The organism is Pseudomonas sp. lyk4-TYG-107, from assembly GCF_030209055.1.
Taxonomy (GTDB): domain Bacteria; phylum Pseudomonadota; class Gammaproteobacteria; order Pseudomonadales; family Pseudomonadaceae; genus Aquipseudomonas; species Aquipseudomonas putida_A.
Genome location: NZ_JARVST010000006.1, coordinates 284,934 through 397,302 on the forward strand (window position 1 = coordinate 284,934; position 112,369 = coordinate 397,302).

At 60.7% G+C, this 112,369-nt stretch carries 109 protein-coding genes (2 of these 109 only partly in view); 50 read left to right on the forward strand and 59 right to left on the reverse strand.

All coding sequences use genetic code 11. The features are described 5' to 3' along the window. A protein-coding gene (locus QRN61_RS07025; protein WP_096795465.1) for a TonB-dependent siderophore receptor crosses the window boundary here: on the forward strand, positions 1-2,422 show its 3' portion. Its footprint begins 14 nt before the window's first position; 2,422 of the gene's 2,436 nt are visible here — the last part of the coding sequence; the start codon falls outside the window, past its left edge; it ends in the stop codon at positions 2,420-2,422. Between the two features lie 41 nt (positions 2,423-2,463). On the opposite strand, the gene mnmE is transcribed toward QRN61_RS07025, so the two are convergent. The 5 genes from mnmE to rpmH form a co-directional block, all read right to left on the reverse strand. Continuing rightward, positions 2,464-3,834, reverse strand: a complete 1,371-nt coding sequence (mnmE, locus tag QRN61_RS07030) for a tRNA uridine-5-carboxymethylaminomethyl(34) synthesis GTPase MnmE (RefSeq protein ID WP_027610286.1) — start codon at positions 3,832-3,834, stop codon at positions 2,464-2,466. A gap of 81 nt (positions 3,835-3,915) precedes the next feature. Continuing rightward, positions 3,916-5,598 (reverse strand): membrane protein insertase YidC, encoded by a 1,683-nt coding sequence (yidC, locus tag QRN61_RS07035; RefSeq protein WP_285373473.1) that lies wholly within the window; start codon positions 5,596-5,598, stop codon positions 3,916-3,918. Between the two features lie 2 nt (positions 5,599-5,600). Further along, positions 5,601-5,846, reverse strand: a complete 246-nt coding sequence (yidD, locus tag QRN61_RS07040) for a membrane protein insertion efficiency factor YidD (RefSeq protein ID WP_080761984.1) — start codon at positions 5,844-5,846, stop codon at positions 5,601-5,603. Further along, complete coding sequence (gene rnpA, locus QRN61_RS07045) at positions 5,839-6,240, reverse strand: ribonuclease P protein component (protein WP_011336726.1); 402 nt, start codon at positions 6,238-6,240, stop codon at positions 5,839-5,841. Before rnpA ends, yidD begins: the two co-directional genes overlap by 8 nt. A gap of 16 nt (positions 6,241-6,256) precedes the next feature. Beyond that, positions 6,257-6,391, reverse strand: coding sequence for a 50S ribosomal protein L34 (gene rpmH / locus QRN61_RS07050; RefSeq protein WP_003213577.1), 135 nt, complete (start codon positions 6,389-6,391; stop codon positions 6,257-6,259). Between the two features lie 566 nt (positions 6,392-6,957). On the opposite strand from rpmH, the gene dnaA reads away from it, so the two are divergent. The 5 genes from dnaA to QRN61_RS07075 all read left to right on the forward strand — a co-directional run bounded on the left by dnaA (position 6,958) and on the right by QRN61_RS07075 (position 13,919). Then, on the forward strand, positions 6,958-8,481 hold the full coding sequence (gene dnaA / locus QRN61_RS07055) for a chromosomal replication initiator protein DnaA (RefSeq protein WP_096795466.1): 1,524 nt from the start codon (positions 6,958-6,960) through the stop codon (positions 8,479-8,481). Positions 8,482-8,520: 39 nt separating this feature from the next. Beyond that, positions 8,521-9,624 (forward strand): DNA polymerase III subunit beta, encoded by a 1,104-nt coding sequence (dnaN, locus tag QRN61_RS07060; RefSeq protein ID WP_003220202.1) that lies wholly within the window; start codon positions 8,521-8,523, stop codon positions 9,622-9,624. A gap of 14 nt (positions 9,625-9,638) precedes the next feature. Further along, the gene (recF, locus tag QRN61_RS07065; RefSeq protein WP_003220208.1) at positions 9,639-10,742 is read left to right on the forward strand and encodes a DNA replication/repair protein RecF; all 1,104 of its coding nucleotides are present in this window, start codon (positions 9,639-9,641) and stop codon (positions 10,740-10,742) included. 5 nt (positions 10,743-10,747) lie between these two features. Continuing rightward, positions 10,748-13,165 carry a DNA topoisomerase (ATP-hydrolyzing) subunit B gene (gene gyrB, locus QRN61_RS07070; protein ID WP_007960764.1) on the forward strand — a complete coding sequence of 806 codons (2,418 nt, stop codon included), beginning with the start codon at positions 10,748-10,750 and terminating at the stop codon, positions 13,163-13,165. Between the two features lie 235 nt (positions 13,166-13,400). Beyond that, a complete protein-coding gene (locus QRN61_RS07075; protein WP_027610282.1) occupies positions 13,401-13,919 on the forward strand; it encodes an Hcp family type VI secretion system effector in 519 nt (172 codons plus the stop codon). A 47-nt stretch (positions 13,920-13,966) separates the two neighbouring features. On the opposite strand, the gene QRN61_RS07080 is transcribed toward QRN61_RS07075, so the two are convergent. Next, the gene (locus QRN61_RS07080) at positions 13,967-14,704 is read right to left on the reverse strand and encodes a response regulator transcription factor (RefSeq protein ID WP_027610281.1); all 738 of its coding nucleotides are present in this window, start codon (positions 14,702-14,704) and stop codon (positions 13,967-13,969) included. Positions 14,705-14,872: 168 nt separating this feature from the next. On the opposite strand from QRN61_RS07080, the gene QRN61_RS07085 reads away from it, so the two are divergent. Continuing rightward, the gene (locus QRN61_RS07085; RefSeq protein ID WP_098966423.1) at positions 14,873-16,405 is read left to right on the forward strand and encodes a sensor histidine kinase; all 1,533 of its coding nucleotides are present in this window, start codon (positions 14,873-14,875) and stop codon (positions 16,403-16,405) included. 168 nt (positions 16,406-16,573) lie between these two features. Here QRN61_RS07085 and QRN61_RS07090 read toward each other — a convergent pair whose 3' ends face one another. The 4 genes from QRN61_RS07090 to glyQ all read right to left on the reverse strand — a co-directional run bounded on the left by QRN61_RS07090 (position 16,574) and on the right by glyQ (position 20,985). Further along, entirely contained in the window at positions 16,574-17,353 is a 780-nt protein-coding gene (locus QRN61_RS07090; protein ID WP_027610279.1) for a lysophospholipid acyltransferase family protein, read from the reverse strand. 82 nt (positions 17,354-17,435) lie between these two features. Continuing rightward, the gene (gmhB, locus tag QRN61_RS07095; protein WP_177325594.1) at positions 17,436-17,975 is read right to left on the reverse strand and encodes a D-glycero-beta-D-manno-heptose 1,7-bisphosphate 7-phosphatase; all 540 of its coding nucleotides are present in this window, start codon (positions 17,973-17,975) and stop codon (positions 17,436-17,438) included. Positions 17,976-17,980: 5 nt separating this feature from the next. Next, complete coding sequence (gene glyS / locus QRN61_RS07100) at positions 17,981-20,035, reverse strand: glycine--tRNA ligase subunit beta (RefSeq protein WP_103367979.1); 2,055 nt, start codon at positions 20,033-20,035, stop codon at positions 17,981-17,983. Further along, on the reverse strand, positions 20,032-20,985 hold the full coding sequence (gene glyQ / locus QRN61_RS07105; protein WP_003187265.1) for a glycine--tRNA ligase subunit alpha: 954 nt from the start codon (positions 20,983-20,985) through the stop codon (positions 20,032-20,034). Before glyQ ends, glyS begins: the two co-directional genes overlap by 4 nt. Positions 20,986-21,066: 81 nt before the next feature. Between glyQ and QRN61_RS07110 the strand changes: the two genes are divergently transcribed. The 3 genes from QRN61_RS07110 to QRN61_RS07120 all read left to right on the forward strand — a co-directional run bounded on the left by QRN61_RS07110 (position 21,067) and on the right by QRN61_RS07120 (position 22,897). Beyond that, entirely contained in the window at positions 21,067-21,624 is a 558-nt protein-coding gene (locus tag QRN61_RS07110; RefSeq protein ID WP_027610277.1) for a DNA-3-methyladenine glycosylase I, read from the forward strand. A gap of 40 nt (positions 21,625-21,664) precedes the next feature. Next, on the forward strand, positions 21,665-22,552 hold the full coding sequence (locus QRN61_RS07115) for a lysophospholipid acyltransferase (protein ID WP_027610276.1): 888 nt from the start codon (positions 21,665-21,667) through the stop codon (positions 22,550-22,552). Between the two features lie 105 nt (positions 22,553-22,657). Beyond that, positions 22,658-22,897: a PilZ domain-containing protein gene (locus QRN61_RS07120; RefSeq protein WP_007960749.1), complete on the forward strand. Its 240-nt coding sequence runs from the start codon at positions 22,658-22,660 to the stop codon at positions 22,895-22,897. Between the two features lies 1 nt (position 22,898). Here QRN61_RS07120 and QRN61_RS07125 read toward each other — a convergent pair whose 3' ends face one another. The 5 genes from QRN61_RS07125 to def all read right to left on the reverse strand — a co-directional run bounded on the left by QRN61_RS07125 (position 22,899) and on the right by def (position 27,590). Next, the gene (locus tag QRN61_RS07125) at positions 22,899-23,213 is read right to left on the reverse strand and encodes a tetratricopeptide repeat protein (protein ID WP_027610275.1); all 315 of its coding nucleotides are present in this window, start codon (positions 23,211-23,213) and stop codon (positions 22,899-22,901) included. 147 nt (positions 23,214-23,360) lie between these two features. Then, positions 23,361-24,737 (reverse strand): Trk system potassium transporter TrkA, encoded by a 1,377-nt coding sequence (gene trkA / locus QRN61_RS07130; protein WP_003220233.1) that lies wholly within the window; start codon positions 24,735-24,737, stop codon positions 23,361-23,363. A gap of 22 nt (positions 24,738-24,759) precedes the next feature. Continuing rightward, the gene (gene rsmB, locus QRN61_RS07135; RefSeq protein ID WP_150369952.1) at positions 24,760-26,070 is read right to left on the reverse strand and encodes a 16S rRNA (cytosine(967)-C(5))-methyltransferase RsmB; all 1,311 of its coding nucleotides are present in this window, start codon (positions 26,068-26,070) and stop codon (positions 24,760-24,762) included. After that, positions 26,067-27,026, reverse strand: a complete 960-nt coding sequence (gene fmt / locus QRN61_RS07140) for a methionyl-tRNA formyltransferase (protein WP_285373474.1) — start codon at positions 27,024-27,026, stop codon at positions 26,067-26,069. Before fmt ends, rsmB begins: the two co-directional genes overlap by 4 nt. Positions 27,027-27,083: 57 nt before the next feature. Continuing rightward, complete coding sequence (def, locus tag QRN61_RS07145; protein ID WP_027610272.1) at positions 27,084-27,590, reverse strand: peptide deformylase; 507 nt, start codon at positions 27,588-27,590, stop codon at positions 27,084-27,086. 159 nt (positions 27,591-27,749) lie between these two features. Here def and QRN61_RS07150 point away from each other — a divergent pair, with 159 nt between their 5' ends. The 4 genes from QRN61_RS07150 to QRN61_RS07165 all read left to right on the forward strand — a co-directional run bounded on the left by QRN61_RS07150 (position 27,750) and on the right by QRN61_RS07165 (position 31,480). Then, positions 27,750-28,775, forward strand: coding sequence for a LysM peptidoglycan-binding domain-containing protein (locus tag QRN61_RS07150; RefSeq protein WP_096795472.1), 1,026 nt, complete (start codon positions 27,750-27,752; stop codon positions 28,773-28,775). Positions 28,776-28,857: 82 nt separating this feature from the next. Beyond that, on the forward strand, positions 28,858-29,955 hold the full coding sequence (gene dprA, locus QRN61_RS07155; protein WP_096795473.1) for a DNA-processing protein DprA: 1,098 nt from the start codon (positions 28,858-28,860) through the stop codon (positions 29,953-29,955). Positions 29,956-30,010: 55 nt separating this feature from the next. Further along, positions 30,011-30,568, forward strand: a complete 558-nt coding sequence (gene tsaC / locus QRN61_RS07160) for an L-threonylcarbamoyladenylate synthase type 1 TsaC (RefSeq protein ID WP_003220243.1) — start codon at positions 30,011-30,013, stop codon at positions 30,566-30,568. A gap of 240 nt (positions 30,569-30,808) precedes the next feature. Continuing rightward, positions 30,809-31,480, forward strand: a complete 672-nt coding sequence (locus tag QRN61_RS07165) for a GNAT family N-acetyltransferase (protein WP_027610269.1) — start codon at positions 30,809-30,811, stop codon at positions 31,478-31,480. A 65-nt stretch (positions 31,481-31,545) separates the two neighbouring features. Here QRN61_RS07165 and QRN61_RS07170 read toward each other — a convergent pair whose 3' ends face one another. Then, on the reverse strand, positions 31,546-32,523 hold the full coding sequence (locus QRN61_RS07170; RefSeq protein ID WP_115988543.1) for a quinone oxidoreductase family protein: 978 nt from the start codon (positions 32,521-32,523) through the stop codon (positions 31,546-31,548). Positions 32,524-32,686: 163 nt separating this feature from the next. Here QRN61_RS07170 and hemF point away from each other — a divergent pair, with 163 nt between their 5' ends. Both hemF and aroE read left to right on the forward strand, forming a co-directional pair. Further along, on the forward strand, positions 32,687-33,601 hold the full coding sequence (gene hemF, locus QRN61_RS07175) for an oxygen-dependent coproporphyrinogen oxidase (protein WP_285373475.1): 915 nt from the start codon (positions 32,687-32,689) through the stop codon (positions 33,599-33,601). 9 nt (positions 33,602-33,610) lie between these two features. Then, complete coding sequence (gene aroE, locus QRN61_RS07180; protein WP_285373476.1) at positions 33,611-34,432, forward strand: shikimate dehydrogenase; 822 nt, start codon at positions 33,611-33,613, stop codon at positions 34,430-34,432. 90 nt (positions 34,433-34,522) lie between these two features. On the opposite strand, the gene QRN61_RS07185 is transcribed toward aroE, so the two are convergent. The 3 genes from QRN61_RS07185 to betC all read right to left on the reverse strand — a co-directional run bounded on the left by QRN61_RS07185 (position 34,523) and on the right by betC (position 38,796). Further along, positions 34,523-36,091 carry a SulP family inorganic anion transporter gene (locus tag QRN61_RS07185; protein ID WP_285373477.1) on the reverse strand — a complete coding sequence of 523 codons (1,569 nt, stop codon included), beginning with the start codon at positions 36,089-36,091 and terminating at the stop codon, positions 34,523-34,525. A 254-nt stretch (positions 36,092-36,345) separates the two neighbouring features. After that, on the reverse strand, positions 36,346-37,266 hold the full coding sequence (gene choX / locus QRN61_RS07190) for a choline ABC transporter substrate-binding protein (RefSeq protein ID WP_285373478.1): 921 nt from the start codon (positions 37,264-37,266) through the stop codon (positions 36,346-36,348). A 15-nt stretch (positions 37,267-37,281) separates the two neighbouring features. Continuing rightward, positions 37,282-38,796, reverse strand: coding sequence for a choline-sulfatase (gene betC, locus QRN61_RS07195; RefSeq protein ID WP_285373479.1), 1,515 nt, complete (start codon positions 38,794-38,796; stop codon positions 37,282-37,284). 114 nt (positions 38,797-38,910) lie between these two features. On the opposite strand from betC, the gene QRN61_RS07200 reads away from it, so the two are divergent. Continuing rightward, positions 38,911-39,861 (forward strand): choline sulfate utilization transcriptional regulator, encoded by a 951-nt coding sequence (locus tag QRN61_RS07200; RefSeq protein WP_097090213.1) that lies wholly within the window; start codon positions 38,911-38,913, stop codon positions 39,859-39,861. A 46-nt stretch (positions 39,862-39,907) separates the two neighbouring features. Here QRN61_RS07200 and QRN61_RS07205 read toward each other — a convergent pair whose 3' ends face one another. Then, complete coding sequence (locus QRN61_RS07205) at positions 39,908-40,573, reverse strand: NAD(P)-dependent oxidoreductase (protein ID WP_285373480.1); 666 nt, start codon at positions 40,571-40,573, stop codon at positions 39,908-39,910. A gap of 83 nt (positions 40,574-40,656) precedes the next feature. Between QRN61_RS07205 and QRN61_RS07210 the strand changes: the two genes are divergently transcribed. Next, a complete protein-coding gene (locus QRN61_RS07210; protein WP_098966448.1) occupies positions 40,657-40,983 on the forward strand; it encodes a DOPA 4,5-dioxygenase family protein in 327 nt (108 codons plus the stop codon). On the opposite strand, the gene QRN61_RS07215 is transcribed toward QRN61_RS07210, so the two are convergent. After that, positions 40,984-41,385: a GFA family protein gene (locus QRN61_RS07215; RefSeq protein ID WP_285373481.1), complete on the reverse strand. Its 402-nt coding sequence runs from the start codon at positions 41,383-41,385 to the stop codon at positions 40,984-40,986. It abuts the gene before it with no gap. A gap of 323 nt (positions 41,386-41,708) precedes the next feature. Between QRN61_RS07215 and QRN61_RS07220 the strand changes: the two genes are divergently transcribed. From QRN61_RS07220 to QRN61_RS07265, 9 genes are all read left to right on the forward strand, one after another. Then, positions 41,709-43,016: a CitMHS family transporter gene (locus QRN61_RS07220; RefSeq protein ID WP_007954069.1), complete on the forward strand. Its 1,308-nt coding sequence runs from the start codon at positions 41,709-41,711 to the stop codon at positions 43,014-43,016. A gap of 70 nt (positions 43,017-43,086) precedes the next feature. Continuing rightward, positions 43,087-43,854, forward strand: a complete 768-nt coding sequence (locus QRN61_RS07225) for a TerC family protein (protein ID WP_027610258.1) — start codon at positions 43,087-43,089, stop codon at positions 43,852-43,854. A gap of 496 nt (positions 43,855-44,350) precedes the next feature. Further along, positions 44,351-46,009 carry a Na/Pi cotransporter family protein gene (locus QRN61_RS07230; RefSeq protein ID WP_285373482.1) on the forward strand — a complete coding sequence of 553 codons (1,659 nt, stop codon included), beginning with the start codon at positions 44,351-44,353 and terminating at the stop codon, positions 46,007-46,009. Between the two features lie 163 nt (positions 46,010-46,172). Next, positions 46,173-47,561 (forward strand): M16 family metallopeptidase, encoded by a 1,389-nt coding sequence (locus QRN61_RS07235; protein WP_027610256.1) that lies wholly within the window; start codon positions 46,173-46,175, stop codon positions 47,559-47,561. Positions 47,562-47,752: 191 nt separating this feature from the next. Further along, a complete protein-coding gene (locus QRN61_RS07245; protein ID WP_285373483.1) occupies positions 47,753-48,781 on the forward strand; it encodes a DUF5924 family protein in 1,029 nt (342 codons plus the stop codon). 54 nt (positions 48,782-48,835) lie between these two features. After that, entirely contained in the window at positions 48,836-49,984 is a 1,149-nt protein-coding gene (locus QRN61_RS07250) for an ABC transporter permease (RefSeq protein ID WP_098966456.1), read from the forward strand. Beyond that, entirely contained in the window at positions 49,981-50,784 is an 804-nt protein-coding gene (locus QRN61_RS07255) for an ABC transporter ATP-binding protein (protein WP_041073657.1), read from the forward strand. Before QRN61_RS07250 ends, QRN61_RS07255 begins: the two co-directional genes overlap by 4 nt. 1 nt (position 50,785) lies before the next feature. Then, the gene (locus QRN61_RS07260) at positions 50,786-51,724 is read left to right on the forward strand and encodes an MlaD family protein (RefSeq protein ID WP_096797615.1); all 939 of its coding nucleotides are present in this window, start codon (positions 50,786-50,788) and stop codon (positions 51,722-51,724) included. Next, the gene (locus QRN61_RS07265) at positions 51,721-52,347 is read left to right on the forward strand and encodes an ABC-type transport auxiliary lipoprotein family protein (protein WP_285373484.1); all 627 of its coding nucleotides are present in this window, start codon (positions 51,721-51,723) and stop codon (positions 52,345-52,347) included. The genes QRN61_RS07260 and QRN61_RS07265 overlap by 4 nt, the downstream gene beginning before the upstream one ends. A gap of 121 nt (positions 52,348-52,468) precedes the next feature. Here the strand turns inward: QRN61_RS07265 and QRN61_RS07270 are convergent, their stop codons facing one another. From QRN61_RS07270 to QRN61_RS07290, 5 genes are all read right to left on the reverse strand, one after another. After that, positions 52,469-53,698: a spore maturation protein gene (locus QRN61_RS07270; RefSeq protein WP_025112290.1), complete on the reverse strand. Its 1,230-nt coding sequence runs from the start codon at positions 53,696-53,698 to the stop codon at positions 52,469-52,471. Between the two features lie 230 nt (positions 53,699-53,928). Further along, positions 53,929-55,260 carry a glutamate/aspartate:proton symporter GltP gene (gene gltP, locus QRN61_RS07275; RefSeq protein WP_096797613.1) on the reverse strand — a complete coding sequence of 444 codons (1,332 nt, stop codon included), beginning with the start codon at positions 55,258-55,260 and terminating at the stop codon, positions 53,929-53,931. 702 nt (positions 55,261-55,962) lie between these two features. Further along, positions 55,963-56,427: an inhibitor of vertebrate lysozyme family protein gene (locus tag QRN61_RS07280; RefSeq protein ID WP_285373485.1), complete on the reverse strand. Its 465-nt coding sequence runs from the start codon at positions 56,425-56,427 to the stop codon at positions 55,963-55,965. 2 nt (positions 56,428-56,429) lie between these two features. Beyond that, positions 56,430-56,594, reverse strand: a complete 165-nt coding sequence (locus tag QRN61_RS07285; RefSeq protein ID WP_003177151.1) for a DUF1328 domain-containing protein — start codon at positions 56,592-56,594, stop codon at positions 56,430-56,432. Positions 56,595-56,666: 72 nt separating this feature from the next. Continuing rightward, complete coding sequence (locus QRN61_RS07290; protein ID WP_096797611.1) at positions 56,667-56,951, reverse strand: hypothetical protein; 285 nt, start codon at positions 56,949-56,951, stop codon at positions 56,667-56,669. 426 nt (positions 56,952-57,377) lie between these two features. On the opposite strand from QRN61_RS07290, the gene algB reads away from it, so the two are divergent. Together algB and QRN61_RS07300 are read left to right on the forward strand one after the other, a co-directional pair. After that, complete coding sequence (gene algB, locus QRN61_RS07295) at positions 57,378-58,724, forward strand: sigma-54-dependent response regulator transcription factor AlgB (protein ID WP_027610247.1); 1,347 nt, start codon at positions 57,378-57,380, stop codon at positions 58,722-58,724. Between the two features lie 10 nt (positions 58,725-58,734). Then, on the forward strand, positions 58,735-60,525 hold the full coding sequence (locus QRN61_RS07300) for a KinB sensor domain-containing domain (RefSeq protein ID WP_285373486.1): 1,791 nt from the start codon (positions 58,735-58,737) through the stop codon (positions 60,523-60,525). On the opposite strand, the gene QRN61_RS07305 is transcribed toward QRN61_RS07300, so the two are convergent. The 7 genes from QRN61_RS07305 to QRN61_RS07335 all read right to left on the reverse strand — a co-directional run bounded on the left by QRN61_RS07305 (position 60,522) and on the right by QRN61_RS07335 (position 67,839). After that, on the reverse strand, positions 60,522-62,135 hold the full coding sequence (locus tag QRN61_RS07305) for an EAL domain-containing protein (protein ID WP_027610245.1): 1,614 nt from the start codon (positions 62,133-62,135) through the stop codon (positions 60,522-60,524). The genes QRN61_RS07300 and QRN61_RS07305 overlap by 4 nt on opposite strands. 76 nt (positions 62,136-62,211) lie before the next feature. Beyond that, on the reverse strand, positions 62,212-62,991 hold the full coding sequence (locus QRN61_RS07310) for an N-acetylmuramoyl-L-alanine amidase (RefSeq protein ID WP_096797610.1): 780 nt from the start codon (positions 62,989-62,991) through the stop codon (positions 62,212-62,214). 100 nt (positions 62,992-63,091) lie between these two features. Continuing rightward, positions 63,092-65,158: a diguanylate cyclase gene (locus QRN61_RS07315; RefSeq protein ID WP_285373487.1), complete on the reverse strand. Its 2,067-nt coding sequence runs from the start codon at positions 65,156-65,158 to the stop codon at positions 63,092-63,094. After that, on the reverse strand, positions 65,155-66,033 hold the full coding sequence (locus QRN61_RS07320) for an endonuclease/exonuclease/phosphatase family protein (RefSeq protein WP_027610242.1): 879 nt from the start codon (positions 66,031-66,033) through the stop codon (positions 65,155-65,157). Before QRN61_RS07320 ends, QRN61_RS07315 begins: the two co-directional genes overlap by 4 nt. Before the next feature lie 14 nt (positions 66,034-66,047). Next, complete coding sequence (locus QRN61_RS07325; RefSeq protein ID WP_027610241.1) at positions 66,048-66,689, reverse strand: thiol:disulfide interchange protein DsbA/DsbL; 642 nt, start codon at positions 66,687-66,689, stop codon at positions 66,048-66,050. 200 nt (positions 66,690-66,889) lie between these two features. Next, positions 66,890-67,501 (reverse strand): c-type cytochrome, encoded by a 612-nt coding sequence (locus tag QRN61_RS07330; protein ID WP_027610240.1) that lies wholly within the window; start codon positions 67,499-67,501, stop codon positions 66,890-66,892. Between the two features lie 32 nt (positions 67,502-67,533). Further along, on the reverse strand, positions 67,534-67,839 hold the full coding sequence (locus QRN61_RS07335) for a c-type cytochrome (RefSeq protein ID WP_027610239.1): 306 nt from the start codon (positions 67,837-67,839) through the stop codon (positions 67,534-67,536). Positions 67,840-68,030: 191 nt separating this feature from the next. On the opposite strand from QRN61_RS07335, the gene yihA reads away from it, so the two are divergent. Further along, a complete protein-coding gene (gene yihA, locus QRN61_RS07340) occupies positions 68,031-68,675 on the forward strand; it encodes a ribosome biogenesis GTP-binding protein YihA/YsxC (RefSeq protein ID WP_027610238.1) in 645 nt (214 codons plus the stop codon). Positions 68,676-68,958: 283 nt separating this feature from the next. Here yihA and polA read toward each other — a convergent pair whose 3' ends face one another. Beyond that, complete coding sequence (gene polA / locus QRN61_RS07345) at positions 68,959-71,763, reverse strand: DNA polymerase I (RefSeq protein ID WP_285373488.1); 2,805 nt, start codon at positions 71,761-71,763, stop codon at positions 68,959-68,961. A gap of 74 nt (positions 71,764-71,837) precedes the next feature. Here polA and QRN61_RS07350 point away from each other — a divergent pair, with 74 nt between their 5' ends. Both QRN61_RS07350 and QRN61_RS07355 read left to right on the forward strand, forming a co-directional pair. After that, entirely contained in the window at positions 71,838-72,134 is a 297-nt protein-coding gene (locus tag QRN61_RS07350; RefSeq protein WP_047597035.1) for a DUF2782 domain-containing protein, read from the forward strand. 61 nt (positions 72,135-72,195) lie between these two features. Beyond that, positions 72,196-73,149: a homoserine kinase gene (locus QRN61_RS07355; RefSeq protein ID WP_285373489.1), complete on the forward strand. Its 954-nt coding sequence runs from the start codon at positions 72,196-72,198 to the stop codon at positions 73,147-73,149. 126 nt (positions 73,150-73,275) lie between these two features. On the opposite strand, the gene QRN61_RS07360 is transcribed toward QRN61_RS07355, so the two are convergent. Further along, positions 73,276-74,196, reverse strand: a complete 921-nt coding sequence (locus QRN61_RS07360) for a zinc ABC transporter substrate-binding protein (protein ID WP_285373490.1) — start codon at positions 74,194-74,196, stop codon at positions 73,276-73,278. A 66-nt stretch (positions 74,197-74,262) separates the two neighbouring features. On the opposite strand from QRN61_RS07360, the gene QRN61_RS07365 reads away from it, so the two are divergent. Genes QRN61_RS07365 through QRN61_RS07380 form a run of 4 tightly spaced genes read left to right on the forward strand, consistent with a single transcriptional unit; the run spans position 74,263 to position 77,062 of the window. Further along, positions 74,263-74,745, forward strand: a complete 483-nt coding sequence (locus QRN61_RS07365; protein ID WP_097090199.1) for a Fur family transcriptional regulator — start codon at positions 74,263-74,265, stop codon at positions 74,743-74,745. Next, positions 74,745-75,530 (forward strand): zinc ABC transporter ATP-binding protein ZnuC, encoded by a 786-nt coding sequence (gene znuC, locus QRN61_RS07370; protein WP_027610233.1) that lies wholly within the window; start codon positions 74,745-74,747, stop codon positions 75,528-75,530. Before QRN61_RS07365 ends, znuC begins: the two co-directional genes overlap by 1 nt. Continuing rightward, positions 75,523-76,311 carry a zinc ABC transporter permease subunit ZnuB gene (gene znuB, locus QRN61_RS07375; RefSeq protein WP_008081222.1) on the forward strand — a complete coding sequence of 263 codons (789 nt, stop codon included), beginning with the start codon at positions 75,523-75,525 and terminating at the stop codon, positions 76,309-76,311. Before znuC ends, znuB begins: the two co-directional genes overlap by 8 nt. 37 nt (positions 76,312-76,348) lie before the next feature. Further along, the gene (locus QRN61_RS07380) at positions 76,349-77,062 is read left to right on the forward strand and encodes a PA5502 family lipoprotein (RefSeq protein WP_285373491.1); all 714 of its coding nucleotides are present in this window, start codon (positions 76,349-76,351) and stop codon (positions 77,060-77,062) included. Between the two features lie 93 nt (positions 77,063-77,155). On the opposite strand, the gene katE is transcribed toward QRN61_RS07380, so the two are convergent. Next, complete coding sequence (gene katE / locus QRN61_RS07385; protein WP_285373492.1) at positions 77,156-79,297, reverse strand: catalase HPII; 2,142 nt, start codon at positions 79,295-79,297, stop codon at positions 77,156-77,158. Positions 79,298-79,556: 259 nt separating this feature from the next. Between katE and QRN61_RS07390 the strand changes: the two genes are divergently transcribed. From QRN61_RS07390 to QRN61_RS07400, 3 genes are all read left to right on the forward strand, one after another. Further along, positions 79,557-80,564, forward strand: coding sequence for a methionine ABC transporter ATP-binding protein (locus QRN61_RS07390; protein ID WP_027610230.1), 1,008 nt, complete (start codon positions 79,557-79,559; stop codon positions 80,562-80,564). After that, entirely contained in the window at positions 80,564-81,238 is a 675-nt protein-coding gene (locus QRN61_RS07395) for a methionine ABC transporter permease (RefSeq protein WP_096797317.1), read from the forward strand. The genes QRN61_RS07390 and QRN61_RS07395 overlap by 1 nt, the downstream gene beginning before the upstream one ends. A 77-nt stretch (positions 81,239-81,315) precedes the next feature. Further along, on the forward strand, positions 81,316-82,086 hold the full coding sequence (locus QRN61_RS07400; RefSeq protein WP_027610228.1) for a MetQ/NlpA family ABC transporter substrate-binding protein: 771 nt from the start codon (positions 81,316-81,318) through the stop codon (positions 82,084-82,086). A gap of 173 nt (positions 82,087-82,259) precedes the next feature. On the opposite strand, the gene QRN61_RS07405 is transcribed toward QRN61_RS07400, so the two are convergent. Genes QRN61_RS07405 through QRN61_RS07425 form a run of 5 tightly spaced genes read right to left on the reverse strand, consistent with a single transcriptional unit; the run spans position 82,260 to position 86,168 of the window. Continuing rightward, the gene (locus QRN61_RS07405; RefSeq protein ID WP_285373493.1) at positions 82,260-82,895 is read right to left on the reverse strand and encodes an SCO family protein; all 636 of its coding nucleotides are present in this window, start codon (positions 82,893-82,895) and stop codon (positions 82,260-82,262) included. Beyond that, a complete protein-coding gene (gene cyoE, locus QRN61_RS07410; RefSeq protein WP_003220336.1) occupies positions 82,892-83,791 on the reverse strand; it encodes a heme o synthase in 900 nt (299 codons plus the stop codon). The genes QRN61_RS07405 and cyoE overlap by 4 nt, the downstream gene beginning before the upstream one ends. Next, positions 83,779-84,858 carry a COX15/CtaA family protein gene (locus QRN61_RS07415; RefSeq protein WP_285373494.1) on the reverse strand — a complete coding sequence of 360 codons (1,080 nt, stop codon included), beginning with the start codon at positions 84,856-84,858 and terminating at the stop codon, positions 83,779-83,781. Before QRN61_RS07415 ends, cyoE begins: the two co-directional genes overlap by 13 nt. A 10-nt stretch (positions 84,859-84,868) precedes the next feature. Beyond that, positions 84,869-85,462: a PA_0111/PP_0108 family redox-active disulfide protein gene (locus tag QRN61_RS07420; RefSeq protein ID WP_096797322.1), complete on the reverse strand. Its 594-nt coding sequence runs from the start codon at positions 85,460-85,462 to the stop codon at positions 84,869-84,871. Continuing rightward, positions 85,428-86,168 (reverse strand): SURF1 family protein, encoded by a 741-nt coding sequence (locus tag QRN61_RS07425; RefSeq protein ID WP_096797314.1) that lies wholly within the window; start codon positions 86,166-86,168, stop codon positions 85,428-85,430. The genes QRN61_RS07420 and QRN61_RS07425 overlap by 35 nt, the downstream gene beginning before the upstream one ends. Before the next feature lie 70 nt (positions 86,169-86,238). Here QRN61_RS07425 and QRN61_RS07430 point away from each other — a divergent pair, with 70 nt between their 5' ends. Further along, positions 86,239-86,442, forward strand: coding sequence for a twin transmembrane helix small protein (locus QRN61_RS07430; protein ID WP_003220344.1), 204 nt, complete (start codon positions 86,239-86,241; stop codon positions 86,440-86,442). Between the two features lie 7 nt (positions 86,443-86,449). Here QRN61_RS07430 and QRN61_RS07435 read toward each other — a convergent pair whose 3' ends face one another. The 4 genes from QRN61_RS07435 to coxB form a co-directional block, all read right to left on the reverse strand. Continuing rightward, positions 86,450-87,337 (reverse strand): cytochrome c oxidase subunit 3, encoded by an 888-nt coding sequence (locus QRN61_RS07435; RefSeq protein WP_007962783.1) that lies wholly within the window; start codon positions 87,335-87,337, stop codon positions 86,450-86,452. A gap of 25 nt (positions 87,338-87,362) precedes the next feature. Continuing rightward, positions 87,363-87,914 (reverse strand): cytochrome c oxidase assembly protein, encoded by a 552-nt coding sequence (locus QRN61_RS07440; RefSeq protein ID WP_096797313.1) that lies wholly within the window; start codon positions 87,912-87,914, stop codon positions 87,363-87,365. 129 nt (positions 87,915-88,043) lie between these two features. Continuing rightward, entirely contained in the window at positions 88,044-89,630 is a 1,587-nt protein-coding gene (gene ctaD / locus QRN61_RS07445) for a cytochrome c oxidase subunit I (RefSeq protein ID WP_285373495.1), read from the reverse strand. An 82-nt stretch (positions 89,631-89,712) separates the two neighbouring features. Further along, positions 89,713-90,840 (reverse strand): cytochrome c oxidase subunit II, encoded by a 1,128-nt coding sequence (gene coxB, locus QRN61_RS07450; RefSeq protein ID WP_027610220.1) that lies wholly within the window; start codon positions 90,838-90,840, stop codon positions 89,713-89,715. 370 nt (positions 90,841-91,210) lie between these two features. On the opposite strand from coxB, the gene QRN61_RS07455 reads away from it, so the two are divergent. After that, complete coding sequence (locus tag QRN61_RS07455; protein WP_027610219.1) at positions 91,211-91,843, forward strand: hypothetical protein; 633 nt, start codon at positions 91,211-91,213, stop codon at positions 91,841-91,843. 137 nt (positions 91,844-91,980) lie between these two features. Here QRN61_RS07455 and QRN61_RS07460 read toward each other — a convergent pair whose 3' ends face one another. The 6 genes from QRN61_RS07460 to QRN61_RS07485 all read right to left on the reverse strand — a co-directional run bounded on the left by QRN61_RS07460 (position 91,981) and on the right by QRN61_RS07485 (position 99,547). After that, positions 91,981-93,507, reverse strand: a complete 1,527-nt coding sequence (locus QRN61_RS07460) for a SulP family inorganic anion transporter (protein WP_135294670.1) — start codon at positions 93,505-93,507, stop codon at positions 91,981-91,983. A 90-nt stretch (positions 93,508-93,597) separates the two neighbouring features. Beyond that, a complete protein-coding gene (locus QRN61_RS07465) occupies positions 93,598-94,329 on the reverse strand; it encodes a carbonic anhydrase (protein ID WP_027610217.1) in 732 nt (243 codons plus the stop codon). 237 nt (positions 94,330-94,566) lie between these two features. Further along, the gene (locus QRN61_RS07470; protein WP_027610216.1) at positions 94,567-95,625 is read right to left on the reverse strand and encodes a PA0069 family radical SAM protein; all 1,059 of its coding nucleotides are present in this window, start codon (positions 95,623-95,625) and stop codon (positions 94,567-94,569) included. A gap of 74 nt (positions 95,626-95,699) precedes the next feature. After that, positions 95,700-97,001, reverse strand: a complete 1,302-nt coding sequence (locus tag QRN61_RS07475) for a c-type cytochrome (protein WP_285373496.1) — start codon at positions 96,999-97,001, stop codon at positions 95,700-95,702. A gap of 12 nt (positions 97,002-97,013) precedes the next feature. Beyond that, the gene (locus QRN61_RS07480) at positions 97,014-98,798 is read right to left on the reverse strand and encodes a GMC family oxidoreductase (protein WP_096797309.1); all 1,785 of its coding nucleotides are present in this window, start codon (positions 98,796-98,798) and stop codon (positions 97,014-97,016) included. 2 nt (positions 98,799-98,800) lie between these two features. Then, positions 98,801-99,547 carry a gluconate 2-dehydrogenase subunit 3 family protein gene (locus tag QRN61_RS07485; protein ID WP_183785674.1) on the reverse strand — a complete coding sequence of 249 codons (747 nt, stop codon included), beginning with the start codon at positions 99,545-99,547 and terminating at the stop codon, positions 98,801-98,803. Positions 99,548-99,858: 311 nt separating this feature from the next. Here QRN61_RS07485 and QRN61_RS07490 point away from each other — a divergent pair, with 311 nt between their 5' ends. Beyond that, a complete protein-coding gene (locus tag QRN61_RS07490) occupies positions 99,859-100,503 on the forward strand; it encodes a dual specificity protein phosphatase family protein (RefSeq protein WP_096797308.1) in 645 nt (214 codons plus the stop codon). Positions 100,504-100,548: 45 nt separating this feature from the next. Here the strand turns inward: QRN61_RS07490 and QRN61_RS07495 are convergent, their stop codons facing one another. Together QRN61_RS07495 and prlC are read right to left on the reverse strand one after the other, a co-directional pair. Beyond that, positions 100,549-100,833 carry a YheV family putative zinc ribbon protein gene (locus tag QRN61_RS07495; protein WP_007962808.1) on the reverse strand — a complete coding sequence of 95 codons (285 nt, stop codon included), beginning with the start codon at positions 100,831-100,833 and terminating at the stop codon, positions 100,549-100,551. Next, positions 100,830-102,908 (reverse strand): oligopeptidase A, encoded by a 2,079-nt coding sequence (gene prlC / locus QRN61_RS07500; RefSeq protein ID WP_285373497.1) that lies wholly within the window; start codon positions 102,906-102,908, stop codon positions 100,830-100,832. The genes QRN61_RS07495 and prlC overlap by 4 nt, the downstream gene beginning before the upstream one ends. Before the next feature lie 62 nt (positions 102,909-102,970). Between prlC and QRN61_RS07505 the strand changes: the two genes are divergently transcribed. Continuing rightward, positions 102,971-103,516 carry a gamma carbonic anhydrase family protein gene (locus QRN61_RS07505; RefSeq protein ID WP_027610210.1) on the forward strand — a complete coding sequence of 182 codons (546 nt, stop codon included), beginning with the start codon at positions 102,971-102,973 and terminating at the stop codon, positions 103,514-103,516. A 28-nt stretch (positions 103,517-103,544) separates the two neighbouring features. Then, on the forward strand, positions 103,545-104,195 hold the full coding sequence (locus QRN61_RS07510) for an HAD family hydrolase (protein WP_041074751.1): 651 nt from the start codon (positions 103,545-103,547) through the stop codon (positions 104,193-104,195). A 109-nt stretch (positions 104,196-104,304) separates the two neighbouring features. Here the strand turns inward: QRN61_RS07510 and QRN61_RS07515 are convergent, their stop codons facing one another. After that, positions 104,305-105,381 (reverse strand): aminopeptidase, encoded by a 1,077-nt coding sequence (locus QRN61_RS07515; protein ID WP_285373498.1) that lies wholly within the window; start codon positions 105,379-105,381, stop codon positions 104,305-104,307. A gap of 58 nt (positions 105,382-105,439) precedes the next feature. On the opposite strand from QRN61_RS07515, the gene QRN61_RS07520 reads away from it, so the two are divergent. After that, entirely contained in the window at positions 105,440-105,862 is a 423-nt protein-coding gene (locus QRN61_RS07520) for a PA0061/PA0062 family lipoprotein (RefSeq protein ID WP_027610207.1), read from the forward strand. 40 nt (positions 105,863-105,902) lie between these two features. Beyond that, the gene (locus tag QRN61_RS07525; protein WP_285373499.1) at positions 105,903-106,322 is read left to right on the forward strand and encodes a PA0061/PA0062 family lipoprotein; all 420 of its coding nucleotides are present in this window, start codon (positions 105,903-105,905) and stop codon (positions 106,320-106,322) included. A gap of 8 nt (positions 106,323-106,330) precedes the next feature. On the opposite strand, the gene QRN61_RS07530 is transcribed toward QRN61_RS07525, so the two are convergent. Next, positions 106,331-106,570, reverse strand: a complete 240-nt coding sequence (locus tag QRN61_RS07530) for a DUF1161 domain-containing protein (protein WP_027610205.1) — start codon at positions 106,568-106,570, stop codon at positions 106,331-106,333. 214 nt (positions 106,571-106,784) lie between these two features. Continuing rightward, positions 106,785-107,216, reverse strand: coding sequence for an OsmC family protein (locus tag QRN61_RS07535; protein ID WP_007962818.1), 432 nt, complete (start codon positions 107,214-107,216; stop codon positions 106,785-106,787). A gap of 241 nt (positions 107,217-107,457) precedes the next feature. Between QRN61_RS07535 and QRN61_RS07540 the strand changes: the two genes are divergently transcribed. Then, a complete protein-coding gene (locus QRN61_RS07540) occupies positions 107,458-108,459 on the forward strand; it encodes an LLM class flavin-dependent oxidoreductase (protein WP_103368008.1) in 1,002 nt (333 codons plus the stop codon). Between the two features lie 171 nt (positions 108,460-108,630). Here the strand turns inward: QRN61_RS07540 and QRN61_RS07545 are convergent, their stop codons facing one another. Beyond that, the gene (locus tag QRN61_RS07545) at positions 108,631-108,852 is read right to left on the reverse strand and encodes a DUF1161 domain-containing protein (protein ID WP_027610202.1); all 222 of its coding nucleotides are present in this window, start codon (positions 108,850-108,852) and stop codon (positions 108,631-108,633) included. 124 nt (positions 108,853-108,976) lie between these two features. Continuing rightward, positions 108,977-109,192 (reverse strand): dodecin, encoded by a 216-nt coding sequence (locus QRN61_RS07550; protein ID WP_027610201.1) that lies wholly within the window; start codon positions 109,190-109,192, stop codon positions 108,977-108,979. A gap of 157 nt (positions 109,193-109,349) precedes the next feature. Here QRN61_RS07550 and QRN61_RS07555 point away from each other — a divergent pair, with 157 nt between their 5' ends. Then, positions 109,350-109,676 (forward strand): ElaB/YgaM/YqjD family protein, encoded by a 327-nt coding sequence (locus tag QRN61_RS07555; RefSeq protein ID WP_003220391.1) that lies wholly within the window; start codon positions 109,350-109,352, stop codon positions 109,674-109,676. On the opposite strand, the gene QRN61_RS07560 is transcribed toward QRN61_RS07555, so the two are convergent. Then, positions 109,649-110,566, reverse strand: a complete 918-nt coding sequence (locus QRN61_RS07560) for a LysR family transcriptional regulator (protein WP_285373500.1) — start codon at positions 110,564-110,566, stop codon at positions 109,649-109,651. The genes QRN61_RS07555 and QRN61_RS07560 overlap by 28 nt on opposite strands. Before the next feature lie 114 nt (positions 110,567-110,680). On the opposite strand from QRN61_RS07560, the gene trpB reads away from it, so the two are divergent. Both trpB and trpA read left to right on the forward strand, forming a co-directional pair. Then, the gene (gene trpB, locus QRN61_RS07565; RefSeq protein ID WP_041074734.1) at positions 110,681-111,913 is read left to right on the forward strand and encodes a tryptophan synthase subunit beta; all 1,233 of its coding nucleotides are present in this window, start codon (positions 110,681-110,683) and stop codon (positions 111,911-111,913) included. After that, positions 111,913-112,369, forward strand: partial view of a tryptophan synthase subunit alpha gene (gene trpA, locus QRN61_RS07570; protein ID WP_096797304.1) — the 5' portion only. The gene runs 356 nt beyond the window's last position; only the first 457 of its 813 coding nucleotides appear in the window; its start codon is at positions 111,913-111,915; the stop codon falls past the right edge of the window. Before trpB ends, trpA begins: the two co-directional genes overlap by 1 nt.

The following is a 112,369-nucleotide window of genomic DNA, read 5'->3' on the forward strand; positions in this document are numbered from 1 at the left end:
GTTCCGTCAGCGTTTTTCCCACCACTGCATTGCCTACAGCCTACTGATGACCAGTGCCGCGTCCTGCCTGGCAATGACCAATAACGCCTTCGCGGCAACGGTCGCGCAGCGCTACACCATTGCTGCCGGCCCGCTGGACAATGCTTTGAGCCAATTCGCCTCCACTGCAAACGTGATTCTGTCGTTCTCGCCGCAGCAGACCAACCGTTTACGCAGTACCGGGCTGAACGGCAACTTCACCGTCGAACAGGGATTCGCCCAACTGCTGCAAGGCTCAGGTTTGCAAGCCGTACCTCAAGCGCCGGGTAGCTACATTCTGCAGGCGCTGCCCAATGGTGATTTGCTGGAGCTGGCCCCGACCAACATCAACGGGCAATTGGCCAATCCGATGGATCTGGATTACGCCGCCGACGTCGGCTATAGGGCGCAGAACAGCCGGATCGGTACGAAAACCAGCACGCCGTTGTCGGAAACACCACGTTCTGTGTCAGTCGTCACCGCACAGCGCATGAAAGATCAGAAATCTCAGACGCTCACCGAGGTACTCGGCTACGTTCCCGGCATCTTCGCCCCACCGTTTGCAGCGGGCGACAGCCTGGCCGGCGATCTGTTTTTCATTCGTGGTTTCAACGCCACCGATTACGGCTACGGCCTGTTGCGCGATGGACTTCGCGTGCAAGGCAACCGTTATGACACCAGCACCGAACCTTACGGTTTGGAGCGCGTGGAAATTTTCCGCGGACCATCGTCCTTGCTCTATGGGGAAAACGCACCGGGCGGCCTGGTGAATCTGGTGAGCAAGCGGCCGACCGCAGCTCCACGCGGCGAAGTGCAACTGGGTTATGGCTCGAATAATCGCCGGCAGATTGGCATCGATGTGTCCGGGCCACTCAACGACAGCGGCAATGTGTTGGGACGAGTGGTGATGCTCGGACGCAAGTCCGACACCCAGACCGATCACGTACCGGATGACCGCATTTACATCGCCCCGTCGCTGACCCTGAATTTCGACGACTTCAACACCCTGACCCTGCTGGCCAACTACCAGAAAGATCACACCAATATGGAACTGGGTCTGCCGGCGGCCGGCACATTGCTGAGCAATCCCAACGGCAAGCTATCCAAAGGCACCATGCTTGGCGATCCGGACTGGAACACCTTCGAACGGGAAACCTGGAGCACCGGTTATGAGTTCAGCCATTCCTTCAACGATGACTGGCAGTTCCGCCAGAATTCGCGCTACATGCAGTCGCGAATCACCCGCCACGAGACCTGGCCCGGCAACCTGAACAACGCCGGGTTCGGCACGCGCCTGAACATGACCGCGTACGATCGTTTCAACAAATCCATGGTGTATTCGCTGGATAACCAACTGGAAGGCAAATTCCAGGTCGGCGAGCTGGAAAACACCGTGCTGTTCGGCGCCAGCTACGACCGCACTTCGTTCAATCAGGACTGGAATGCTGGCATCGTCGGGCCAATCGATATCTACGACCCGGTTTACTTGCGCGATCCGACTACACCGATTGCGGTGCAGAACACCTTGCTCGAACAACAGATGAAAGGTGTTTATGCCCAGATCCAGAGCAAATATGACCACTGGTTGTTCTTGCTCGGCGGGCGCCAGGACTGGGTCGACAGTGATTTCCGCGACAAAGTGGCCAAGGGCAGCAACATCAGTTCCGAGGACAAGAAGTTCACCTACCAGGGCGGCGTGATGTACCAGTTTGATAACGGCATGACGCCGTATGTCAGCTATTCCACCTCGTTCGTACCGGTACAGCAGATTTCCAATGCCGGCGCGCCGCTCGATCCGATCACCAGCAGCCAATACGAAGTGGGCCTCAAGTACGAACCGATCGGCTGGGATACCGCGTTCACCGCGTCGGTGTATGACCTGCGCAAAAAGGACGACACCTACTTCGACTCGACCACGTCGACCTACCGCCAGGTCGGGGAAAGCCGTTCCAAAGGCGTGGAACTGGAACTCAACAGCAATCTGACCCAGAACCTCAATGTGACAGCGGCATACACCTACACCGACGCGCGGATTACCAAGGACGCGGCGACCTCGTTGGTCAAAGGCCACCAGATGACCGGCGTGCCACGAAATCAGGCGTCGGTCTGGACCAAGTACCGTTTCCTCGATGGCGATTTGAAAGGTTTGTACGTGGGTGGTGGCGTGCGTTACTTCGACAGTGCCTTCGCCTACACCTCGCCTTCGCTGTACGGCAAGCTGGACGCCGGCGACGTCACGTTGGTGGATGCGGCAATCGGCTATCAGATTGACACGCACTGGAGCGTCGACCTGAACGCCAAGAACCTGTTCGACAAGGAATATGTGTCGGGATGCAACGATGCTGGGCGTTGCTACTGGGGCGAAGATCGCACCTTACTCGGTACGGTGTCTTACAACTGGTGAAACCAAAGGGGCTGTGGATAAATTGTCCACAGCCCATTTGGTCATTTACCGATGCAGAAGCTGGAGAAGATCCGGCCAAGCAGGTCATCGGAGCTGAATGCCCCGGTGATTTCTCCCAGAGAGTGCTGGGCCTGACGTAAATCCTCGGCCAGCAGCTCACCGGCACCGGCCAACGTCAGCTGTGCGCGACCATGTTCCAGCGCTGCACTGGCATGGCGCAGAGCCTCCAGATGACGGCGACGGGCACTGAAGCTGCTTTCCGAGGTTTGCTCATAGCCCATGCAGGCCTTGAGGTGTTCGCGCAGCAATTCCAGCCCTTCGCCAGCGGATTTGGCGCTGAGGCTGATGGTCACGTGGCCATCGTCGCTGACTTCCAGAGCGATCGCTTCACCCGTCAGGTCAGCCTTGTTGCGAATCAAGGTGACTTTCGCCGGATCCGGACGGGTTTCGAGAAATTCCGGCCACAGAGCAAACGGATCTGCAGCTTCCGGTGCGGTGGCATCGACTACCAGCAGCACCCGATCCGCTTCAGTGATCGCTTTCAACGCACGCTCGACGCCGATTTTTTCCACCTGATCGTCGGTATCGCGCAGCCCTGCGGTGTCAACCACGTGCAACGGCATGCCGTCGATGTGGATATGTTCGCGCAGGATATCCCGGGTGGTGCCGGCAATTTCGGTCACGATCGCGGCTTCGCGTCCAGCCAGGGCATTCAACAGGCTGGATTTGCCGGCATTCGGACGACCGGCAATCACTACAGTCATGCCATCACGCAACAAGGCACCCTGCCCGGCTTCACGCAGCACGGTGGATAACTCTTCACGTACCTTGTCGAGCATGCTCAGCACGTGACCGTCGGCCAGGAAGTCGATTTCCTCTTCCGGGAAGTCGATGGCGGCTTCGACGTAGATGCGCAGGCCGATCAGTTGTTCGGTCAGGTTATGCACACGCTGGGAAAACGCGCCCTGTAGGGAGCGCAAGGCATTGCGTGCAGCCTGTGCAGAACTGGCTTCGATCAGGTCGGCGATGGCCTCGGCCTGAGCCAGGTCGAGTTTGTCATTGAGGAACGCGCGCTCGCTGAATTCACCCGGGCGAGCCAGACGGCAACCCAGTTCCAGACAACGCTTGAGCAACATGTCGAGAACGATCGGGCCACCGTGTCCCTGCAGTTCAAGCACGTCTTCGCCGGTAAACGAGTTTGGTCCCGGGAAATACAGGGCCAGTCCTTCGTCCAGCACCTGCTGATCAGCACTGAAAAACGGACCGTAATGCGCGTAACGCGGTTTCAATTCACGGCCGCTGATGGCTTTGGCTGCGACGCTGGCCAACGGCCCGGAAATACGGACGATGCCGACACCGCCGCGACCTTGAGCGGTGGCGACAGCAGCGATGGTTTCACGAGGTACGCTCATAAACCGGAATCCAGACAAAAGTGGCAGATAGCAAAACGCCCCACTAGGGGGCGTTTTGAGTGGTGTTATCCACAGAGTAAGTTACGCCTCGGCTTTTTTCGTCGCCGCTTCGATCTTACGCGTGATGTACCACTGTTGGGCAATCGACAGGCAGTTGTTCACAACCCAGTACAGCACCAGACCAGCCGGGAACCACAGGAAGAAGAAGGTGAAGATGATTGGCATCATTTTCATGACCTTCGCCTGCATCGGATCCGGTGGAGTCGGGTTCAGACGCTGCTGAATGAACATGGTCGCACCCATGATGATCGGCAGGATGAAGAACGGATCCTTGATCGACAGGTCGGTGATCCACAGCATGAACGGCGCCTGGCGCATCTCCACGCTTTCCAGCAGAACCCAGTACAGCGAAAGGAAAACCGGCATCTGCACGAGGATCGGCAAGCAACCGCCCAGCGGATTGATCTTCTCTTTCTTGTACAGCTCCATCATGGCTTGCGACATTTTCTGCCGGTCATCGCCATGTTGCTCTTTCAGTGCAGCCAGTTTCGGTGCTACGGCACGCATGCGCGCCATGGATTTGTAGCTGGCAGCCGACAGCGGGAAGAAGATCCCTTTGATCAGCATGGTCAGGAAGATGATCGACCAGCCCCAGTTACCCACGATCGCGTGGATGTGTTGCAGCAACCAGAAGATCGGCTGAGCGATGAACCACAGAATGCCGTAGTCGACTGTCAGTTCCAGACCTGGGGATAACTGTTTCAGTACGGCCTGGCTTTTCGGCCCGGCGTACAGAATGGCGCTGGTTTCAACTTTGGCACCCGGTGCAGCGGTCAGCGAAGGACCGGTGTAACCGATGATGTAGTTGCCTTTGCTGTCCTTACGTGTCTGAACAATGTTGTTTTCGCCCTTCGGCGCAACCCATGCAGTCACGAAGTAGTGTTGCAGCCAGGCTACCCAGCCACCGGTGACGGTTTCCTTGAGCTGACCTTTGTCCATGTCTTTCATGGACACTTTCTTGTACGGCTCGGAACTTGTCCACAGGGCAGCGCCCAGGTAAGTCGCGGTGCCGGTGGCAGTGGTCGACGAAGGGTCGGCACTGGCGTCGCGCTTCAGTTGGGCGAACATCGAACCCGACCAAGGCTGAGCGCTCTGGTTATCCACAAGGTAGGTCACGGTTACGTCATACAGGCCGCGTTTCAGGGTGAAACGCTTGATGTAGTTGACGCCGTCCTTGCTGAACTTCAGGTCGACGACCAATTGGTCCTGACCGTCAGCCAGTTGATAACTTTTCTTCTCCGAGGCGTAAACCGGACGACCGGCCGGGCTTGCGTCCGGACCGTTGGTGCCGATCAGGCCGCTTTGTGCCAGATAAGTACGTTCGCCGCCGTTGTCGAACAGCTGGAACGGTACATCAGGACGATCCTGACGACGTGGATACAGTGGCAAAGTCAGTTGAGCAACGTCACCGCCCTGGGGATCGATCGCCAGATCGAGCACGTCGGTTTTGACCTGGATCAGATCCTTGCTGGCAGCGACCGGGGTTTCCACAGGTGCGCTGGTGTCGCTTGCGGCACCCGGAATATCGTCACTGGCGGAAGCGTTATTGCCAGGAACGGTGTCCGGCAAACCGGATGCAGTCGTACTGGAAGCAACATTCTGAGTCGGCAGGGCAGCCTGGCCATAGTCCTGGTTCCATTTAAGAACCATAACGTAGGACACGATTGCCAGGGCGACGATCAGGATCGTGCGTTTGATATCCATGATTACTCGGCCATCGAAGAAGAACGGGAGGTAGGGATAGGTGGAACCGGGTCATAACCACCGGGATTCCACGGATGACAGCGACCTAAACGACGAAAGGCCAGCCAGCCACCGCGCAGAAGGCCATGATTTTCGATGGCTTCATACGCGTAGCAAGAACAACTGGGGTAGAAACGACAGTGACTGGCCATCAAAGGACTAATGGCGTAGCGATAAAACTGGATCGGAACGAGTGCCAGTTTACGCATCTGGACTGTCTACCCCTACAGTTTCGGTTTTGACTGCTGGAACTGGCTTGTTACGGGCCAGACGCTTCCAGAGTTTGCCGAAATGCTGAATCAATTCGGGGTTTTCTACGTCGCCCAAACCTTTGCGCGCGACGATAACGATATCCCAGCCGACCAGAGAATCCTGGTGCAGACGGAACGATTCGCGCATCAGACGTTTGAGGCGATTGCGCTCAACGGAGAGCTTTACGCTCTTTTTCCCAATAACCAGCCCGAGACGGGGGTGATCAAGATCGTTGTTGCGCGCAAGGAGCAGGAGATTTTTCCCCGGAACCTTGCCGGTAGGGGAGTCAAAGACTGCCTTGAAATGCCGGGGGGTAAGCAGACGCTTTTCCCGACTGAAGTCCTGACTCACCTCCAGTACCGGATTATCAAACTGCCAGACGCGCACGACCTTTGGCGCGACGACGCGACAGGACAGCGCGACCGTTCTTGGTAGCCATGCGAGCACGGAAACCGTGGGTACGAGCGCGTTTGATAGTGCTTGGTTGGAAAGTACGTTTCATGTCGTGTTACCTGGTTCGTCCACAACGGGCCGGAATGGCCCCCGTTTTAAGAGACCGGGGATTCTAGAGAAAGCAAGCCTTCAGGTCAATTTCCAACCAGCGTTTCCTTATAAATAGATCTCTGGAGCTTCCGGAACCGAAAACCTGTTTGCCAGACATAAAAATAAAGAAGGGAATTATTTAAAGCTTTTCTGTAAAGCTTGTAAAAGCTAGGACCGCCCTCTTCTGTGGATAACCATCTTCAGCCCTTGTACAGCATGATGTACAGAGAATGACAACTACAGTGGAAAACCGTGGTCAGCCTGTGCTGCGCTGTCGGATAACCTGTGTGTGGAATGGCCTGTTATCCACAGGCTGGTTATCCACTGAGTTCCACCCCCAGTTGTCCAGTGCCCTCAGAGGCGGTTATCCACAGAGCTTATGCACACACCGTTGGTCGCCTTTTTACCGGTTAACGCATTGATTAATCATGGTCACCACACAACCTGCATGTGGATAAGTGGACGGCTCGCCGCTACAATGGCCGCTTGTTTTTGCCTCACCGGCTTTCAACTTAGGGGATATCCGTGTCAGTGGAACTTTGGCAGCAGTGCGTGGAGCTTTTGCGCGAGGAGCTGCCTGCCCAACAATTCAACACCTGGATCCGTCCACTACAGGTCGAAGCCGAAGGCGACGAGTTGCGCGTCTACGCACCGAACCGGTTTGTACTGGACTGGGTCAACGAAAAGTACCTCGGTCGCGTCCTTGAACTGCTGGATGAGCACGGCAACGGCATGGCGCCAGCGCTTTCCTTATTAATAGGCAGCAAACGCAGCTCGGCACCACGTGCCGCGCCGAACGCGCCGTTGGCCGCTGCGCAGGTGTCCCAGGCTCAGGCCAATACCGTGCCGGCCAGTGCGCCAGCACCCGCTCCAAGTGCAGCTCCGGCCAAGCGCTCGACGCAAAAAAACGAGGAAGTCAGTGAAGAGCCGTCCCGCGACAGCTTTGACCCGATGGCCGGTGCGGCCTCGCAACAGGCCCCGGTTCGCGCCGAACAGCGCACCGTTCAGGTCGAAGGCGCGCTCAAGCACACCAGTTACCTGAACCGCACCTTCACCTTCGAGAATTTCGTCGAAGGCAAGTCCAACCAGCTCGCCCGCGCGGCAGCCTGGCAGGTGGCGGACAATCCCAAGCACGGTTACAACCCGCTGTTCCTTTATGGCGGCGTCGGCCTGGGTAAAACTCACTTGATGCACGCAGTGGGTAACCATTTATTAAAGAAGAACCCGAATGCCAAGGTTGTGTACCTGCATTCCGAGCGCTTCGTGGCCGACATGGTCAAGGCGCTGCAACTGAACGCGATCAACGAGTTCAAGCGTTTCTACCGTTCGGTGGACGCTCTGCTGATCGACGATATTCAGTTCTTCGCCCGTAAAGAGCGTTCCCAGGAAGAGTTTTTCCACACCTTCAACGCCCTGCTTGAAGGTGGCCAGCAGGTCATTCTTACCAGTGACCGCTACCCGAAAGAAATTGAAGGCCTTGAAGAGCGCCTCAAATCCCGCTTCGGTTGGGGCCTGACGGTTGCCGTCGAGCCGCCGGAGCTGGAAACCCGTGTGGCGATCTTGATGAAGAAGGCCGACCAGGCCAAAGTCGAGTTGCCTCACGATGCGGCGTTCTTCATCGCCCAACGAATTCGTTCCAACGTCCGTGAGCTGGAAGGTGCGCTGAAACGCGTGATCGCCCACTCGCACTTCATGGGCCGCGACATCACCATCGAGTTGATCCGCGAATCCCTGAAAGACTTGTTGGCACTGCAGGACAAACTGGTCTCTGTGGATAACATTCAGCGCACTGTCGCCGAGTACTACAAGATCAAGATTTCCGACCTGCTGTCCAAGCGCCGTTCGCGCTCGGTGGCACGTCCGCGTCAGGTGGCCATGGCGCTGTCCAAGGAGCTGACCAACCACAGCCTGCCGGAAATCGGCGATGTGTTTGGTGGTCGCGACCACACGACGGTGTTGCACGCCTGCCGCAAGATCAACGAACTTAAGGAATCCGACGCGGACATCCGCGAGGACTACAAGAACCTGCTGCGTACACTGACCACTTGATGAACTCCAGCGCAGCTTATTAAGGCAAGGGACTAGACCATGCATTTCACCATTCAACGCGAAGCCCTGTTGAAACCCCTGCAACTGGTCGCAGGCGTCGTCGAGCGCCGACAGACCTTGCCGGTACTGTCCAACGTGCTGTTGGTCGTCGATGGCCAGCAACTGTCGCTGACCGGTACCGATCTGGAAGTCGAGCTGGTCGGTCGCGTGCAACTCGAAGAGCCGGCTGAAACCGGCTCCATCACCGTGCCTGCGCGCAAGCTGATGGACATCTGCAAGAGCCTGCCCAACGACGCGCTGATCGACATCAAGGTCGACGAGCAGAAGCTGGTCGTGAAGGCCGGCCGTAGCCGTTTCACCCTGTCGACCCTGCCCGCCAATGATTTCCCGACGGTTGAAGAAGGCCCGGGTTCGCTGACCTGCAGCCTGGAGCAGAGCAAACTGCGTCGACTGATCGAACGCACCAGCTTCGCCATGGCCCAGCAAGACGTGCGCTACTACCTCAACGGCATGCTGCTGGAAGTCTCGGCCGGTGTGATCCGCGCCGTGGCCACCGACGGTCACCGTCTGGCGATGTGCTCGATGCAGGCCGATATCGGTCAGCCGGATCGCCACCAGGTGATCGTGCCGCGTAAAGGTATCCTCGAACTGGCGCGTCTGCTGACCGAGCCGGACGGCAACGTCAGCATCGTTCTGGGTCAGCACCACATCCGCGCCACCACCGGCGAATTCACCTTCACTTCGAAGTTGGTCGACGGCAAGTTCCCGGATTACGAGCGCGTTCTTCCGAAGGGCGGCGACAAGCTGGTACTGGGCGATCGTCAGGCCCTGCGTGAAGCGTTCAGCCGTACCGCAATTCTGTCCAACGAGAAGTACCGCGGCATCCGTCTGCAACTGGCCAATGGTCAGTTGAAGATCCAGGCCAACAACCCGGAGCAGGAAGAAGCGGAAGAAGAAGTGGGCGTTGAATACAACGGCGGTTCGCTGGAAATCGGCTTCAACGTGAGCTACCTGCTCGACGTGCTGGGCGTGATGACCACCGAACAGGTTCGCCTGATCCTGTCCGACTCCAACAGCAGTGCGCTGGTGCAAGAGTCCGACAATGACGACTCGGCTTATGTTGTCATGCCGATGCGTCTGTAATCAGCTGATCCTGGATGTCCTTAAGTCGTGTTTCGGTCACCGCGGTGCGTAATCTGCACCCGGTGACCTTCTCCCCCTCCCCCCGCATCAACATTCTTTACGGCGCCAACGGCAGCGGCAAAACCAGTGTTCTGGAAGCCATTCATCTGCTGGGGCTTGCCCGTTCGTTTCGTAGCACGCGGCTGTTGCCGGTCATCCAGTACGAGCAACTCGCCTGCACGGTGTTCGGTCAGGTCGAACTGGCCGAGGGTGGTCACAGTGCGTTGGGGATATCTCGCGACCGTCAGGGCGAGTTCCAGATCCGCATCGACGGGCAGAACGCTCGCAGTGCCGCGCAACTGGCAGAGATCCTGCCGCTGCAACTGATCAACCCCGACAGCTTCCGCCTGCTCGAAGGTGCGCCGAAGATTCGCCGGCAGTTTCTCGATTGGGGCGTGTTCCACGTCGAACCGCGTTTCATGGCGACCTGGCAGCGTTTGCAGAAGGCCTTGCGCCAGAGAAACTCCTGGCTGCGGCATGGTACACTTGACGCCGTTTCGCAAGCGGTTTGGGACAGGGAGCTGTGCCAGGCCAGCGCTGAAATCGATGAATACCGCCGCGCTTACATCAAAGCCTTGAAACCAGTCTTTGAACAAACCTTGAGCGAACTGGTTGAGCTTGAAGGTTTGACGCTCAGCTATTACCGAGGCTGGGACAAGGACCGGGAATTGAGTGCCGTACTGGCTGGCTCCGTGCAACGGGACCAGCAAATGGGTCATACCCAGGCCGGACCGCAACGCGCTGACTTGCGCCTTAGATTGGGCGCACACAACGCCGCGGACATCTTGTCCCGGGGTCAGCAGAAGCTGGTGGTTTGTGCATTGCGAATTGCCCAGGGGCATCTGGTGAGCCAGGCCCGACGCGGCCAGTGTATTTATCTGGTGGATGACTTGCCGTCCGAACTGGACGAGAGCCACCGTCGCGCGCTGTGCCGCTTGCTGGAAGACTTACGCTGCCAGGTTTTCATCACCTGTGTAGATCACGAATTATTGAGGGAAGGCTGGCAGACGGAAACGCCAGTCGCTCTGTTCCACGTGGAACAGGGCCGTATCACCCAGACCCACGACCATCGGGAGTGAAGGCATTGAGCGAAGAAAATACGTACGACTCAACGAGCATTAAAGTGCTGAAAGGCCTGGATGCCGTACGCAAACGTCCCGGTATGTACATTGGTGACACCGACGATGGCAGCGGTCTGCACCACATGGTGTTCGAGGTGGTCGACAACTCGATCGACGAAGCCCTCGCCGGCCACTGCGACGACATCAGCATCATCATCCACCCGGATGAGTCCATCACCGTCAAAGACAACGGCCGTGGCATCCCGGTAGACGTGCACAAAGAGGAAGGCGTTTCCGCCGCCGAGGTCATCATGACCGTCCTCCACGCTGGCGGTAAGTTCGACGACAACTCCTACAAGGTATCCGGCGGTCTGCACGGTGTAGGTGTGTCGGTCGTAAACGCCCTGTCCGAAGAGCTGGTATTGACCGTACGCCGCAGCGGCAAGATCTGGGAACAGACCTACGTCCACGGTGTACCTCAGGCGCCGATGGCGATCGTTGGCGACAGCGAAACCACCGGTACCCAGATCCACTTCAAGGCTTCCAGCGAAACCTTCAAGAACATTCACTTCAGCTGGGACATTCTGGCCAAGCGCATTCGTGAACTATCGTTCCTCAACTCCGGTGTCGGCATCGTCCTCAAGGACGAGCGCAGCGGCAAGGAAGAGCTGTTCAAGTACGAAGGCGGCCTGCGTGCGTTCGTTGAATACCTGAACACCAACAAGACTGCGGTCAACCAGGTGTTCCACTTCAACATCCAGCGTGAAGACGGCATCGGCGTAGAAATCGCCCTGCAATGGAACGACAGCTTCAACGAGAACCTGTTGTGCTTCACCAACAACATTCCGCAGCGCGACGGCGGTACTCACCTGGTGGGTTTCCGTTCCGCACTGACGCGTAACCTGAACAACTATATCGAGCAGGAAGGTCTGGCGAAGAAGCACAAAGTCGCGACCACCGGTGACGATGCCCGTGAAGGCCTGACCGCGATCATCTCGGTAAAAGTGCCGGATCCGAAGTTCAGCTCGCAGACCAAAGACAAGCTGGTGTCTTCCGAAGTGAAGACCGCGGTCGAGCAGGAGATGGGCAAGTACTTCTCCGACTTCCTGCTGGAAAACCCGAACGAAGCCAAGCTGGTCGTCGGCAAGATGATCGACGCGGCGCGTGCCCGTGAAGCGGCGCGCAAGGCCCGTGAGATGACCCGCCGCAAAGGCGCGCTGGACATCGCCGGCCTGCCGGGCAAGCTCGCTGATTGCCAGGAAAAAGATCCTGCGCTGTCCGAACTGTACCTCGTGGAGGGTGACTCCGCGGGCGGCTCTGCCAAGCAGGGACGTAACCGCAAGACCCAGGCGATCCTGCCGCTGAAGGGCAAGATCCTCAACGTCGAGAAAGCACGCTTCGACAAGATGATCTCGTCCCAGGAAGTGGGCACGCTGATCACTGCGCTGGGCTGCGGCATCGGTCGCGAAGAGTACAACATCGACAAGCTGCGCTATCACAACATCATCATCATGACCGATGCTGACGTCGACGGTTCGCACATCCGTACCCTGCTGCTGACCTTCTTCTTCCGTCAGTTGCCGGAGCTGATCGAGCGCGGCTACATCTATATCGCCCAGCCGCCGTTGTACAAGGTCAAGAAAGGCAAGCAAGAGCAATACATCAAAGACGACGACGCCATGGAAGAGTACATGACGCAGTCGGCCCTGGAAGATGCGAGCCTGCACCTGAACGAAGAGGCCCCGGGCATTTCCGGTGAAGCACTCGAGCGTCTGGTGAACGACTTCCGCATGGTGATGAAGACCCTCAAGCGTCTGTCGCGCCTGTACCCGCAGGAACTGACCGAACACTTCATCTACCTGCCGGCCGTGAGCCTGGAAATGCTCGGCGACCACGCCAAGATGCAGGACTGGCTGGCTCAGTACGAAGTGCGTCTGCGCACCGTCGAGAAGTCGGGCCTGGTCTACAAGGCCAGCCTGCGTGAAGATCGTGAACGTGGCGTTTGGTTGCCAGAGGTCGAGCTGATCTCCCACGGCCTGTCGAACTACGTCACCTTCAACCGCGACTTCTTCGGCAGCAACGACTACAAGACCGTCGTCACCCTCGGCGCTCAACTGAGCACTCTGCTCGACGAAGGCGCGTACATCCAGCGTGGCGAGCGCAAGAAAGCGGTCACCGAGTTCAAGGAAGCCCTCGACTGGCTGATGGCCGAAAGCACCAAGCGCCACACCATCCAGCGCTACAAAGGTCTGGGTGAAATGAACCCGGATCAGCTGTGGGAAACCACCATGGACCCAAGCGTGCGCCGCATGCTGAAAGTCACCATCGAAGACGCCATTGGCGCAGACCAGATCTTCAACACCCTGATGGGTGATGCAGTCGAACCTCGCCGTGACTTCATCGAGAGCAATGCGTTGGCGGTTTCGAACCTGGATTTCTGATCCATCGTCCCATCGCTAACGCACGAATAAAAAAGCCAGCGCTATGCGCTGGCTTTTTTTTGGTTCTTTCTTGTCGGATTAAATCCTGCAAATTTTAAGACTATCCCTTCGTATAGGAGAGACTCTTCCTACATATATCTGGATCGGTTCTATTTATCTTACAGCCGCTTCGCTAACTGCCCTACGGCACAGGTGAAGCACTGTCAGTGTCTAGAATCAAACAGGGAACTTAGTTATGCCAACACCTGCGTATTTGACGATCAATGGTAATCGACAAGGTTTAATCAGTGCTGGAGCTTTTACAGCAGATTCAGTGGGTAATACCTACCAGGAAGGGCACGAAGATCAGATTTTGATACAAGCTTTCAGCCATCAAATAATCATTCCACGTGACCCTCAATCCGGCCAGCCCACCGGTCAGCGGGTGCATAAGCCGCTCATGGTTACCAAGGTTTTCGACAAGGCATCCCCGTTGATATTCAGCGCCTTGACCAGTGGCGAAGTCTTGGACAATTGTCATATTGCCTGGTATCGAACTTCCGCTTCAGGTACACAAGAACATTTTTTCAGTATTGAATTGGTAGACGCCGTTATTGTGGAAGTGAATTCCAGAATGCCGAATTGCCAAGATATGAATATGGCGCACTTCACACAGTTGGAAGACGTACATTTCACGTATCGTAAAATCATCTGGACGCATGAAATCTGCGGCACGACGGGTTCAGATGACTGGCGTGCACCTTTGGTCAACTGACGCTCGCGGGCTGTCAAATATCGACCAGTTTGACTGGTCGATTCACCTTACGACTGCATCATGCTGTCAGCAGGTGTCGCAGATACACTCTCCAACCGATACCCATACCCATAAATCGTCAGCAACTGCCAACCCCGATCCGCCGTCAGCCCCAGCTTGTTGCGCAGGCGATAGATGTGCGTATCCAGCGGCCGTGACGACGCCACTTCTTCGTGGGGCCAGAAGCGTTCGTACAGGTACTCCCGCGACAATGGCCGACCCAGGTTACTGAACAGGCAGCGCGCCAGGCGGTATTCACGCTCCGTCATGACCACTGCCTTGCCCTCGCGGGTGACGCTCAGTTCGGCATCGTCGAAGGTCAGGTCATTGAAGCTCAGGACTTCGGCAGCGCTACTGCGTTGCTGGCTGTGCCGGCGCAGTACAGCGGCGACTCGGGCTTTCAGCTCGTTGGGGCGGAACGGTTTGCTGACGTAATCGTCGGCACCGGCGTTCAGCGCCTGGACGATATCGCTTTCGCCGTCGCGGCTGGTCAGCATAATCGCGGCGGGCGGCGCCTCCATGTGTTCGCGGGTCCAGCGCAGCAGCGCCAGGCCGGACAGGTCGGGCAGTTGCCAGTCGAGGATCAGCAGGTCGAAGGTGTCCCGCCGCAATTGGCGCAACAGGTCCTCGCCCCGTTCAAAGCTGTGCAACGACCAAGGCTGGTCTCCCTCCGCAGCCATCTGCTGCAGGGTTTGCTCGACCCGACGCAGTTCGGCGGGTTCATCGTCCAGTATCGCAACGCGCATACGCGTGGGTTCCTTGTTGCTTGAGCAGTGGCCGGCAACCCTGAAGGCTCGGCCTGTGCGGTAAAAGTAAGCAGTCCACCATCGGTCGACGTCCGCTATGATTCTTCGGATCTACATCCTCAGACCTGTGGCCCATGAAACCATTCACTGTCCCCTGCCCTGTTTGTCATGAATAGCCCGCGTCGGCGTGAAAGCCGCGAGCCAAGTCAGGTCCAGCGTCTGTTTCGACGGCTGGTGCGTGAGTGGTTGTGGATAAGTCTAGTGCTGTTGCCGCTGACTGCCTTGTTGTCGTATCGCGCGCAGATCAATCTGCACGACGTGGTACCGATGTGGAGCGCGTTGCTTTCGGTAGGGCTGGTAGCCTGCGTACTCGGATTGCTGCTGTGGCGCCCGCGCTGGGCGATCTGGGTGACATCGTGCGGTGTGGCTTGTGTGCTGCTGGCTAGCGCCGGGCTGGCGGAAGTTCGACACTGGTGGTCACCGACTCCAGCGGCGCTGGGCATGTTGTTCGGCTACCTGATCTGGAACTGGCGGCGCCTGAGTGTGGTGCTGACGTATTTTGGCTGGGAGCTGGCCCGACTGGACCGCGAGCCGAAAGTATTTCCCGAGCGGCGCCGTGCGCAATTCACCAGCGCTGATCAGCTGCAGGGCCAGATCATGGCACTGGAGCAAGCCATGAGCCGCACCCGCGATACCCGGCGTTTCATTGCCGACGGTCTGGAATACCTGCCGGTGGCGACGCTGATCAGCGATCCCAAGGGGCAGATTCTGCTGGGAAACCGCAAGGCCCGGGTATTGTTCGATGACCCGCTGGTCGGTGACTATGTTCTTGAGCAACTGGCCCGCCTCGGTTATCCGGAATTGTCCACAGAACCACGCCCGGCGCTGTCGGACCTGACGCTGCTGGAGTTTCGCGATCACAAGGAACGCAGTTTGCGTCTGGAACGGGCGGCTTTGCTGCCGGTGGATGGCGATACTCCCATCGGCTGGCTGCTGAGCCTCACCGATCTGAGCGCCGAACGCGCCGCAGAAGAACAGCGTGGGGTCTTGCTGCGGTTCCTTTCCCACGATCTGCGCGCCCCGCATTCGGCGATTTTGGCCCTGCTCGATGTACATCGCCATCAAGCCGGCGCGGATTCACCGCTGTTCGAGCAGATCGAGCGCCAGGTACGCCGGGCGCTCGATCTGACTGACGGTTTCGTTCTGCTGGCGCGGGCCGAATCCGAGGCTTATCAGTTCCAGCCCAGTCTGTTCGCGATGCTGGTGCTGGACGTACTGGATCAGGCGCTGCCCATTGCTCAGCAGAAAAGCATCAAACTGCTGCACACGATGGACGAACAATCCCAGGAGCGTCTGATCAACGCTGACCAGGGCCTGCTGACCCGCGCCTTGTTCAACCTGCTGGAGAACGCGATCAAGTACAGCCCGGTCGGTACCACGATCAAGTTGAACGTCAGTTGCCAGGGTGAGTGGCTATGCTGTGAATTGACCGATCAGGGCAAAGGCATTGCCGCCGAGGAGCTGCCGGATCTGTTCACCCAGTACCGGCGCTTTTCGTCGGCGCAGGGGATTGATGGCGTCGGGTTGGGGCTGTCGATGGTCAAGGCAGTAGTCGACCATCATGGCGGTAACATCGAGTGCCACAGTATCGTCGATCAAGGCACCACGTTCCGGCTGCAGTTACCGCTGATCTGCGAGTGAACAGGCACAAAAAAACCGGCTATATCAGCCGGTTTTTTTACTTCCGAAAAAAACTTATGCACCTTTTACAGTGTTTTATGAGCTTGAGAAATATATAAGTAAATCAATCGGTTACTTTCAATATTCAGGCTTTTTCAACAAAACCGTACACAGGTTATCCACAAAATCTCAGACAGCCACCTGATCATTCGCGGCAGGCGCCTGCGGTGCTGGTGGCAGCGAACCCATTTCGCGCTGGGTCTGTTCATTCCAGGCCTGTACCCGGTCGTTCAGCTCGGCGATGGCGCGCGGACCAGTGCCTTCGGCATACATCGGCTCACCGATGACCACGGTGATCACGCCCGGCGTCTTGCCCCAGCCGATTTTCGGCCAGAATTTGCCGGCATTGTGTGCAATCGGCAGCACCGGAAGCGCCGCATTTACCGCTAACGCGCTGCCACTGCGCGAGAACTTGCCGACGGTGCCGTAAGGAACGCGGGTGCCCTCAGGGAAGATCAAGACCCAGACGTTGTCCTTGAGCAGTTCATCGCCCTTGGCCGCGACTTGTTTGAGCGCCGCTTTCGGGTTGTCGCGGTCAATCGCGATCGGCCGCAGCATGGCCATGGCCCAGCCGAAGAACGGCACGTAGAGCAATTCGCGCTTGAGCACCTGGCTCAAGGGCGAGAAATAAGCAGAGAGAAAGAACGTCTCCCAGGTGCTCTGGTGGTTCGACTGAATCACGCAGGGCCGATCCGGCACATTTTCCGCGCCTTTGATCTCGTAACGAATGCCGAGAAACACCTTGGTCAACCACAAGGCGCAACGGCACCAGTACACGTTGATGAAACGATAACGCGCCTTGAACGGCAGAAAGGGCGCGATAAAAAAGCTCAGGCTGCACCACAGCAAGGCAGTAGTGCCCAGCAGCAGGTAAAAGAGAAAAATTCTGATGGCCTGCAGTATCGACATGGCGACGTTTACCGTTACGGGCGATGCCCGACTGTTCAAGCGCACTCCCGATCAATCCCTGGTCAGGAACTTCAGAAGCACTCTAGTTGTGGATAAGTTCTGCGGCAATCGCCGCCAGATCGTCAAAAATCAGGGTGCCGACCGGAAGGGTCTTGCCCAGAGTTTTTTCGCCTTTCCCGGTCTTTACCAAAACGGGCTGTGAATCGACGGCTTTGGCGGCCTCCAGGTCACCAAGGCTGTCGCCGACGAACCAGACATTCGTCAGCGCCACGTTGTAATGCGCCGCGATGGTTTGCAACATCCCCGGCTTCGGCTTGCGGCAATCGCAACCCTCGTCCGGACCATGCGGGCAGTACACGATCAGCCCGACTTCACCGCCCTGCTCTGCCACGAGCGTGCGCAGGCGCGCGTGCATGGCGTCGAGGGTGGCAAGGTCGTAATAGCCGCGAGCAATGCCCGACTGGTTGGTAGCGACCGCCACCGTCCAGCCGGCCTTGCTCAACTGCGCAATCGCCTCGATCGAGCCGGGCAGTGGAATCCACTCCTCCACCGACTTGATGTAAGCGTCGGAGTCGTAATTGATCACTCCATCCCGATCGAGAATCAGCAGTTTCAACAGCAATCCCCTCAACCCAGCAGCGAAATGTCGGCAACCCCGAGGAACAGACCACGCAGACGCGCGAGCAGCGCGTAGCGGTTGGCCCGGACCTTGGCGTCTTCGGCATTGACCATCACCGCGTCGAAGAACGCATCCACCGGCTCGCGCAATGCCGCCAGACGCGCCAGCGATTCGTTGTACTGACGCGCTGCGGCCATTGGCTGCACCGCCTGATCCGCTTGCTGGATCGCCGAGTACAGCGAGAACTCGTTGGCGTTGTCGAAGTATTTGGCTTCGACCACGGTCGGCACCGAGCCTTCAACCTTGCTCAACAGGTTCGATACACGCTTGTTGACCGCCGCCAGCGCTGCCGCTTCCGGCAGCTTGCGGAAGGCCTGAACCGCTTGCACACGCTGGTCGAAGTCCAGCGCCGAACCCGGCTTCAGGGCACGTACCGACAGGTAAGTGGCAACATCGACGCCTTCGTCTTCGTAACGCGCACGCAGACGGTCGAAGATGAATTCCAGCACCGCGTCGTTCAAACCGGCAGCCTTGACCTTGGTACCGAACGCAGCCACGGCGAAAGCCACGGCGTCGTTCAGGTCCAGATCCAGTTGTTTCTCGATCAGGATGCGCAGCACGCCGAGGGCCGCACGGCGCAGGGCATACGGGTCTTTGCTGCCGGTCGGCAGCATGCCGATACCGAAGATGCCGACCAGGGTGTCGAGCTTGTCGGCGATCGCGACAGCGGCACCGGTCAAGGTCGCCGGCAGTTCAGCACCGGCACCGCGTGGCATGTACTGCTCGTTCAGCGCCAGCGCGACATCTTCCGGCTCGCCGTCATTGAGGGCGTAGTAGTAACCGGCGACACCTTGCATCTCCGGAAACTCGCCGACCATTTCGGTGGCCAGGTCGCACTTCGACAGCAGGCCGGCACGGGCCGCCCAGGAAGCGTTGCCGCCGATCCGCGCGGCGATGTAGGCCGCGAGTTTCGAAACGCGCTCGGCCTTGTCGTAGACGCTGCCGAGTTTTTCCTGGAACACCACGTTCTTCAGGCGATCATTGAAGGCTTCGAGTTTCTGCTTCTTGTCTTGCTTGAAGAAGAACTCGGCGTCGGTCAGGCGTGGGCGAACCACTTTCTCGTTACCGGCGATGATCTGCTGTGGATCTTTGCTTTCGATGTTGGCGACGGTGATGAACCGTGGCAGCAACTTGCCGTCGGCATCCAGCAGGCAGAAGTACTTCTGGTTGTCCTGCATGGTGGTGATCAGTGCTTCCTGCGGCACGTCGAGGAAGCGTTCCTCGAACGAGCACACCAGCGGCACCGGCCATTCGACCAGCGCGGTCACTTCATCGAGCAGCGCCGGCGGCACGATCGCGGTGCCTTCCTGACGGGTCGCCAGTTCTTCGGTGCGCTTGCTGATGATCTCGCGACGCTCGTTGGCATCGGCCAGCACGTAGGCGGCACGCAGGTCGGCCAGGTAGCTCGACGGCGAACCGATGCGCACGCTTTCCGGGTGGTGGAAGCGGTGACCGCGGGAATCACGACCAGCCTTCTGCGCAAGGATGGTGCAGTCGATGACCTGGTCACCGAGCAGCATCACCAGCCACTGAGTCGGTCGCACGAACTCTTCCTTGCGCGCACCCCAACGCATGCGTTTCGGGATCGGCAGGTCGTTCAGCGAATCTTCGACGATGGTCGGCAGCAGGCTCGCGGTCGGCTTGCCGGCGATGTTCTGGCTGTAACGCAGTTTCGGGCCGCTCTGGTCGATTTCGCTCAGCTCGACGCCGCACTTCTTGGCAAAGCCCAGCGCTGCCTGAGTCGGGTTGCCTTCAGCGTCGAAGGCGGCCTGACGTGGCGGGCCATCCAGGTTGATGCTGCGATCCGGTTGCTGGGTCGCCAGCGCCGTGATCAGCACCGCCAGACGGCGCGGCGCGGCATAGACCGTTTTGCTTTCGTAGCTCAGGCCGGCAGCTTGCAGGCCCTTGTCGATACCGGCGAGGAACGCTTCAGCCAGGGTGTTCAGGGCTTTGGGAGGCAGTTCTTCGGTGCCCAGTTCAACCAGAAAATCTTGAGCACTCATTGTGCAGCCTCCAGCTTGGCCAGTACTTCGTCACGCAGGTCCGGGGTCGCCATCGGGAAGCCCAGCTTGGCGCGAGCCAGCAGGTAGGCTTGCGCAACGGAACGCGCCAGAGTGCGTACGCGCAGGATGTATTGCTGACGCGCGGTCACCGAGATCGCCCGGCGCGCATCCAGCAGGTTGAAGGTGTGCGAGGCCTTCAGGACCATTTCGTAGCTCGGCAACGGCAGCGGCTGGTCGAGTTCGATCAGGCGCTTGGCTTCGCTTTCATAGAAGTCGAACAGTTCGAACAGTTTGTCGACGTTGGCGTGTTCGAAGTTGTAGGTGGACTGCTCCACTTCGTTCTGGTGGAACACGTCGCCATAGGTCACCTTGCCGAACGGGCCGTCAGCCCAGACCAGGTCGTAGACCGAGTCCACGCCTTGCAGGTACATGGCCAGACGCTCCAGACCGTAAGTGATCTCGCCGGTCACCGGGTAGCACTCGATGCCGCCGGCCTGCTGGAAATAAGTGAACTGGGTCACTTCCATGCCGTTGAGCCAGACTTCCCAGCCCAGACCCCAGGCGCCGAGGGTTGGCGATTCCCAGTTGTCTTCGACGAAGCGGATGTCGTGGACCAGCGGGTCCAGGCCGACATGCTTGAGCGAGCCCAGGTACAGTTCCTGGAAGTTGTCCGGGTTCGGTTTCAGCACGACCTGGAACTGATAGTAGTGCTGCAGACGGTTCGGGTTTTCCCCGTAGCGGCCGTCAGTCGGACGGCGGCTTGGCTGCACGTACGCGGCGTTCCAGGTTTCCGGGCCGATGGCGCGCAGGAAGGTCGCGGTGTGGAAAGTGCCGGCGCCTACTTCCATATCGTAGGGCTGAAGTACCACACAACCTTGCTCGGCCCAGTATTGCTGGAGCGCGAGGATCAAGTCTTGGAAGGTACGCACGGCTGGCGTAGGCTGGCTCACGAAATTCACCTGTTTCTTGGGCTGCGATTTAAAGAGCGGGAGTATACCCGATTCAGTCGCACCTCCACCCCCTGGAGCCTTATGCCACGCTGCTTTTGGTGTACCGAAGATCCGCTGTACATGGCTTATCACGATCAGGAGTGGGGCACGCCGCTACGCGATGCGCAGGGTTTGTTCGAGTTGCTTTTGCTCGAAGGGTTCCAGGCCGGGCTGTCGTGGATCACCGTGCTGCGTAAACGCGAGCGCTACCGCGAGGTGTTGTACGGCTTCGACGTGCAGCGTGTGGCGCAGATGAGCGACGCCGAGATCGATGAACTGATGCTCGATCCGGGGATCATCCGCAACCGCCTCAAACTCAATGCCGCCCGACGCAATGCCCAGGCCTGGCTGGCGCTGGAGGACCCGGTGGCCTTCCTCTGGTCGTTCGTCGGCGATCGACCGATCATCAATCATTTCAAGGATCGCAGCGAAGTCCCGGCGATCACCCCCGAAGCGCTGGCGATGAGCAAAGCCCTGAAAAAGGCCGGCTTCACCTTCGTTGGCCCAACCATTTGCTACGCACTGATGCAGGCTTCGGGCATGGTCATGGATCACACTCAGGACTGCGACCGCTACGCGCAGCTGGTCAACGGCGGTTAGAATGGCCGCCTCGCGCACAGCAGAAAATCAGGAGTGACCTGTGGAAAAGTTTAAAGGCGCCTTGCTGGTAGGCGCTCTGCGGCTGTTTGCCCTGCTGCCATGGCGGGCCGTGCAGGCCGTGGGTTCGGCGATCGGCTGGATCATGTGGAAAACCCCCAACCGTTCCCGCGACGTGGTGCGGATCAACCTCGCCAAATGTTTTCCACAGATGGATCCGGCCGAGCGCGAGCGTCTGGTCGGCCAGAGCCTCAAAGACATCGGCAAGTCCCTGACCGAAAGCGCCTGCGCGTGGATCTGGCCGGCCCAGCGTTCCATCGATCTGGTGCGCGAAGTCGAAGGCCTCGACATCCTCAAGGATGCGCTGGCCTCGGGCAAAGGCGTGGTCGGCATCACCAGCCACCTGGGCAACTGGGAAGTGCTGAACCACTTCTATTGCAGCCAGTGCAAACCGATCATTTTCTACCGCCCGCCAAAGCTCAAGGCTGTGGATGAATTACTGCGCAAGCAACGCGTGCAGCTGGGCAACAAGGTCGCTGCCTCCACCAAGGAAGGTATCCTCAGCGTCATCAAGGAAGTGCGCAAAGGTGGTGCAGTGGGCATTCCCGCTGACCCGGAACCGGCCGAATCCGCAGGGATCTTCGTGCCGTTCTTCGCCACCCAGGCGCTGACCAGTAAATTCGTGCCGAACATGCTCGCCGGCGGCAAAGCGGTCGGCGTGTTCCTGCACGCCCTGCGCCTGCCGGACGGCTCTGGCTACAAAGTGATCCTCGAAGCGGCGCCCGAGGCCATGTACAGCACCGATACCGAGGAATCCTGCGCGGCGATGAGCAAGGTGGTCGAGCGTTACGTCGCGGCGTATCCGAGTCAGTACATGTGGAGCATGAAGCGTTTCAAGAAACGTCCGCCGGGCGAAGCGCGCTGGTACTGAGCAAGTTGGCACACTCTGTGGATAACCTGTAGGAACGCCGAAGGCTGTGATCTTTTGATCTTGCTTGAGGTTATCCACAACCCGTTCATTCAAGGGCGCATAAAGATGTCCGAACAACGCAAATCCTTCCGCATCAAGATCACCCACGACAGCTTCGGCGAGTGCCTGGGGCAGACGCGCAATCTGTCGGCCACCGGCGTGTATGTGCAGCATCCGCGTCTGGCGTCATTGCCCAAGGGTGCGGTGGTTTATGGCCAGGTGCAGGATTTACCCACAGGCGCGCCGCGGGTGCGAATGGAAGTGGTGACGGTGGATGCCGAGGGCATCGGCCTGCGTTATCTCTAAATTATTGCGCCTGGCGGTCGAGCTTCTTCAGAAACACCGTCATTTCCTTCTCGGCCTGCTTGTCGCCATGGGCGCGGGCGGCTTCCAGACCTTGTTCCCACGCCTGCCGTGCGGCCGCGTGATCGCCCAGTGCGAGTTGCGCCTTGCCCAATAGCTTCCACGCCGCCGAATACTTCGGATCGAAACCGACACAGCGCTGGAAATGCTCGGCTGCCTTGGCGTTCTCTCCCAAATCCAGATAACCCTTGCCTAGGCCAAAGCGCAGCAATGAGTTATCCACACCCTTGGCGAGCATTTTTTCCAGGGATTCGAGCATTGGTGGAGTCCTTTTCTGTGGAGTGTCAGGTGTTGATCGGTGTCAGTTACACCGCTTTCGCGAGCAGGCTCGCTCCCACAGGGGAAACGCATTCCAAATGTGGGAGCTAGCCTGCTCGCGAAGGGGCCAGTGCCGTCAGCGCAAAACTCAGAAGAAGCTCAAACCCACATGAAACAGCTTCTCCACATCGCGAATATGCTTTTTATCCACAAGGAACAGAATCACATGGTCGCCGGTTTCGATCACCGTATCGTCGTGGGCGATGATCACTTCTTCGTTGCGGATGATCGCGCCAATCGTGCTGCCCGGTGGCAAGCCGATTTTCTCGATCGGCCGGCCGATGACCTTGCTCGACTTCGCATCGCCGTGGGCAATCGCCTCGATGGCCTCCGCCGCGCCCCGACGCAATGAGTGCACGCTGACGATATCGCCACGGCGTACGTGGGCCAGCAAGGTGCCGATGGTCGCCAGTTGCGGGCTGATGGCGATGTCGATGTCGCCGCCCTGGATCAGATCGACGTAAGCCGGGTTGTTGATGATCGTCATCACCTTCTTCGCGCCCAGGCGCTTGGCCAGCAGCGACGACATGATGTTGGCTTCGTCATCGTTGGTCAGCGCAAGGAAGATGTCGGCGTCGGCAATGTTCTCTTCCAGCAGCAGATCACGGTCCGACGCACTGCCCTGCAGCACCACGGTGCTGTCGAGGGTGTCGGAGAGATAGCGGCAGCGGGCCGGGTTCATCTCGATGATCTTCACCTGGTAGCGGCTTTCGATGGCCTCGGCCAGACGCTCGCCGATCTGCCCGCCACCGGCAATCACGATGCGCTTGTAGGTTTCGTCGAGACGGCGCATTTCGCTCATAACCGCGCGAATATTCTCACGGGCGGCGATGAAGAAGACTTCGTCATCGGCCTCGATCACCGTATCGCCCTGCGGCAGGATCGGTCGGTCGCGGCGGAAAATCGCCGCGACCCGGGTTTCGACATTCGGCATGTGCTCGCGCAATTGGCGCAATTGCTGACCCACCAGCGGCCCGCCGTAATAGGCGCGCACCGCCACCAGTTGCGCCTGGCCTTCGGCGAAGTCGATCACTTGCAGCGCGCCCGGATGCTGGATCAGACGCTTGATGTAGTTGGTCACCACCTGCTCGGGGCTGATCAGCACGTCGACCGGAATCGCTTCGTTCTGGAACAGCTGTTCTTCGCGATTGAGGTAGGACGCTTCGCGCACCCGGGCGATCTTGGTCGGGGTGTGGAACAGGGTGTGCGCGACCTGGCAGGCGACCATGTTGGTCTCGTCGCTGTTGGTCACCGCCACCAGCATGTCGGCATCGTCGGCGCCGGCCTGACGCAGCACCGACGGCAGCGAGCCGCGGCCCTGAATGGTGCGGATGTCGAGACGGTCGCCGAGGTCGCGCAGGCGTTCGCCGTCGGTGTCGACCACGGTGATGTCGTTGGCTTCGCTCGCCAGGTGTTCAGCCAGCGAACCGCCGACCTGCCCCGCACCGAGGATGATGATTTTCATCCAGTCACTCCGTTGAATCCGTTTAGCCGCGCGCGGCAGCGATCTTGATCAGCTTGGCGTAGTAGAACCCGTCATGCCCGCCCTGCTGGGCCAGCAATTGGCGACCATGGGGCTGTTTGATCCCGGCCGTGGTGGCCAGGTCGAGTTCGCGGGCACCGGGCGTGCGCTCAAGAAACGCGGCGATGACTTCGGTGTTCTCGGTGGGCAAGGTCGAGCACGTGGCGTAGAGCAGGATGCCGCCGACTTCGAGGGTTTTCCACAGGGCGTCGAGCAGCTCGCCTTGCAGTTGCGCGAGGGCAGCGATGTCGTCCGGCTGACGGGTCAGCTTGATGTCCGGATGGCGGCGGATCACGCCGGTGGCCGAGCACGGCGCGTCGAGCAGGATGCGCTGGAACGGCTTGCCGTCCCACCACGCGGCGGTATCGCGGCCGTCGGCAGCGATCAGTTCGGCGCTCAGCCCCAGCCGCTCAAGGTTTTCCTTTACGCGCACCAGCCGCTTGGCTTCCAGGTCCACTGCCACCACACCGGCCAGCGCCGGTTCGGCTTCGAGGATGTGGCAGGTCTTGCCGCCGGGGGCGCAGCAGGCGTCGAGCACCCGTTGGCCCGGGGCCAGATCGAGCAGATCGGCGGCCAGTTGCGCGGCTTCGTCCTGCACGCTGATCCAGCCTTCGGCAAAACCCGGCAGGCTGCGCACGTCGGCGGCGGCGTCGAGGACGATGCCGTCGCGGCTATAGACACACGGCGTGGCGGCGATGCCGGCCTCGCTGAGCAAGCCGAGGTAGGCGTCGCGGCTGTGATGGCGGCGGTTGACCCGCAGGATCATCGGCGGGTGCGCGTTATTCGCCGCGCAGATCGCTTCCCATTGCTCCGGCCAGAAGGCTTTCAGGGATTTTTGCAGCCAGCGCGGGTGGGCGGTACGCACCACCGGATCGCGCTCCAGCTCGGCGAAAATCGTCTCGCTTTCGCGCTGGGCATTGCGCAGCACGGCGTTGAGCAAACCCTTGGCCCAAGGCTTTTTCAGCTTGTCGGCGCAACCGACGGTTTCGCCGATGGCCGCGTGCGGCGGCACGCGGGTGTAGAGCAGTTGATAGAGACCGACCAGCAGCAGCGCCTCGACATCGGCGTCGGCAGCCTTGAACGGTTTCTGCAAAAGTTTTTCCGCCAGCGCCGACAGCCGTGGCTGCCAGCGCGCGGTGCCGAACGCCAGATCCTGGGTGAAACCGCGATCACGGTCCTCGACCTTGTCCAGTTGCGCCGGCAGGGAGCTGTTCAGCGAAGCCTTGCCGCTGAGCACGGCGGCGAGTGCCTTGGCGGCGGCCAGACGCGGGTTCATTGCGCGGCCACCACGGCGCCGAGCACGGTGCCGGTGGCGAATTTCTCGCGGCGGCTGTTGAACAGGTCGCTGAAGTTCAGCGCCTTGCCGCCGGGCAGCTGCAGACGGGTCAGGCACAGTGCCTGCTCACCGCAGGCAACGATCAGGCCGTCCTTGCTGGCGCTGAGGATTTCACCCGGTGCGCCTTTGCCGTCAACCAGCGTCGCGGCCAATACCTTCAGCGCTTCACCGTTGAGGGTGCTGTGGGTAATCGGCCATGGGTTGAAGGCACGCACCAGGCGCTCCAGCTCAACCGCCGGGCGGCGCCAGTCGAGGCGCGCTTCGTCCTTGTTCAGTTTGTGGGCGTAGGTGGCGAGCTCGTCGTTCTGCACTTCGCCTTCGAGGGTTCCAGCGGCCAGGCCGGCAATTGCCTGAACCACGGCGGGCGGGCCCATTTCGGCGAGGCGGTCGTGCAGCGTGCCGCCCGTGTCGTCGGCGCTGATCGGGGTCACGACCTTGAGCAGCATCGGCCCGGTGTCGAGGCCGGCTTCCATGCGCATCACGGTCACGCCGCTTTCGGCATCACCGTGTTCCACGGCGCGCTGGATCGGCGCCGCACCGCGCCAGCGCGGCAGCAGCGAGGCGTGGCTGTTGATGCAGCCCAGACGCGGAATATCCAGCACCGCTTGCGGCAGGATCAGGCCGTAGGCGACCACCACCATCAAGTCCGGTTTCAGCGCGGCGAGCTCGGCTTGAGCGTCGGCGTTGCGCAGGGTCGGCGGCTGCAACACCTGGATATTATTTTCCAGAGCCAACTGTTTGACCGGGCTCGGCATCAGTTTTTGCCCGCGACCGGCCGGACGATCCGGTTGGGTGTAGACCGCAACGATCTCGTAAGGGCTGTTCAGCAGGGCCTTGAGGTGCTCGGCGGCAAATTCCGGGGTACCGGCAAAAACGATGCGCAGTGGCTCAGTCATGAAGGGCGTCTCATAAAAAGAAAAAGGCTTGCCGCAGCAAGCCTTTGAAGGAGGGCATCAAGCGTTCTGGCGGTGCAACTTTTCCAGTTTCTTCTTGATCCGGTCGCGTTTGAGCGTGGACAGGTAATCGACGAACAACTTGCCGTTGAGGTGGTCGCATTCGTGCTGGATGCACACCGCGAGCAGACCTTCGGCGATCAGTTCGTAAGGCTGGCCATCGCGGTCCAGCGCCTTGATTTTGACCTTCTGCGGGCGGTCGACGTTTTCGTAGAAACCCGGCACCGAGAGGCAGCCTTCCTGGTACTGATCCATCTCGTCGGTCAGCGATTCGAACTCGGGGTTGATGAACACCCGGGGTTCGGTGCGGTCTTCGGAAAGGTCCATCACGACGATACGTTTGTGCACGTTGACCTGGGTCGCGGCGAGGCCGATGCCCGGCGCTTCATACATTGTTTCAAACATGTCATCGACCAACTGACGCACTTCGTCGTCCACTACTGCCACAGGCTTGGCGATAGTACGCAGACGCGGGTCCGGAAATTCGAGGATGTTTAAAATGGCCATAGGCTGATTGCTGCACGTATTGAGTAAAGTCGGGTCGATGGCCTGGCAGGTCCGAAGATGCAGGCTACCGTTGTGAAGCGTAGCTAATGCAATTTGCAGTAGCGAGCCACGGGGGCTCTGACGGTTCACGCGAACGCACATGATAAAGGGATTCGCTGCATGAGGAAAACACTACTCGCCCTGCTGCTTCTGGCTTCGGCCGCGGCAGCACAAGGGCAAGTGCAACTCAGGGATGGTTTTCCACAGCAATACACGGTGGTTTCGGGAGACACCCTCTGGGACATTTCCGGCAAATACCTGCGCGAGCCCTGGCAATGGCCACAGCTGTGGCGGGCCAACCCGCAAATCGAAAACCCCAACCTGATCTATCCCGGCGACACGCTGACGCTCAGTTACGTCAACGGCCAGCCGCAGCTGACCCTCAATCGCGGCGAGTCACGGGGCACGATCAAGCTGTCGCCACGCATCCGCACCAGCCCGGTGGCCGAGGCGATTCCCAGCATTCCGCTGAAATCGATCAACAGTTTCCTGCTGAGCAACCGCATCGTCGACAAGGTCGAGGACTTCGACAAGGCGCCGTACATCGTCGCCGGCGACGCCGAGCGCGTGCTCAGCGGCACCGGCGACCGGATCTTCGCCCGGGGCCACTTCGATCCGCATCAACCGGTGTACGGCATCTTCCGCCAGGGCAAGGTCTACACCGACCCGCAGACCAAGGAATTCCTCGGGATCAACGCCGACGACATCGGCGGCGGTGAAATCGTCGCCACCGAGGGCGACGTCGCCACCCTCGCCCTGCAACGCACCACCCAGGAAGTACGTCTGGGCGATCGTCTGTTCAGCGGCGAAGAGCGCTCGATCAATTCGACTTTCATGCCCAGCGCCCCGAGCACCAACATCAACGGCCTGATCATCGACGTGCCGCGCGGCGTCACGCAGATCGGCGTGATGGACGTGGTCACCCTGAACAAAGGCAAGCGCGACGGTCTGGCCGAAGGCAATGTGCTGGTGGTGATGAAAACCGGGGAAACCGTGCGCGACCGGGTCACCGGCCAGCCGCTGAAAATTCCCGATGAACGGGCCGGTCTGCTGATGGTGTTCCGCACCTACGACAAGCTCAGTTACGGCCTCGTACTCAACGCATCGCGCTCGCTGGCGGTGCTCGACAAGGTGCGAAATCCTTAGCAGGCTTAACAAGTTACCAACAGAGTTATCCACAGCTTGTTCCGAATGGTTCGGGACTTATAACGATCAAGGATGATCCACGATGCTGTCTGCCTGTACGCCGGTTTCCCCTGCGGAACTGGAAGCGCGTTTGCGCCTGCACCGCTTGCCGGAAATCGGTCCGAAACGTTTTGCCAAACTGCTTGAAGCCTTCGGCTCGGCGTCAAAAGCCCTGAGCGCGCCGGCCAGTGCCTGGCGAGCGCTGGGTCTGCCAGCGGCGTCGGCCGAGGCCCGGCGCAGCCCGCAAGTGCGCGACGGCGCCAGCCATGCATTGCGCTGGCTAGAGCGGCCCGGCCAGCATCTATTGATGTTGGACCAGGCGGATTATCCGGCGCTGCTGGCGCAGATCCCTGACCCGCCACCGCTGTTATTCGTCGCTGGCGATCCGCTGATTCTGGAAAAGCCGCAACTGGCGATGGTCGGCAGTCGCAGCGCGTCGCGCCCGGGAATGGACACCGCCGCAGCGTTCTCCCGCAGCCTCGCCGGGGCCGGTTTCGTCATCACCAGTGGGCTGGCGCTGGGTATCGATGCGGCTGCCCATCAAGCGGCTCTGGATGTCGGCGGGCAAACCGTCGGCGTACTCGGCACCGGCCTGGAAAAGTTTTATCCACAGCGCAATCGTCGACTGGCCGACGCGATGATTGCCTCGGGCAGTGCGGTGCTTTCGGAGTTTCCACTGGACGCCGGCCCGACGGCGAGCAACTTCCCCAGGCGCAACCGGATCATCAGCGGTTTGTCCCTCGGCGTGCTGGTGGTCGAGGCGAGTGTCGCCAGCGGTTCGCTGATCACTGCCCGGCTGGCGGCGGAACAGGGCCGCGAGGTGTATGCGATTCCCGGCTCGATCCATCACCCCGGTGCGCGCGGCTGCCATCAGTTGATCCGCGACGGCGCGGTGCTGGTGGAAACCATCGAACACATTCTCCAAGCCCTGCGCGGCTGGCAGCATTTGCCGTTATCCACAGACCCGCCGGATTCCGCGCATCCCTTGCTTGATCTGCTGCACGCCGCGCCGCACACCAGCGAAGCCTTGGTCGAAAGCAGCGGCTGGGCGTTGTCCAAAGTCCTCGCGGCGCTCACCGAGCTGGAAATGGACGGCCGCGCAGTGTGTGAAAACGGTCGCTGGCTGGCGAGGACACGCTAGGTTTTACAGGGAAGATCGGTAAACTGCGCAAAACCTGTTTTCGGAGAGTTTTTTCATGGTCAACAGTTGGCGTGTGCAACAAGCCGCACGAGAGATTCGCGCCGGGGCGGTGATTGCCTATCCAACCGAAGCCGTCTGGGGGCTGGGTTGCGACCCGTGGAACGAAGAGGCAGTGGATCGTCTGTTGGCGATCAAGAACCGTTCGGTGGACAAGGGCCTGATCCTGGTCGCCGACAACATCCGCCAGTTCGACTTCCTGTTCGAAGACTTCCCGCAAGAGTGGCTCGACCGCATGGCCAGCACTTGGCCGGGGCCGAACACTTGGCTGGTGCCGCATCAGAACCTGTTGCCGGAATGGGTGACGGGCGTGCATGACACGGTGGCGCTGCGGGTCAGCGATCACCCGCAGGTGCGGGATCTGTGCTCGATGGTCGGGCCGCTGATTTCCACCTCGGCCAACCCGCAGGGGCGGCCGGCGGCGCGCACGCGGTTGCGCGTCGAGCAGTATTTCCGTGGTCAGATCGACCTGATTCTTGGCGGTCAACTGGGTGGGCGCAAGAACCCCAGCGTGATTCGCGATCTGGCAACCGGCAAGGTCATTCGTCCCGACTGATCCTGCGTCGAAAACCTTTACCGTGAGTCTTCCTCGCCTTGATGGTGAGGAGGACTACGCGCGCCTGCGAATTATCCTGCAATGACGCCGGTTTCCCTGTCGGAAAAGTCGCCAAGTCCCCGGATTCATTGGCTTTTCCCACTTGATTATCAGACTTTCTGGTGTGGCGGAATCGGCAAAAGCAACCATCCTTTCCCTGCACTCGAAACACTTCGATAAGTTAAGGTCTGCGGAGAAAGAATGGACACTACCAATTTGCAACTCACGGATTACCTGCAGGCGCTTCAGGTGACGTTGAAGAGTCACCATGAGGGTTGTCGCATCGTGATGCTTGAGGCAGGGGCGGATACTCAGGAGTTCGACCGGTTTATCGATCGGCAATTTCGGCTTCGGTTGCAGCATTACATGCTGACTTCACGGGCGCGGATGCTCGAAACCAGACTGGCGATAAAGTCGCGCAGTACCCATTTCCTGCTGTATCGGCACGATCAACTGTTGGCGGTATTGAGAGCGACTCCGGCACCGTTCGAGTGGGTATCGCTGGCGCAGCAACACGTTTCTCCCACAGTAGCGCTGTCGCGCCATGTCGAATTCAGCCGCTTGATGTCGTACACGCCCAATCAGTTGCCCATCGCGGTCAACGGTCTGCTGGCGGCCGCTACCGAGTGGGCCATTAAACGCGGTTATAACGGGGTAACCGCGTTGTGCAGATCGCAACAGCTGCGCTTCTACCAGCGCTTCGGCCTGATGCCGATTGCTTCCAATGCCCTGCATATCGACCAGCGCGCACGCGGCGATTACTGGGTGCTGTCAGCCGAGTGGCGGCAAATTCTCGCGGCGGTCCAACCGCCTGATCCGGCGGTTGGCCACGTGGTGCAGAAACCGTTGGAGTGTCATCTGCCGAGGTGTTGAACGCGTTCGAACTGACTTGCCAGCCGTGGGTTCGCAACCCTGACTGGCAAGACGTCGAAGGTTTGTCAGGGCAGCAGGATGGTCGAGCCGGTGGTACGCCGGGCCGACAATTCGGTCTGCGCCTTCGCCGCATCAGCCAGTGGATAGCGCTGGCTGATGCTCACCTTGAGCTTGCCGCTGATGATCATCTCGAACAGCTCGTCGGCCATGCGCTGCAGGTTCTCGGCGTTGTTGGCGTAGGTCGCCAGGGTCGGGCGGGTCACGTACAGCGAGCCCTTGGCCGAAAGAATCCCCAGATTCACCCCGTCCACCGCACCGGAGGCGTTGCCGAAACTCACCACCAGCCCACGCGGCGACACACTGTCGAGCGAGGTCAGCCAGGTGTCTTTGCCGACGCCGTCGTACACCACCGGGACTTTCTTGCCGTCAGTCAGCTCCAGCACCCGCTGTGCCACGTTTTCGTGGCTGTAATCGATGGTTGCCCAAGCGCCGTTGGCTTTGGCCAGTTCGGCTTTTTCCTTCGAGCTGACCGTGCCGATCAGCTTGACGCCCAGTGCCTTGGCCCATTGGCAGGCCAATGAACCGACACCCCCGGCAGCGGCGTGGAACAGAATGGTTTCGCCACCCTTGAGTTCATAGGTCTGGCGCAGCAGGTACTGCACGGTGAGGCCCTTGAGCATGACCCCGGCTGCGGTCTCGAAGCTGATTTCGTCCGGCAGCTTCACCAGATTGGCTTCGGGCAGGGTGTGCAACTGGCTGTAGGCGCCCAACGGGCCGCTGCCATATGCCACGCGATCACCGACCTTGAACCGGGTGACGTCGCTGCCCACCGCATCGACGATGCCGGCGCCTTCAGCGCCGAGGCCGGACGGCAAGGCTGGCGGGGCATACAGACCGCTGCGGTAATAGGTATCGATGAAGTTCAGGCCGATCGCCTTGTTCGCCACCCGCACCTGATTCGGGCCGGGCGCGGCGGGTTCGTAGTCAACAAACTCAAGCACTTCGGGACCGCCGTGGGCGCGGAACTGGATACGCTTTGCCATCTGCCTGCTCTCCTTGGGTCGTTTGTAAGCCCCCTATCCAACTCCCCTGCTTGATCTTCGTCAACTGCGGCGCGCAGGTTTGCGGTGTTATGCTACGCGCCCATTTGCGCCGCCCCCTGCCTGCGGGGCGCCCGCGTAGTTATGCCCGATTCAAGGTGAAGCCATGACGACCCGCACCGACGCCGTAAAGGCCTATCTGCTCGATTTGCAAGACCGCATCTGTGCCGCGCTGGAAACCGAGGACGGCGGCACGCGCTTCGTCGAAGACGCCTGGACCCGGCCTGCCGGTGGTGGCGGTCGTACCCGCGTGATCGAAAACGGTACGGTGATCGAAAAGGGCGGCGTCAACTTTTCCCACGTGTTCGGCAGCGGCCTGCCGCCGTCGGCCAGCGCCCATCGCCCGGAACTGGCCGGTCGCGGTTTCGAAGCCCTCGGCGTGTCGCTGGTGATTCACCCGCACAACCCGCATGTGCCGACGTCCCACGCCAACGTGCGCTTTTTCATCGCCGAGAAGGAAGGTGAAGAGCCGGTCTGGTGGTTTGGCGGCGGCTTCGACCTGACCCCCTATTACGGCAATGAAGAAGACTGCATCCACTGGCACCGCGTCGCCGAACAGGCCTGCGCGCCTTTCGGGCCGGACGTCTATCCGCGTTACAAGGCCTGGTGCGACACCTATTTCAACATCAAGCATCGGCACGAACCGCGTGGCATCGGCGGCCTGTTTTTCGATGACCTGAACGAGTGGGACTTCGACACCAGTTTCGCCTTCATGCGCGCCATCGGTGATGCCTACATCGACGCTTACCTGCCCATCGTGCAGCGCCGCAAGAACGACGCTTTCACCGCGAAACAGCGTGAATTCCAGGAATTCCGCCGTGGCCGCTACGTCGAGTTCAACCTGGTCTACGACCGAGGCACCCTGTTCGGCCTGCAATCGGGCGGGCGTACCGAGTCGATCCTCATGTCGTTGCCGCCGCAAGTGCGCTGGGCCTATGACTTCAAGGCCGAGCCCGGCAGCGAAGAAGCGCGCCTGACCGACTACTTCCTGCAAGACCGCGACTGGCTGGCCCAGGCCTGAGGACTGCTGATGGATCGTTACGTCGTTTTCGGTAACCCGATCGGCCACAGCAAGTCGCCGATGATTCACAAACTGTTCGCCGAGCAGACCGGTCAGCGCCTCGACTACAGCACCCTGCTGGCGCCGCTTGACGACTTCAGTGCCTGCGCCATGGCGTTCTTCCAGGACGGTCGCGGCGCCAACGTCACGGTGCCGTTCAAGGAAGAAGCCTTTCGCCTGGCCAACAGCCTGACCGCCCGTGCGCAACGGGCGGGTGCGGTGAACACCCTGAGTAAACTGGCTGACGGTTCGCTGCTGGGTGACAACACCGACGGCGCCGGTTTGGTGCGTGACCTGACGGTGAATGCCGGGGTCAGCCTGACCGGCAAACGCATTCTGCTGCTCGGCGCTGGTGGCGCGGTGCGTGGTGCGCTGGAGCCGTTGCTGGCCGAGAAGCCGGCGTCGGTGATTATCGCCAACCGCACGGTGGACAAGGCCGAGCTGCTGGCCGAGCTGTTCTGTGATCTGGGGCCGGTGTCGGCCAGTGGTTTCGACTGGTTGCAGGAGCCGGTGGACGTGATCATCAACGCCACCTCCGCCAGCCTCACCGGCGACGTGCCGCCGATTGCCGCGAGCCTGATCGAGCCGGGCCAGACCCTGTGCTACGACATGATGTACGGCAAAGAGCCGACCGCATTCTGCCGTTGGGCCAGCGAGCATGGCGCGGCAGTGTCGATGGATGGTCTGGGGATGCTGGCTGAACAGGCGGCCGAGGCGTTTTTCCTGTGGCGCGGGGTACGCCCGGATACGGCGCCGGTACTGGCCGAACTACGCCGCCAGTTGGCCCTTTAAAAGCTTCGCGAGCAAGCCCGCTCCCACATTGGAATGCGATCAAATGTGGGAGCGGGCTTGCTCGCGAATGGCCGCACTGCCGATCCTGGATCAATCCTCAAACCGGATTGGACACTTTTCCGGCCCTTCGAGCTTCCGCAACTCCTCGACCACCTGCGGCCGCGCCCGGCGCAGGGTCAGGCTGCGATCCTGACGCAGCAGGCGCCGCGCCTCCTGATGCAGCATCTCCACCCCCGAATAATCGATGAAGTTGATCTGCTGCGCCTCGATCACCACCCGCGTACCGTGCAGCCGTTGCAGGCGCACTTGCAGGTAATGGCTGGCGCCGAAGAAGATCGAGCCGCCGACTCGCAGTACGTCCTCCTCACCCTCGCGGGAATGCTGCACTCGCGGTTGCGAGGTGCGCTTGAGGTAGAAGAACAGCGACGCCAGCACCCCGGCATAGATCGCGGTCTGCAGTTCCAGTAGCAGCGTGGCGAGGCAGGTCAGCACCATGACCACGAATTCGGCGCGGCTGACCCGCAGCAACGAACGAATCCCGCGATGATCCACCAGGCCCCAGGCGATCAGCAGAATGCTCCCGGCCATCGCCGGAATGGGGATGTGTGAAATCAGCCCGGCGCCAAAAATCGCGAACAGCGCGACCCAGATCGCCGAAAAAACCCCGGCCAGCGGCGAACAGGCACCCGCCTCGTAACTCAGGCCTGAGCGGGTGAACGAACCGGCGGAGAGCGATCCGGAAAAGAACGCCCCGACAATATTCGACAAGCCCTGTGCGCGGACTTCCTGGTTGGCATCAAGCAACTGCTGCGAACGTGCAGCAATCGAACGGGCAATCGACAGGCTGGTGACCAGACCGAGCATGCCCACCGCCACCGCGCTCGGCAGCAAGCGCAGCACCAGATCGAGATCCAGCGGCAGCGCACTGAACGGTGGCAGGCGTCCGACAAAGGCGCTGACCAGATGCACGTGGCCGAACATCGCCGGCCATAACCACACCACTGCGCTGCCCAGCACCAGCGTTATCAACAGAGTCGGCCAGCGCGGCAGCAGTTGTCTGAGGACAAAACCGACCAGCACCGTGGCCACACCCAATACCAGTGATGGTTTATCCACAGCCCGCAGGTGTTGCAGCAGGTCCATCAGACTGGCCAGCGCCGTGGCTTTCGCCGGCAGATCCAGCCCCAGCAGATTGGGCAACTGGCCGATGGCGATCACCACCGCCGCGCCGAGGGTGAAGCCGAGCACCACCGAGTGCGAGACGAAATTCACCAGTGCACCGAAGCGCAGCAGGCCGAGCAGCCACTGGAAAATCCCCGCCAGAAAGCTCAGCAGCAGGATCAGCGTGATGTAGTCCTGGGATGCGGGTACGGCCAAGGGACTGATACTGGCATACAGCACAATCGAAATCGCTGCAGTCGGGCCGCAGATCAGATGCCACGACGACCCCCACAGGCAGGCGATCAGCACCGGGATGATCGCCGCATAGAGGCCGTATTCCGGCGGCAGGCCGGCGATCAGTGCGTAGGCGATCGACTGCGGCAACGCGAGAATCGCACCGCTCAGGCCAACGACCAGATCCCGGCCGACGCTGGCGCGGGTTTGCCGGGGCAGCCAGGTCAGGAAGGGAAAGAGTGAATGGCGACTTGGCAGGGCCATGGGTCCTCGCGGGCGGGTTTTATTCAAGGTTATCAGGGTGCCAGGGTAAAGGCCCTCACCCTAACCCTCTCCCGGAGGGAGAGGGGACTGATCGAGGTGAAAGAGGGAAGTACGCCGACCTGAGATATCCAGTCGAACTCAGGTTCTGAACAACATAAAGATCGGCTCCCTTCCCCCTCGCCCCCTCTGGGGGAGAGGGCTGGGGTGAGGGGGCAAAAATCTCAAGCCGAGCAAAATTCAAAGCCACCCCACGGTCAAAGCTTTGCCTTTACAGCCGCCAAAGCATCCTTGCCATCCACGGTCTTCACGCCATCCAGCCACTTGTCCAGCACCGCCGGATTGGCCTTGATCCATGCCTTCACCGCATCGGCATTGCTGACTTTCTTGTTCACCACCTCAGCCATGATGCTGTTCTCCATGTCCTGGGTGAACGTCAGGTTGGTCAGCAACTTGCCCACATTCGGGCAGGCCTCGGCGTAGCCTTTGCGCGTCAGGGTGTAGACGCTGCCGGTGTCGCCGAAATACTTCTCGCCGCCCTTGAGGTAATGCATCTTCAGCTGCACGTTCATCGGGTGCGGGGTCCAGCCGAGGAAGGTGACGAATTTCTGCTTCTTCACTGCCCGCGACACTTCGGCGAGCATCGCCTGTTCGCTGGATTCGATCAGCTTCCACTGGCCGAGGTCGAAGTCGTTCTTCTTGATGATTTCCTGCAGCGAGATGTTCGCTGGCGCACCGGAGCCGATGCCGTAGATTTTCTTGTCGAACTTGTCGGCGTATTTGTTCAGGTCGGCAAAGTCATGCACACCGGCATCCCACACATAATCCGGGACGGCCAGGGTGAACTCGGTGCCGTCGAGATTCTTCGCCAGTTGCGTGACGTCACCGGTGGCGACGAACTTGTCGTAGAAGCCCTGCTGCGCCGGCATCCAGTTACCAAGGAACACATCCACCTGACCGTCCTTCAAACCGCCGAAGGTGATCGGCACCGCGAGGGTGTCGACCTTGGCCTTGTAGCCCATGCCGTCCAGCAGAAACCCGGTGATGGCGTTGGTCGCGGCAATGTCGCTCCAGCCAGGATCAGCCATTTTCACCGTTTCGCAGCTTTGCTCGGCAAATGCCGAAGCGCTGCCCAAGGCCAGCAGGCCAATCGTCAGTGCTGTGGATAACTTGCGCATGGACTTCCCCTTACATTATTGGTTTTGGCAGGGTTGTGGATAACGGGCCTTGCGTTCCAGATCGTCGAGGTCGATGTGGTTGCGCATGTATTGCTGACTGGCATCCACCAGCGGCTGGTGATCCCAGCTCTTCAGCTTGCCGATGGTCAGGGCATCGGCGACAAAACGACGGCGACGCTGGCTGGCGAGCACCTCGCGGTGAATCGCCGGGATGTCCCACTTGGCCCGCGCTTCGGCGATAAAATCGTCGAACAGCTGGCGATGTTGCGGCGACTGGCTGAGTTCTTCGAGTTCACGCGGGTCGTTGTGTACATCGAAGAGTAGGCACGGGTCGCTTTCACTGTAGATAAATTTGTAGGCGCCGCGACGGATCATCATCAGCGGGCTGACCGTGCCCTCTGCCATGTACTCGCCGAACACTTCGTCGTGCCCGCCCTGCCCTTGCAGGTGCGTCAGCAGCGAGCGGCCGTCCAGCGGCAAGTTCGGCTCCAGGCTGCCGCCGGCCAGTTCAACGAAGGTCGGCAACAGGTCGGCGGTGGACACTGCCGCGCTAACCCGGCCAGCAGCGAACTGCCCCGGCGCACTGATCAACAGCGGCACCCGCGCGGCCATCTCGAACCAGTGCATTTTGTACCAGAGGCCTTTCTCGCCGAGCATGTCGCCGTGGTCGCCGGAGAACACGATGATGGTGTCATCGATCAGCCCGGTATCTTCGAGGGTTTGCAGAAGTTTGCCGACGTTGGCGTCAATATAGCTGCACGCGCCGAAGTACGCACGGCGCGCATCGCGAATCTTATCCACAGGCAGCGGCTTATCCCACAGGTCATAGACCTTGAGCAGGCGTTGCGAGTGTGGATCGAGGGAATGTTGCTCCGGGGTGGTCGGTAGCGGGATGTCACCGTCGTCGTACAAATCCCAGAACGCCTTGGGAATCGTGTACGGGTCGTGTGGGTGAGTCATCGAAACGGTCAGGCAGAACGGCTGATCGCCGTCCTCGCGAATGTGATCGAACAGGTATTGCTGGGCCTTGAACACCACCTCTTCATCGAAGTCGAGCTGGTTGGTGCGCACGCACGGCCCGGCCTGCAGCACCGACGACATGTTGTGATACCAGCTCGGGCGCACGTCCGGCTCGTCCCAGTTCACCGCCCAGCCGTAGTCGGCCGGGTAGATGTCGCTGGTCAGGCGCTCTTCATAACCGTGCAACTGATCCGGGCCGCAGAAATGCATCTTGCCCGACAGCGCGGTGCGGTAACCGAGGCGACGCAGGTAGTGGGCGTAGGTCGGAATATCGGCAGGGAAATCGGCGGCGTTGTCGTAGGCGCCGATCTTGCTCGGTAACTGGCCGCTGACCAGAGTGAAACGCGACGGCGCGCACAGCGGACTGTTGCAGTAAGCGGCATCGAACACCACGCCCTGAGCGGCGAGGCGCGAAAGATTCGGCAGTTTGATTGGCGACGGGCCGTAGATTGGCAACATTGGCGCGGCCATTTGATCGGCCATGATGAAAAGAATGTTCTTGCGCTTCATGTGATCGCGGCATTCCATAGTGAATATTTATGCGACATTGCTGCGATCGAGCATGGAGTCCATGCCCTGTCCGGTAAAGCCCGCGCCGGACAATGACTAGGATAAGCACAGCTTATGTATGATGCCCTCGGCAATCTGTCCCTCGACCTGTTACGCGCCTTCGAAGCGGCGGCGCGCCATCGCAGCTTTACCGCCGCCGCGGTGGAGCTGGGCACCACGCAACCGGCGATCAGCCAGCAGATCAAGCGTCTGGAAGAACAACTGGGCGCACGGCTGTTTGACCGGATATACCGCGGCATTGAACTGACCGAGGGCGGGGCGATTCTTTTCGAGCAGATTAAGCTCGGTTTGCAGCATATCGACGCAGGGTTGAGCGCGATCAGTACGCAACAGCAACATGAAGTATTGCAAGTCGCCACCGATTTCGCTTTCGCCGCCTACTGGCTGATGCCGCGCCTGCACCGCTTTCATGAAGCCAACCCGAACGTCGATGTCAGCCTGGTCACCAGCGAGCGCAACCACAACATGCTACGCACCGACATCGACGTGGCGGTGCTGTTTGGTGACGGCCGATTTAAACAGGGCGAGAGCCATTGGCTGTTCAGCGAAGAAGTGTTTCCAGTGTGCAGCCCGCAACTGCTCAAGGGCCGCACCCTGCCCTTGCCTGCTCAGACGTTGCTGGAGTTTCCATTGCTGCACTTGCGCGGGGAAAACAGCAGCAACTGGTTTGACTGGAGCGGTCTGTTTCGCGAACTGGGCATCAACACGCCGCCGGCGCCGGGGCAATTGCGTTTCGACAATTACACGCTGCTGATTCAAGCGGCGATTGGCGGCCAGGGTGTGGCCATCGGCTGGCGGCACCTTGTGGATAACTTGCTGACCCAGGGCTTGCTCTGTCGGCCTGTCGCCGAGACCACGTTGTCGCGCCTGGGTTATTACGTGGTGTTGCCGCAACGCAAACGCCGGGGGGCGTTGATTCAACAGTTTGTCGACTGGTTGATGGCCGAGCAGGCGAGCAGTGCCGAGTCCCTCGCCGGAGTGGCATTGCCGTCGATTGCGGTTTGAACATCAAAAACAACTCCCTGTAGGAGCTGCCGCAGGCTGCGATCTTTTACGTACCCGACGTCGCCACAAAATTCACATGCTGCCCCACATGCAGATTCAACCGCAGCTCATCGGCAATCCCCACCGCGACCCGGTTCAGCCGTTCCAGCGGCTCCGCCAGCCCCGGCTCCAGATTGCCGCCCACTTGACTGAAATGCTCAATGGTCAGCCCCACCACCCCGTGCGGAGCATTCACCAGTGTCCACTGCAGCGGGCTGCTTTGCAGGGCTTCGCGGATTTCTTCGGCGGCGTGGCGTTGCAGCCCGTCGTCCAGATCTGGCTCGTCGAGCACGGCAAAATTCCCCACCAGGAACAACCGTGACACGTTGGCCGCTTGCAAGCCGTCGACCAACGCATCGACTGCTAAAACCTGTTCCACCGGCCCAAGCACTACGGATCTTTCTACATGGTCGCTGCTGAAAGGCAGGCCCGGTGCGTCCAGCAGACAGATCACTGCCGAGCTGCCGGCTACGCTTTGGTTGACCCGTTCGGCATCGAACAGATCGCCGCTTTTGGTGCGCAGGCCCGGACGTGGTGCGAGTACGTTCAAATCGTCGAGAATCGCGATGACTTCGTGCTGCCGTCGCAGCAATTCAGCCATCAACGCACCGCCCAGGCTGGCCATGGCACCATAGAGCACCACTTTCACCGTCGGGGTTTCGGCATTTTTCATGGCTGATTCCTTTTTGTTGTCCCTCGTATGGCGTGTGACACGCAGCCTGCGCCGAGGGTTCGAACCGATTCAGAGGCTTTCAGATGCACGCAATCAATGGCTATCACGCCCACGTCTATTTCGACGCTGACTCAATTGATCAGGCGCGCGCTTTGTGTGAACAGGCGGCGCAGTTGTTTCCTCTGAAGATGGGGCGCGTCCATGAGCGCCCGGTCGGCCCGCATCCAGACTGGAGCTGCCAGTTGGCTTTCGGCCCGGAGCTGATCGGTGAGGTGTTGCCGTGGTTGGCGCTCAATCGCAAGGGGCTGGTGGTGTTCCTGCACCCGGATACCGGCGATGACTTGCTCGATCACACCGAGCATGCGATCTGGATGGGCGCAATGCGGCCGCTGGATCTGTCTATTTTCTGATCAAAGCGTTTCTTCAGGCTCGCCCGGCAGATGCTCGTCCAGATGCAGCCAGGGCAATTGGCTGTCGGTCCAGATATGCCGCTCGGCTGGTGCCAACTCCGGGTGATCCAGTGTGGCGATGGTCACATCGATGCTCGCGGGACTGAGTTGCGTCACCAGCGCCAGCTGCGCGCCACAACGCGGACAGAAATACCGCGCGCAACTGTCCGACGAGTCATAGCGCGAAGGCGTCCCCGCCAGCCAATGAAAGCTGGCTGCCGGAACCGTGATCCACGTGGTGACAATCCCACCGCTGACTTTGCGGCAGATCGAGCAGTGGCAGTGGGCAATGTCGTGCAACGGCCCGCTGAACTGGTAGAGAATCTGTCCGCAGTGGCAGCCACCACTGTGCACTTCTTCCATGTCCCTGCCCTCCCGTCCCCGAAATGATTGACTCTAGCCGCATCCGACAGCCGGTTGGCCATTCGCCTGAAGCTTTCGTCAGCGAAAGGTAGCTGAAAGGTTGCCCGATTAGGATCGCCGCCACTACCGGCAACAGACCGGTTGGCCAACGCGTGTGATCGCTCGCATGTCAGGCCCAATTAACAACAACAATGGTGATTCTGATGTCCTCTGTAGCCCGCCTTCTCGCTGAAACTCCGCCCGTACGTCTCGTGCTTCCCGTTCTGCGCTGATCCCTTCCGATCCGCTCACTCAATTAGCCGCGCTACGCCTGGAGTAATCCCATGCTGACTTTCCTTGGCTTCGCCATGGTCATCACGTTCATGTTCCTGATCATGACCAAGCGCCTGTCTGCGCTGATCGCCCTGATCATCATCCCGATCCTGTTCGCCCTGTTCGGTGGTTTCGCGCCGAAGATCGGCCCGATGATGCTCGAAGGCATTACCAAGCTTGCGCCGACCGGCGTGATGCTGATGTTCGCCATTCTGTACTTCGCCCTGATGATCGACTCCGGCCTGTTCGACCCGGCCGTGCGCAAGATCCTCAAACTGGTCAAGGGCGACCCGTTGAAAGTTTCGGTCGGTACCGCCGTGCTGGCGCTCGTCGTTTCCCTCGATGGTGACGGCGCGACCACTTACATGATCTGCGTGGCCGCCATGCTGCCGCTGTACAGCCGCATCGGCATGAGCCCGCGGATCATGGCCGGTCTGATCATCCTCGCCGGTGGCGTGATGAACATGACCCCGTGGGGCGGCCCGACCGCCCGTGCCGCCAGTGCGCTGCATGTCGACCCGTCGGACATCTTCGTGCCGATGATCCCGGCGATGGCTGCCGGTGTGGTGGCGATCCTGATCATTGCCTACTTCTACGGCAAACGTGAGCGTGCGCGTCTGGGCGAGCTGCACCTGATCGGCGACGAAATCGATCACAGTGAAATCAGCGTGTCGCAGTTCCCCGATGCCCGCCGTCCGAAGCTGATCTGGTTCAACGGCCTGCTGACCCTGGCGCTGATGTGCACCCTGATCGCCGGCCTGTTGCCGCTGCCGGTGTTGTTCATGGTGGCGTTCAGCATCGCGATGATCGTCAACTACCCGTGCCTGCAAATGCAGAAGGACCGCGTTGCGGCCCACGCCGGCAGCGTGCTGTCGGTGGTCAGTCTGATTTTCGCTGCGGGTATCTTCACCGGTATCCTGTCCGGAACCGGCATGGTCGACGCCATGTCGAAAAGTCTGCTGGCAGTGATTCCGGACTTCCTCGGCCCGTACCTGGCGGTGATCACGGCGCTGGTGAGCATGCCGTTCACATTCTTCATGTCGAACGACGCGTTCTACTACGGCGTATTGCCGGTGCTCTCCGAAGCGGCCAGCCATTACGGCATCACCGCAGTGGAAATGGCCCGTGCCTCGATCGTCGGTCAGCCCGTCCACTTGCTCAGCCCGCTGGTGCCGTCGACGTACCTGCTGGTGGCGCTGGCCGGTATCGAGTTCGGTGACCACCAGCGTTTCACCCTGAAGTGGGCAGTGCTGGTCTGCCTGTGCATACTGGTGGCCGCCTTGCTGCTGGGGACGTTCCCGCTGTTCAGCACGTTGTAACGGCATTCACTCACCATGACGCCAGCTGCTTGCTGGCGTCCTGGTTTAACACTCGCTCAAAGGAATACACATGGATTGGCTGACCAACCCCGAAATCTGGGTTGCCTTCTTTACCCTGACCGCCCTGGAAATCGTTCTGGGCATCGATAACATCATCATGATTTCGATCCTGGTCAGCCGCATGCCCAAGCACATGCAGCAACGCACGCGGATCTTCGGCCTGGGCCTGGCGATGATCACGCGGATCCTGTTGCTGCTGTCGATCACCTGGGTCATGCGCCTCACCGCCGACCTGTTCGTGGTGTTCGGCCAGGGCATTTCCGGTCGCGACCTGATTCTGTTCTTCGGTGGCCTGTTCTTGCTGTGGAAGAGCTCGCAGGAGATGTACCACGCGCTGGAAGGCGAAGACGAAAGCGGCGACGAGCCTTCGGGCAAGGGCGGCAACTTCCTTTACACGATCATTCAGATCGCGATCATCGACATCGTGTTCTCGCTGGACTCGGTAATCACTGCCGTCGGCATGGTCTCCCATGTGCCGGTGATGGTCGCGGCAATCGTCGTCGCCGTGCTGGTGATGATGGCGGCCTCGGGCAAGATCAGCGAGTTCATCGACAAGCACCCGTCGCTGAAGATGCTGGCGCTGTCGTTCCTGCTGGTGGTCGGTACCGTACTGATCGCCGAGTCGTTCGACGTGCATGTGCCGAAAGGCTACGTCTACTTCGCCATGGCGTTCTCGCTGGCGGTGGAAGCGATCAACATCAAACTGCGCGGCGCGATGGCCCGGAAGAAACAGCAGCAGGATCCGGTGAAACTGCGCAAGGATGTTCCGGGGCAATAACCCGGTAGTCCTGAATCACGCAACACCCCTGTGGGAGCGAGCCTGCTCGCGAAGACGGAGTGTCAGTCGACAACAATGTTGGCTGATCCACCGCTTTCGCGAGCAGGCTCGCTCCCACAGTTGTTTGTGCATTCAGGCAGGGGGGACGAGGTTGTGCAGCACACGGTTCACCGCCAGTTCGCTGCGTTTAATCCCCTCAAGCTCTGACACAAAAACCTGTGGGAGCGGGCTTGCTCGCGAAGGCGTCGTATCAGTCGATAGAAATGTTGACTGGCCCACCGCTTTCGCGAGCAAGCCCGCTCCCACAGGGGAATCGGGGTTTTCAGGTCAGGTGGATAAAGCCATTTTCATGACACTTTTGTTTCAATCCGCACTTTAGCTGTGCAATGCTGGCGCCCAGTCCGTTAGCCAACTACAGCTTAAGTATCAAAAACGTAGAAACCGCGCGGTACCGTCAACTTGCCCCTTTGGGGCGCTGCTACTACAGGGGGTCTGCATGCTCACCCTGCTCAATTTGCTGTCTGCCGTGGCCCTGCTGATCTGGGGCACGCACATCGTCCGAACCGGCATCCTGCGGGTGTACGGCACCAATCTGCGCCATGTGATCGGCCAGAACATGTCCAAACGCGGGCTCGCGTTCGTCGCCGGCATCGTCGTGACTGCGATGGTGCAGAGCAGCAACGCCACGGCCATGCTCGTCACCTCCTTCGTTGGTCAGGGCTTGATGGCGCTGACCCCGGCGCTGGCGACCATGCTTGGCGCCGACGTCGGTACCGCGCTGATGGCGCGGGTGCTGACGTTCGACCTGTCGTGGCTGTCGCCGCTGCTGATTTTCCTCGGGGTGATTTTCTTTCTGTCGCGCAAACAGACGCGGCTCGGGCAGATGGGCCGGGTCAGCATCGGTCTGGGGCTGATCATTCTCGCGCTGCAACTGATCGTCGAAGCTGCCGCGCCGATTACCCACGCCCAAGGGGTGAAGGTGATCTTTGCTTCGCTGACCGGCGACATCCTTCTCGACGCCCTGGTCGGCGCGTTGTTCGCGATGATTTCCTACTCCAGCCTCGCCGCTGTGCTGCTGACCGCGACGCTGGCCGGCGCCAGCGTGATCAGCCTGCCGGTGGCGATCGGTCTGGTGATCGGCGCCAACATCGGCAGCGGTGTGCTGGCGTTCATGAGCACCAGCATGCAGAACGCCGCCGGGCGGCAAGTGGCGCTGGGCAGCCTGCTGTACAAACTGATCGGCCTGCTGCTGATCATCCCGGTGCTTGACCCGCTGGTGCACTGGATGGACGGTCTGGATTTCAGCCCGCAGGAAATGGTCATCGGCTTCCACTTGCTCTACAACACCGCGCGCTGCCTGATCCTGCTGCCCAGCGTCGCGCCGATGGCACGCCTGTGTGCCTGGCTGCTGCCGGAGCGCCCGGAGGTCAATGGCACCGCCAAGCCGCGGCATCTCGATGCGACGGCGCTGGTCACCCCGAGCCTGGCGCTGGCCAACGCGGCCCGCGAGACCCTGCGCATGGGCGACCTGATCGACAACATGCTCGACGCGATGCTCGATGTGCTGCGCGGCAAGCAGACCGCCATCACCCAGGAAATGCGCCGACTCACCGATGACGTCGAAGCGCTGTACAGCGCGATCAAGTTGTATCTGGCGCAAATGCCCCGCGAGGATCTCGGCGAACAGGACAGTCGGCGCTGGGCAGAGACCATCGAATTGGCGATCAACCTGAAACTGGCCAGCGACCTGATCGAACGCATGCTGCGCAAGGTGCAGCAGCAGAAGACTTCACAGCGTCGGTCGTTTTCCGAAGAGGGCCTGGAGGATCTGGCCGGGCTGCATCAGCAACTGATCGCCAACTTGCGCCTGGGCCTGTCAGTGTTCCTCAGCGGCGACAAGGAAAGCGCCCGTCAGCTGTTGCGCGAGAAACGTCGCTTTCGTGCACAGGAACGGCGTCTGGCCCATGCCCATGTCAGCCGTTTGCAACGTAAGATCGTGCAGAGTCTGGAAACCAGTTCGCTGCATCTGGAGCTGATTGCGGATATGAAGCGCTTGAATTCGCTGTTTTGCAGCAGTGCTTACGTGGTGCTGGAAACGGCCGATACCGGGGCGCTGGAAGCGGATGATATTGCCGACATTACGCATTCGCCTTGAACGTATGGGGCTGGGGTCAGTCAGTAACATTGATTCAGCCGCAAGATATTCGCGAGCAGGCTCGCTCCCACAGGGAATGAATTTCAAGGTGGGAGCGAGCCTGCTCGCGAAAGCGGCCTGAATAGCGACACGGATCTCCAAATCAGCCGTATGGAAGCCTGTTATGCGTTGCCTGTTGTTCGCCTGTCTGTTGCTCGGTTCCCTGCCCGCCTTCGCCGTTGATCGCTTTCAGGTCGAAGGCTACGCGCTGCCCAACGGTTTGCAGCTGTTGCTCAAGCCCGGCACCGAGCGCGGGCATGTGGCGATTCGTCTGGTGGTGGGCGTCGGTCTCGACGATTTCGACTGCGATGAAAAAGAGCTGCCGCACCTGCTTGAGCACCTGCTGTTCAGCGGCGTCGATGCCACCGGCGAAGGCGGCCTCGAGGAGCGCATGCAGGCGCTGGGCGGTGAGTGGAACGCGTTTACCAGCAACGCCGACACCACGTTCGTCATCGAAGCCCCGGCAAAGAATCAGCGCAAGGTCCTCGACCTGTTGCTCGACCTTTTGACCCAGACCCGCATCGACGACAACGCGATCAACGCTGCCAAACGTGTGGTCGAGCGCGAGGACGGCGGCCATTACACGCGCCTGCAACGTTTCCTCGACCGTCAGGACCTGGGCCACACCGCGAGCAATCAACTGGCGGTGGAACTGGGCCTGAAATGTCCGCAACGCGCCGAAGTCGGCCATCTGACCCAGAAGCAACTGGAGAAGGTGCGCAAGACCTGGTACGCGCCGAACAACATGACCCTGATCGTCGTCGGTGAACTCGACAAACTGCTGCCGGCCTATCTGGAACGCACCTGGGGCGCGCTTGAAGCGGTGGACCCGGCGGAGCACCGTGAGCTGCCGGACATCCGCACCAGCGCCGCCCATGAACGCACCCTCACCCGTGGCTTCATCGGCGACAGCGCCAAGTTGCACTGGCTGGTGCCGGAGCCGATGCTCGACGATCAGTACGACGAGACCTTCGACATCCTCAAGGACTACCTCGACTGGGCGCTGTACCGGCAGATTCGCCTGAATCACGGCCTGTCCTACGGGCCATGGGCCGAGCGTGAAGTGTTTGGCGGGGTCGGCTTCATGAGCCTCAACGCTGACGTGGATCGCGATGACCTCGCCGAAGCCCAACAGGTGCTGGAAGACCTCAAGGCCGACCTGCTGAAAAACGGCCTCGACCCGGACACCTTCGCCCGGATCAAACAAGCCGCCATCGCCCATCAGGCCTGGGCGGTACAGGGCAACAGTGCCATGGCGGATTACTACTGGAGCGCGCTGGGCGATTACGAGGACGGGCGCTTTGCCAACCCGGCCCGCGAGCTGCAAGGCGTGACCCTGGAAACGGCAAACAAGGCCATGCGCGAGTTGCTGTTGCAACCGGGATATCTGCGGATCGAGAAGCCGTTGCTCAGTGATGATGAAGTGTTGTGGCTGATTGCCGGTGGCCTGGGCGTGGTGTTGCTGGTGCTGATTGGCTGGCGGTTGCACCGTCGTAAGCCAGCCAAACACTGAACCTGTGGGAGTGGGCTTGCTTGCGAATGCGGTGTGTCATTCAGCAATGATGTCGACTGACACGGCCCCTTCGCGAGCAAGCCCGCTCCCACAGGGATCTGTGGTGATTTTACTGACCGGGAGCCTCGCCACGTCGCCCGGCGGACGGTACTCTGTCGAGGTTTTTTCCTACTCAGTCGTGAACCGCCAACATGCAGAAAATCCCCCTCCTGATCCAGCGCATTCTCGAGCTGATGAAGCGCTATCCCGGGGTGATTGCGCTTGGCGGTTTCATCTCCGGGGTCGGCAGTTTCATTCTGGTCGATCGCCAGCAGGGACTGGCGAGCTGGATCACCATCATCATGCTGCTGAGCTGGATCTGGCTGATGCTGGAGAACACCCTGACCGGCCTGTTCACGCGCATCTTCAAGCGGGAGATCCCCCAGCCGCTGCTGCGTTACGCGACGCAGATGATCCATCAGGAAAGCCTGTTTTTCGTCCTGCCGTTCTTCTTCATCACCACCACCTGGAACAGCGGTCAACTGATCTTCACCGGCCTGCTGTGCATCGCCGCGCTGATCTCGATTGTCGATCCGCTCTATTACAAATGGCTGGCGCCACGGCGCTGGGCTTTTCTCGCGTTGCACACCCTGACCCTGTTCGCCGCCCTGCTCACCGCGCTGCCGGTGATCATGCACCTGACCACCGCGCAAAGTTTCAAATGGGCACTGGGCACGGCGGTGGTGTTGTCGTTCCCGAGTCTGGCGTCGATCTTCCCGATCCGCACCGTGCGCAACGCGCTGGCCATTCTGTGCATCACCTTCGGCATTGGCGCGGTCGGCTGGACGCTGCGCTCGTGGGTGCCGCCGGCGACGCTGTGGATGACCGACGTGGCGATCAGCACCCAGTTGCAGGATCGCACCCCGGGCGACAGCCTCGAACAGGTCAGCGCCGAGCAGATCCGCAACGGCGGTCTCTACGCCTACACCGCGATCAACGCGCCGCGCGGGCTGGATGAGCGGATCTACCACGTGTGGCAGTTCGACGGCAAAGAGGTCGACCGCATCGCTCTCGATATCCACGGCGGGCGCAAGGAAGGTTATCGGGCGTGGACGCACAAGCAGAACTTCCCCGGCAACCCGGTGGGCAAGTGGCAGGTGCGGGTGCTGACTGAAGACGGTCAGGTGATCGGCGTGCTGCGTTTCGAAGTGACAGACAGCACAGCGATCAAAGAAAAGTAATCCGGTTCGTGCTATTACGTTAGTTCGCTTAATAGCCGGACAAGCACGGAGCTTATGATCAGCAGCTCAATGAGCGGTAATGCCCAACTGGACACGTCAATCAGCCCTGCCCGCCTGCGGGTTTCCGGGGACTGGACGCTTGCCCATTACGCCGACCTCAAGCACCTGACCGAAAAACTGACCGGCCAGTACGACGCCAATACCGTGGTCGACCTCAACAGCCTCGGTGCGCTCGACACCGCTGGCGCTTCGTTGCTGGTGGAGCTGCTCGGTTCCGAGCGTCTGGGCAAATCCGCCGAACACCCCGACTGCACGATTTCCCAGGCTGACCGCGCGCTGCTGCAGACTGTGTATCGCTCGCTGACTGATTTCTGTGTGCCGGTCAAAGAGCCGGAAGTCAGTGTCAGCGTGCAACTGCTGACCCGCATCGGGCGCGCCGTGGAAACGGTCTGGCAGGACACCCTGCAAGTGCTGGGTTTCATCGGCCTGATCCTCGAAACCATCGCCCGCAACCTGTTGCGCCCCAAGCGCTGGCGCATCACCCCCGTCGTCGCCCACATCGAACAGACCGGCCTCGACGCCGCGCCGATCGTGGCGCTGCTGACTTTTCTGGTCGGCGCGGTGGTGGCATTTCTCGGCGCCACGGTGCTGGCCAGTTTCGGCGCGACGATCTTTACCGTGGACCTGGTGGGCTTCTCTTTCCTGCGTGAGTTCGGCGTGTTGCTCACGGCGATCCTGATGGCCGGGCGCACCGCCAGCGCGTTCACCGCGCAGATCGGTTCGATGAAGGCCAACGAGGAGATCGACGCGATCCGCACCCTCGGCCTCGACCCGATGGAGCTGCTGGTGGTGCCGCGCGTGTTGGCGATGCTGGTGGCGCTGCCGATGCTGACGTTTCTGGCGATGCTCTGCGGGATCATCGGCGGTGGCGTGGTGTGCGCGGTGTCGCTGGGGATTTCGCCGGCGATGTTTCTCTCGCTGCTGCAGAGCGACATCGGTATTCAGCACTTTCTGGTCGGCCTGGTGAAAGCGCCGATCTTTGCCTTCCTGATCGCCACGATCGGTTGCCTGGAAGGCTTCAAGGTCAGCGGCAGCGCCGAATCGGTCGGTGCGCACACCACGTCAGCCGTGGTGCAGTCGATTTTCGTGGTGATCGTGCTCGATGCGGTGGCTGCGCTGTTCTTCATGGAGATGGGCTGGTGAGTCGTCTACCCCGCGCGCCCTCGGAGGCGGTGATCGAAGTCCGTGGCCTGTGCAATCGCTTTGGCAGCCAGAGCGTGCACGAGAATCTCGATCTGGATTTGTACAAGGGCGAAATCCTCGCCGTGGTCGGCGGCTCCGGCAGCGGTAAATCGGTGCTGTTGCGCAGCATTGTTGGCCTGCGCCGGCCCAGCGAAGGCAACGTGAAGGTGTTCGGGCAAAACCTGCCGAGCCTGTCCGAGCATGAGCGTTCGCTGGTCGAGCGGCGTTTCGGCGTGCTGTTCCAGAAAGGCGCGCTGTTTTCCTCGCTGACCGTCACCGAAAACGTCGCTCTGCCGCTGATCGAACACGCCGGCCTGAGCCGCAACGACGCCGAGCATCTGGCGGCGGTGAAGCTGGCGCTGGCCGGGCTGCCGCTGTCGGCGGCGGACAAATACCCGGCTTCGCTGTCCGGCGGGATGATCAAGCGCGCTGCGCTGGCGCGGGCCCTTGCGCTGGATCCGGACATCCTGTTTCTCGACGAACCCACCGCCGGCCTCGATCCGATTGGCGCGGCGCAGTTCGATCAACTGATCCTGACCTTGCGCGATGCGCTGGGCCTGAGCGTGTTTCTGGTGACCCACGACCTCGACACGCTCTACACCATCACCGACCGTGTGGCGGTGCTGGCGCAGAAGAAAGTGCTGGTGGCCGGCCCTATCGATGTGGTTTCGGAAACCGACGACGCGTGGATTCACGAATACTTCCACGGCCCGCGTGGCCGCTCGGCGCTGGACGCCGCCAAATTGCTCAACGAGGTCTGACATGGAAACCCGAGCCCATCATGTGTTGATCGGCCTGTTCTCAGTGATTGTCGTGGCAGGCGCCCTGCTCTTCGGCCTGTGGCTGGCCAAGTCCAGCGTCGACAGCGAGTTCAAGGATTATGAAGTGGTCTTCAACGAGGCGGTCAGCGGCCTGTCCAAGGGCAGCCCGGTGCAGTACAGCGGGATCAAGGTCGGTGATGTGGTCAACCTGCGTCTCGACCCGAAAGACCCACGCCGGGTGCTGGCGCGGATTCGTCTGGGCGGGGACACCCCGGTCAAGGAAGACACCCAGGCCAAACTGGCTTTGGCCGGGATCACCGGGACTTCGATCATCCAGCTCAGCGGCGGCACTCCGGAGAGTCCGAAGCTGCGTGGGCATGACGGCGAGCTGCCGACCATTGTCGCGGCGCCCTCGCCCATTTCCCGCCTGCTCAACGACAGCAACGACCTGATGACCGGCATCACCGCGCTGCTGAGCAACGCCAACCAGATGTTCTCCCCGGAGAACGTCGAGCGCGTCAGCAACACGCTGGCGCATCTGGAGCAGACCACCGGTTCGATCAACGATCAGCGCGGCGACCTGCGTCAGGCCATGCAGCAACTGGCGAGCGTCGGCAAGCAGGCCGGCAGCATGCTCGAGCAAACTTCGGCGCTGATGCGCAACGCCAACGGCCTGCTCAACGATCAGGGCAAGCAGGCGCTGGGCAGTGCCGAGCAGGCGATGAAGTCGCTGGAGCAAAGCAGCGCCACCATCAACGGCCTGCTGAGCAAGAACCAGAACTCGCTCGACAACGGAATGCAGGGCCTCAATGGCCTGGCACCGGCGATCCGCGAACTGCGCGAAACCCTGACTTCGCTGCGCGGCATTTCGCAACGCCTTGAGGCCAACCCCAGCGGCTACCTGCTGGGCAGTGACAAGAACAAGGAATTCACCCCATGAAGCTGACTCACTTCGCCCTCCTCGCCAGTTTCATTCTGCTCTCGGCGTGCTCGATCCTGCCCAAGGCCGAGCCGTCGGATGTCTATCGCCTGCCCGCCACGCAAGCACCCGCCTCGTCCAGTTCAGCGGCGACCCAGCACTGGTCGCTGCGCCTGAACAAGTTGCAGGCCAGCGAAGCGCTGAACCGGCCGAACATCGCGGTGATTCCACAGGGCGACGTGATCAGCAGCTACAAGGCTTCGCGCTGGAGCGATCCGGCGCCGGTGCTGGTGCGTAATCGGCTGCTCGATGGCTTTGCCCGCGATGGTCGGGTGACGCTGCTCAGTACCGATGACAGCAACTTCGCTGCGGATCTGGAACTGGGCGGCAGCTTGCAGGCGTTTCAGACCGAGTATCAGGGCAATCAGGCCAGCGTTGTGGTGCGCGTCGATGCGCTGCTGGTGCGCGGCTATGACCAGAAGATTCTCGCCAGCCGCCGCTTCGAAGAGCGCCAGCCATTGAATGATGTACAGGTGCCGGCGGTGGTCGCGGGGTTTGGACAGGCCAGTGATCGGCTGACGGCCAAGGTTGTCGCCTGGGCTGTTCAGCAAGGCCAGCAATTCACCCAACAACCCAGACCTTAAACCTTATACATAACCCCTGTGGGAGCGGGCTTGCTCGCGAAGGCGGTGTGTCAGTCAATATACAGGTCGACTGACCCGCCGCCTTCGCGAGCAAGCCCGCTCCCACAATGGGGATTCGTGGTTAACCGAAGAACCAGTAGCAAACGCCGATGGCGCCGAGTACGCCGGCCAATTCAGCCAGCAGCGCGCATCCAACGGCGTGCCTTGCGCGCTGAATCCCCACCGCACCGAAATACACCGCCAGTACATAGAACGTGGTCTCGGTGCTGCCCTGAATTGTCGCCGCCACCAGTGACGGGAAGCTGTCGACGCCGGAGGTCTTCATGGTCTCGATCAGCATCGCCCGTGCGGCGCTGCCGGAAAACGGTTTGACCATCGCCGTCGGCAACGCATCGACAAAACGCGTATCCCACCCGGCCCACTGCACCAGATGCCGAATGCCATCCAGACCAAAGTCCAGCGCGCCCGAGGCACGCAGCACGCCAATCGCGCAGAGCATCGCCACCAGATACGGCAGCAGGTTCTTGGCGACGTCGAAGCCCTCCTTCGCGCCCTCGACGAACGCTTCGTAGACCTTGACCTTGCGTAACGCGCCGATCACCAGGAACAGCATGATCAGGCCGAACAGCGTCAGGTTGCCAAGGATCGACGACAGCCCGGCCAGCGCCGTGGCCGACATCGTCGCCAGCAGCGCCATGAAGCCGCCGAGGATCAGTGCGCCGGGAATCAGATAGGCCAGCACCACCGGGTCCCAGATGCGCAGGCGCTGCATGAACGCCACCGAGAGGAAGCCGACGATGGTCGAGCAACTGGTCGCCAACAGGATCGGCAGAAACACCAGGGTCGGATCTGGTGCGCCTTGCTGGGCGCGGTACATGAAGATTGTCACCGGCAACAGGGTCAGCGACGAGGCGTTGAGCACCAGGAACAGGATTTGCGCGTTGCTGGCGATGGTCGCGCTGGGGTTGAGCTCCTGCAGCGCCTTCATGGCCTTGAGACCGATCGGCGTGGCGGCGTTGTCCAGGCCCAGGCCGTTGGCGGCGAAGTTCAGGGTAATCAGACCGAGCGCCGGGTGCCCGGCCGGAACTTCCGGCATCAGCCGCAGGAACAGCGGGCCCAGCACTTTCGCCAGCCATTCGACGATCCCGGCCTTCTCGGCGATGCGCAGGAAGCCCAGCCACAGGGTCAGCGTGCCGAACAGCAACACCATGACCTCGACCGAGAGTTTGGCCATGGCGAAAATGCTTTCCACCATCGCCGCGAAAATCCCGGCGTTGCCACCGACCAGCCACTGCACCAGCGCAGATATTGCCGCCACGACGAAGAAGCCAAGCCACAGGCCATTAAGCATCAGTCAAATCCCCCGGAAGATGCGGCGAATGATAGCGGGGTCGCCAGAAACGACAAACCCCGGATTGCTCCGGGGTTCGTGTGTGCCTCATTTGTGGCTTGGCTCAAATCCCCTGTGGGAGCGAGCCTGCTCGCGAAAGCGTCCTGTCAGTCCATCAATGCTTAATGACATACCGCCTTCGCGAGCAGGCTCGCTCCCACAAAAAAGCCGATCTCCACAGGTTTCAGCTATCAGTTCTTGGAGATCTCGCCAGCCGGCAGTTTTTCCTTGCTGCGCCAGTGCGGCAGGGAGTTCCAGTAGCGCTCGCCTTTGGCGTCGTCGTACATGCCTTCCCAGCGCGCGATAACCAGCACTGCCAAGGCGTTGCCGATCACGTTCAGTGCGGTACGCGCCATGTCCATGATGCGGTCGACACCGGCGATGAACGCCAGGCCTTCCAGCGGGATACCCACACTGCCCAGCGTCGCCAGCAGCACCACGAAGGACACGCCCGGTACGCCGGCGATGCCTTTGGAGGTGACCATCAGGGTCAGCACCAGCAGCAGTTGTTGGCTGATCGACAGGTCAATCCCGTACAGCTGGGCAATGAAGATTGCTGCGATCGACTGGTACAGGGTCGAACCGTCGAGGTTGAACGAATAGCCGGTCGGTACCACGAAGCTGCAGATGGCTTTCGGTGCGCCGTAGGCTTCCATCTTCTCGATCACCCGTGGCAGTACGGTTTCCGAGGAGGCGGTGGAGTAAGCCAGGACCAGCTCATCCTTGAAGATGCGCATCAGCTTGATCACCGAGAAGCCGAACAGCTTGGCGATCAGGCCCAGCACCACGAAGGCGAAGAAGGCGATGGCGACGTAAACCAGGATCACCAGTTTGGCCAGCGGCAGCAGCGAGGCGAAGCCGAAGTTGGCCACGGTCACCGCGATCAGGGCGAACACGCCGATCGGCGCGTAGTTCATGATCATGTGGGTGACTTTGAACATGCTTTCCGAGACGCCCTGGAACATCTTCACCAGCGGCTCGCGCAGGTCCGACTGCAGGCTCGACAGACCGAGACCGAACAGCACGGAGAAGAAGATGATCGGCAGCATTTCGCCGCGGGCCATGGCCGCGAAGATGTTCGACGGGATCAGGTTGAGGATGGTCTCGATGAACGCGTGTTCATGCTGCACTTCGGCGGCGGTCGCCTGGTACTTGGAGATATCCACCGTGCCCAGGGTGCTCATGTCGATGCCGGCGCCCGGGTGGAACAGGTTGGCCAGTAGCAGGCCGACGATGATCGCGATGGTGGTGACGATTTCGAAGTAGATGATGGTCTTCAGACCGATACGCCCGAGTTTCTTGGCGTCGCCCACGCCGGCAATGCCGACGATCAGGGAGGAGATGACGATCGGGATCACGATCATCTTGATCAGACGGATAAAGATATCGCCTGCCGGTTGCAGGACGTTGCTGATCCACCAGGCTTTCTCGGCACTGAAGTGGTTGAGCAACGCACCAATTGCAATCCCTAAAACCAGACCTATGAGGATCTGCCAGGCGAGGCTGAGTTTTGCCTTCTTCATTATCTTTACCCTTACTTGCGTTTGACTCAGGCACATGCAGGAACTGGAACGCTCTGTCAGCGGAAAAGTCTGTGCATCTGCCTCCGTATAAGGTGCCCCGAAGCGCGTATTTACGGCTCTTCGGCAGGCGAAAAAAGGCGCAACTATTCCGATGCAAGGTTGCGCCGTCTAATGCCGTAAACGCCTACCCTATGCCGAATCGGCATGAGCTTTTTTAATTGAAACTGGCGTCCCAACCGGTTCGATTACGACATTTCAGCCGGCATAAGTGCCGTGAACCGGCCATTGCAGCGTAGATTGGTTATTTTTTAAACGAGAAATTTCGACGGAAATCTTAAGAAAAAGCCTACGTTTGCAGACTAGATGTCCCACTGTTTAAAGGGACTCTTTCTCGATATACGGTCGCCAGGAAACACCGCGTAATGTTTTCGCGCGCAGTGTGAGGCATAAAAAGATGAGCAGGACGCTCTGGATCAATGTTTTTGCATCGGATAAAGCTCAGCGCAAGTCCGTCGAACCACTGAGGGTCGGCGAACCTGCGTCGCAGCTTTTACCCTGACCCGGCCCTCGCGCAGGCACTCCCTGTACCCGTAGGTCACTCCGACCCTGCAACAGTCAGAACGTCCCGGCCCCTTGGTCATGCGCCAGCCTTCCTCGGGTAGGCGCAATAAAGGGCAGCGGGGCGCTGCCCTCATGTTCGAATCAATACCACTTCGGATCTTTCTTCAGCGTTTCCATCAGCAGGTTCTGCATACCTTCATCCGGTTTGCCGAGGAAGCGGTAGGTGGCATGTCGCGTTGGCGACTTGTCGGCCGGCAGTCCTTCGGGCACATCGACGAGCATGGCATATGCATCTTTCTTGTCGAAGCTGAAGGCCACGATCAAGCGGTGGTTGAGGCACTTGTCTGCGGATTCACAGAGCGGGCCGACCAGGTACTTGTCGCCGTCTTCAGTCACGGCATTCATCTGCTGGTCTGGCGTGCCGGACAGATTCATCACCCATTCCGGCAGGCGTTCTTCGTGCTTCACAACGCCTTGCCAGGTTTTGCGGTATTGCGGGTCGGAGCTGAGCAGCTCGTTGACCCGCGCCTGGCCATCATTGGCCGCCATCGCCATGGCACTACCGCCCATAAGCAGGGCGGCTGCCAGTGTCTTCAAAGCAATCATCGTTAACCTCGGCCGCGACGGCCAAAGAAGAAGGAAGCGATGAACATCACCAGGAACACGACAAAGAGAATCTTGGCGATACCCGTGGCGGTGCCCGCGATACCACCGAAGCCCAGTACGGCGGCGATGATGGCAATGATCAAGAATGTAATTGCCCAGCTCAACATGGTGATTCTCCTTACTTCTCTATTTAGGGATATTGCGTGTTCCGGCGCGATGCGCCTGAATTCTTCGGTTCGTCAGAAAACCCAGCGCTCTTCACGTGGCTGTTGATCCAGCGGCTGTGGCTGATCGACATCCATCATGCGCATCGAGGCGCTTTCGGCCTGACTGCTGCTGACGGCGCTGAAGTGCGTCTGCGTGCTGTGTTGAATCGAGATCAGCGGCTCAGGCTTCTGGCTGTTTTCCCAGCTCAGGTATTGCTGGCAGGCGATCAGGGTGATCAACAGCGCAAGTACGCCAAACAGGCCTTGCTGGATATGCAGTGGCGAGATACGCACTTGGGCGGCACGTTGGCGAGTCATCCTGGGTTCCTCACTCTTATTCGGTTGGGGCAGTGGAATCTGCCCGGGCTGAATGAGGTATTGCAGGCTGCATGCCAGTTTTTTATTTGAAAAATATTCAATAAAATCAATGGTTTGTGAGTGAGTGAAATTCAGCGACGGACGCATCCTGCACGATGGGTCATCTACGGTCGTGCGAAATGCATGATTATTTCGTAGGAGATTTCATTCTTATGGAATTGAGAGCACGTCGCGGATGTCAGAAAAGTACGCAGGGAACCCTCTGTAAATCGGTGATTGTTTAAAAACTCAACAAAATCAACGGATTGGCCGTCAAGGCAGGAGAGAGCTACCCTCCCATGGCTCGCATCGTTCAGAATCAACCATGCAACTTGCCCGATTTTTCCGGGACTAACCCAAGATCAATCACTATGGAGCGTAGGAAAAATGGAATCTGCCACTGAGCATCAAGGCCGCATTCTGCTGGTGGACGACGAGTCCGCCATCCTGCGAACCTTTCGTTACTGCCTCGAAGACGAAGGTTATACGGTGGCCACCGCCAACAGCGCGGCTCAGGCTGATGCACTGTTGCAACGCCAGGTATTCGACCTGTGCTTCCTTGATTTGCGTCTGGGTGAAGACAACGGTCTCGATGTACTGGCGCAGATGCGCGTTCAGGCGCCATGGATGCGGGTGGTGATTGTCACCGCGCATTCGGCGGTCGATACCGCGGTGGACGCGATCCAGGCGGGCGCCGCCGACTATCTGGTCAAACCGTGCAGCCCTGACCAGTTGCGTCTGGCTACCGCCAAGCAGCTGGAAGTGCGCCAGCTCTCGGCGCGTCTGGAAGCCCTCGAAGGCGAGATCCGCAAACCCAAGGACGGCCTCGACTCTCACAGCCCGGCGATGAAAGTGGTGCTGGAAACTGCGCGGCAGGTCGCCGGTACCGACGCCAACATTCTTATCCTTGGCGAATCCGGCACGGGTAAAGGGGAACTGGCCCGGGCCATTCATGGTTGGAGCAAGCGCGAGAAGAAATCCTGCGTGACCATCAACTGCCCGTCGTTGACCGCCGAGCTCATGGAAAGCGAGCTGTTCGGCCACAGTCGTGGTGCGTTTACCGGCGCCAGTGAGAGCACTTTGGGTCGGGTCAATCAGGCGGACGGCGGCACGCTGTTTCTCGACGAGATCGGCGATTTTCCACTTACATTGCAACCCAAGTTGCTGCGTTTCATTCAGGACAAGGAATACGAGCGGGTAGGGGATCCAGTGACCCGTCGTGCCGATGTGCGGATTCTCGCCGCGACCAACCTTAATCTCGAAGACATGGTGCGCGACGGGCGCTTCCGTGAAGACCTGCTGTATCGCCTCAACGTGATCACCCTGCATCTGCCGCCATTGCGCGAACGTGCCGAGGACATCCTGACCCTGGCGGACCGCTTCCTCGCGCGCTTCGTAAAAGAGTACGCACGCCCGGCTCGGGGCTTCAGTGACGAGGCGCGCGAAGCGCTGCTGGGTTATCGCTGGCCGGGCAATATTCGTGAGCTGCGCAACGTGGTGGAGCGGGCGAGCATTATCTGCCCGCAGGAACGCGTGGAAATCAGCCACCTCGGCATGGCCGAGCAGCCGGCGAACAACGCACCTCGAGTCGGCGCCGCGCTGAGCCTCGATGAACTGGAAAAAGCCCACATCGGCGCGGTGCTGGCGACGGCAGGCACGCTGGATCAGGCGGCGAAAACCCTGGGCATCGACGCGTCGACCCTGTATCGCAAGCGCAAGCAGTACAACCTGTGAGCGCCCGACGATGAAGCTGGCGATGAAGTTGCGCACTCGCTTGTTCCTGAGCATTTCTGCGCTGATCACGGTCGCCTTGCTCGGGCTGTTGCTCGGGCTGGTCAGCGTGATGCAGATGGCCGGTACTCAGGAAGCAACGATCCGCAGCAACTTCGTGACCCTCGACCTAGGGCTCAAATTGCGCCAGACCCTCGGCGACCAGTTGGTGCTGATGCTGGCCGAAAAACCCGATCCAGCCGCGTTCGAAGCGTCAAAGCAGCATTACCTGCAATTGCTGGATGAAGGCATTTCGCAGGAGGCCGACGGCGATGGCCGCCAGTACGGGTTTACCCAGGCCAAGGCCGACTATCTGAGTTTTCTCCAGGCGTTCGAGCTGTCGCGTAATCCGGGCAATGTGCTCAGCGGCAACAGCGACCTCAGAGAACGCTTCAACATCTTGCGCAATGGTTTGATTGCCGAGCACAAGCACGCGCTGGACAACATCAACGCCGTGCAGCATGACGCCCGGGAAAGGGCGCTGCTGGTCTCCGGCCTGCTAGGGTTGGTGGGACTGGCGGTGCTGATCATCGGCTTTGTCACCGCGCATGCGATTGCCCGGCGTTTCGGCGCGCCGATCGAGGCGTTGGCGCAAGCGGCGGACAACATCGGCCAAGGCAATTTCGAGGTGACGCTGCCGATTTCCTCGGCGATGGAAATGAACCAACTGACCAAGCGCTTCGGGCTGATGGCCGAGGCGCTGCGCGAGCATCAGGCGACCAACGTCGACGAGCTGCTGGCCGGTCAGCAACGCTTGCAAGCGGTGCTCGACAGCATCGACGATGGCTTGCTGATGATTGACCGCGAAGGGCATCTGGAGCACCTCAATCCAGTGGCCCAGCGCCAGTTGGGCTGGGACAGTGACCGTCTTGGTCAGGGTCTCGGCAGCGCGCTTGAGCGCCCGGAACTCGACGCGCAACTGCAACTGGTGCTGCGCGGTGGCACCCTTGAGCGTGCTCCGGAAGATTTGAGCATCGAGGTCGATGGCGAATCACGTCTGCTGACTTACAGCCTGACGCCGGTCAGCCACACCCAGGGGCATATTCTTGGCGCGGTGATGGTGCTGCATGACGTCACCGAGCAGCGCGCCTTCGAGCGCGTACGCAGCGAGTTTGTGCTGCGTGCCTCCCATGAGCTGCGCACGCCGGTCACCGGCATGCACATGGCGTTCGGGCTGTTTCGCGAGCGGGCGAAGTTTCCCCCGGAGTCACGCGAGGCGGACCTGCTCGACACGGTCAACGAAGAGATGCAGCGCCTGATGCAGTTGATCAACGACTTGCTCAATTTCTCGCGTTATCAGAACGGTTTACAGAAACTCACCCTGGCGCCGTGCTCCATCGAAGACTTGCTGGCGCAGGCGCAATCGCGCTTTGCGGATGCGGCGGCGGCCAAAGGCATTGCCTTGAACGTCGAAGTGCAGGGGCCGTTGCCGCGCCTGCAGGCCGATCAGGCGCAACTGGACCGGGTACTGGATAACCTGATCGATAATGCTCTGCGCCACACTGCCCGCGACGGGCAGATCCGCCTGCAAGCGCGCCGACATGGCGAGCGGGTGATTATCAGCGTCGAAGACAACGGAGAAGGCATTGCCTACGGGCAGCAAGGGCGGATTTTCGAACCGTTCGTGCAGGTCGGGCGCAAGAAGGGCGGCGCCGGGCTCGGTTTAGCTTTGTGCAAGGAAATTGTGCAGTTGCATGGCGGGCGCATGGGCGTCTATTCGCGGCCGGGGCAGGGCACGCAGTTCTACATGGCGCTGGCGGTCTAGGCTTCGTCATCCAGCCGGCGTCCGGCAAGGCGCCGTCCACGGGTGATCAGTTCAATGAACTGCACCGCACTCAAGGCCTGGGCGAACAGCCAGCCCTGACCGAACTTGACCCCCTCGCTGCTGAGAAACACGGCTTGCGCTTCGTGCTCGATGCCCTCGGCAATCACCTTCAGATCCAGTGCCTGCGCCATGTGAATGATGTGCGGAGCAACGCCACTGCTGGCCGCGTCATGACCGAGTGCGTCGATGAAGGCCTTGTCGATTTTCAGGCAGTCCACCGGCAACGTTTGCAGGTAGGCGAGGCTGCAATAACCGGTACCGAAATCGTCGATCAACACTTGATGGCCGACATCGCGCAAGGCTTGCAGGTTCTCCCGCGCCACCACCACATCGATCAGCCCGCGCTCGGTGACTTCGAAGGCGATCTGCCGCGCCGCAACCCGGTGCAGGGTCAACAGCCTGGCCATGACCTGGCCGATGCGCGGCACCATTACGTCGCATGCTGCGAGGTTGACCGAGATGTACAGCTGCGGATTGGCGCGCAGCACTGGTCCCAGTTGTTCCAGCAGCCGCTGCAGGACGAAATCGGTCATCTGCCGAATCTGCCCGGTGTTTTCCGCCAATGGAATGAACAGGTCGGGGCTGGTCAGGGTGCCGTCCGGGCGGCGCCAGCGCAGCAGGGCTTCGGCGCCCACGCAATTGCGGCTGTCGAGGTCGAATATCGGTTGATACAGCACTTGCAACTCGCCCCGTCGTATCGCGCCCTGGAGTTCGGCGTCCAGTGACTGGCGCTGGCGCACCAGCAGAAACACGAAGAAACCGGCAAACGCCCCCAGCAGCAGGCAGGCCGGCACCATCCACCACCAGACGGTGGGAATGTGCATGCCACTGCGCGGAGTGATCAGCACCAATTGGTATTCCGGATTGTTGGTTGGCATGCGGTAGATCAGCCGTGACTGGGTGACTTGCAGGGCTTCGCGGCTCTTCGGTGGCCAGGTTTCGCTCGGTGGCCAAGTCTGTGCGGTGCCGAGTACCGGAATCGCTCGCCTGCCATGATCGAGTACCACCAGCAGGCTGCTGTCCGGTGGCAGGTCGACCATGTCGGTCAAATGCCCGCGCGATGTCGCCACACGGAAGTTGCCGCGCCCGAGCATCAGCGCCGCGCGGTTTTCATCGGGTTCGGTGGTGGTGTTGAGCCAGTAGCTGTAAGTCGGGCCCTTGATGTCCGGCGCGCGGACGACCGACAGTCCCTCCTGCCGGGGGCGGTTGGAGCAGATCCGCGAGCCGTCCATGTAGGCCGCTTCATAGACGAAGCGATAGTTGAACGTGACCTGTTGCAGGGTGGCGATCATTTCCTCATCGCAACTGCGCAACGGCTGCGCCTGGAGGTCGTCGAGACTTTCGCGCAACTGCCCGAACAGTTGCTCGAGGCGAGCCAGAAAACGCTCGCCCTGGGCGTTCATCTCCTGGCTTTCGTTCTGCTCGATCTGGCGCATGGCGACGAACATTCCGCCGGCGATCAGCAGGCTTGCACTGAGGACAGCCGCGATCATCGCCAAAAACCACGGGCGATAAAACCAGCTACGCAGCGTCGCTCGGGTAGCAACCATCATGGAATATCCGAAGAATTACCAATGAGTTATAGCTGCTGATTTCGATTTCGCCCTGACCGTCGGGCGGGCGTCATTATTTTGTCTGATTGAGTACCAGTAACAACGCGGCTGTTTGCGCGTCCGGCAAACCGTCGAAACGGGAAGGGCGGAAGTGCATCTGGAACGCTGCGAGCACGTGGCGCGTCGCCACATCCAGCTCGCCGGTTTGCGGAGTGTCGTAACCGACGCGCGCCAGTTGTTCCTGGAACCAGCTAATGCTCGGCAGTTCGGCGTTGAACTGTACCTGCTGCCGCGCCACCGCTTGTTCATTAGGCCATACGCCCAAGCCTTCAGCGGCCAGACGTTTCCATGGGAACAGTGGGCCGGGGTCGAGTTTGCGCAGGGGCGCGATGTCGCTGTGGCCGATGATATGGCGCGGGCTGATGCCCTGGCGCTGACTGATGTCCTTGAGCAGAACAATCAGCGACTGAATCTGCGCTTCGCTATAAGGGAACCACAGGCGCCCGGTCGGCGTGTCCTTGAAGCCCGGATTGACGATCTCGATACCGATCGAGCTGGAGTTGAGCCAGGTGCGGCCCTGCCATTGGCTTTCCCCGGCGTGCCAGGCGCGCTGGTTTTCATCCATCAGCTTGTAGATGGTGCCGCCCTTGTCGTCGCCGATCAGGTAGTGGCTGCTGACTTCGCCGTGGGTCAGCAGTTGCAGCGAACGCGCGAGGGACGCCGAGGTGTAATGCACGATCACGAACTGCACGCGGCTGTCGTGATTGGCCGAAGGATGGCTGGTGTCGTAACGCGGGCCGCTGGCACAACCGGCCAGAACGAGCAGCGACGCGAGGAGGGCAAAAAATTTCATGGCAGAAGGCAGTACACGCAAGACAGTAATGCAACAGTGTAACGTACTGCCTTGGGTCTCGACGGCCGGCGGGCTGAATTAAACAAAATGGAACAATTGCTCAGCCCAGCTCGACCCGGTTGCGCCCGCCGTTTTTTGCGCGGTACAACGCCTGATCGGCTCTTTTGAGCACCAGATCGCTGTGTTCTCCCATCCTGAACGACGCCAGGCCCATGGAGATGGTGATCGTCACCCGTTCGCCCTTGAAGTGAAACGGGCAGGCTTCGATCGCCGCGCGCAGGGTCTCCAGCAGTTTGGCGCCCACCGCAGGCGTGGTCGCCGGCAGCAGCAGAACGAATTCCTCACCACCAAAACGGGCAATGAAATCCGCTGCGCGCAGGCGTTTGCGCAGCACTATGGCGATGATCTTCAGCACCTTGTCGCCGGCCAGATGGCCGTAGTTGTCGTTGATGCGCTTGAAATGATCGAGGTCGAGCATCGCCAGACTCAAGGTGTTGCCGTGTTGCTGCCACTGCTTGATCTCGTGTTCCAAGCGTTCGCTCCAGGCGGCGCGGTTGGGCAGGCCGGTCAGCGGATCGATCAGGGCTTTCTGCCGCTGTTCTTCCAGGTGTTCGCGAAAGCCCAGGGCTTCCTGCTCCATGTGCGCCACACGCTCGGCCAGACCCTTGAGGCGTGCCGCCACTTCCTGCTCGCGGGCATCGCGTTGTTTCTGGTGCTGATCCATGGTGCCGAGCAGGCCTTCCAGATGGTTCTCCAGCACTTGCTTGAGGTCATCCAGATCGGCCGCTTCCTGCATGCTGGTCTGCAAACCATCGACCTGCTCGCGGATCTGCGTGTCCATCGCCCGCGCCGCCGAGCTGTTGTCGGCGTGGCCTTCGCTGGCGGCCTGCAGGTTGCTCTGGAACGCTTCGAGGCGCTCGTTGAGTTGCTGCAGATAGGCTTCGAATTCGTGCTGGCCGCTGTCGGTGATCGCCAGCATCAAGGTCGCCAGATCGTCGAGAATCGGCAGCAGTTCGTACCAGTTCAGGCCATTTTTCAACCGGTCGCGCATCGCCTCAGCCTGCGGGCGATGGCGCTCGGGCAGGGTCAGGTCGTCGAGCAGCCCGATCAGCGTGTCTTCGATGTGTTTGGCCACTGAACTGTAAGACGGCTCCGGCGAGTCGGGCAGGGCGTACAGAATGTCCTGCTCGGGTTGCTCCGGATCGATGGCAGCCAAGGCCTGGGCGATCGGTTCGGGCAGGGGCAGACTATCGAGGAGCAGCGGTGCCGGGATGTCGCCCGGGTGGATCAACTCGTCGGGGTTGAACGCGGCAGCAGGTGCTGGCGCCGTGATCGGGGTGGTCGGCCGTTCGGCTTCAGGTTCGGCCGCTGGTAGTGCAGGTGCAGCAACGGGTTCGCTGATCGGCTCGGCAGCAATGACCGGAGGCACGAACGCGAACACAGGTGATTCGGACTCGGGCTGCACTGCTGGCGTTTGCTTAAGCTCGGCCTCTGGTGGTTGCGCGATGGCCGCTACGGTGACGGGTGCTGCCGGAATCGGCTCGACCGCTGCGGTTGGCGCGGGTACCGGCTCAGATGCAGGTTCAGCGTTGGCCGGCGTCGGCGCCTGAGGCTGATCCGAAGACTCTGGCACCCCTTCACTGTCACGGCTGCCAAACAGGCGCTGCAAAAAGCCCGGGCGGTCGGGCTCGGGCGGCGTTTCCAGCTGGCTCAACGCCTTGCCCTGCAAACCACTGAGTTCGCTCAGCAGCAGCGGCATTTCCCGCGCCTGGCCGACCCGGCTGTCGAGTTGCTTGGCGAATTTCTTCAGCGGCTGGGCGACTTCCCGGGGCAGCGGCAGCGCTTGTAGCTGGGTGACCAGCGCGGTCAGCGCGGTGCTGACCTGATCGATTCGGGTTTCGCGACGTTGCTCGGAATCGAGCACGGCTTTTTCCAGGCGCGGCAGCAGGGCGGCGAGGCCGGCGTCCATGTCGTCGGTGCGCACCACGTCGCGCATCTCTTTCATGCACTGATCAACGACCTTGTCGGTGCCTTCAGCGGCCAGCGTGCTGCGCACCAGACCGCGGCGCAGCAAGTCGAGCCGGGCGGCCCAGCGACGTTCGAGCTTGTCCTGTTGTTCGATGCTTTTGAGGTACTTCTCTTTCCAGCGCTGGGCGTCGTCGCTCATTCAGGGGTTCCGCGAGGGGCAGGACTCAACGCGGGCAATGCATCGGCCGTGAGCGAACCCGGCAGACGAATCTCTACCGCGACCGGCAGGTGATCGGAAATGGGTTGGGCCAGCACTTCGACCTTTTCCAGGGTCAGGGTCGGGCTGAGCAAAATATGATCAAGGCATCGCTGTGGCCGCCAGCTGGGAAAGGTGGCTTGCATCTGCGGGGCCAGCAGGCCGAGATCGCGTAACGGTGACTGTTGTAGCAGATCACTGGCATGGGTGTTCATGTCGCCCATCAATATCTGGTGCTTGTAGCCACTGATCAGGTCACGAATATAGGCCAGTTGCAGGCTGCGCACCCGTGCGCCGAGCGCCAGATGCATCATCACCACCACCAGCGCCTCCGGACCTTCGCCGAAGCGCAGCAGGATCGCGCCGCGACCTTTCGGGCCGGGCAGCGGATGATCTTCGATCGCCCACGGCTTCAGGCGACTGAGCACGCCATTGCTGTGCTGGGCCAGTCGGCCGAGGTTGCGATTGAGTTGTTGATACCAGTAGGGGAAGGCGCCGAGGTGGGCCAGGTGTTCGACTTGATTGACGTAGCCTGAGCGCAGACTGCCGCCATCGGCTTCCTGCAGGGCGACCAGATCGAAGTCGCCAAGCAGGTCACCGATCTTCTGCAGATTGCCTGAGCGCCCGGTGTGCGGCAGCAGGTGCTGCCAGCTGCGGGTCAGATAATGCCGATAGCGCTCGGTGCTGATGCCGACCTGGATATTGAAACTGAGCAAGCGCAGACGATGGTCTGCGGGCAGGCCCGTGGACTCCAGGTGATGCTCGTTGACCTGCGGATCATGCAGGCCAACGCTGCGTTCGGTGCCCCAGCGGCGCATGGCGGTTACCGCGCTTAGTTGGCGGCTGCCTTGTTGGCCGCTCGCTCTTTGGCGACCAGTTGATCAGCCAGTTTCAGGGCTTGCTCGGCACCACCGGCAGAGCCGATGTCGAAGCGGTACTTGCCGTTGACGATCATGGTTGGCACGCCAGTGATTTCATACTTCTTGGCCAGCTCACGCGCTTTGACGATCTGACCTTTGATCGCGAACGAGTCAAAGGTGGCGAGGAACTTGTCCTTGTCCACGCCTTGTGTGGCGAGGAAGTCAGCCATGTCGTTCTTGTCGGTCAGCTTCTTGTGTTGTTTCTGAATTGCTTCGAAAACCGCAGCGTGAACCTTGTGCTCGACGCCCATTGCTTCCAGGGTCAGGAACATTTGGCCGTGAGCGTCCCACGGGCCGCCGAACATGGCAGGAATGCGTACGAAGTTGACGTCGGACGGCAGTTTTTCAACCCAGGGATTGATCACCGGCTCGAACGCGTAGCAATGCGGGCAGCCGTACCAGAACAGCTCCACGACTTCGATCTTGCCAGGCTCTGCCACTGGCACCGGGTTGGCCAGTTCGACATAGGGTGCGGCAGGGGCTTCAGCGGCCTGGGCGGTCACGCCGAACAGGCTGGCAGCGACGAGGGCGGCGCTGATGATCAGATTACGCATGCTTTACTCCTGGACAATTTTGGTCGCCTCGCGCGACCTGTTTTCAGACAGGTCCTGGCGGGCATGAGTTCTGTAGTGTAACGGCAGCGGCCACAAAAAAGGGCGGCCAAAGCCACCCTTTTTATACTTGCTGCGACGGATTAATCGAGCGTTAACGTTGCAGGAGATGTCCATCACCGTTAACGCTCGATTCAGGGCGGTTAGTGCAGGCCCTGGATATAGCTGGAGACTGCGGCAATGTCTTCGTCGCTCAGTTTGCGCGCGATGGTGCGCATGGTCATCGCGTCGCCGTCGTTGGCGCGACCACCTTCTTCCTTGCGGAAGTCGGTCAGCTGTTTGGTGATGTATTGAGCATGTTGGCCACCCAGGTGCGGGAAACCTGCAGCAGCGTTACCAGCACCGTTCGGCGAATGGCAGCCGGTGCAGGCTGGCAGGCCTTTGTCCAGGTTGCCGCCACGGAACAGGGCTTCACCACGCGCGACGATTTTTGGATCGGCAGCGCCGACGCTGCCTTTCTGGCTGGCGAAGTAGGCGGCGATGTCGGCCAGATCCTGATCGCTCAGGTTGGTCAGCAGGCCGGTCATTTCCAGAACGACGCGCTTGCCCGACTTGATATCGTGCAACTGCTTGTCGAGGTAGCGTTCACCCTGACCTGCCAGTTTCGGGAAGTTTGGCGCCATGCTGTTCCCGTCCGGGCCATGGCAGGCTCCGCAGACGGCAGCTTTTGCCTGGCCGGCGGCGGCATCACCGGCAGCATGGGCGAAGCCTGAAATTCCCACGGTCAACAGCAGACTCACGATCAATTTGTTCATCAGCTAATCCAACTACGGCTAAGGGTTAAGAGTTATGGACCGGGTTTACTCTCGCTCATCCAAAGGATGATGGCCTGGTAATCCTCGGCACTGCAGTCCATGCACAAACCACGCGGCGGCATCGCCTTGAAACCCTGGGTCACGTGTTGCACCAGCGTCTCCATACCTTTCGCCAACCTCGGCGTCCAAGCTGCCTGATCGCCTCTTGCGGGCGCCATGGGTAGTTGGCCGGAATGACAGGCACCACAAACACGGTTGTACACGGCTTCCGGTTCCTGTGTAGCCTGTGCGCCGCAAAGCGGTATCAGGACTCCGGCAGCCAGCAGCCATTTCGTCATAAAACGACCTTTTCAGGGTTGAGAGCGTTCTGCGTTCTGATGCGCAATCAAGGTCTTTGGCTCTCATGAACTTCATCCTTCGCTGGGACAAAGCACACACAAAATCTGCGGCATTATATACTGGCGTCACTGAAACGGAAGCGACACCGCGTTCCGCGCCCAATCCCGGCGCCGCCCACATCGGAAATCCCATGCAACTCAAGAATCCCATCCTCGGCCTGTGCCAACAGTCCACGTTCATGCTCAGTGCCGCCAAAGTCGATCAATGCCCTGACGACGAAGGCTTCGAAGTGGCGTTCGCCGGTCGTTCCAACGCCGGTAAATCCAGCGCACTGAACACCCTGACTCACGCCAGTCTGGCGCGTACCTCGAAAACCCCGGGTCGCACACAGCTGTTGAACTTCTTCAAGCTAGACGATGAACGGCGTCTGGTCGACCTGCCGGGCTACGGTTATGCAAAAGTACCGATCCCGCTCAAGCAACACTGGCAGCGTCACCTCGAGGCGTACCTCGGTGGCCGGGAGAGTTTGAAGGGTTTGATTCTGATGATGGACATCCGTCATCCAATGACCGACTTCGACCTGCTGATGCTCGACTGGGCCGTTGCCGCCGGCATGCCGATGCATATTCTGCTGACCAAGGCCGACAAACTGACCTACGGCGCTGCCAAGAACACCCTGCTCAAAGTGCAGGCGGAAATCCGCAAGGGCTGGGGCGATCTGGTGACAATCCAGCTGTTCTCCGCGCCAAAGCGCATGGGGCTGGAAGAGGCCTACACTGTGTTGGCAGGCTGGATGGAACTGGCCGATAAAGGTGCCGAATTGCCTGCTGAGTAAATCGCAGGCAAAAAAAGCCCCGGACTTCATATGGGGAGGGAGAAGTTCCGGGGTTCAAGTTCCGAACCGCTAGGGCGGGGTTCAGATATCTGCCAACACTTAACACAACATAGGAGCATCGAAGGGCTTCACCAGCCATTCAGTATCTCTGAGTAGTGAGTTGTCAGATTAGTTCAGATTTTTTTCAAAAAGCTTTGGAATAACCGCAAGCGCGATTCGAAATAAGCGCTTTTCGGCCGTTTGCCGCGACAGTGTGTCGCGGCAAACGCCCGGTCTAGACGCCTCAGTGCGCCTCATCCCAGTTGTTGCCGACGCCAACTTCCACCAGCAACGGCACGTCCAGTTTCGCCGCTTCGCTCATGTGCAGGCGGATTTCCTGACTCACCTGATCGACCAGATCCTCGCGAACCTCCAGTACCAGTTCGTCGTGCACCTGCAGGATGACTCTGGCGTCCAGCCCGGACGATGCCAGCCAGTTATCCACCGCCACCATGGCTTTCTTGATGATGTCGGCGGCGGTGCCTTGCATCGGCGCGTTGATCGCCGTGCGTTCGGCGGCAGCGCGTTCCTGCGGCTTGTTCGAGTTGATTTCCGGCAGATATAGGCGACGACCGAAGAAGGTCTCTACGTAGCCTTGGTCGGCGGCCTGCTTGCGGGTGCGCTCCATGTATTCGCGCACACCCGGATAACGGGCGAAGTAGGTGTCGATGTAGGCCTTGGCGGTCTTGGTGTCGACGCCGATGTCCTTGCCGAGTTTCTGCGCGCCCATGCCGTAGATCAGGCCGAAGTTGATCGCCTTGGCGCCACGGCGCTGGTCGGACGTCACTTCGCTCAGCTCGACCTTGAATACTTCAGCGGCGGTCGCGGTGTGCACGTCCAGATTGTTGCGGAAGGCGTTCATCAAGCCTTCGTCCTTGGACAAGTGGGCCATGATCCGCAGTTCGATCTGCGAATAGTCCGCCGCCAGCAGTTTGTAGCCTTTGGGCGCGACGAACGCCTGACGGATGCGGCGGCCTTCAGCGGTACGAACCGGAATGTTCTGCAGGTTCGGATCGCTGGAAGACAAGCGCCCGGTCGATGCTACGGCCTGGTGGTACGAGGTGTGGATACGCCCGGTGCGCGGGTTGATCTGCTCCGGCAGGCGATCGGTGTAGGTGCTTTTCAGCTTGCTCATGGAACGGTGTTCCATCAGCACTTTTGGCAAGCGGTGATCGTCCTCGGCCAGTTTCGCCAGCACTTCTTCGGCGGTGGATGGCTGGCCCTTGGCGGTTTTCTTCAGCACCGGCAGTCCGAGCTTTTCGTAGAGGATCACGCCCAGCTGCTTTGGCGAGCCGAGGTTGAATTCTTCACCGGCAATTTCGAAGGCTTCTCGCTCCAGCGCGACCATCTTGTTGCCCAGCTCAATGCTCTGGATGCCGAGCAGTTCGGCATCGACGAACGCGCCCTGACGCTCGATGCGCGCCAGCACCGGCACCAGCGGGATTTCGATGTCGGTCAGCACGCTGGCCAGGCTCGGGATCGCGCTGAGTTTTTCAAACAGGGTCTGGTGCAGGCGCAGGGTAATGTCTGCGTCTTCGGCGGCGTACGGGCCAGCCTGCTCAAGGGCGATCTGGTCGAAGGTCAGCTGCTTGGCGCCTTTGCCGGCGATGTCCTGGAAGCTCACGGTGGTGTGATCCAGGTACTTCTGCGCGAGGCTGTCCATGTCGTGGCGGGTGGCGGTGGAATTGAGCACGTAGGACTCAAGCATGGTGTCGAAAGCGATGCCGCGCACGGTGATGCCTTCGTTCTGATCACCGCCGATGGCGCAGTTGGCGAGAATGTTCATGTCGAACTTGGCGTGCTGGCCGACCTTGAGTTTGTTCGGGTCTTCCAGGATCGGCTTCAACGCACGCAGCACGGTGTCGCGATCCAGCTGCTCGGGCACGCCGATGTAGGAGTGGGTCAGCGGAATGTACGCGGCTTCGTTGGCTTGCACCGCGAACGAAAGGCCGACCAGTTGCGCCTGTTGCGCGTCGATGCCGGTGGTTTCGGTGTCGAAGGCGAACAGCTTGGCATTGTTCAGTTTCTCCAGCCAGACATCGAAACGCGCCTGATCGAGGATGGTTTCATACGCTGCTTCGGTTGGAGCGGCAGGGGCTTCTTCTGCGGGGGCGCTGAACAGATCGCCAGCCGGCGCAGGTTCGGCGGCCGCGCTCAGTTCCTGGCGCTTGGCGTCACGATCCAGATCATTCAGCCAGCTCTTGAATTCCAGCAGGGTGTACAGCTCGTAGAGCTTGGCCGGGTCTTCCGCGCCCATCTGTAGGTCATCGAGGGCGATGTCCAGCGGCACGTCGACCTTGATGGTCGCCAGTTGGTAGGAGAGGAAGGCCATCTCCTTGTGCTCTTCGAGCTTGGCCGGCAGGGTTTTCGCGCCGCGAATCGGCAGGGTCGGCACGATGTCGAGATTCGCGTACAACTCGGTCAGGCCGCCGTTGACGCCGACCAGCAGGCCGGAGGCGGTCTTCGGGCCGATGCCGGGAACGCCCGGAATGTTGTCGGAAGAGTCGCCCATCAGCGCCAGATAATCGATGATCTGCTCCGGTGCGACGCCGAATTTCTCCTTCACGCCCTCCACATCCATCGAGCTACCGGACATGGTGTTGACCAAGGTAATGTGGCCATCGACCAGTTGCGCCATGTCCTTGTCGCCGGTGGAGATGATCACCGGACGATCCGCCGCCGCGCTGCTGCGGGCGAGGGTGCCGATCACGTCGTCAGCCTCGACGCCTTCCACGCACAGCAGCGGGAAGCCGAGGGCGATCACGCTCTGGTGCAGCGGCTCGATCTGCACCCGCATGTCGTCGGGCATGCTTGGGCGGTTGGCCTTGTATTCGGCGTACATCTCATCGCGAAACGTCCCGCCCTTGGCATCGAAGACCACGGCGAACGGGCTGTCCGGGTACTGCTTGCGCAGACTCTTGAGCATGTTCAGCACACCTTTGACCGCGCCGGTCGGCAGGCCTTTGGAGGTGGTCAGCGGTGGCAGTGCATGGAAAGCGCGGTACAGGTAAGACGAACCGTCCACCAGGACGAGGGGGGCTTGGCTCATGAGCAGAATCAACCTTTTCGGCGGGCCCGGCGCTAGAATAGCGGGACCGTTGACGACAAAGGGACAAGGTTATCATGCGTACGTTAAATCGCTTGCTGCTGGTCGGTTTGATTGCGGCCTCACCATTGGCCGCGATGGCGGCGGATGATGCGCCGTCAAAGGAGCCGGAAGTTACCATTAACACGCACACCGAAGGCGACAAGGTCATTCAGGAATACAGCCGCAGTGGCTTTGTGTATGCGATCAAGGTCACGCCGAAGGGCGGCAAACCGTATTTCCTGGTGCGCGCCGATGGTTCGGACGCGAACTACATCCGTTCCGACCAGCCGGATATGCTGATTCCGTCGTGGGAAATCTTTACCTGGAAGTAAGATTCCCGACTTTTAATCGGCGCCGCTTGATCGCGGCGCCCGAACTGAGCAGTTTTTAACCATGTCTGTGTTCACCCCCCTGGCTCGGCCCGAGCTGGAAACCTTTCTCGCCCCTTATGGGCTCGGCCGTCTGCTTGATTTCCAGGGGATCGCCGCCGGCAGCGAAAACACCAATTTCTTCATCAGCCTGGAGCAGGGCGAATTCGTCCTGACCCTGGTCGAACGCGGCCCGGTGCAGGAAATGCCGTTCTTCATCGACCTGCTCGACGTGCTGCACGAGGCCGATCTGCCGGTGCCCTACGCGCTGCGTACCACTGACGGCGTGGCCCTGCGTGAACTGAAGGGTAAACCGGCATTGCTCCAGCCGCGGTTGTCCGGCAAGCACATTAAAGTCGCCAACGCCCAGCATTGCGCGCAGGTCGGTGAGTTGCAGGCGCATCTGCACCTGGCGACCCAGGGCGAGCGCATGATCAAGCGCAAGACCGATCGCGGCCTGGACTGGATGCTGGAGGAGGGCACGGAGTTTCTTTCGCATCTGGCGGACGAGCCGCGTGTGCTGCTGCGCAAGGCGCTGGATGAAATCACTGTGCAGAAAGAAAGAATTCTCGCGCTGCCACGGGCCAACATTCACGCCGATCTGTTCCGCGATAACGCGATGTTCGAAGGGACGCACCTGACCGGGTTGATCGACTTCTACAACGCCTGTTCGGGGCCGATGCTCTATGACGTGGCGATTGCCTTGAACGACTGGTGTTCGGATGAGGAAGGCTTGATTGACGGGCCGCGTGCCCGCGCATTCCTCGGCGCCTATGCGGCGCTGCGTCCGTTCACTGCCGCTGAAGCGGAGCTATGGCCGACCCTGCTGCGTGTGGCGTGTGTGCGGTTCTGGCTGTCGCGGTTGATCGCCGCCGAGCAGTTTGCCGGGCAGGACGTGCTGATTCACGATCCGCGGGAGTTCGAGCAGCGCTTGGCGCAGCGGCAGCAGGTCAACACCCCTCTACCGTTCGCGCTTTAAATTGTGGCGAGCGAGCTTGCTCGCGCTGGGTTGCGAAGCGGCCCCAAAATTCTGGCAGTCAGCCATATTTTGTGAGTGCTGCGCACTCAAGCGGGAGCAAGCTCCCTCGCCACGGGTCTTGTGGGGTTACAACGATTCCAGGCACCCGGCCAAATCGTTGCCCAGCTTCTCCAGCACCTGCTCATACCCCTGAGCTGTCGCCGGTGTATAGCCGCCCAACGCATCCAGCTCCGCCAGTTTCACCGGCAGGCCCGCCACCAGGGTTTCCGCCAGGCGTGGACGCAGCGGTGGTTCGCTGAACACACAGGTCTTGCCCACTTCCTGCAGACGCTTGCGCATCGCAGCCACATGCTGCGCACCCGGCTGCACTTCGGCGGCAACGCTGAACACGCCAGTGTGTTTCAGGCCGTAAGCGTCTTCGAAGTAATCGAAGGCTTCGTGGAACACGAAGTAGGGTTTGCCTTTAATGCCGGCCAGACGGTTTTTCAGTCGTGCATCCAGCGCATCGAGGCGTTCGTCGAAGGCTTTTGCATTGCTCTGATAGCGTTCGGCGTTGGCTGGGTCGGCAGCGCTCAAATCAGTCGCCATTTTGGCGGCAATAACCCGCGCGTTGACCGGCGATAGCCACAAATGCGCATCGAGCGTGCCCGGGCGGTGATCGTGATCATGCTCGTCGGCGTCTTCGGCGTGGGAATGGCTGTCTTCGGCAAAGCGGCGCAGTTTCATGCCGGGCAGATCCTGCACGGCAGCGCTTGGCAGCGTACGACCGTTGAGCACGCGCGGCAGGAAACCTTCCATGTCCGGGCCGATCCAGTACAGCAGGTCCACCGATTGCACCTTGCGCACGTCGGACGGGCGCAACGCGTAGTTGTGCGGCGACGCGCCCGGCGGCAGCAGCACTTCCGGGATGGCCACGCCGTCCTGCACCGCGGCGGCAATCAACTGCAGCGGTTTGATGCTGGTGAGAACCCTGACCTCGGCCTGAGCCGAACCGATCAGCAGAAAACTGGCGATAAACGCCACAAAAACAGAAAAAAGTCGGGACACGATGACCACTCAAGGAGGCGAGAACGGGTAACATAATAACGTCTCTATCAAAACGCGTCGCCGCCCATGCCTATTACACCGATTGCCAGCCGTCCCCACGACCACTCTCATTGCGTGCACAGCGCACTGACCGAGGCCGATACTTTGTGCGCCCAGAAAGGCCTGCGCCTGACTGCGTTGCGCCGGCGGGTGCTGGAGCTGGTGTGGCAGAGCCACAAGCCGCTGGGCGCCTACGACATTCTGGCGGTGCTCAGCGAGCAGGACGGCCGCCGCGCCGCGCCGCCGACCGTGTACCGTGCGCTGGATTTCCTTCTGGAAAACGGCCTGGTGCACCGCATCTCCTCGCTCAACGCTTTCGTCGGTTGTGTGCATCCCGAGCATGCGCATCAGGGCCAGTTCCTGATCTGCCGCGAGTGCCACGCCGCGATCGAGCTGGAACAGAAAGCCATCAGCGACGCGATCATCCACAGCGCCAGGGATGTCGGGTTCATCGTCGAAGCGCAGACCGTCGAAGTGGTCGGCCTGTGCTCCGGTTGCCAGGGGGCTTGATGAGCAACCCGTTGATCCGTCTTGAGCAGGTCGCCGTCACTTTTGCCGGGCAGACCGTGCTGGACAACATCGAGCTGAGCGTCGAACCGGGGCAGATCGTCACCCTGATCGGCCCCAACGGCGCCGGCAAGACCACTCTGGTGCGGGCCGTGCTAGGGCTGCTGAAACCGGACAGCGGCAGCGTCTGGCGCAAGCCGAAACTGCGCGTCGGCTACATGCCGCAAAAGCTGCACGTCGATCCGACCTTGCCGCTGTCGGTACTGCGCTTCCTGCGCCTGGTGCCCGGCGTAGACCGTCCGCGTGCGCTGGCAGCGCTCAAGGAAGTCGGCGCCGAACATGTCATCGACAGCCCGGTGCAAAGTGTTTCCGGCGGTGAAATGCAGCGCGTGCTGCTGGCTCGGGCGCTTTTGCGCGAGCCTGAGCTGCTGGTGCTGGATGAGCCGGTGCAGGGCGTCGACGTCGCCGGGCAGGCCGAGCTATACAGCCTGATTACCCGCCTGCGCGACCGTCACGGTTGCGGCGTGCTGATGGTGTCCCACGATTTGCATCTGGTGATGAGCACCACCGATCAGGTGGTGTGCCTGAATCGCCACGTCTGCTGCTCCGGGCATCCCGAGCAGGTCAGCGGCGATCCGGCGTTCGTCGAGCTGTTCGGCAAGAATGCGCCGAGCCTGGCGATCTATCACCACCATCACGACCACGCCCACGACCTGCACGGTTCGGTGGTCAAGGCGCCCGGTGCGGGCCACACCCACGTTCACGGAGACCACTGCAAGCATGGCTGATTTTCTGTTGTATGCCCTGCTTGCAGGTCTGGCGCTGGCGCTGGTGGCCGGGCCATTGGGTTCGTTCGTGGTCTGGCGGCGCATGGCCTATTTCGGCGACACCCTGTCACACGCTGCGCTGCTTGGCGTCGCCCTGGGCTTTCTGCTGGATGTCAGCCCAACGGTCGCGGTGACCGTCGGCTGCCTGCTGCTGGCGGTGCTGCTGGTGACCTTGCAACAGCGTCAGCCGCTGGCCTCCGACACGCTTTTGGGAATTCTCGCACCGAGCACGCTCTCTCTCGGGCTGGTGGTACTAAGCTTCATGCATGAAGTGCGGATCGACCTGATGGCCTATCTGTTCGGCGACCTGCTGGCGATCAGCCCGACCGATCTGGCGTGGATCCTCGGCGGCAGCGCGGCGGTGCTGGTGCTGCTGGTGACGCTGTGGCGGCCGCTGCTGGCGATCACCGTGCATGAGGAATTGGCCAAGGTCGAAGGCCTGCCGGTGGCGGGCCTGCGCATGGCGCTGATGCTGTTGATTGCGGTGGTGATCGCGGTGGCGATGAAAATCGTCGGTGTGTTGCTGATTACTTCGCTGCTGATCATTCCGGCGGCTGCGGCACAACGTCACGCCCGCTCGCCGGAGCAGATGGCCGTGGGCGCGAGCCTGCTGGGCATGCTCGCCGTATGTGGCGGGCTGGCGTTGTCATGGTTCAAAGACACCCCGGCGGGGCCGTCGATCGTTGTGACGGCGGCCGCACTGTTTCTGCTGAGTTTTGTTCTGCCCCGTCGAGGGGTGTAGACTTGCTCGCTTTTTGCGCAATTAGAGAGTCGCAGGAATGAAGCCGTTCGCCTCCCGTTATCTGCTCCTTGTCGCATTTTCCGTGCTGCTGGGCGCCTGCCAAAGCACGCCGCCGGTGGCCGAAGCCCCCGACGCGCGGGCCACGGCCATCGCACAGCTGGAGCAAAGCCTGGCCAGCAGCGAACTGGCCACCGCCGAAGACCAACTGGCCGCCTTGCAGGCACAAACCCCCAACGATCAGTCCCTGGAGCAATACCAGCGCCAGTTGGCTGAGGCCTACCTGCGCCGCAGCCAGATCGTATTGCAAAAGGGTGATGTGAACGCCGCAGCCACTGCGCTGAGCCGTGCCCGTGCCCTGATGCCGAAAGCCCCGGCGCTGACCGGTGGCGTCAATGGTGCCATCACCGAAGCGCGCAAAGCCGAGCTGGACAAAGCCGAAGCGGCGCTGCTGGCGGCCGAAGCCAAGCCGAAAGCCAAGGTCATCGATCCGACTGCCGAAAGCACCACGGTGGCGCTGAACATTAACGATAGCCGCAAGCTTCGCCGGCAACTCGACGCGATCGCCGCCGATGTGGTGAATTATGAGTGTGCCGTGAGCATTCAGGCGCCGCGCACCCAGGATTACCCATGGCTGGCGACGTTGCTGAGCAAGCGCGTGAAGAAACTCAATCCGGATTTTGAGCTGAAGATTGAAAAACAGATCCTGCGCACGGTGCCGGCGCAGATGGTTCTGATTCCAGCCAAACCCTAAAAGCTTCGCGAGCAGGCTCGCTCCCACAGGTACAGCGTGAACCCTGTGGGAGCGAGCCTGCTCGCGAAAGCGTCCTCTCAGCCAGCCAAGAACTTAAGCTGGAATGGCCTTAGCCTTAGGCTCCCGCGCCCAGACCCGATGCTGCCCGATCGCCGCGAAGAACGGCTTGGTCAACCCCGGCACATCCTTGCCCTGCAGCAGTCCTGCATCCGCTTCCAGCTTCAGTAGATCCTGTAACTGCTTGGCCTCGCCGTGCAGCGCAATCGCCTTGAGGTGCTTGTAGGCTTCCAGCAGGTAATGCAGCGCCACGCCATCGCCACTCAACGCCTTGATCGACGCCGCACCACCCGGCACGAACACCGCATCGAAGATCACTGAAGGCATACCTTCCATGGATGCGTCCACCGGCAGGGCTTTGCCGTCGGCAGTCTTCACCGGTGCCGATGTCGGGCCGAGCAGCTTGGCGTGCGCACCTTGCGCCGCCAAGGCTTTCTTCATCGCATCGATCGCCGCACCATCGACGCCGTTAGCGGCAAGAATCGCCACTTTGCGAGTTTTGATGTCCTCTGGCAGCAGATTCGCCTGACTCAGCGCTGGTGAATGATCGAACGAAGTCTCGCGCACCTCGACCGTGCCTTTGCTCGGCGCCGGCAACCCGAGGTTGGCCGCGACACGTTTGGCCAATTCCAGGTCAATGTTGGCGAGAATCTCATTCACCTGCCGTGCACGGATGAACTCGCGTTCGACCTTGCCCAGCTCGAAGCTGTAGGCGGCGATGATGTGCTCCTTCTCGTGCTTACTCATGCTGTTGAAGAACAGCCGCGCCTGCGAGAAGTGATCGCTGAACGACTCGCTGCGCTGGCGGATCTTGTTCGCATCGATGCGTTCCGGGTAGCTCTCGAAGCCGCCGTCCTGCGCGGCTGGCGGAGTCTCTTTCGGCCAGCCGCCATCAATCGAGTTCGGCTCGTAGGACGCGCGACCCTTGTCGATCACTGTGCGGTGCTGCGCGTCGCGCTGGCCGTTGTGGAATGGCGCCACCGGGCGGTTGATCGGCAGCTCATGAAAGTTCGGCCCACCGAGTCGGCTGATTTGCGTGTCGGTGTAGGAAAACAGCCGGCCTTGCAGCAGCGGGTCATTGGAGAAGTCGATGCCGGGCACGATGTGGCCGGGGCAGAATGCGACCTGCTCGGTCTCGGCAAAGAAGTTGTCCGGGTTGCGGTTCAGGGTCATCTTGCCCAGCGGGGTGATCGGCACGATTTCTTCGGGGATCAGCTTGGTCGGGTCGAGGATGTCGAAATCGAAGTCGTGTTCGTTTTCCTCCTCGATGATCTGCACACCCAGCTCCCATTCCGGGTAGTCGCCCATCTCGATGGCTTCCCAGAGATCGCGACGGTGGTAGTCGGTGTCTTTACCGGCGAGCTTCTGCGCTTCGTCCCACACCAGCGAACAGGTGCCGGCAGTCGGGCGCCAGTGGAATTTGACGAAGCGCGATTTGCCCTCGGCGTTGACCAGGCGGAAGGTGTGCACGCCAAAGCCCTGCATGCTGCGCAGGCTTTTCGGGATTGCCCGGTCGGACATGGCCCAGATCACCATGTGCGCCGATTCCGGCACCAGCGAGACGAAGTCCCAGAACGTGTCGTGGGCCGAGCCGCCGGTTGGGATCTCATTGTGCGGCTCGGGTTTCACCGCGTGGACAAAGTCGGGGAACTTGATCGCGTCCTGGATGAAGAACACTGGCATGTTGTTGCCGACCAGATCGAAGTTGCCCTCGTCGGTGAAGAACTTCACCGCGAAACCGCGCACGTCGCGCACGGTGTCACCGGAACCGCGCGGCCCCTGCACCGTGGAAAAACGTACGAACACCGGAGTCTTTTTCCCCGGATCCTGCAGGAAGCCGGCCTTGGTCAGCGTCGAATGGTTCTCATAGGCCTGGAAGAAACCATGCGCGCCAGTGCCGCGCGCGTGAACAATGCGCTCCGGAATGCGTTCGTGGTCAAAGTGCGTGATTTTCTCACGCATGATGAAGTCTTCCAGCAACGACGGCCCGCGCGGGCCGGCCTTGAGGGTGTTCTGGTTATCGGCGACCTTCACCCCTTGGTTGGTGCGCAGGGCCTGGCCGGTAGCGTCGGAGCGAAATTTCTCCAGGCTGTCGAGTTTGGCGTTGGTGTTGGCGCGATCCTTGGTATCGGTTCCGGCCAGCTGGCTTTTGTCGGTCGTAGGTTTCTTGCTGCTCATCAGACGTAAACTCCTCGGTTGACCCCTTTTTACGGGGACTCTTGAGCGTTTCCGGGCACGGTTACCCAGGGTTTCAAGTCGCTTAACTAGTGACCAATGAGCAGGAACGGGCGTTCCTTTTTTATGACCTTTGATCTTGTTATTGCCAAATCGAAGGTTAATTGCGAAATAAATGCTAAGAACCTCTATACGGACAGGCTAAAATGCGCGCCCGGCTAACCGCTGATCCTTTTCTAACGCGCCCCACAAGGTTCGCTACGTGATCGAGTTTCAAAACGTCCACAAAACTTACCGCGTCGCCGGTAAGGACATCCCCGCCCTGCACCCGACCAGTCTTTCGATTGAAAACGGTCAGGTCTTCGGCCTGATCGGCCATTCCGGTGCGGGAAAAAGTACCCTGCTGCGTCTGATCAATCGCCTGGAAGATTCCAGCGGCGGCAAGATCATCGTCGACGGCGAAGAAGTCACCGCGCTGGACGCCAACGGCCTGCGCCGTTTCCGCCAGCAGGTCGGGATGATCTTCCAGCACTTCAACCTGCTCGCCTCCAAGACCGTGGCCGACAACGTTGCGCTGCCGCTGACCCTGGCCGGCGAACTGTCGAGCAGCGAAATCAATCAACGCGTCGCCGAGTTGCTGGCCCGGGTCGGTCTGTCCGATCACGCCAAGAAGTATCCGGCGCAGCTGTCCGGCGGCCAGAAGCAGCGCGTCGGCATCGCCCGCGCTCTGGCGACCAAGCCGAAGATTCTGCTGTGCGACGAGGCCACCAGCGCCCTCGACCCGCAGACCACCGCGTCGGTTCTGCAACTGCTGGCCGAGATCAATCGTGAACTGAAGCTGACCATCGTCCTGATCACCCACGAGATGGACGTGATCCGTCGCGTCTGCGATCAGGTGGCAGTGATGGACGCAGGGGTGATCGTCGAGCAAGGTTCGGTGGCCGATGTGTTCCTGCATCCGCAGCACCCGACCACCAAGCGTTTCGTCCAGGAAAGCGAGCAGATCGACGAAAGCGAACAGCGCGATGACTTCGCTCACGTGCCGGGTCGCATCGTGCGTCTGACCTTCCAGGGCGAAGCGACCTACGCGCCGTTGCTCGGTACCGTTGCCCGGGAAACCGGGGTCGACTACAGCATCCTCGCCGGCCGCATCGACCGCATCAAAGACATTCCTTACGGGCAATTGACCCTCGCCGTCACCGGTGGCGACATGGAAGCGGCCTTCGCCCGCTTCACCGCCGCTGACGTTCATATGGAGGTGCTGCGTTAATGGAAATGCTCAAGGCTTTCTTCGAAAACATCGATTGGCTGGAAATCTGGCTGGCCACTGGCGACACCCTGCTGATGCTCGGTGGTTCGCTGTTGTTCACCGTATTGCTCGGCCTGCCGCTGGGTGTGCTGCTGTTCCTCTGCAGCCCGCGTCAGTTGCTGGAAAACCGTGGCCTCTACGCCTTCATGTCGTTGGCGGTGAACATCCTGCGTTCGTTGCCGTTCATCATTCTGCTGATCGTGATGATTCCGTTCACCGTGCTGATCACCGGCACCTCGCTGGGCGTGGCCGGTGCGATTCCGCCGTTGGTGGTGGGTGCGACGCCGTTCTTCGCGCGTCTGGTGGAAACCGCGCTGCGTGAAGTCGATCGCGGCATCATCGAAGCCACCCAGTCGATGGGCGCGACCACCCGGCAGATCATCATGAACGCCTTGCTGCCGGAAGCCCGTCCGGGCATCTTTGCGGCGATTACGGTGACCGCGATTACTCTGGTGTCCTACACGGCGATGGCCGGTGTGGTCGGCGCCGGTGGTCTGGGTGACCTGGCGATCCGTTTCGGCTACCAGCGGTTCCAGACGGATGTGATGATCGTCACCGTGGTGTTGCTGCTGATTCTGGTACAAGTGCTGCAAATGGTCGGCGACCGACTGGTCGTGCATTTCTCGCGCAAATAACCGGTTTTTGTAATCAAGAGATGAGCCGGCCATTCGCTGGCAGGCGCCAGACGGGCGCCTCATAAGGAGTTAGCTGAATGAAAAAACTGATCGCTGCTTTCGCTGCCGTAGCCGCTTTTTCGGCCCACGCTGAAACCCTGACCGTTGCCGCTACCCCGGTGCCGCACGCGGAAATCCTCGAATTCGTGAAGCCGGCCCTGGCCAAAGAAGGCGTGGATCTGAAGGTCAAGGTCTTCACCGACTACATTCAGCCGAACGTGCAGGTGGCTGAAAAGCGCCTGGACGCCAACTTCTTCCAGCACCAGCCATACCTTGATGAGTTCAACAAGGCCAAGGGCACCAGCCTGGTGGCGGTGACCGGCGTGCATCTGGAGCCGCTGGGCGCCTACTCGAACAAGATCAAGGATCTGAAGGATCTGCCAAGCGGCGCCAACGTGGTGATCCCGAACGACGCCACCAACGGCGGCCGTGCGCTGTTGCTGCTGGCCAAGGCTGGCCTGATCACCCTGAAGGATCCGACCAACATTCTGTCGACCCCGAAAGACATCGCGCAGAACCCGAAAGACCTGAAAATCCGTGAACTGGAAGCCGCGACCATCCCGCGCGTGCTGACCCAGGTCGATCTGGCGCTGATCAACACCAACTACGCGCTGGAAGCCAAACTCGACCCGTCCAAGGATGCGCTGGTGATCGAAGGCAACGACTCGCCATACGTTAACATCCTGGTGTCCCGTGCGGACAACAAGGACAGCGCCGCGATGCAGAAACTGGCGGCTGCGCTGCACAGCCCGGAAGTGAAGAAATTCATTACCGAGAAGTACAAAGGCGCGGTATTGCCGGCGTTCTGATTTAGATTGCTGCAACGAAAAGGGGGCGCCATGAGCGCCCCCTTTTTTGTGCCCGGAACACCGTCCCTGTGGGAGCGGGCTTGCTCGCGAATGCGTTGTGTCAGCCAACATTTCTTTATCTGACCCATTGCATTCGCGAGCAAGCCCGCTCCCACAATGGTTCAGTGTTGTTGCTACTTGCGGTTAAGCATTACCGGGAGCTGCGCAACCAGTTTGGCGTTGTTCAGCGGCGCCCGGATGAACCCACGCTGCGTCCCGTCCGGGCCGATCACCGCCAGGTTGCCACTGTGATCCACCGTGTAATTCGGTTTGCTGGTATCGGCCGGAATGAACGGAATACTCATCGCATTCGCGACCTTCTGCAGCTCTTCGATCGACTTCGGCGTCAGGCCCACGAACTGCGGATCGAAGTAGCCCAGGTACTGTTTCAACTGCTGCGGGTTGTCGCGGTTCGGGTCGACGCTGACCAGCACGATCTGCAGTTTATCCACAGCATCCTTGGGCAACTCGCTCTTGATCTGCCGCAGTTGAGCGAGGGTGGTCGGGCAGATGTCCGGGCAGAAGGTGTAGCCGAAGAACAGCAGACTCCACTTGCCTTTCAACTCGTCGATTGCGACCGGTTGGCCGTCCTGATTGGTCATGGTCACGCCGGGCAACGTGCGGCTCTGCGGCAGCAGGATGATGCCGGCGTCAATCAGCGCGGTGGGGTCGCCCTGGCCCTTGCCACTCAGCACTTTGTTGACGGTCAGTCCCAGGATCAGCGCGATCACGGCGACGAGGATGAAAACGGTTTTCTGGGTTCGAGTCATAGGTTCAACAGTAAGTAGTGGTCTACGAGCAGGGCGATGAACAACAGGAACAAGTAATAAATAGAGTACTTGAAGGTGTTGATCGCCGCGTGCGGCCGAGTGCCACGGTACAGCACCACGGCCCATTGCAGAAACCTTGCGCCCAGCGCGAGGGCGCAGATCAGGTAGAGCACGCCGCTCATGTGGATCACGTACGGCAGCAGACTCACCGCGAGCAGGGCGAAGGTGTACAGCAGAATATGCACCTTGGTGTAGTGCTCGCCGTGGGTTACCGGCAGCATCGGGATGTCGGCCTTGGCGTATTCCTCCTTGCGATGGATCGCCAGCGCCCAGAAGTGCGGCGGGGTCCAGGCGAAGATGATCAGCACCAGCAGCAACGGTTCGGCGCTGACATGGCCGGTAGCGGCGGTCCAGCCGAGCAGCGGAGGGGCGGCGCCGGCAAGGCCGCCGATGACGATGTTCTGTGGCGTCGCGCGTTTGAGGAAGCCGGTGTAGATCACCGCGTAGCCGAGTAACGAAGCGAGGGTCAGCCACGCGGTCAGCGCATTGGTGAACGTCAGCAGCATCGCCTGCCCGAGCAGCGCCAGCACCAGCGCAAAGGTCAGCGCCGCTGCCGGCGAAACCCGGCCCTCGGCCAATGGCCGTTTGTGCGTGCGCGCCATCACCGCGTCGATACGCCGATCCACCACATGATTGACCGCCGCCGCGCCGCCGGCACACAGCGCAATCCCCAGATTGCCGAACACCAGCACCGTCCACGGCACCCCGGCGCGGGTCGCGAGGAACATGCCGACCAGCGAGGTGATCAGCATCAGCACCACCACTTTCGGCTTGGTCAGCTCCAGATAGTCACGCCACAGCGCTTGCGCGGGACGTTCGCCGATCAGAAGCGCCATGGCGTTTCTCCTTTTATCGTGATGGGCGCAGCCGAATGTTTACGCGGGCTCAGACGCCAGCGCGCCAACATCGGCTGTTTGACCCGGACCAGACTGGTGCGCGCGTGGTAATTGACCAGCACCATGCTCAGCAGTAGCGCCGCGCCGCCGGCGTTGTGGGCCACGGCCACCGGCAGCGGCAGATGGAACAACACGTTGCTGATGCCGAGGGTGATCTGTGCGCCGAGGGCAATGACGACTAGCCCGGCCAAACGCGTCATGCCGACAGCCCTGAGCTGCCAAGCCAGACCGAGCAGGACGATCGTCACCAACAGCGCGCCGATGCGATGAGTCAGGTGAATCGCCGTGCGCGCGTCGCTGTCGAGCTGACCGCCGAGGTAATTGGGGCCGATGTGTTGGGTCAGGTGAAAGCCGTTGGCAAAGTCCGCCGGTGGCAGCCATTGACCGTGGCAGGTCGGGAAGTCGATGCAGGCCACCGCCGCGTAGTTGGAACTGACCCAACCACCCAGTGCGATCTGGCCGATCACCAGCAACAGCCCCGCCGTTGCCCAATACTGCAAGCGCTTGGGCACGGTCAGTGCCGGCAGCACCACGGACAATCTCAAGGTCAGCAAAAACAGCAGACTCAAGGTCGCAAAACCGCCGAGCAGATGCCCGGTGACCACTTGCGGCCAGAGCTTGAGCGTCACCGTCCACATGCCGAACGCCGCTTGGGCGAACACCACCGCCAGCAGAAACAGCGGCAGTTTCAGCGGCTGGCCCGGATGACCACGATTGACCCAAGCACGCCCGGCCAGAATCGCAATCAGCAGGCCGAGAGTGCCGGCGAAGTAGCGGTGGATCATCTCGTTCCAGCCCTTGTGCGCCACCACCGGCGAGTCGGGGTAATGCAGTTCGGCATGGGCCAGTTGGGCTTCGCTTTTCGGCACGCTGATAAAGCCGTAGCAGCCCGGCCAGTCCGGACAGCCGAGGCCGGCATGGGTCAGGCGGGTGTAGGCGCCGAGCAGCACGACGATCAGTGCCAGCAGGGTGGCAAACAGCGCGAGGCGAAATCCAGGTTTGGCCATGACGATGCCCTTATCCGATGTTCGACAGTTTCAGCAGGTGGCGCAGGTCGTTGAGCAGATCCTTGCCCTTCACACTCGGCTCGTAACGCAGCACCAAGTTGCCGTGGGGGTCGATGATCCACAGCTGTGGCGTGGCCTTGTCGCCGGTGGCCTTGCTCAACGCTGCGCTGTCCAGCGGGTAGCGTTGCAGCTGCGGGTATTCGCGGCTCAGCTTGGCTTCGTAGTCGGCGCTCAGCGGTTGGGCAGCGGCGAGGGCGTGGCTGGCGCGACCGGCGTCGCGACCGAGGCCGATCTGGATCTGCCGGGCGAGGTACACCAGTTGCTGGCAGTCCACCGCGCAATCCTTCGGCGCGGTCACCAGCATCTGCCAGCGCTGTTCATCGGCTTGCACGCCGAGGTCGGCGCGGGTCTGGCCGTTGCCGATCAGTTCGCCGTGGTAGCTGCGACCTTCCGGCACCCAGAACTGCAATTTGTACATGCCGGTAGCGAGGATCATCGGGCCGACCACGCCGAGCACAATCAGCAGCAGCTGAATCCGCCCGCGGCGGCGGGTGGCCGGGGTTTTCGCCTCAGACATGCTGGGTGGATTCATGGCCGTTCCCATGGTGTTTCTCCTTTGCGTTGTGCAATCCAAGGTAGAGGTAGAGGCCGAGCAGGGCGGTGGCCATGGCGAACCACTGCACGGCGTATCCAAGGTGTTTTTCCGGGCCCATGGCGACAACCGGCCAGTCGGCCTCATAGCTGGCGGGGCCGGGTTCGGCACGAAGTTCGTAGGCGAAGCCGTCGCGTTCGAGGGTTTTCCACAGCTTCGCCGGCTCGACGGCGGTGATCGTTTGCGGCCAGGTGCTGCTGGCCGGGTCGGCGTGCAACTGGAAGGTTGCGCCGGGGGCGACGTAGACCCAGGCGTCCAGGTTGACCGTGTCGGCGGGGGTGGAAAATTTTGGTGTTACCCGGCGATCCGGCCATGGCAACCAGCCGCGATTGACCAGCAGCCACTGGCCGGTGGCCCGATCCTGAAACGGTTGCAGCAGCTCGATACCGACCTTGCCGTTGCGCTGGCGGTTGTCGAGCAGCAGGCTGTGGGCGCCATCGAACTGGCCGTACAGATGCACACGGCGAAAGGCCGGGTCGGCGCTGTGCAGCAATTCGCTGCTGGCCATCGGATCAGCCGCGCGGCGCTCGGCATAAGTGGCGAGCAGGGCGGTTTTCTCCGCGCCCCGACCGAGCTGCCAGAAGCCCAGCGACACCAGCAGCGGCAGCAACAGCGCCACCACCACGGTCGGTATCACGCCCGGCCGGAAGCGCTTCATGGCCGTGCCACAAAGTCAGTCGTCGCGATCGCTATACTCAACTGCATCGCCTGTCCCCCGGAGTCTTCCCATGCTCAAAGCAGCCATCGTCCTGCTGCTGATTGCCACGGTGATCAGCCTGTTCAGCGGCCTGTTTTTCCTGGTCAAGGACGACAGCAGCTCCAATCGCCTGGTGATCGCCTTGAGTGTTCGGGTGGCACTGGCCGCTGCCACCGTCGGCTTGATCGCCTGGGGCTTCTACAGCGGCCAACTGGTGTCGCACGCGCCTTGGTGATCAGTGCTCAGAGCACGTAAACGAAGATGAACAGGCCGATCCACACCACATCAACGAAGTGCCAGTACCAGCTCGCCGCCTCGAAGCCGAACTGATGCTCGGCATCGAAATGGCCCTTCATGATGCGCATCAGCATCACGAACAGAATGATCGTGCCGATGGTCACGTGGGCGCCGTGGAAACCGGTGAGCATGAAGAACGTCGCGCCGTAGATGCCCGAACCCAGGGTCAGGCCCAGTTCGTGGTAGGCGTGCATGTATTCCTCGGCCTGCAACGCGAGGAAGCCGCAGCCCAATAGAACGGTGATCGCCAGCCAGATTTTCAGTGCGCCGCGATGGCCCTTTTTCAAGGCATGGTGGGCGATGGTGATGGTCACGCTGGAGCTGACCAGCAGGATCGTGTTGATCAGCGGCAGGCCCCACGGGCTGATGACTTCCTTGGGCGGCGGGAACAGTTTCGGGTCCGGGGTGTGCAGCAGCGGCCAGGTGAACTGGAAGTTCGGCCAGAGCATGTGCGCGATGCCTTTCGGGCCTTCACCACCCAGCGCGGGCCCCGAGACGTGGCGCACGTAAAACAGCGCACCGAAGAAGGCGACGAAGAACATCACCTCGGAAAAGATGAACCAGCTCATGCCCCAGCGGAACGAGCGATCGAGCTGCGGGCTGTACAGCCCGGCACGACTTTCCTTGATCACCGCCCCGAACCAGCCGAACAGCATGTACGCCAGCAACAGCCCGCCGACGAAAAAGATGTACGGGCCGTGGGATTCCGGGCGCGCTGCCTTCAGATCGTTGAACCAGGTCGCCAGGCCGTACACGGTGATGACCATGCCGAAGGTGGCGATGATCGGCCATTTGCTCTGGGCCGGGACGTAATAGTGCTCATGAGTTGCCATTTATTGTTCTCCTTATCGGGCACGCTTAACCGCCAGTGTTTGCAGCCACCGGAGGATGTCGGGCGGTGATATCGAACAGCGTGTAGGACAGCGTCAGGTGCTTCACGTCCTTGGGCATGTCGCGGTCAACGATGAAACGCACCGGCATCTCGATCTGCTGACCGGGCTGCAGCACCTGCTGGGTAAAGCAAAAGCATTCGGTCTTGTGGAAATACGCCGCGGCGTTGCTCGGCGCGATGCTCGGCACAGCTTGCGCACTCATCGGTTTGTCGGTGGGATTGCGCGCGATGAAAATCATCTCGTTGACCGCGCCGGGGTTGGCGGTCAGTTCGTCGTGCTTGGGGTAGAACTCCCACGGCATGTCGATGTTGTTGGTCGACAGAAACTGCACGCGCACTTGCCGTGAGCTGTCCACCACCTGCTCGCCCTCGTACTGCCCGGCGGTCTTGCCGTTGATGCCGAAGGCCTTGCACATCACGTCGTAGATCGGCACCAGGGCGAAGCCGAAGACAAACATTGCCACCACCACGCCGAGCAGACGGGTGACCAGTTTTTTCAGCGAGATCGAATCAGCCATGATTTTTGCCCTCGGCCGAGAACCCTGTGGGAGCTGGCTTGCCAGCGATGCAGCCGACGCGGTGTTTCAGGCAGGCCGCCATCGCGGGCAAGCCCGCTCCCACAGGAGTTTCCACAAGGCAGAAAGTGTTCATTTCACTTCCGGCGGCGTAGTAAAGGTGTGATACGGCGCCGGTGACGGCACGCTCCACTCCAGGCCTTCGGCGCCATCCCACGGTTTCGCCGGGGCTGGCGCGCCACCGCGAATGGTCTTGATCACGATGAACAGGAAGAAGATCTGCGTAGCGCCGAACATGAACGCGCCGATCGAGGAAACCATGTTGAAGTCGGCGAACTGCAGGTTGTAGTCCGGAATCCGTCGCGGCATCCCCGCCAATCCCACGAAGTGCATCGGGAAGAAGGTCAGGTTCATGCCGACGAACGACAGCCAGAAGTGCAGCTTGCCGAGGGTTTCGTCGTACATGTGCCCGGTCCACTTCGGCAGCCAGTAATAGGCCGAGGCAAAGATCCCGAAGATCGCCCCCGGCACCAGCACGTAGTGAAAGTGCGCGACCACGAAGTAGGTGTCCTGGTACTGGAAGTCCGCCGGGGCGATGGCCAGCATCAATCCGGAGAAACCGCCGATCGAGAACAGAATCACGAACGCCACGGCAAACAGCATCGGCGTCTCGAAGGTCAGCGACCCCTGCCACATGGTGCTGGCCCAGTTGAACACTTTCACCCCGGTCGGCACGGCGATGAGCATGGTCGCGTACATGAAGAACAGCTCGCCCACCAGCGGGATGCCGACCACGAACATGTGGTGCGCCCAGACGATGAACGACAGGAACGCGATGCTCGCCGTGGCGTAGACCATCGAGGTGTAGCCGAACAGCGGCTTGCGCGAGAAGGTCGGGATGATCTGGCTGACGGCGCCGAAGGCCGGCAGGATCATGATATACACCTCGGGGTGGCCGAAGAACCAGAATACGTGCTGGAACAGCACCGGGTCACCGCCACCGGCGGCACTGAAGAAACTGGTGCCGAAGTGGATGTCCATCAGCATCATCGTCACGCACCCGGCCAGCACCGGCATCACCGCGATCAGCAGGAACGCGGTGATCAGCCAGGTCCAGACGAACAGCGGCATTTTCATCAGGGTCATGCCGGGGGCGCGCAGGTTGAGGATGGTCGCGACCACGTTGATCGCGCCCATGATCGAACTGATCCCCATCAAGTGGATGGCGAAGATGAAGTAGGTGACGCTTTCCGGTGCGTAGGTGGTGGACAGCGGCGCATAGAACGTCCAGCCGAAGTTCGGCCCGCCACCGGCGGTGAACAGGGTCGAGACCAGCAGCAGGAACGCCGCCGGCAGCAGCCAGAAGCTGAAGTTGTTCATCCGTGGCAGGGCCATGTCCGGCGCGCCGATCATCAACGGGATCATCCAGTTGGCGAGGCCGACGAACGCCGGCATCACCGCCCCGAAGACCATCACCAGGCCGTGCATGGTGGTCATCTGGTTGAAGAACGCCGGCTCGACGATCTGCAGCCCGGGCTGGAACAGCTCGGCGCGGATCACCATGGCGAACGTGCCGCCGAGCAGGAACATGCAGAACGCGAACCACAGGTACAGCGTGCCGATGTCCTTGTGGTTGGTGGTCACGACCCAGCGCATCAGGCCTTTGGCGGGGCCATGGGCGTGGTCGGCATGACCGTGGTCATCGATTACAGCGCTCATGGCCGGTCTCCTTTACGTGAGTGGACGGGGCTGGCCGGGGCGCGCTGCCCCGGCCGGTTCACGAAGTACGCGATACACCGGCTCATTTGCTTTCCGCCTGTTTGAGCTCAAGCACTTCTTTTGGCGTGACCATGTCGCCCTTGTTATTGCCCCAGGCGTTACGTTCGTAGGTCACCACCGCTGCGATATCGACTTCCGACAACTGCTTGCCGAACGCTGCCATGGCGGTGCCGGGTTTGCCGAAGTACACGCGGTGCAGGTGGTCGGCTTTGGGCCCGGTGGCAATCGGTGAGCCCTTGAGCGCCGGGAACATCGGCGGCAGGCCCTGACCTTCAGCCTGGTGACAGGCCACGCAGGTGGTGTGATAGATCTTGTCGCCGCGCTCTTTAAGCTCGTCGAGGGTCCATTCCTTGCTGGTCAGCTCCTTGAGCTGCGCGGCTTCGGCTTTGCGGTCGGCAAGCCACTTGTCGTAGTCGGCCTTCTCCTTGACGTCGACCACGATCGGCATGAAGCCGTGGTCCTTGCCGCACAGTTCGGCGCACTGGCCACGGTAGAGGCCGGGCTTGTCGATGCGCGTCCAGGCTTCGTTGACGAAACCCGGGATCGCATCGCGCTTGACCGCGAAGGCCGGCACCCACCATGAGTGAATCACGTCGGCGGAGGTCACGAGGAAGCGCACCTTGGCGCCGACCGGCAGCACCAGCGGCTTGTCGACCTCGAGCAGGTAGTGCTCGCCCTTGGCTTCCTTGTTGTGGATCTGTTCGGCGGGGGTGGCCAGGTTGCTGAAGAACTCGACGTCCTGGCCGAGGTATTTGTAGTGCCACTTCCACTGGTAGCCGGTGATCTGGATATCGATATCCGGCTCACTGGTGTCGTACATGCGGATCAGGGTGGCGGTCGCCGGAACCGCCATCGCCACCAGGATCAGCAGCGGCACGACCGTCCAGAGAATTTCGACGGTGGTACTTTCGTGGAATTTTGCGGCGACCTGCCCGGTCGAGCGGCGATGCACGATCATCGACCAGAACATGGCGCCGAAGACGATGATCCCGATCACCACACAGATCCAGAAAATGGTCATGTGCAGGTCGAATACTGCGTGACTGATTTCAGTCGCTCCAGGCGCCATATTCACAGTCCAGGCCGCTTGAGCCGGGCTGAAAATCGACCACAACAGGAGGCCCATCCAGACGTGTGGATGTCGCATCATTGCGGGTTCCCCTTATCGTTCTTGTTATCCCGTAGGCGCAACGCCTTCGGCAAGGGAGCGGCTGCATCAGACTACGAACTTGAATCGCCGGGCCTTGCTGCGTGGGCAGTCGGGCGTCATCAGCTAACTCCATTCAATGGCGAGTATAGACAGCCATCGGGAATTGCAATGTCGACGCGTAAATGATCTGAAACAGCCGGGGCTTGCGCTCAAGGGTACGAATGGAGAAGGATGCAGACGAGTGGTGGCGAACCGATATAACGCTGCTGCATCAAGGATGAAATAATTATGACAAATGCGTCTTAGCATTTTTCGTAAGCCAGCTAAGTTATGTCTTCCCTATTTCATTGCCTTGTTCCCTGGAGTTTTCATGAACACCGCCGCATTGCGCGAGCAGATCCAAAAAGCCCGACAGACCGAAAACGAAACCGGACGGCTCAAGCGTCAGCTGGAAGCCAAGTTGCCTCATCTGCATTCGGCCATTCAGTTGCCGGACGCTAACCGCGAAGACGCGTTGACGAGTTTTGTCACCGCCTATATCGATGAAGTACCAGACATGCTGGACGCAGCCAATGAAGTTGCCAGGGAAGCGGGAATCGAGTCGCAGATCAAGCCGGTGCTGAAAATCGCCGAGCAGTACTTCCTCCAGCCGCCGGTCGGTCTGGACAGCCTGCTGGACGAAGCCTATCTGGCGCACCGCTTTGTCGAAGAGGTCAACGACCTGTACATCAAACACCTCGGCCAGCCACTGATCCCCTTGGACATGACGGTCGCCAACCTGATTGCTCACCAATTGCTCGGTGAGGAATTTGCCAATCAACTGGACGAAGTGGTGCATCACACTATCGACGAGATGCTCGACGACGAGAGTTTTGCCCTGGAATCGGTAGAGGCCTACCGCGACAAACTGAGCAGCCCGGATACCGGTGCTGCGTGGAAGCGCTGGCCATGCATGGGCCGTCGCCTGGGTGTGGGCCTGGAGCTGGACCAGCCTGCTGCCTGATTCAAAGCCCGGTACAAATCCCAATTGTGGGAGGGGGCTTGCTCCCGAAGACGGTGGATCAGTCACTATCAATGTCGACTGACCCATCGTCTTCGGGAGCAAGCCCCCTCCCACAGGGGTATTTCAAGATCAGGTTTTTAGCCGGCCGCACCGATCCCGGTATTGGTCCGAACCCGCCCCTCCAACCGTCGCTTCAACCCACGCGACTCAATCAACAGCTTCGAGCCCTTCGCCGCATTCGCCCGGCCCCATTCCTCCAGCAACTCCAGACACGAATGGTCGATGTAGCTCAGGTTATTGAGCGGCACATGCACCGTCGTGCCTTGCGGAATACTGCCCAGCACTTGCGTCAACGCCGGCACTTTGAGGAATGTCGCCGCACCGATCAGACGCAACTCCATCTCGCCGTCCTGCGGCAGATCGATCAGGCTGATCTTCAGCCGCGAAGCCTTGAACGCCAGTTTCAACATCGTCAGGCCGAAACCGATCAACACCCCGGTCAGCAGGTCGGTGAAGATGATCGCCAGCGCCGTGGCGGCGTAGGTGAACATCGGCATCCGCCCGTAACGACCCAGACCGCGAAAGGCTTTCAAGTCCACCAGTTTGAACCCGGTATACACCAGCACCCCCGCCAGACTCGCCACCGGAATGCTTTGCAGCACGCTCGACAGCAACAGCACGAACGCCAGTAGCCACAGACCATGGAAGATCGTCGAGTAACGGGTGGTTGCACCGGCCTGGACGTTGGCCGAGCTGCGCACGATCACCCCGGTCATCGGCAGCGCACCGAGCAGACCGCAGAGCATGTTGCCGACACCTTGCGCCGACAGCTCACGGTCGAAGTCCGAGCGCACGCCGTTGTGCATGCGATCCACCGCTGCGGCGGACAGCAGCGTTTCGGCGCTGGCGATGAACGCCACGGCAAAAGCCGCAATCAGCAGGGTTGGATCAGCGAGGCTGAGCAAGTCCGCCGGTTTCAGCCAGTCAATGGCTTCGGCGAGGTTCTCCGGTACCTCAACCCGTTTGACCTGCAACGCCAGCAACAGGCTGGCGCCGGTCGCCAGGCCAACACCGAGCAGCGCACCAGGAATGAAGCGCAGCGAATGCGGGCGAAATTTCTCCCACAGCCACATCACCGCAATGGTCGCCAGGCCGAGCAAGCCGGCCTGCCAGCCGAACGACGGCAAGGCTTGCGCCACTGCGCCGGGGAAGGCCGTGAGGTTATCCAGCCCGGACGGTTGTGGCTTGGCATCGAGCATCACATGCACCTGCGACAGAACGATCAGCACGCCGATCCCCGCGAGCATGCCGTAGACCACCGCTGGCGCCGTGACCCGAAACCAGCACCCGAGCTTCAGGCGCCCGGCCACCAGTTGCAGGAAACCCGCAAGCAACAGAATCGGCCCGAGCATCTCGATCCCGTGCTGGCGCACCAGCTCGAACACCAACACCGCCAGACCGGCCGCCGGCCCGCTGACCTGCAACGGCGAACCCGCCAGCCAACCGACCACCAGACCACCGATGATCCCGGTGATCAGGCCTTTGGCCGGCGGCAACCCGGAAGCGATCGCAATGCCCATGCACAACGGCAGCGCGACCAGAAACACCACCACCGAAGCCAGCAGCTCCCGTGGCAACACCGCTTTCAATTGAGCAGCACGCATGATGACTCTCCCGAAGCTTTCTTCAGGCATGGCTTCGCCGAACCGCTGAAACAGCGGCCGGCATCAAGCCACACAGATTTTTAGGAGGATTTAGAAGCGCGCTTTGGGCGTCGCCACCGGAATCGGATGGCTGCCGTCGAGCGGCAGGAAGCGTCCCTGATCCGCGTCGTAAGCCTTGATTTCGCTGGTTTCGATGTTGTAGACCCAGCCATGGATGAACAGTTGACCGTTCGCCATGCGTGAGGCTACCGAAGGATGGGTACGCAAGTGCTGCAGTTGGGCGATGACGTTCTCCTCGGTGAGGATCGGCATGCTTTCTTTTTCTTCGGTGCAGTTACAGTTTTCGTGCACCATGGTTTTTGCCACTTCGGCGTGGCGCAACCAGGCTTTGACCGTCGGCATTTTTTCCAGGCTGTCCGGATTGAGCACTGCGCGCATGGCACCGCAATCGGAGTGGCCGCAGATGATGATGTGTTGCACGCCCAGCGCCAGTACCGCGTATTCGATGGCAGTGGAAACGCCACCGTTCATCTGGCCGTAAGGCGGTACAACGTTGCCGACGTTACGGGTCACGAACAGATCGCCTGGCGAACTCTGGGTGATCAGCTCGGGCACGATGCGCGAGTCGGCGCAGGTGATGAACATTGCCCGTGGCGATTGCGCCGTGGCGAGTTTCTTGAAGAGTTCTTCCTGCTGCGGGAAGACCTCATGATGAAAATGCAAAAAGCCGTCAACGATCGTACGCAACGCTGCATCGGCGGATTCCGCCCCAGGGACGGCTTGCGCCGACGCAGCCAACGGCTGTTTATCCTTGTCACTCATGATTCATCCTCTTTGGCGGATTCGGGGAGTCGTTCCCGTGTATTCCGGTATGAAGCCAGTGGCTGTTTAAAACATCCGGGTCATCCAGACCCGTCAGTCACTCGATGAACAAGGTAGCCGCCGAAACTTAACTCAAACTGAATCGAGCGCTCTAGAACGTGTGTTCCAGGTCACAAAAAACGTGACTGAGGCATTTCGACGGAAGGATTCCAACCCGGCAACCATAGGCAATTGTCGCTAAATCAACGACATCTGGCGACCCGGCGGACAGAAGGCCGTGCAGTCCAGGTTATAGCCCTCACGGTGGTTTAAACCGAGACGTTTAATGGCTTTGGCGAAACGTTGCGCGAGCAGGTCGGCGAACGGCCCCTCGCCGCGCATCCGCGCACCGAACCGGCTGTCGTAGAGCTCACCACCTCGGCTCTGGCGGATCAGGCTCAGGACATGGGCCGCGCGCTGCGGATAGTGCGCCTGCAACCATTCCTCGAACAACGGCGCCACTTCCAGCGGCAGGCGCAGCATCATGTACGCGGCGCTTTGCGCACCAGCCGCATGGGCTTCGGTCAGCAGGCTTTCGATTTCGCTGTCGTTGATCATCGGGATCATCGGCGAACACAGCACCCCCACCGGAATGCCTGCTTCGCGCATCACCCGGATTGCCCGCAGCCGTGCTTTCGGGGCAGCGGCTCGCGGTTCGAGGATACGTTTGAGTTCATCGTCCAGCGTGGTCAGGCTGATCATCACCGCCACCAGCCGTTGCTGCGCCAGCTCGGTGAGCAGGTCGAGGTCGCGCAGAATCAGCGAACCCTTGGTAACGATGGTCACCGGGTGCCGGTAGCGCAGCAGTACTTCGAGGGTCTGCCGGGTGATCCTGTGCTCGCGCTCGATGGGCTGATACGGATCGGTGTTGGAGCCAAGATTGATCGGCGCGCATTGGTAACCGCGTTTGCTCAACTGTTCCTCAAGCACCTGGGCGGCGTTGGTCTTGGCGATCAGCCGAGTTTCGAAATCCAGCCCCGGCGACATGTCCCAATAGGCGTGGCTGGGTCGCGCGTAGCAATAGATGCAACCGTGCTCGCAGCCGCGATAGGGGTTGATTGAGCGATCGAAGGGCAGGTCTGGCGAGGTGTTGCGGGTGATGATGGTTTTCGCGGTCTCGATCATCACCTCGGTGTTCTGCGTTTCGGGCACTTCCTGATACCAGCCGTCGTCCTCGGCCACCGAACGGTTCGGCGCAAAGCGGTTGTGCGGGTTGGTCGCGGTGCCGCGGCCGCGCGGTGGCAATGGAGTAGACATGAAAACGCCCAGATACTGTGTGCATATACAGTATCTGGGCGTTGCTCATCTGGCTAGTGCCGTCGGGCGACTGGTCAGTTGTGTTGCGTGACCTGACCGAGGTCATCGCCGGAGGTGTGCTTCATATCCTCCTTACGCAACTCGGCGACGTCAGCGGCTTTCACCGGCGCACCTTTGTTGCCCCAGCTGCCACGGATGAAACTCACCACATCCGCCACTTCCTGATCCGACAACCGCCAGGCGAAACCCGGCATGGTGAAGGTCGAGGGTGCCGTGTGCGTCGCCGGCAAGGTACCGCCCTTGAGCACGATGTGGATCAGCGAGGTCGGGTCTTCCGATTGCAGCACCGGATTGCCCGCCAGCGCTGGGAACACCCGGGTGTAGCCATGGCCGTCGGTACGGTGGCAGGCCGCGCAGTTGTCGATGTACACCGCTGCGCCGCGCTGACTGTCGTCGCCGTTCCACAGGGCTTTGGCCGCTTTCTCATCGTACTGATGCGGCTGATCGTTTGGATCAACTGCCGGCAGCGACTTGAGGTAACGAGCAATCGCCGTCAGGTCGGCATCGGTCATGTATTGCATGCTGTGGGTGACCACATCGCTCATGCCGCCGAACACTGCACTGCGGTCGCTGCGGCCGGTCTTGAGGAACTGCACCAACTGCTCTTCGCTCCAGCTGCCCAGGCCATCCTTGTGATCACCGCGCAGACTTTTGGCGATCCAGCCTTCCAGCGGCGCACTGCCGGCGAGGAAGTTGTTGCCGTCCGCCGCGCTCAGGGATTTTTCCTGCATGGTCAGCGCCCGTGGCGTATGGCAGGCGCCGCAATGGCCGAGGCCTTCGACCAGATAGGCGCCACGATCGATCACCGGATCAGCCGAGGTGGTCTTGTAGTCCTCGACTTTCGGCGCAAACAGCCAGCGCCAGCCCATCAGCGGCCAGCGCATGCTCAGCGGCCATGGGATGTCGCTGGCCTTATTCTCCTGGGCCACCGGTTCGACGCCGTGCATGAAGTAAGCGTAAAGCGCCTGCATGTCGGTTTCGCTGACCCGGGCGTAGGACGGATACGGCATTGCCGGGTACAAGGTACTGCCGTTTTTCGCCACGCCATGGCGCACGGCTTTGTCGAAGTCCTCAAAGCTGTAATCGCCGACACCGGTTTTGTCCGGGGTGATGTTGGTCGAGTAGATCGTGCCGATCGGCGTTTCCATCGGCAGGCCGCCGGCGAACGGTTTGCCGCCCTTGGCGGTGTGGCAGGCCACGCAGTCACCGGCGCGGGCGAGGTATTCGCCTTGTTTGATCAACGCCTGATCAACGTCGGCGGCGTGGACAGCCGCGCTGCCGAGCAGCGCCAGGGTGGCGATAACGATATTCTTCATGGTCATCGCTCCTTATGCCTGAACCAGCGGGCCGGGGTTTTTCAGGTACTGCTCGCGGATCGCCTTGGCCGACCAGTAGGTCAACGCCGCCACCAGCCCGGTCGGGTTGTAACCCAAGCCTTGCGGGAACGCCGACGCGCCCGGTACGAAAACGTTGTGCACGTCCCAGCTCTGCAGGTAACGGTTCAGGGCACTCTTCTTCGGATCGGTGCCCATGATTGCGCCACCGTTGAGGTGGGTGGTCTGGTAGGCCGCGGTGTTGAAATGATCACCGACCTGCTTGCCGATCACCGCGATGGCTTTCGGGCCCATGGCTTGAGCGACCTTGCCCATTTTCTCGACCATGAAGCGGTTCATTTTGATGTCGTTTTCCTGCCAGTCGAAGGTCATGCGCAGCAGCGGCAAGCCGTAGGCATCGCGGTACACCGGATCCAGATCGAGGTAGTTGCCACGGTAGGACTGATGCGCGCCGTGGGCATCCATCGACACCTGGTGGGTGTAGTAATCGGCGGTCGCGCGTTTCCACTGGCTGCCCCAGGCCGGGGTGCCGGGCGGGTTTGAGGTGCCGGCAATCGGGCGGCTGCCCGCCTGGTTGACCCACATTGGCGAGCCGCCGACGAAGCCATGCGGGCCGTGGTCGAAGTTGTCGGCGTTGAAATCGTCCAGCGCCACGCCGTTGCCGCCGGCGCCGATGAAGTTGTTGGTGTGGGTGTCCTTGTCAAAGAACGCCTTGATGGTCGCCATGTTCTGGTAGGCGAAGTTACGCCCGACCACGCCTTCGCCGCTGATTGGGTCGTACGGTTTGCCGATGCCCGAGAGCAGCATCAGGCGCACGTTGTGCAGCTGGAAGGCGCCGAGGATCACCAGATCCGCCGGCTGCTCGATCTCGCGGCCCTGGCCGTCGATGTACGTCACGCCGGTGGCCTTGGACTTGGTGCTGTCGAGGTTGACCCGCAGCACATGCGAGTTGGGCCGCAGCTCGAAATTCGGCAGTGGCTTGAGCGCCGGCAGAATGTTCACGTTCGGAGAGGCCTTGGAGTACATGTAGCAAACGTAACCGCTGCAGAACCCGCAGAAGTTGCACGGGCCCATCTGTGCGCCGTAGGGATTGGTGTACGGGCCTGAGGTATTGGCGGAGGGCAGGTTGTAGGGTTTGTAACCGACCTCTGTCGCCGCTTTGCCGAACAGTTGTGCGGAAACGGTGTTCTTCTGCGCTTGCAGCGGGAACGGATTGGAGCGATCCGGTGCGTAAGGGTTACCGCCCTTGCCCTGACCGACCAGTTGGCCCTTCACGGTCCAGGCCTGGCCGGAGGTGCCGAAGACCTTTTCGGCGAAATCGAAGAACGGCTCCAGCTCTTCATAGCTGACGCCGAAGTCCTGGATGGTCATGTCCTTGGGGATAAAACTTTTGCCGTAACGCTCTTCGTAGTGGCTGCGCATGCGTAGCTCGATCGGATCGACGCGAAAGTGCACGCCCGACCAGTGCAAACCGGCGCCGCCGACGCCATTGCCCGGCAGAAACGCACCCAACTGGCGGTTCGGCAGGGCGATGTCGTTGACGCTGTGGCGGATGGTGACGGTTTCTTTCGAGATGTCCTGAAAGAGTTTTTTGCGCACGCTGTAGGTGAGTTCGTCGATCACCTGTGGATAGTTGCCGTCGGGGTAGGTGTCCTGCATCGGCCCGCGCTCCAGCGCCAGCACGTTGAGCCCGGCTTCGGTCAGCTCCTTGGCCATGATCGCGCCAGTCCAGCCGAAACCGACGATCACTGCGTCGACCTTCTTCATTACGGTTGCCATGCTCAAGCCCTCTCGCCGCGAATCGAAACTGCCGGGAAGGGGTATTGCTCGTTGCGTTCCACCCAATCCATGAAATCGGCGCGGGCGCCGGGGAAGCCGATCATGGTCCAGCCAACCATGCCTTTATTGCCGCCGTGGATCGGGTCGCAGAAGAACCCTTCCTTGGTGTTTTGCAGCAGCAGGCTGAAGAAAATCTTCGCTGGAACCGCATCGAACTGTGGTTTGCCGGCTTCGAGCTGCTTGAGCAAATCTTCTCGGGTAGCGCTGTCTTGCTCAGCAAATGTTTTACCGTTGAGGGATTTTGCCCACTGATCCGTGGCAGCGATGCCCAGGCGATAGATCTCTTTTGGCACCAGTTTGCTCTGCCAGCCCATCTCCGGCGCAGCGTCGGCGTTGAACGGACCTTGCATGTACCACAGGGCACCGGCGGCGTACGAGGTGTTCATCTGGCGGTCGATGTATTCCGGCACGCCGGCTTCCAGGGCACCCGGGCCTTGCTCGTCGTTGGGAATCAGGTGTGCCACGGCGGCGTTGATGAAGGCCCATTCCTCGGCGGTGAAATAGCTCGGCTGATAAGCGCTGGCGTCAGCTTTGGCCGGTGTTGCTGCGGGCGTCGACGGGGCCGCTTCAGGCGCCGCTTGCAACACGCTGCTGCCCAGACCGCTACCGGCGAGGGTGACCACGGGAATCAGGGTCAGGGATTTGCGCAAGAACTCACGCCGCGGGTTGTCTCGATCTGCGTCAGACATGGGGGTGCACCTTATCAGGCATTGATGGTTGTCCGCCGTTTCTGCGAACGGCGTGAGCATTTTTTCGTCGCGGCGTGGCCCGGTGGTTGACCGGGAAAAGGGGGACGCCTGCAACATCGTGTGACAAATGGTAGCAGGCTATGCATCGGGTTGAACCGATTCAGCGGAAAAAGCTGCGGTTTTTTTACCTGAGTGCTCAATGAAATCGCACGGATTCACGATTCTTTGACAAGTGCCTCACAGGGCTTTGACCGTCAGACGTGGAAGCTGCGAGGCCTTTCATTGATGAATTCCGATACGGTCAGCCCAGCATGTCTCGAGTGCGCCTTTTCCTTGCTTTGTGTTTGTCGCTTGTTGCCTTGTTGCACTTGATGCCGGCCCAGGCTGACGCCGCTGCAACATCGCGTCCGCCGGAGTGGGCGCAACCGGTTGAAGTGCAGTACAACCTGTTCCAGATGTCGCCAACCCTCTACCGCAGCGCCTTGCCGGATGGCGGCGCAGTGCCGTTGCTGAAGAACCTGAAAGTGGCGACGGTGATCAACTTCCTGCCGGAAGCTGACAGCAGCTGGCTGTCGGAGCCGGGCATCAATCAAGTGCAACTGCCTTATCGCACCAACCATGTCGATGACGCCGATGTGCTCAAGACGCTGCGCGCGATTCAGGCTGCCGAAGCCAATGGCCCGGTGCTGATGCATTGCAAACATGGCTCCGACCGCACCGGCCTGATGGCGGCGATGTACCGGATCGTGGTGCAGGGCTGGAGCAAGGAAGACGCGCTGAACGAAATGACGCAGGGCGGTTTTGGTGAAAGCGGCCATTTCAAGGATGGCGTGCGCTACGTGATGCAGGCCGATGTCGACAAGCTGCGCACCGCGCTGGCCAACGGCGACTGCAGCACCAGTGCCTTTGCCACTTGCTCGATGAAGAGCTGGTTCCAGTCAGTCAACCTAAAGTAAGCCGCACCCTCCACGGCATTGCACCGTGGAGGGTTATTTGCCGGCTCAGTCTTCGGACTTTTTCTTCAGCTTCGGATTCGGGAAGAATTGCACGGCCTGGACGGTCTTGTCCGGCGCCGGCTTGAGCGCGCTGGTATTGACCCGCGTGCCCAGTTCCTTGGGAACCGACAACCCTTGCTCGTTCAATGTATCCGAGTAACCGCAGGCCACACACTCACGGTGCGGCACGCTGTCCTCGTTCCACATCATCAGTTTGTCCGGCTCGCTGCACGCCGGGCAGACAGCCCCGGCGATAAAGCGCTTCTTGGTAATCACAGGTGCCTCACTCATGCTGCTGCGTCCTCACTCAGGCCGCTATGGCGCAAGAGTGCGTCAATCGATGGCTCACGGCCACGGAAGTCGACGAACAGCACCATCGGTGCCTGCGAGCCGCCACGCGCGAGAATCGCTTCGCGGAAGGCGCGACCGGTTTCGGCGTTGAGCACGCCGTCTTCTTCGAACTTGGAGAAGGCATCCGCCGACAGCACTTCCGCCCACTTGTAGCTGTAATAGCCCGCCGCGTAACCGCCGGCGAAGATGTGCGCGAAGCTGTTGGGGAAGCGGTTGTACGCCGGTGGACGCATCACCGACACCTCGTCGCGCACGCCTTCCAGCACTTGCGCCACGCTGCGGCCGTCACCATGGGTGGCGTGCAGTTCGAAGTCGAACAGCGAGAATTCCAGCTGACGGACCATCATCAGCCCGGACTGGAAGTTTTTCGCCGCGAGCATTTTCTCCAGCAGGTCTTGCGGTAGCGGCTCGCCGGTTTCGTAATGACCGGAAATCAGCGCCAGGCCTTCCGGCTCCCAGCACCAGTTTTCCATGAACTGACTTGGCAGCTCGACCGCATCCCACGCCACGCCGTTGATCCCGGAAACACCGGCGTGATCAACGCGGGTCAGCAGGTGATGCAGGCCGTGACCGAATTCGTGGAACAGGGTGGTCACTTCATCGTGGGTCAGCAGCGCAGGCTTGCCGCTGTCGGCCGGGGTGAAGTTGCAGACCAGGTTGGCCACCGGGCTTTGCAGCACGCCGTCGACGGTGCGGCGACGGTCGCGGGCGCCGTCCATCCACGCACCGCCACGCTTGTTGGCGCGGGCGTAGAGGTCAAAGAAGAAGCGCCCGACGTGCTGGCCGTTTTCCTTGATTTCGAACAGGCGCACGTCCGGGTGCCAGGTGTCGAAGCCTTTCAGTTCGGCGATTTCAATGCCGTACAGGCGCTGGACGATAGCGAACAGACCGCCGAGGACTTTATCGATCGGGAAGTACGCACGCAGGGTTTCCTGAGCGACGCTGTAGCGCTGCTCGCGGAGTTTTTCCCCGTAGAAACCGCTGTCCCAGCTTTGCAGATCGGCGCAGCCCTGTTCGGCGGCGTAGGCGCGCAGCTGCTGTAGATCCTGCGCAGCGAACGGCTTGCTGCGTTTGGCCAGGTCGCGCAGGAAGCTCAGCACCTGATCGCTGGACTCGGCCATTTTCGTGGCCAGGCTCAGCTCGGAGAAACTGGCGAAGCCCAAGAGTTTTGCCAGTTCCTGACGCAGGTCGAGGATCTCTTCCATGACCGGGCCGTTGTCGTTCTGCCCGGCGTTCGGGCCTTGGTCCGACGCACGGGTGCAGTAGGCGGCATAGACTTCTTCACGCAGCGCGCGATCCTGGGCGTAGGTCATCACCGCGTAGTAGCTCGGGAATTCCAGGGTGATCAGCCAGCCATCGAGACCTTTGGCCTGCGCGGCGGCAGCCATTTGCGCCTTGGCCGAATCAGTCAGGCCGGCGAGGGCAGCCTCCTCAGTGACGTGCTTGGTCCAGGCTTGCGTGGCGTCGAGCAACTGGTTGGAGAAGCGGCTGCCCAGCTCGGACAGTTTGCTCTGCACTTCGGCGTAGCGCTTCTGTTCGGCTTCCGGCAGGTCGATACCCGACAGACGGAAATCGCGCAGGGCGTGTTCCAGAATGGTTTTTTGCGCCACGTCGAAACCGTCGGCTTCCGGGCTGTTGGCCAGCGCTTCATAGGCCTGAAACAGCTCGCGGTTCTGGCCCATCTCGGTGGAGTAGGCGCTCAGGGCCGGCAGGCACGACTCGTAGGCTTCGCGCAGTTCAGCGCTGTTGCACACGGCATTGAGGTGGCTGACTGGGCTCCAGGCAGCGCCGAGGCGATCGTTGAGTTCGTCCATCGCCAGCACCAGGCCGGTCCAGGTCGGGTTTTGAACCTGGGTCTTGAGAATTTCGGCGATGGCGGCGCGGTTGTCGGCCAGGATCGTTTCGATGGCTGGCAGCACGTGTTCGGCACGGATCGTGGAGAACGGCGGCAGGTCGTAGGACTGCAGAAGAGGGTTGTTCACGCTCACGGTTGGCACCTTGGCTGGAAGAAACATGCGCCCATCTTAATTACAATCGACACTCACCGCAGCTATCGGCGACAGAGAGAGAACTTATCGTGCCCGTTCGCAAGTACCAGAATCACACCCCGCAGCTCGGTCAAGGCGCGTTTGTCGACGCCTCCGCGGTGGTGATCGGCGACGTCGAAATCGGCGAAGACAGCTCCGTGTGGCCGCTGACCGTGATCCGTGGCGACATGCACCGCATCCGTATCGGCGCGCGCACCAGCGTGCAGGACGGCTGCGTGCTGCACATCACCCACGCCGGGCCATTCAACCCGGACGGCTTTCCGCTGCTGATCGGCGATGACGTGACCATCGCCCACAAGGTCATGCTGCATGGCTGCAGCGTTGGCAGCCGCGTGTTGATCGGCATGGGCAGCATCGTCATGGACGGCGCGGTGGTCGAGGACGATGTGATCATCGGCGCCGGCAGCCTGGTGCCGCCGGGCAAGCGCCTGGAAAGCGGTTTCCTCTACGTGGGCAGCCCGGTGAAGCAGATCCGCCCGCTGACCGACAAGGAACAAGCCTTCTTCACCTACAGCGCGGCGAACTACGTGAAGCTCAAGGACCTGCATCTGGCCGAAGGCTACGACCAGCTCTGAATCGACCTACACCTGCTCAGGATTTCTCATGCACTACCAGACCGTACTGTTCGACCTCGATGGCACCCTGACCGACCCGCGTGAGGGCATCACCCGTTCCATCCAGTTCGCTTTGAGCAAACTCGGCATCGACGAGCCGGACCTGAGCAAACTCGAACACTTCATCGGCCCGCCGCTGTTGCAGGCATTCATGCAGTTTTATGGCTTCGACGAGGCCAAGGCCTGGGAGGCGGTAAATTTCTATCGCGAGCGCTTCAAGGTCACCGGCCTGTACGAAAACCGTGTGTTCGATGGCGTCACACCGTTGCTCGAGACCCTGAGCGGGCAAGGGCGACAGCTGTACATCGCGACCTCCAAACCTTGGGAGTTCGCCCGGGAAATCGCCCGGCACTTCGACTTCGCCAAACACTTCAAGGTGATCTACGGCAGTGAGCTGGATGGCACGCGGACCAACAAGGTCGAGCTGATTGCGCACCTGATCGCCGAAGAAGGGCTGGATCCGGCCAATACGCTGATGATCGGCGACCGCAAGCATGATCTGATCGGCGCGCGCAGCAACGGCGTGGACGCGGCGGCAGTGGGCTATGGGTTTGGCAGTTTTGAAGAGTTGAGTGCCGAAGCGCCGGCTTATCACTTTGAGACTTTGGCTGAGTTGCATCAGGCATTTTTGCGGCGCTGATGAAATTGCTTTCGCGAGCAGGCTCGCTCCCACGGGGGATTTTTGTTGCACCCCGCTTCAATGTGGGAGCGAGCCTGCTCGCGAAGAGGCCAGTTCAGCCAATGCGAAATCAGGATTCTGCCAGCGCTCTTAGTGCCGCCTTACGCTCCGCGACAGGTAGCCCGCCCAACTTCTCAACCTCAACATAAAACCGCACCCAATCCCCCCCAACCTGCCTGAACAGTGCCGCAAACGCCGGCACCCACTGGTCATACAGGCCAAACGGCAACAACCGCGCATTGTTCAGCGGCATATTCACCCACGCGTCATAGCGCTTGTCCCCGGCCCACTGGCTGTCGCGCGTCACCCGGTAATCGCGCCGAAACCGCTCGAATTGCGCTGCTTTACGCTCGCGCATCTGCTCGGCCGGCAGCGGCTGGGCGTAAAGCGCTTCAAGCCGCGAGCGCGTTTCCAGCACCAGTTCGATGAACTGATCGCGCTGCTTGAGCCTGGCATCGGTGTCCGGCGGCAGGCCACGAAACGCCCGCCACTGGCGGGTGCCTTCCTGCTCGACAAACGTGGCAAACGACTCATTGAACTCGGTGTCGTCCTTCACATAGAAGCGCTGATGCGCCAGTTCATGAAAGATCAGCGTGGCCAGGCGTTCGTCACCCCAGCCCATCATCGAATTGAGGATCGGGTCATTGAACCAGCCGAGGGTTGAATAGGCCTCGACGCCGCCAATCGCCACGTCCATGCCTTGCAGGCGCTGAATCGCCGCTTCGCCCCGGGCAGCGCTCTGGCTGTAGTAGCCGCGATAGGCCACGCAACCGGCGATCGGGAAGCAATGGTTCTGCGGGGTCAGGGAAAACTCCGGGGTGGCGAACACGTTCCACACCACATACGGCCGGCCGATGTCGGCGTACAGCCGATAGCTCTGGTTGTCCGGCAGGTGCAGCTGTTCGCTGGCGAAGTCCCGGGCCTTTTGCGACTGGGTCAGGTGCGTGCGCAGGGTTGCATCGCGGCTTGGGTCGGCAATCACCTTGGCCACCGGCTCACGCGCTCGCAACAACTGCAACTGACCGCTGGCCAACTGGCTGTAATAGCTGACGCTGGAACAACCGTTGAGCAACAAAAACATCACCCCCGGAAACAAAATCCGAAAAACGCGATCAAGTAACCCATGGCTTGGAAGCGGCCTGCTCAAAATAAAAATCCTTTGGAAAGTCTGCCCGCAAGACTATCCCGCCATTTGGAGCTTCGCTATGCGCATGTTGTTGCTGACAGGAGGCCTGCTGACGCTGGCCGGTTGTGCCGGATTCGGAATGCCCGATCCTGACCCCTCGCAAGCCTGGATTGATCTCGATGCCCGGCAACAGGACACGGCGTTGCAAGCGCTGAAAGTCGATGACAAGGCAACTGTCGACAAACGTTATTTCGAAGTGCAGCCCGGCAGCCATGAGTTGAAGGTGCGTTATCAGTTTCCGGTCGAAGCCACCAACATCGGCCCCGACGCCGAACCGCTGTGGCGCGATTGTCAGTTGAAGGTGAAATTCAAGGACTTCAACGCCGGTCAGCGCTATCAGTTGCAAGCCGGCAGCATCGGTTTTCGGCCGTGGGCCAGGCTTTATGATGAACAGCGCAAAGTCGTAGGGCAGGGCACACCCGCAGGCTGCCAGAAAACCTGATCGGGATTATGCTGGATGTCCAAATCACGGGACATTGATCATGCACAGGTTGACGTTGTTGCTCGCTGCAAGTCTGCTTGCTGGCTGCCAGAGCCCGATGCCGGCAGCCGATCCCGGCAACGCCTGGGTCGACTTTTCGATGCCGACACCCGGCGGTAAGGTGCTGATGGCTGAACGGCTGGACAACGTGCGCCTGCGGGACGGGCGCTTTTTCCAGGTCGCGCCGGGCAGTCATGAGCTGACGGTGCGCTTCGATTTCGAGATCTTCGGTGGCAGCCAGGGCTTGGACACCGACCCGCAGGAACGCCTGTGTTACATGACCGTGCGCTACGATCATTTCGAAGCCGGGCAACGTTACCGACTTGAAGCCCGGTCGCTGGCGTTCACGCCGAGTGCTCGGTTGATCAATCGCCAAGGGCAGATAGTTGCCGAAGAACGCCAGATCAACTGCGTGCCTTGAGCGGACTGTCAGATGTCGTTTTTCTGGTAGACGATCGCTTTTGTGCCGTTTTCGCAGGTGCCGACAACCATCGCCACGTCGTGCTTGTCGGCCTCTTCCTTGCTGACAATTTCCAGTGTGTAAGACGGCACTGCATTCGCCTGGATCTTTACTTCGATCTCTTTCTTCAATTCCTCGCAGTCTTTCGGTGCGGCGAGAACCGTTGTGGCCAGTGCACTGCAAAGAATCGCCAAGCCAATACGTTTCATAGATGAAGCTCCCTGATGCAGCGCGCACGGGCGTGCGCTGAAGCTGCTGTCACTTATTCGACCATATTTTTGCGGGGCAGGTTCTGACTTCGCTCACATCTTCAATAACTGCGCTGATTTGTGGATTACATTCGCGAGCAGGCTCGCTCCCACATTTGAAGTGCATTCCAATGTGGGAGCGAGCCTGCTCGCGAGTGGGTCAGTCAGCGCTGATTCAGCTAACCAGCGAAGCCTCAAGGGTAATCTTCGCATTCAGTACCTTGGACACCGGGCACCCTTCCTTGGCCTTGTTGCTCAGTTCCTCGAACTGCGCCTGAGTAGCGCCCGGGATTTTCGCCTTGAGGATCAACTTGATCGCGGTGATGGCAAAGCCACCCTCGACCTGATCCAAGGTCACTTCAGCCTGGGTGTCGATGCTCTCGGCCTTCAGGCCCGCATCACCGAGAATCATCGAGAACGCCATGGAAAAACAGCCGGCATGCGCCGCGCCGATCAGTTCTTCCGGGTTGGTGCCCTTGCCGCCTTCGAAGCGGGCCTTGAAGCCGTAGGGGGCTTCTCTGAGGACACCGGTTTCAGTGGAGATCGAGCCGATGCCGGTTTTCAGATCGCCTGCCCAATGTGCGGATGCTTTCTTCACGATAGCCATGTCTGCCTCCTCAAGATCTGGCGCGGAACGCCGCGCCGTCGTGGTTTTTGCTTGCAAGGCTTCTGAGGATAGACGTCGGGACAAAGTTCAGCCCGGTTGAATCGTTGACTTTTTTAGTAGGAAATTTCATCGCGGCTATTGAAACTCGGGTATATGCCCTCATTGCATAAAACACGCTTATGGATTGGGCAGGTTTTCGTTCGCAAGAAAAACCTGCCTCCTCATTCGGAGACGCAGGTTTATGAAGCAACTGTCCGACGTAAAGTTTTCCACCCTTGATCTGGTGCCCGTGCGCGAGAACGGCAGCCCGACGCAATCGCTGCGCAACTCGCTGGATCTGGCACAGCATGTCGAGAAACTCGGCTATACCCGCTTCTGGGTCGCCGAACACCACAACATGGACGGCATCGCCAGTTCTGCCACCTCGGTGTTGCTGGGATACTTGGCCGGCGGTACCTCGACGATTCGCGTCGGCTCCGGCGGGGTGATGCTGCCCAACCACGCGCCGCTGGTGATCGCCGAACAGTTCGGCACTCTTGAAAGCCTGTACCCGGGACGCATCGATCTGGGTCTGGGCCGCGCGCCCGGCTCCGACCAGATGACCGCCCGCGCCCTGCGTCGTGAGCGCTCCGGCAGTGCCGATGATTTCCCGGAAGACGTCGCCGAGCTGGCGCGCTTCCTCGGCCCGCGCACCCCGGATCAACGGGTGATCGCCATGCCCGGCACCGGCACCAACGTGCCGATCTGGTTGCTCGGTTCCAGCCTGTTCAGCGCGCAGCTGGCCGGTGAGCGTGGTTTGCCCTACGCCTTCGCCTCGCACTTCGCCCCGCGCTTCATGCACGAGGCGATTCGCGTCTACCGCAACCACTTTAAGCCGTCGGCAGTGCTCGATAAACCGTACGTGATGCTCGGGGTGCCGTTGGTGGCGGCCGATACCGATGAGCAGGCCGACTACCTGGCGACCTCGGTGTACCAGCGAATTCTCGCGCTGATGCGTGGGCAGAGTCTGGTGCAACGTCCGCCGGTGAAAACCATGGACGGCCTGTGGCTGCCGCATGAGCGCGAGGCGGTGGGAGATTTCCTCGGTCTGGCGATGGTCGGCAGCCCGCAGAAGATCCGTGCGAAGCTGGAGGTGCTGGTCGAGCAGACCCAGGCCGATGAGCTGATTTTCACCTGCGATCTGTATGAGCATGCCGATCGCCTGCATTCCTATGAGTTGCTGGCCCAAGTCATGAAGGGCTGACTCTGGAATACGGCTTCTGTGGGAGCGGGCTTGCTCGCGAAGACGGAGTGTCAGACACCCTGGATGTCGGCTGACATAACGCTTTCGCGAGCAAGCCCGCTCCCACATTGGGAACCAGTGGCCCACAAAAAAGCCGACGCCTTCGCGTCGGCTTTTGCATTTCAATCGCGATCACCCGCGTTTGTAGACGATTTCCTTGGTGCCGCCTTCACAAGTGCCCACAACTTTTCCGCCATTGGCTCCCTTGTCGACAACCTCCAGCGAATACCCTGCAACGCCCTTGGCATCCAGCTTCGCTGCAATCTCGCCTTTCAGCTCTTCACAAGGCTTGCCAGCAGCAAACGCGCCACCCGCAAGGCTCAACAAACCTACTGCCAATATGAACTTCTTCATCGGTCGCACTCCCTGGTCGGATTAAAAGAGGTGGGCATCAGGTCTCCCGATGCACTCACCTTGTAGCGCTTTGCCATTCCTATGGCACTCGGCCAGCGCGCAAGTTCAGAAGCGTAGCCCAAACTCAGCTGCTGGCAATCCGGAAGCCGACTTTGAGTGTGACCTGGAAATGCGCAGCCTTGCCGTCCTTGATGTGGCCTCGGGTCTCGACCACTTCAAACCATTCCAGATGTTTGATGCTCTTGTTGGCTTCGGCCAACGCGTTGTTGATGGCGTCTTCGATGCTGCTGGTGGACGAGCCGACCAGCTCGACTTTCTTGTACGTATGATGGTCACTCATGGCGATCTCCTGGATGTGTGGATTTGAGACTAGCAGTGAATCTGCACTGTTGATTTCGGCGGCTCAATGCAAGCGAAGTTCAGATTTTCTGCACTTTCTCAAACCGCTGAAGTCCCAACCAACACACGCCACTCATCACCAATGCAGGAGAGCCACCATGGCCAACACCTCTTTACGTAAAGCCTCGTTGCAAAGCATGGAAGCCGAGATCGAGAGTCTGCTCAAATCGTTGGAAAGCCTGAAGGACGACGCGTCCGACGAGTCGCGCAAGACCCTCAAGGCGCTCAAGAGCAACGCTGAAAGCGCGCTGAAACATTCGCGCAGCCTGCTCAGCGATGCCTATGAAGAAGTTAAAGTGAAAACACGCGAGACCGGCATCGCCACCCGCGATTACGCTCAGGAACACCCTTGGACCACCGCCGGTGTGGCGGTCGGTGCAATCGGTCTGCTGGCTGCTTATTTGCTGTTCAAGCGCGGCGAGTGATCCGTCTGGCGCAGCTCATTCTTGAGCCATTGCGCCAGTTGCCGGGCGCGTCCGTCTGCGGCGCGCTTGGGTAGCCACAACGCCAGTTGCGCCGGGGTTTCGCAAAAGCCCCACGGCGCAACCAGGCGACCGGCCTTCAAGTCCTCGGCCACCAGCGGCTCTGGCGCGATTGCCACGCCGAGTCCGGCCACTGCGGCTTCCAGCAGATAATACAAATGCTCAAAACCTTGCCCCAACTTCAACGCCTTGGCGTCGAGGTGATTTTGCTGTGCCCAACTCGGCCAGGCTTGTGGGCGCGATGTGGTGTGCAGCAGCGGCTCGCTGAGCAAGGCTGACGCCGGCGCCGCTTGCAGGCGTTGGTAGCCGCTGAACAGCGGGCTCATCACCGGGCCGATGCGTTCTGCGGCCAGTTCGTAGACCTGCATGTCTGCCGGCCATGGCGGCTCGGCGAACAGCAGCAAGGCATCGAGTCCAGGGCGCCGTGGATCGAGATCACCTTCACCCGCTGACAAGTGCAGACGCAAGTCCGGCAGATCGGCGTTGAGCCGCCCCAGGCGTGGGATGAACCAGCGCGCCAACAGACTGCCGGAGCAGCCGAGCACAAACGGCGCGTCAGCGGTGCTTTGCGTCAGCTCGGCACACACACTGCGCAAGCGATCGAAGGCCTCACCGCTGGCATCTCGCAGACGAACACCGGCATCTGTGAGTTTCAAGCCGCGACCATCCTTGACGAACAGGCTCACGCCCAGATGCTCTTCGAGCGCTTTGAGCTGACGGCTGACTGCACCATGAGTGACGTGCAGCTGTTCGGCCGCCTGACTGACGCTGTTAAGCCGGGCGGTGGCTTCGAACGCGCGCAAGGCGTTCAGCGGGGGAAGGTCGTGGCTCATGGTATCTGTGAGTTTTCCTGACAGGTTGTGGCGATCTTATCGGTTTTCAGCCTGGGAGGTCAGGGGTAGAGTGGACGCCATTGTCTTCTCACCCGAATTCACCTGGAGCACATCATGACCCAGACTTCGAACACCTCCAACCTGCGTAGCGGGCCTGACGATAACGGCCTGTTCGGCGCGTTTGGTGGCCGCTACGTGGCGGAAACCCTGATGCCGTTGATCCTCGATCTGGCCCGCGAATACGAGGCGGCCAAGGAAGATCCGGCGTTCAAGGAAGAGCTGGCCTACTTCCAGCGTGACTATGTCGGTCGTCCGAGCCCGCTGTACTTCGCCGAGCGTCTGACCGAGTTCTGCGGCGGCGCGAAGATCTACCTCAAACGCGAAGAGCTGAACCACACCGGCGCGCACAAGATCAACAATTGCATCGGCCAGATCCTGCTGGCGCGGCGCATGGGCAAGAAACGCATCATCGCCGAGACCGGTGCCGGCATGCACGGCGTTGCGACTGCCACCGTGGCCGCACGTTTCGGTCTGGACTGCGTGATCTACATGGGCACCACGGACATCGAACGTCAGCAGGCCAACGTGTTCCGCATGAAGCTGCTGGGCGCCGAAGTGATTCCGGTGGTGGCCGGCACCGGCACCCTGAAAGACGCGATGAACGAAGCGCTGCGTGACTGGGTGACAAACGTCGACAGCACCTTCTACCTGATCGGCACCGTGGCCGGCCCGCACCCGTACCCAGCCATGGTGCGCGACTTCCAGGCGGTGATCGGCAAGGAGACCCGCGAGCAGCTGCAAGCTCAGGAAGGTCGTCTGCCGGACAGCCTGGTGGCGTGCATCGGTGGCGGTTCCAACGCCATGGGCTTGTTCCACCCGTTCCTTGACGACCAGAGCGTCGAGATCATCGGCGTCGAAGCGGCCGGTTACGGCATCGAAACCGGCAAGCACGCGGCGAGCCTCAATGGCGGCGTACCGGGTGTGCTGCACGGCAACCGTACCTTCCTGCTGCAGGACGACGATGGCCAGATCATCGACGCCCACTCGATTTCCGCCGGCCTCGACTATCCCGGCATCGGCCCTGAGCACGCCTGGTTGCATGACATCGGCCGCGTCCAGTACACCTCGGTCACCGACGACGAAGCCCTCGCTGCGTTCCACCAGTGCTGCCGCCTCGAAGGCATCATCCCGGCGCTGGAAAGCGCCCATGCGTTGGCTGAAGTGTTCAAACGCGCACCGAAACTGCCGAAGGATCACCTGATGGTGGTCAACCTCTCCGGCCGTGGCGACAAAGACATGCAGACCGTCATGCATCACATGGAACAGTCGAAGCAGGAGAAACACTGATGAGCCGCCTGCAAACCCGTTTTGCCGACCTCAAGCAACAGAATCGCGCCGCGCTGGTGACCTTCGTCACCGCCGGTGATCCGGACTACGACACCTCGCTGGCGATCCTCAAAGGTTTGCCCGGCGCTGGCGCCGACGTGATCGAGTTGGGCATGCCGTTCACCGACCCGATGGCCGATGGTCCGGCGATTCAACTGGCGAACATCCGTGCCTTGGGCGCCAAGCAGAATCTGGCGAAAACCCTGCAAATGGTTCGCGAGTTCCGCGAAGGCAACAGCGACACGCCGCTGGTGCTGATGGGCTACTTCAACCCGATTCACATGTATGGCGTTGGGCGTTTTATCGCTGATGCCAAGGAAGCGGGCGTCGACGGTCTGATCGTGGTCGACATGCCGCCAGAGCACAATAATGAACTGTGCGACCCGGCACAGGCTGCAGGTCTGGACTTCATCCGCC

Excerpts from the sequence above, each read along its gene's own strand:
- QRN61_RS07270 (WP_025112290.1), bottom strand. The coding sequence starts at position 53,698 with ATGCTTAATGGCCTGTGGCTTGGCTTCTTCGTCGTGGCGGCAATATCT.
- gltP (WP_096797613.1), bottom strand. The coding sequence starts at position 55,260 with ATGAAGAAGGCAAAACTCAGCCTCGCCTGGCAGATCCTCATAGGTCTG.
- QRN61_RS07365 (WP_097090199.1), top strand. The coding sequence starts at position 74,263 with ATGCCTATTACACCGATTGCCAGCCGTCCCCACGACCACTCTCATTGC.
- QRN61_RS07460 (WP_135294670.1), bottom strand. The coding sequence starts at position 93,507 with ATGCGTGCTGCTCAATTGAAAGCGGTGTTGCCACGGGAGCTGCTGGCT.
- QRN61_RS07305 (WP_027610245.1), bottom strand. The coding sequence starts at position 62,135 with ATGGTTGCTACCCGAGCGACGCTGCGTAGCTGGTTTTATCGCCCGTGG.
- QRN61_RS07290 (WP_096797611.1), bottom strand. The coding sequence starts at position 56,951 with ATGACTCGCCAACGTGCCGCCCAAGTGCGTATCTCGCCACTGCATATC.
- QRN61_RS07245 (WP_285373483.1), top strand. The coding sequence starts at position 47,753 with ATGCAGAAAATCCCCCTCCTGATCCAGCGCATTCTCGAGCTGATGAAG.
- QRN61_RS07090 (WP_027610279.1), bottom strand. The coding sequence starts at position 17,353 with ATGTCGATACTGCAGGCCATCAGAATTTTTCTCTTTTACCTGCTGCTG.
- QRN61_RS07315 (WP_285373487.1), bottom strand. The coding sequence starts at position 65,158 with ATGAGCGACGACGCCCAGCGCTGGAAAGAGAAGTACCTCAAAAGCATC.
- QRN61_RS07350 (WP_047597035.1), top strand. The coding sequence starts at position 71,838 with ATGCGTACGTTAAATCGCTTGCTGCTGGTCGGTTTGATTGCGGCCTCA.
- QRN61_RS07320 (WP_027610242.1), bottom strand. The coding sequence starts at position 66,033 with ATGCGCCGCTGGGGCACCGAACGCAGCGTTGGCCTGCATGATCCGCAG.
- QRN61_RS07325 (WP_027610241.1), bottom strand. The coding sequence starts at position 66,689 with ATGCGTAATCTGATCATCAGCGCCGCCCTCGTCGCTGCCAGCCTGTTC.
- QRN61_RS07465 (WP_027610217.1), bottom strand. The coding sequence starts at position 94,329 with ATGAGTGACAAGGATAAACAGCCGTTGGCTGCGTCGGCGCAAGCCGTC.
- QRN61_RS07490 (WP_096797308.1), top strand. The coding sequence starts at position 99,859 with ATGTCTCGAGTGCGCCTTTTCCTTGCTTTGTGTTTGTCGCTTGTTGCC.
- choX (WP_285373478.1), bottom strand. The coding sequence starts at position 37,266 with ATGCGCAAGTTATCCACAGCACTGACGATTGGCCTGCTGGCCTTGGGC.
- QRN61_RS07420 (WP_096797322.1), bottom strand. The coding sequence starts at position 85,462 with ATGGGAACGGCCATGAATCCACCCAGCATGTCTGAGGCGAAAACCCCG.
- QRN61_RS07170 (WP_115988543.1), bottom strand. The coding sequence starts at position 32,523 with ATGGCAAAGCGTATCCAGTTCCGCGCCCACGGCGGTCCCGAAGTGCTT.
- rpmH (WP_003213577.1), bottom strand. The coding sequence starts at position 6,391 with ATGAAACGTACTTTCCAACCAAGCACTATCAAACGCGCTCGTACCCAC.
- QRN61_RS07225 (WP_027610258.1), top strand. The coding sequence starts at position 43,087 with ATGGATTGGCTGACCAACCCCGAAATCTGGGTTGCCTTCTTTACCCTG.
- QRN61_RS07260 (WP_096797615.1), top strand. The coding sequence starts at position 50,786 with ATGGAAACCCGAGCCCATCATGTGTTGATCGGCCTGTTCTCAGTGATT.
- yidC (WP_285373473.1), bottom strand. The coding sequence starts at position 5,598 with ATGGATATCAAACGCACGATCCTGATCGTCGCCCTGGCAATCGTGTCC.
- coxB (WP_027610220.1), bottom strand. The coding sequence starts at position 90,840 with ATGATGCGACATCCACACGTCTGGATGGGCCTCCTGTTGTGGTCGATT.
- yihA (WP_027610238.1), top strand. The coding sequence starts at position 68,031 with ATGCAACTCAAGAATCCCATCCTCGGCCTGTGCCAACAGTCCACGTTC.
- QRN61_RS07150 (WP_096795472.1), top strand. The coding sequence starts at position 27,750 with ATGAGGAAAACACTACTCGCCCTGCTGCTTCTGGCTTCGGCCGCGGCA.
- ctaD (WP_285373495.1), bottom strand. The coding sequence starts at position 89,630 with ATGAGCGCTGTAATCGATGACCACGGTCATGCCGACCACGCCCATGGC.
- QRN61_RS07285 (WP_003177151.1), bottom strand. The coding sequence starts at position 56,594 with ATGTTGAGCTGGGCAATTACATTCTTGATCATTGCCATCATCGCCGCC.
- QRN61_RS07535 (WP_007962818.1), bottom strand. The coding sequence starts at position 107,216 with ATGGCTATCGTGAAGAAAGCATCCGCACATTGGGCAGGCGATCTGAAA.
- QRN61_RS07435 (WP_007962783.1), bottom strand. The coding sequence starts at position 87,337 with ATGGCAACTCATGAGCACTATTACGTCCCGGCCCAGAGCAAATGGCCG.
- aroE (WP_285373476.1), top strand. The coding sequence starts at position 33,611 with ATGGATCGTTACGTCGTTTTCGGTAACCCGATCGGCCACAGCAAGTCG.
- fmt (WP_285373474.1), bottom strand. The coding sequence starts at position 27,026 with ATGACTGAGCCACTGCGCATCGTTTTTGCCGGTACCCCGGAATTTGCC.
- QRN61_RS07085 (WP_098966423.1), top strand. The coding sequence starts at position 14,873 with ATGAATAGCCCGCGTCGGCGTGAAAGCCGCGAGCCAAGTCAGGTCCAG.
- QRN61_RS07540 (WP_103368008.1), top strand. The coding sequence starts at position 107,458 with ATGAAGCAACTGTCCGACGTAAAGTTTTCCACCCTTGATCTGGTGCCC.
- QRN61_RS07520 (WP_027610207.1), top strand. The coding sequence starts at position 105,440 with ATGCGCATGTTGTTGCTGACAGGAGGCCTGCTGACGCTGGCCGGTTGT.
- rsmB (WP_150369952.1), bottom strand. The coding sequence starts at position 26,070 with ATGAACCCGCGTCTGGCCGCCGCCAAGGCACTCGCCGCCGTGCTCAGC.
- trkA (WP_003220233.1), bottom strand. The coding sequence starts at position 24,737 with ATGAAAATCATCATCCTCGGTGCGGGGCAGGTCGGCGGTTCGCTGGCT.
- hemF (WP_285373475.1), top strand. The coding sequence starts at position 32,687 with ATGACGACCCGCACCGACGCCGTAAAGGCCTATCTGCTCGATTTGCAA.
- cyoE (WP_003220336.1), bottom strand. The coding sequence starts at position 83,791 with ATGGCGCTTCTGATCGGCGAACGTCCCGCGCAAGCGCTGTGGCGTGAC.
- QRN61_RS07480 (WP_096797309.1), bottom strand. The coding sequence starts at position 98,798 with ATGGCAACCGTAATGAAGAAGGTCGACGCAGTGATCGTCGGTTTCGGC.
- QRN61_RS07475 (WP_285373496.1), bottom strand. The coding sequence starts at position 97,001 with ATGAAGAATATCGTTATCGCCACCCTGGCGCTGCTCGGCAGCGCGGCT.
- prlC (WP_285373497.1), bottom strand. The coding sequence starts at position 102,908 with ATGTTTCTTCCAGCCAAGGTGCCAACCGTGAGCGTGAACAACCCTCTT.
- recF (WP_003220208.1), top strand. The coding sequence starts at position 9,639 with ATGTCCTTAAGTCGTGTTTCGGTCACCGCGGTGCGTAATCTGCACCCG.
- QRN61_RS07380 (WP_285373491.1), top strand. The coding sequence starts at position 76,349 with ATGAAGCCGTTCGCCTCCCGTTATCTGCTCCTTGTCGCATTTTCCGTG.
- QRN61_RS07235 (WP_027610256.1), top strand. The coding sequence starts at position 46,173 with ATGCGTTGCCTGTTGTTCGCCTGTCTGTTGCTCGGTTCCCTGCCCGCC.
- QRN61_RS07280 (WP_285373485.1), bottom strand. The coding sequence starts at position 56,427 with ATGATTGCTTTGAAGACACTGGCAGCCGCCCTGCTTATGGGCGGTAGT.
- QRN61_RS07220 (WP_007954069.1), top strand. The coding sequence starts at position 41,709 with ATGCTGACTTTCCTTGGCTTCGCCATGGTCATCACGTTCATGTTCCTG.
- QRN61_RS07230 (WP_285373482.1), top strand. The coding sequence starts at position 44,351 with ATGCTCACCCTGCTCAATTTGCTGTCTGCCGTGGCCCTGCTGATCTGG.
- QRN61_RS07400 (WP_027610228.1), top strand. The coding sequence starts at position 81,316 with ATGAAAAAACTGATCGCTGCTTTCGCTGCCGTAGCCGCTTTTTCGGCC.
- QRN61_RS07265 (WP_285373484.1), top strand. The coding sequence starts at position 51,721 with ATGAAGCTGACTCACTTCGCCCTCCTCGCCAGTTTCATTCTGCTCTCG.
- QRN61_RS07545 (WP_027610202.1), bottom strand. The coding sequence starts at position 108,852 with ATGAAGAAGTTCATATTGGCAGTAGGTTTGTTGAGCCTTGCGGGTGGC.
- QRN61_RS07555 (WP_003220391.1), top strand. The coding sequence starts at position 109,350 with ATGGCCAACACCTCTTTACGTAAAGCCTCGTTGCAAAGCATGGAAGCC.
- QRN61_RS07200 (WP_097090213.1), top strand. The coding sequence starts at position 38,911 with ATGTATGATGCCCTCGGCAATCTGTCCCTCGACCTGTTACGCGCCTTC.
- QRN61_RS07415 (WP_285373494.1), bottom strand. The coding sequence starts at position 84,858 with ATGGCCAAACCTGGATTTCGCCTCGCGCTGTTTGCCACCCTGCTGGCA.
- tsaC (WP_003220243.1), top strand. The coding sequence starts at position 30,011 with ATGGTCAACAGTTGGCGTGTGCAACAAGCCGCACGAGAGATTCGCGCC.
- glyS (WP_103367979.1), bottom strand. The coding sequence starts at position 20,035 with ATGAGTGCTCAAGATTTTCTGGTTGAACTGGGCACCGAAGAACTGCCT.
- mnmE (WP_027610286.1), bottom strand. The coding sequence starts at position 3,834 with ATGAGCGTACCTCGTGAAACCATCGCTGCTGTCGCCACCGCTCAAGGT.
- dprA (WP_096795473.1), top strand. The coding sequence starts at position 28,858 with ATGCTGTCTGCCTGTACGCCGGTTTCCCCTGCGGAACTGGAAGCGCGT.
- QRN61_RS07530 (WP_027610205.1), bottom strand. The coding sequence starts at position 106,570 with ATGAAACGTATTGGCTTGGCGATTCTTTGCAGTGCACTGGCCACAACG.
- QRN61_RS07300 (WP_285373486.1), top strand. The coding sequence starts at position 58,735 with ATGAAGCTGGCGATGAAGTTGCGCACTCGCTTGTTCCTGAGCATTTCT.
- QRN61_RS07405 (WP_285373493.1), bottom strand. The coding sequence starts at position 82,895 with ATGACTCGAACCCAGAAAACCGTTTTCATCCTCGTCGCCGTGATCGCG.
- QRN61_RS07355 (WP_285373489.1), top strand. The coding sequence starts at position 72,196 with ATGTCTGTGTTCACCCCCCTGGCTCGGCCCGAGCTGGAAACCTTTCTC.
- QRN61_RS07110 (WP_027610277.1), top strand. The coding sequence starts at position 21,067 with ATGCCACGCTGCTTTTGGTGTACCGAAGATCCGCTGTACATGGCTTAT.
- QRN61_RS07210 (WP_098966448.1), top strand. The coding sequence starts at position 40,657 with ATGCACGCAATCAATGGCTATCACGCCCACGTCTATTTCGACGCTGAC.
- QRN61_RS07455 (WP_027610219.1), top strand. The coding sequence starts at position 91,211 with ATGAACACCGCCGCATTGCGCGAGCAGATCCAAAAAGCCCGACAGACC.
- QRN61_RS07425 (WP_096797314.1), bottom strand. The coding sequence starts at position 86,168 with ATGAAGCGCTTCCGGCCGGGCGTGATACCGACCGTGGTGGTGGCGCTG.
- QRN61_RS07165 (WP_027610269.1), top strand. The coding sequence starts at position 30,809 with ATGGACACTACCAATTTGCAACTCACGGATTACCTGCAGGCGCTTCAG.
- QRN61_RS07495 (WP_007962808.1), bottom strand. The coding sequence starts at position 100,833 with ATGAGTGAGGCACCTGTGATTACCAAGAAGCGCTTTATCGCCGGGGCT.
- QRN61_RS07395 (WP_096797317.1), top strand. The coding sequence starts at position 80,564 with ATGGAAATGCTCAAGGCTTTCTTCGAAAACATCGATTGGCTGGAAATC.
- algB (WP_027610247.1), top strand. The coding sequence starts at position 57,378 with ATGGAATCTGCCACTGAGCATCAAGGCCGCATTCTGCTGGTGGACGAC.
- def (WP_027610272.1), bottom strand. The coding sequence starts at position 27,590 with ATGGCCATTTTAAACATCCTCGAATTTCCGGACCCGCGTCTGCGTACT.
- QRN61_RS07120 (WP_007960749.1), top strand. The coding sequence starts at position 22,658 with ATGTCCGAACAACGCAAATCCTTCCGCATCAAGATCACCCACGACAGC.
- QRN61_RS07510 (WP_041074751.1), top strand. The coding sequence starts at position 103,545 with ATGCACTACCAGACCGTACTGTTCGACCTCGATGGCACCCTGACCGAC.
- QRN61_RS07310 (WP_096797610.1), bottom strand. The coding sequence starts at position 62,991 with ATGAAATTTTTTGCCCTCCTCGCGTCGCTGCTCGTTCTGGCCGGTTGT.
- QRN61_RS07215 (WP_285373481.1), bottom strand. The coding sequence starts at position 41,385 with ATGGAAGAAGTGCACAGTGGTGGCTGCCACTGCGGACAGATTCTCTAC.
- QRN61_RS07080 (WP_027610281.1), bottom strand. The coding sequence starts at position 14,704 with ATGCGCGTTGCGATACTGGACGATGAACCCGCCGAACTGCGTCGGGTC.
- QRN61_RS07430 (WP_003220344.1), top strand. The coding sequence starts at position 86,239 with ATGCTCAAAGCAGCCATCGTCCTGCTGCTGATTGCCACGGTGATCAGC.
- QRN61_RS07205 (WP_285373480.1), bottom strand. The coding sequence starts at position 40,573 with ATGAAAAATGCCGAAACCCCGACGGTGAAAGTGGTGCTCTATGGTGCC.
- QRN61_RS07185 (WP_285373477.1), bottom strand. The coding sequence starts at position 36,091 with ATGGCCCTGCCAAGTCGCCATTCACTCTTTCCCTTCCTGACCTGGCTG.
- znuB (WP_008081222.1), top strand. The coding sequence starts at position 75,523 with ATGGCTGATTTTCTGTTGTATGCCCTGCTTGCAGGTCTGGCGCTGGCG.
- QRN61_RS07250 (WP_098966456.1), top strand. The coding sequence starts at position 48,836 with ATGATCAGCAGCTCAATGAGCGGTAATGCCCAACTGGACACGTCAATC.
- QRN61_RS07125 (WP_027610275.1), bottom strand. The coding sequence starts at position 23,213 with ATGCTCGAATCCCTGGAAAAAATGCTCGCCAAGGGTGTGGATAACTCA.
- QRN61_RS07470 (WP_027610216.1), bottom strand. The coding sequence starts at position 95,625 with ATGTCTACTCCATTGCCACCGCGCGGCCGCGGCACCGCGACCAACCCG.
- QRN61_RS07485 (WP_183785674.1), bottom strand. The coding sequence starts at position 99,547 with ATGTCTGACGCAGATCGAGACAACCCGCGGCGTGAGTTCTTGCGCAAA.
- dnaN (WP_003220202.1), top strand. The coding sequence starts at position 8,521 with ATGCATTTCACCATTCAACGCGAAGCCCTGTTGAAACCCCTGCAACTG.
- betC (WP_285373479.1), bottom strand. The coding sequence starts at position 38,796 with ATGAAGCGCAAGAACATTCTTTTCATCATGGCCGATCAAATGGCCGCG.
- trpB (WP_041074734.1), top strand. The coding sequence starts at position 110,681 with ATGACCCAGACTTCGAACACCTCCAACCTGCGTAGCGGGCCTGACGAT.
- QRN61_RS07075 (WP_027610282.1), top strand. The coding sequence starts at position 13,401 with ATGCCAACACCTGCGTATTTGACGATCAATGGTAATCGACAAGGTTTA.
- katE (WP_285373492.1), bottom strand. The coding sequence starts at position 79,297 with ATGAGCAGCAAGAAACCTACGACCGACAAAAGCCAGCTGGCCGGAACC.
- QRN61_RS07525 (WP_285373499.1), top strand. The coding sequence starts at position 105,903 with ATGCACAGGTTGACGTTGTTGCTCGCTGCAAGTCTGCTTGCTGGCTGC.
- QRN61_RS07330 (WP_027610240.1), bottom strand. The coding sequence starts at position 67,501 with ATGAACAAATTGATCGTGAGTCTGCTGTTGACCGTGGGAATTTCAGGC.
- znuC (WP_027610233.1), top strand. The coding sequence starts at position 74,745 with ATGAGCAACCCGTTGATCCGTCTTGAGCAGGTCGCCGTCACTTTTGCC.
- QRN61_RS07550 (WP_027610201.1), bottom strand. The coding sequence starts at position 109,192 with ATGAGTGACCATCATACGTACAAGAAAGTCGAGCTGGTCGGCTCGTCC.
- QRN61_RS07440 (WP_096797313.1), bottom strand. The coding sequence starts at position 87,914 with ATGGCTGATTCGATCTCGCTGAAAAAACTGGTCACCCGTCTGCTCGGC.
- polA (WP_285373488.1), bottom strand. The coding sequence starts at position 71,763 with ATGAGCCAAGCCCCCCTCGTCCTGGTGGACGGTTCGTCTTACCTGTAC.
- yidD (WP_080761984.1), bottom strand. The coding sequence starts at position 5,846 with ATGCGTAAACTGGCACTCGTTCCGATCCAGTTTTATCGCTACGCCATT.
- QRN61_RS07335 (WP_027610239.1), bottom strand. The coding sequence starts at position 67,839 with ATGACGAAATGGCTGCTGGCTGCCGGAGTCCTGATACCGCTTTGCGGC.
- QRN61_RS07560 (WP_285373500.1), bottom strand. The coding sequence starts at position 110,566 with ATGAGCCACGACCTTCCCCCGCTGAACGCCTTGCGCGCGTTCGAAGCC.